Origin of the sequence: Mumia sp. zg.B53, assembly GCF_019550935.1 — a bacterium.
In the GTDB taxonomy this organism is placed as follows: domain Bacteria; phylum Actinomycetota; class Actinomycetes; order Propionibacteriales; family Nocardioidaceae; genus Mumia.
Window position 1 is genome coordinate 1 of sequence record NZ_JAHWCK010000003.1, and the last position, 84,343, is coordinate 84,343.

The window sequence follows — 84,343 nt, forward strand, 5'->3', positions numbered from 1 at the left end:
CCCGGGCCGGCGCGGCGGGTGGGGAGGGGGGGCCGGGCCGGGTGGGGCCGCGCCCCACGACTCTACAAGGGCGACCCCCGAACGCCCCTGCGAGGTGTGCTCGTTGCGCGACTCGTCATCGTCGGCGTACGGCGATGGACGACCCCCGTTGTGGCCGCTCTCGCGGCCGCCGCGCCATGCCCCGCTCCCTGGTCGCCGGGCCGGTCCGAGCCGCGTAGGTCGGATTCCCTGCGATGTCGGTCGCGAATGGCATTTCGCGAGCACGAGACCAAGACTGCCTGCCAGAAACTCTGACCACGAAGAAGACTCGACCCAAAATTGCGGGAGTCGGTTGTGGGGTTCCTACAACGACGGACGTGGTCGCGTCTCGTCGGGGACCGACAGCAGCCCGCCCAGCGTGAGACCGACCCGCAGCGTGTAGGCGCCGCGAGGGTTGAGCGGGTCGAGCCCGGTCGCGTCGCGGACCTTCCGGAGGCGGTAGCGGACGGTGTTGGGGTGGACGAACAAGCGGCGCGCGGCGGCCTCCACGGACGCTCCCTGCTCGAGGAACGTCGCCAACGTCCCGTGCAGCGTGGGATCGGTCCCGGACAGCCGCGTGTGGACCATGTCGACCAGCGCCCGCCGGGCATGGCCGTCGCCGGCCAGCGACCGCTCGACCAAGAGGTCGTCGGCGTGCACCGGCCGCGGCGCCCCCGCCCAGCCGCGAGCAGCACGGAGTCCAGCGAGCGCGGCCCTCGCCGAGCGGTGCGCGTGGACGATGTGGTCGACCACAGGGCCGACGACGAGGGCGCCGGGGCCGAACGCGTCGGCCACCGCCCCCGCTGCGTGCTCGAGATCAGCCACGTCGCCGAGGAGGACGACGAGCCGCTCGAGCTGCACGGAGGTCAACGTCGACATCCCCGCCACCCGAGCCCGACGGCGAACCTCCTCTTCGACGCCCTCGTCACCGGCACCTGCGGGGGGCGGTGCGGCACCGACGAGCACGGTCACGCCGCCCTCTGCCTCCCATCCCAGGGCCGCTGCTCGAGACCGGATGACCTCCTCGGGCTCGCCGCGGACCACGGCGTCGACGACCAGCGCCTCCATCCGCGCGTCCCACTGCCCGCGCGACTCCGCTGCGCGGGCATAGACGTCTGCGGTCGCGAACGCCACCTCCCGCGCGTAGGCCGAGACCTGCCGGCGCACCTCCTGGGCCTGGTCGGCCGAGAACAGGTCGTCGATGTGGCGCTCGATGACCTCGATCGTCGTCTTGACCATCGACACCGTCTGGTGGAGTGTGACGTGGCGCGTCAGCTCCCGCGGCGCTGCGCCGAACACCGAGCCCGTCACGTCGAGAGCCGACGTGCCGGTGCGCATCCACTCGGCGCACTGGGCGATCCCGGCGTGCGCGATCAGGGAGATCCACGACCGGTGCTCGGCGTCGAGCTCGTGGAACCACCGGAGCTCGCGCTCCATCGTCGCGATCGCGGCCGTCGTCAGATCGCCGGATGCCTTGTCCAGCACCTGCGCGTAGTCCTCGTGAGTCCCGGCGGTCACAGGGCCCAGACTAGGTGCAGGACGGCTCATCGGCCGGTATCGTGGCTCCACTTCCCCCGGCGCCGAGGAGCTGCCCGATGAATGGACTCAGCCCAGGTTCGCTGGAGACGCGGTTCGTCAGGCTGCACGGCTACCGCCGCGCGTACCGGATCACCGGTGAAGGGCCCGCGCTGCTGCTCCTGCACGGGTTGAGCTGCGACTCGACGACGTGGTTGCCGGTGGCCGAACGGTTGGCCGAACGCTTCACCGTGGTGATCCCCGACCTCCTGGGCCATGGCGAGTCCGACAAGCCACGGGCCGACTACTCGCTGGGCGGCTACGCCAACGGCATGCGCGACCTCCTGACCTATCTCGAGATCGATCGCGTCACGGTCGTCGGTCACAGCCTCGGCGGAGGTGTGGCCATGCAGTTCGCCTACCAGTATCCCGACCGGACCGAGCGGATCTGCCTCGTCGCCACGGGCGGGCTCGGCACCGAGGTGTCGCCGCTGATCAGGCTGATCACCGTCCCGGGAGCGGGCGTGGGTCTCGGGCTGGCCACGATCCCACCGCTGCGGGTGCCGGTCCGCGTCGCGCTCCGCACGCTCGCCCGGACGGGTCTTCCCTACACCCGGGACCTCGACGAGGCCGCCGACATCTACGAGTCGCTCAGCGACCCCGGTGCCCGCGCCGCCGTGCGCGCCGTCACGAGTCACGTCGTCGACTGGCGCGGTCAGCGCATCACCATGAAGGACCGCGCCTACCTCGCCGAGGTGATCCCGCTCTGCCTGGTGTGGGGTGCCGGTGACTCCGTCATCCCGTCCCGGCACGCGCTCGCCGCCCAGAGACGGTCGCCCCACACGATCGTGGAGCTGTTCCCCGACTCCGGACACTTCCCGCACAAGGATCAGCCGGAGCTGTTCGTCGACGTGCTCACGCGGTTCGTCGACGGAGCACCGCCCGCGAGGTTCCGCCCGCGGCGGTGGGGGGCCACGCTCAGGGACGGAGCGCAGACCGAGGGCCCGCAGGACTCTGTCGGGGCTGCGGCGAGCATCGTCGAGCTCACCACCGACGACCTCGGCGTCGCCGGCTGACACGCCGGCGCGCGCCGCCCCGCGCGTACGCCGTCAGACCGACGAGGAGTGGAGGGCGGCCTTCTGAGCTTTGCGCTCGCGACTGCGTGTCTTGCGGTAGCCCCAGTTGCCGGTAACCGCAGCGCCGATCGCGATCGACAGGACGGCGATGACGACGCCACCGATGTCGTCGGCGACGTAGTGCCAGCCGAAGTAGATCGTGGCCAGCACGGTGCCTGTGAAGTAGACCCACAGGCCGCGCATCAGCCACTTGTTGATCCCGATGATGGCGAAGAAGAGGCACGCGGTCAGGACGACGGAGACGTGGAGTGAGGCGAACCCGGCGATGCCGTGGATCTTCTCGGTCGCCCACGGGTCGCTCAGGACGTCGTAGCGTGCGTGCGCCAGCGATCGTTGCAGCGCCGCCACCCCGCTGTCGCCAGGCAGGTCGGCGAAGAGCGACTGGTTGGCGAAGACCGGTCCGAGCGTCGGCACGAGGTAGTAGCTGCCGACGCCGAGGATCCAGTTGAGGCTGAGCGCCGTCGCGTACCACGCGCCGAGCGAGAGGTCCTTGTTGAGGACGAGCACCGCCGCGAGCGACACCGGCGTCAGCATCAGGTAGGAGACGTAGATCGTCGACAGGATCAGCGCGATGAACCCCGTGCCGAGGACGTCGTGCAGGACAAGTGCCGGGTAGTGACCGAAGAAGAGCCAGTGGTCCATCTTCATCAGGTCGGCGTCGTGGAGCACCTCCTCGCGCACGATCGGCAGGAAGCTCTTGAGGTTGCGATAGCTGACGTAGGAGATGTAGAAGGCGATCAGGCCGAGCGCGGCATGGATGAGCCGGCTCCAGCTCCACTCCGTGCGGACGATCGTCGTGACGCGGGACCGCAGGCCCCGAAGACTCCTGGTCTGCAGGAACGCCTGAACGGCGAGGCCGCCGCCGATGAAGAGCAGCCCGAGCATCGGCAGCCGGACGTAGGCCGGCCCGAGGAAGCCCTCCGGGTCCCGCATCGGCAGGTCGAGGTAGTAGGACGCCCAGATGGTGAAACCGCCCACGGCGATCGAGAAGGCGACCAGGAAGGTGTAGGGCCAGCGCAGGATGCGAACCCACGTCGGGGTCCGTCGCAGCGCCGGCGGTGTCGCGGTCTCGACCATGACCCGACCACCCCTCGCTCTCGAGCTCGCGGACCCTGCCGTGGCGCTGTCCGGCGTCGAATCGTCACGGGGGGCCATGGGGACATCTTAGAGGACGGGGGGTTGACCCCCGGCAACCATTTGTGTGCCGGGGGTCAACCCCGCGTCCGTGCCGCCGCCCTCAGGCGTCGCTGCCCTCCTGGGGGACGTCGGCGACCGCGGTCGGATCATCGAGCCGGAACCGTGCGTACGCCTCTGCCGCCGTCTCGGCCTTGACCTCGCCGTTGGCAGCCAGGGCCTCGAGGACGCCGACCACGATCGACGCGGTGTCGATCTGGAAGAACCGCCGCGCGGCAGCCCGGGTGTCGGCGAAGCCGAACCCGTCCGCGCCGAGGGACGTCCACGGCTCGGGCACCCAGCGGGCGATCTGGTCGGGGACGGCACGCATGTAGTCGGTCACCGCCAACACCGGGCCGTGGGCATCGGCCAGCGCCCTGGTGACGTACGGCGTCGCAGGCTCGTCTCCGGGGGCGTTGAAGGTCGCCCGCTCTGCAGCGTCGGCGTCACGGGCGAGCTCGTTCCACGACGTCACCGACCAGACGTGGGCTCGGACGTCGTACTCCTCGGCGAGGATCCGCTGCGCCTCCAGCGCCCACGGCACGGCGACGCCGGAAGCGAGGATCTGCGCCTGCGGGGTCCCCTCGCCACGCTCGGGTGCCTCGCGGTAGCGGTACATCCCCTTCAGCAGCGCGTCCACATCGAGGCCCTCGGGCTCGGCGGGCTGGACGATGGGCTCGTTGTAGACGGTGAGGTAGTAGAAGATGTTCTCGCCGTGCGGGTGGTCCTCGGTGGAGCCGTACATCCGCTCCATGCCGTTCTGGACGATGCGGCTGATCTCGAACCCGAACGCCGGGTCGTAGTGCACAGCCGCGGGGTTGGTGCGGGCGAGCAGCGGCGAGTGGCCGTCGGCGTGCTGCAGGCCCTCGCCGGTCAGGGTGGTCCGACCGGCGGTCGCGCCGATCAGGAAGCCTTTCGAGAGCTGGTCGGCCATCGCCCACAGCGAGTCGCCGGTGCGCTGGAACCCGAACATCGAGTAGAAGATGTAGACCGGGATCATGGGCTCGCCGTGGGTCGAGTACGCCGATCCGGCGGCGGTCATCGAGGCGACGGCGCCGGCCTCGCTGATGCCCTCGTGAAGGAGCTGGCCGGACGTCGACTCCTTGTAGGCCAGCAGGATCCTGCGGTCGACCGACTCGTACGACTGCCCGTGCGGGTTGTAGACCTTGGCCGTCGGGAACATCGAGTCCATGCCGAACGTCCGGAACTCGTCCGGCGCGATCGGCACGACGCGCGAGCCCACACCCTTGTCGCGCATGAGGTTGCGCAGCAGGCGGACGAAGGCCATCGTCGTCGCGACCGGCTGGTTGCCGGACCCGCCCCGCAGCTCGGCGTACGTCGCGTCGCCGGGCAGCTCGAGCGGCTTGGCCCGGACGACGCGCTTGGGCAGCGACCCGCCGAGCTGACGGCGACGCTCACGCATGTACTGCATCTCGTCGGAGTCCTCGCCCGGGTGGTAGAACGGCGCGAGCTCGGACCCGTCGATCTCCTCGTCGCTGATCGGCAGGTAGAGCCGGTCGCGGAACTTCTTGAGGTCGGCCTTGGTGAGCTTCTTCATCTGGTGGGTCGCGTTGCGGCCCTCGAGCGCGTCGATGGTCCAGCCCTTGATGGTCTGCGCGAGGATGACCGTCGGCTGCCCGGTGTGGTTCATCGCCGCATCGAAGGCGGAGAAGACCTTGCGGTAGTCGTGACCACCGCGCGGCAGCTTGGAGATCTGGTCGTCGGTGAGGTGCTCCACCATCTTGAGCAGCCGCGGGTCGGCCCCGAAGAAGTGGTCGCGCGTGTAGGCGCCGTCCTCCATCGAGTAGGTCTGGAACTGCCCGTCGGGCGTACGGTTCATCTGGTTGACCAGGACGCCGTCGACGTCACGGGCGAGAAGGTCGTCCCACTCGCGACCCCAGATGACCTTGACGACGTTCCAGCCGGCGCCGCGGAAGGTCGACTCGAGCTCCTGGATGATCTTGCCGTTGCCTCGGACCGGCCCGTCGAGCTGCTGCAGGTTGCAGTTGATGACGAACGTGAGGTTGTCGAGCTCCTCCCGTGCGGCGAGTCCGATCGCGCCGAGCGACTCGGGCTCGCCCATCTCGCCGTCGCCGAGGAACGCCCACACGCGCTGCTCGCTGGTGTCCTTGATACCGCGGTTCTGGAGGTAGCGGTTGAACCGCGCCTGATAGATCGAGTTGAGCGCCGCCAACCCCATCGAGACGGTCGGGAACTCCCAGAAGTCGGGCATCAGCCGGGGGTGCGGGTAGGACGCGAGCCCCTTGCCCGGACCATGGCTGACCTCCTGGCGGAACTTGGCGAGCTGCTCGGCGGTCAGGCGACCCTCGAGGAACGCGCGGGCATAGATGCCGGGGGAGGCGTGGCCCTGGATGAAGACCTGGTCGCCGCCGCCCGGGTGGTCCTTGCCACGGAAGAAGTGGTTGAAGCCGACCTCGTACAGGCTGGCTGCGGACTGGTACGTCGCGATGTGTCCGCCGACGCCCAGGCCCTCTCGATTGGCCCGCGAGACCATGACGGCGGCATTCCACCGGATGTAGGCGCGGATGCGTCGCTCGACGTCCTCGTCTCCGGGGAACCAGGGCTCGCGCTCGGGCGGGATCGAGTTGATGTAGTCGGTGCTGGTGAGAGCGGGGACCCCGACCTGCTTCTCCCGGGCCCGCTCGAGCAGGCGCAGCATCATGTAGCGCGCGCGTCCGCGGCCCCGTCCCTCGACCATCTCGTCGAAGGACTCGAGCCACTCTGTGGTCTCGTCCGGGTCGATGTCGGGAAGCTGGGACGGGAGGCCCTCGTGGATGACGGGGGGCCGGTCGGATGACTGGGCCACTTCGAATCCTTTTCTCGCGAGATCGCGACTGCGCCGGATGTGGGCAGCAACGCTGTCGACGGCTCCAGGTGGGTCGCCTGCCGTCCGCCGTCCATCTTTCCACTGCGTTCCAGTACCCGCGAGTAGCCGCCCCTCCGGGCGGACCTAAGGGCTCTGCGGAGCGCTCCCTGCCCCACCTTCGCCGAGAGCCGCTAGTGTGTGGCGCCTAGGCAGGAAGAAGCCTTGGAAAACATCACTTGGGGAGGCATCGGTGAGCGCCACCGCGCAGGACGCGGACCGTCCGGGGCATGGGGACCGTCTGGGCTTCAAGCCCGACATGGTGGTCCAGGAGCTCGGTTGGGACGAGGACGTCGACGACGCGCTTCGGGAAGCGATCGAGAGTCGCATCGGCAGCGAGATGGTGGACGGCGACTACGGCGAGGTCGTGGACGGTGTCGTGCTCTGGTGGAGGGACGACGACGGCGACCTGGCCGACGCGTTGATGGACTCGCTCCAGGACCTTGCCGAGGGCGGGACCGTATGGCTCCTGACGCCCAAGGTCGGCCGACCCGGGTACGTCGACAACGGGGACATCGCCGAGGCAGCTCCGATCGCAGGGCTGTCGACCACGACGACCGCGTCGGCAGGCCCTGACTGGGCCGCGACGAAGCTGTCCACCCACAAGCGCTGACTCGTCGCGCCGGGTGGCGCGAAGCCGGGTGGCCGACGCCGGAGGAGCGCGGGTTCTCCTTGGTGTAACTCATGGTTACACTAAGGGCCACGTGCCCCCGACTTCCGAGGTACCACCATGACGAACCAGCTCCGCGGACCGGGCCAGCACCCCGCCGCTGCATCCGCGCTGACTCTCGCCTCCCTCGCCACGTGCGGCGTCGTCCGACCGTACGGTCCCCGTGCCCTCGTCGGCGTCGGGCGGGCCCTGGCCCGCTGGGGCACCGGTCTGGCCGGCGGCTACGCCTCGCTCGCCGCGCGGACTCCCAACGCCGTCGCCATCCACGACGATCTCGGGTCCATCACCTTCGCCGATCTCGGTGCCCAGGCCAATGCGTTCGCCCGTGCGCTGTCCGACCTGGGCGTCGGCGAGGGCGACGGCGTCGCGCTGATGGCTCGCAACCACCGTTGGTTCGTGATCACCGCCATCGCCGTCGCGCGGCTCGGCGCCGACGTCCTCTATCTCAACACCGCGTTCTCCGGCCCCCAGGTGCGCGAGCTGCTCGAGCGCGAGAAGCCGGCGGCGATCGTCCACGACGACGAGTTCTCCGACGTCGTGGCGTCGGCACCCTCGGACGCAGCCCGCGTCGTCGCCTGGGCCGACGTTCCTGGTCCGGGCACCGTCGGATCGCTTGTCAGCACCCGTCCCGGCACCGACCTGCCGGCCCCGCGGCGCGAGGGCCGCTCCGTGATCCTCACCTCGGGCACGACCGGAGCGCCGAAGGGCGCGGCCAGGGGGTCCGGCTCGCTCAGCGCCGGAGCCGCGCTGCTGTCCCGCATCCCGCTCCGCGCGCGGATGACCGTCCACGTGGCGGCCCCGCTGTTCCACACCTGGGGATGGGGCCACCTCAACCTCGCGATGCTCCTCGGGTCCACGCTCGTCCTGCGACGCCGCTTCACACCGCGTGACTTCCTCGACACCCTGGCCCGGACCCGGTCCGACGCGGCGGTGGTCATCCCGGTGATGCTGCAGCGCGCGCTCCAGCTGCCGAAGGAAGACCTCGACTCCTACGACCTGAGCGCACTCACGATCGTCGCGGCCAGCGGCTCGTCGCTTCCCGGCGACCTCGCGACCGCGTGGATGGACCAGTACGGCGACAACCTCTACAACACCTACGGCTCGACCGAGTGCGCGTGGGTGACGATCGCGCAACCCGCCGAGATGCGCGCGCACCCCGGCACGGCGGGTGCACCACCGATCGCGACGGTGATCGCCCTCTACGACACCGAGGGGCGTCCGGCGACCGGCTCGAGCGGACGCATCTTCGTCCGCAACGGCCTGCCGTTCGAGGGGTATACGCACGGCGGCGGCAAGGAGGTCGTCGACGGTCTGATGTCGACCGGCGACGTCGGCACCATCCGCGACGGTCTGCTCTTCGTCGAGGGCCGTGACGACGAGATGATCGTCTCCGGCGGGGAGAACGTCTATCCGCAAGAGGTCGAGAACTGTCTCGCGAGGCACCCGGCCGTCCTGGAGGTCGCCGTCGTCGGCGTGGAGGACGTCGACTTCGGGCACCGCCTGCTGGCCTGGGTCGCTCTGCGGCCGGGGCACGACGTGACCGAGGACGACCTCAAGCTCTACGTGCGCGAGCGCCTCGCTCGGTACAAGGTCCCGCGCGAAGTACGCTTCCTGCACGAGCTGCCGCGCAACGCGACGGGCAAGATCCTGAAGCGCCGGCTGACCCACACCGACGAGAGCGAGTGACTTCCCTCCATGACGATCGAGATCGGGACCACGGCCCCTGACTTCACCCTCAAGAACCAGCACGGCGAGGAGGTCTCCCTCTCGGCGCTCCGCGGCAAGAAGACGCTGCTCGTCTTCTATCCGTTCGCGTTCAGCGGGATCTGCTCCGGCGAGCTGTGCGAGCTGCGCGACAACCTCGCTGCGTTCAACGAGCTCGATGCCGACGTGCTGGCGATCTCGTGCGACCCGATGTTCGCTCTGCGGGCCTTCTCCGAGAAGGACGGGCTCACGTTCTCGCTGCTGAGCGACTTCTGGCCGCACGGTGCGGTCGCGACCTCGTACGGGGTCTTCGACGCCGACCGTGGGTGTGCGCTGCGAGGCAGCTTCCTGGTCGACGAGGAGGGTGTCGTGCGGTGGAAGATCGAGAACGGACTTCCCGACGCGCGCGACCTTGCCGGCTACCTCGGCGCACTGCAGGAAATCTCTGCATGATCCTGCCGCGCAGACCCGGATCTGTGCAAGACTGATGAGCGCGTGGCCGCTGGTGACCCGAGACGCCAGCGGCCACGCCTCTGTCTTCATCCAGGGCGCCATCCGATACTCTGGAGCGCCGCGCGGCGTCGGGCGCATAGCTCAGCGGTAGAGCACCTCGCTTACAACGAGGCGGTCGGGGGTTCGATCCCCTCTGCGCCCACCACGAATCCCACGAGAGCCCCGTTGCCTGTGTGCGCAGGGCTCTCGTCGTGCGCGCAGCCTGATGCCACGTATTAGCGGTCGTGTCGCGGGGTCGCGGCGGTTATGGTCGGAGACGCCGCACACTGTCACCAGGGGGAGACGTGCCCGACTTTATGCCTGCCGCGACCGTCACTGACGTCACGGCGCCGCTCGCGATCACGGAGTGGGACATCGGGGTGGTGATCGAGTACTGAGCGCGCAGACTCGCGGGGCGGACGCACCGGCGATGTGGTCGACGGTGCGTCGTGCTGTCCACCGGATCGAGAGGCGACGTGGCGCGGTCCTCGTCGCGGTGCTGGCGCTCACGACCGCGTTCCGCCTGCCGTACCTGTGGGCGCCGCTGTCCTCGGACGAGGGCGGGTTCCTTCTCGTCGCCCACCAGTGGGGGACGACGGACGGTTCGCTGTACGGCAACCAGTGGGTCGACCGTCCTCCCGGCCTGATCCTCCTCTTCGGCTTCGCCGATCTGCTCTCCGGCTCGCTCGGAGACCGGGTCGCACTCCGCCTGGTGGCGCTGGTGCTCGCCCTCGTCGCGGTCGCCGCCGCCTGGTACGCGGGACGAGCTGTCGGCGGCACGCGCGGCGCGCTGGCCGCCGCGCTGGTGATGTGCGCGGTGACCTCCACCCCGGCGTTCAGCGGGCCGCGCATGGCCACGGTGTTCCCGGCGGTCGTCTTCGCCGCGGTCACCGTCGCGCTCGCGCTCGCCGCGGCGTACGAGGTGACGTCTCCACGGGTGCGCGCGGCGCTCGCGGCCGGGGCGGGTGTCACCGGCGTGGTGGCCGTGCTGATGAAGCAGAACGTCGTCGACGGACTGGTCTTCGCCGCGGTGCTCTGGGCGTTGAGCGGTCGCCGTGGCTGGAAGCTGGCGGCGGCGGGCGCGGCCGGTGCCTCGCTGCCGCTCCTCGCCACGCTCGTCTGGGCGGTGACCGGACCCGGCCTCGGGGGGTTCTGGGAGGCGATGTACGGCTTCCGCGAGCAGGCGGCGGAGGTCATCATCAGCTCGAGCTCCGTCGCGCCCGAGCTGCGGATGCGCCTCTTCGTGCTCGCCCTCGTGGGAACGGGTGCGTTCCTCCTCGGTGTCCTGACCGTGTGGGGGGCGGTCCGCGAACGCCGCCGGCCGGTCGCGGTCGCCACCCTCGCGGTCCTGGCCTGCGCCGTTGTCGGGATCGTCGGCGGTGGGTCCTGGTGGCGCCACTACGCGCTCCAGCTCGCGCTCCCGCTGGCCCTCGGTGCGGCGCTCGCCGTGCGCAGCGGGCTCCTGCGCACCACGCGTGTGGCCGTCGCCCTGGCCCTCGTGGCCACGTTCGTGGCCGTGGCGTGGCGAACTCCCGCAGCGCTCGAGGGCCGGCCGACGAGCGGCACGGCCGTGGGGGAGTGGATCGGCGAGCGGACCGAGCCCGGCGACGCGGGCCTGGTCGCCTACGGCTCGCCGCAGGTCCTGCGGGTCGCAGGGCTGTTCGCGCCGTACCCCTACTCGTGGAGCCTGCCCGTCCGCGTCCTCGACCCCGATCTCGACGAGATGACGGCGCTGCTGGCCGGCCCCGAGGCGCCGGAGTGGCTGGTGGAGATGGGGTCTTTCACCTGGTGGGGGATCGACACCGACGCGTTCAACCGGGTGGTCGCGACGCGATACCGCGAGGTCGCCGACGTCTGCGGGCACCGCGTCTACCTGCGTTCCGACGTCGAGCGCGACGTCGGGTCGGGGACGTCGTGGTGTCCTGCGCTGTACGGACGGACCACGCCGTAGTCGTAGGCTGACGGGCGTGAGCGACCTGCGAGTCCACGACGTCATCGCCCTCCTCGACAGGTGGTACCCACCGGGCCACGCCGACTCCTGGGACGCGGTCGGCACGTCGGTCGGTGATCCCGACGCCCCGCTGCGTCGGATCCTGCTCGCGGTCGATCCCGTACGCGCGGTCGTCGACGAGGCGATCGCCTTCGAGGCCGACCTCGTCGTCACGCACCACCCGCTCCTGCTCAAGGGCGTGCACTCGGTCGCGGCCACGACCCCGAAGGGCCGGGTGGTCACCGACCTCGTACGCCACGGCATCACGCTGCACACCTGCCACACCAACGCCGACTCGCCGGCGCTCGGGGTCTCCGACTCGCTCGCCCGTGCACTCGGGCTCACCGACCTCAGGCCGCTGGACGCCGATCCGGTCGAACCGCTCGACGCGTGGGTGGTCTACGTTCCCCGCGAGGCCGCCGCTGCGGTCGCCTCCGCGATGCACGACGCGGGCGCGGGGTCGGTCGGCGACTACGACCGGTGCCAGTTCGTCAGCGACGGGACGGGGTCGTTCCGGCCTGGGGAGGGGGCGGCGCCGGCGATCGGGGAGGTCGGTGCGGTCGAGCACGTCGCGGAGACCCGCGTCGAGATGGTCGCTGCCCGACGGCTGCGCGAAGCCGTGCTGGCCGCTGCGCTCGCGGCCCACCCGTACGAGGAGGTCGCCTACACCGTCACCGAGATCGCCGAGGTCCCCGATCCCGACCGGGGCAGCGGACGCGTGGGAACCCTCGCGGACCCGGTGCCGTTGGGCAGGTTCGCGACGCAGGTCCTCGAAGCGCTGCCTGCCCACCACAGCGCCGTGAGGGTCGCGGGCGATCCCGACGCGCCGGTGCGCACGGTCGCCGTCTGCGGCGGGTCCGGTGACTTCCTCCTGGACCGCGCGCGCTCGCTCGGCGCGGACGCGTACGTCACGTCCGACCTCAGGCACCATCCCGTCTCGGAGCTGCGCGAGCACGCCGACGCCCCCGCGGTCCTCGACGTGCCGCACTGGGCGGCCGAGTGGACCTGGCTGCCCGTGCTGGCCGAGCGGCTGCGAGGCTGGCTCGACGAGCGAGGGAGTACGGTTCAGGTCCAGGTCTCGACCGCCGTGACCGACCCGTGGACGTCGCACCTCGGGTGGTCGGAGTAATACGGTGGAGCACCTGCCATGTCCAGCGGTACGCACTCACCGGTCCGTACCCGTCAGAGGAGCCCACGCTGAAGGCTGACCCGTTCGACCAGCTTGCCCTGCTCGACGTCCAGAGTCTGGACTCGCAGCTCGCACGGCTCGCCCACCGCCGCAAGACCCTGCCCCAGGTCGCGACGCTCGAGCAGCTGCGCCGGGAGCGCGAGACGGTCCACGCGCGCAGCGTCCAGGCGCAGACCAGGGTGTCGGACCTCACGGCCGACCAGGCCAAGGCCGACCGCGAGGTCGCCAACGTCCGGGCACGGCGCGACCGCGACCAGACCCGGCTCGACTCGGGTCAGGTCGGCAGCCCCAAGGACCTGCAGCGGCTCCAGGACGAGATCGTCGCGCTCGACCGGCGCATCGGCTCGCTCGAGGACGACGAGCTCGAGGTGATGGAGGAGCTCGAGGCGGCCCAGAACGAGCTGGCCGCGGCAACCGGAGAGCTGGCCTCGATCGAGGCACGGATCGCCGACGAGCTCGGTGCTCTCCAGGAGTCGACAGCCGACCTCGACGCGGCGGCGGAGGCGCTGCGTGCCGAGCGCGGCCAGACGGTCGGACGTGTCTCCGACCCGTTGCTCGCGCTCTACGACAAGATCCGCGACACCCACGGCGGCGTCGGAGCCGCGGCCCTGCGCCACAAGCGGTGCGAGGGCTGCCGGCTCGAGATCAACGGTGCCGACCTTCGCGAGATCGCCGCCACGCCGAGCGACGTCGTGCTGCGCTGCCCGGAGTGCAACCGGATCCTCGTCCGGACCGGCGAGTCCGGGCTGTGACGGCGCCGCGTCGCGTCGTCATCGAGGCCGACGGAGGCTCGCGCGGCAACCCTGGCCCCGCGGCGTACGGTGCGGTCCTCCGTGATGCCGACACCGGGGCGGTCATCGCCCAGCGGGCGGAGACGATCGGGATCGCGACCAACAACGTCGCCGAGTACAGCGGGCTCATCGCCGGCCTCGAGCTCCTCGCCGAGCACGCCCCGGAGGCCGAGGTCGAGGTCCGGATGGACTCCAAGCTCGTGATCGAGCAGATGGCGGGCCGGTGGCGGGTCAAGCATCCCGATATGAAGCCGCTCGCCCTGCGGGCCCAGCAGCTCGCCCCGTTCGGCGTCGAGTGGACGTGGGTGCCGCGCGAGCGCAACAAGGCTGCGGACGCGATCCTCAACGACGCGCTCGACGAGGCGGCCGGCAAGCCCAAACGGCGCCGAGCGGCAGACCCGGCCCCCCAGGCCCCCGGGACGACGGCGACCGCTGCCCCGGCCGGGTCACGCAACCCGATGGTCGGGTGGCGCGATCCGCTGGCCGACCCGCCGACCACGTTGACGCTGGTCCGCCACGGCGCCACCGACAGCACGCTCGCGAAGGTCTTCTCCGGGTCCGACGGCGCTGACCCCGGCCTGAACGACGTCGGCCGCGCCCAGGTCCACCGTGCGGCGGCGTACGTCTCCCGTGCCGACGCCGAGGCCGTCGACGTCGTCGTGAGCTCGCCGCTGCGTCGCTGCCGCGAGACCGCCGAGGTGCTGGCGAACGACCTCGGCGTCGAGGTCGTCGTGGAGCCTGGACTGGTCGAGGCGTCGTTCGGCGCGTGGGACGGCCTGACGTTCGCGCAGGTCCAGGAGCGCGACCCGGAGGCCCTCGACGCGTGGCTCGCCTCGACGGCCGTGGCGCCGCCGGGCGGTGAGTCGTACGACGACGTGTTCGCGCGCGTCCAGCGCTTGCAGCGTCGGCTCGTGGCGTCGTACGGCGGCAAGCACGTCGTGCTCGTGAGCCACGTGACGCCGATCAAGATGTTCGTGAGGCTGGCGCTCGACGCACCGATGCCGGTCATCCACCGGCTCGAGCTGCAGCCCGCGTCGGTGAGCACGGTGCGGGTCTGGCCGGACGGCATCTCGACCCTGCGCGCGTACGACGTCGTCCCCGTCTGACCGTCCCGCCCCCGGCTGGCCGTCCCTCGCCTCCCCCACAGGCCGTCCCCTCCGCGCTGTGTGCAGTACGTCAAGGAATTGCGTACCGGATTCCTTGACGTACTGCACACAGCGCGGACGGAGCGGGGGGTCAGACCTCGGTCACGACGACGTCCAGGCGGCCCGCGTGCTGCTCGACGGTCCAGCCGAGGTCGCGCAGGTCGGCGGCGAGCGCGGACACCGTCGCCGGTGACGCGCCCTCGCGCAGGAGCGCCCGGACGATCCTGCCCTTGGTGGCCTTGTTGAAGTGGCTGACGACGCTCCGACGACCGTTCGACTCGTGCAGGACACGGACGGTCGCGACCCGGTCCTTCGGTCCGTCGGGTCGCCAGAGCGCGGCGTACGTCGAGGACCGGAGGTCGATCAGCAGACCGGAGCCGAGCGTGTCCGCGACCACCGGGCCGAGCTCGTCGCGCCACTGGCTCGCGATGGTGCCCAGCCCGGGCAGCGTCACGTTGCCCGACAGCCGGTAGGCCGGGATGCGGTCCGTCGGACGGACGAGCCCGAAGAGGGCGCTGGCGAAGGCCAGGCTCCGGCTGGCCCGTCGTCGTGCGGCGGGGTCCAGCGTGCCGAGGTCGAGCGCGGCGTACAGCACGCCGTCGTAGACCGAGTCGGCCCGCGCGGTCGGCTCGGTCCAGAGGCTCGCGTCGCGGGCGAGCGCGTCGGCCTGGGTCGGGCCGAGCCCGAGGACCGCAGCCGCGCGGGCAGGGTCCCGGGTGCACAGGTCCACGAGCGTGTCCGCGATCCGGCGACGGGTCGGCGTCAGCGTCGGGAAGGACAGCGTGGAGAGATCGAGCGGGCGACCCCGCCGGGGGACGGACTTGCCTTCGGACGGCGGGAGGAGGACCAGCACCCACTGATCCTACGGAGAGGGCATCGGACCGATCGCGTCGGCCCGCGCGGGGATCGACCGCTCTCTAGGGTGGCGGCATGACCCGTGCGTACTACTCGGTAGACCCGTCCGCCGTGCCCGCCCTCGAGAGCCGCATCGACGCGGTCGCGCAGGAGCTGGGGATCGATGCGGCGTTCCCGCCCGCGGTCCTGGAGGAGGCAGCGACCTCGGCGGCCAGGGTCCAGCTCCCCGACCTCGACCGGACCGACCTGCCGCTCCTCACCATCGACCCACCCGGGGCCCGCGACCTCGACCAGGCGATGTTCATCGAGCGTCGCGGGGAGGGGTGGACCGTGCACTACGCGATCGCCGACGTCGCTTCGTACGTCGTCCCCGGCGGTGCGGTCGACGAGGAGGCGCACCGGCGCGGCCAGACGTTGTACGCCCCGACGCGACGGATCCCGCTCCACCCTGCGGTGCTGTCCGAGGATGCTGCGAGCCTGCTTCCCGACGTCGTGCGTCCCGCCGTGCTGTGGTCGATCGACCTCGACGCCGAAGGCCGTCAGGTCGGCGTCGAGGTGACGCGCGCGCGGGTCCGCAGCACGGCCCAGCTCGACTACGACGGCGTGCAGGCCCAGGTGGCGGCAGGGTCAGGTCCGGAGACGTTGACGTTGCTGCGCGAGGTGGGGGAGCGGCGACAGGCGCTGGAGGCCGAACGGGGCGGTGTGAGCCTCCCGTTGCCCTCGCAGGAGATCGACCGCGCGGAGGACGGCTCGTGGTCCTTGACGTTCCGCGAGCCGGTGCCGGCGGAGGGGTGGAACGAGCAGATCTCGCTTCTCACCGGGATGGCGGCGGCCGGTCTCATGCTGGAGGCGGGAGTCGGGCTGGTGCGCACGCTGCCGCCCGCGGACGAGCGAGCGGTCGGGCGGTTGAAGAGGGCTGCGCGTGGGCTCGAGGTCCCGTGGCCCGAGGCGATGTCGTACCCCGACTTCGTCCGGACCCTCGACCCGGCGGACCCCCGGCACGTCGCGATGCTCGAGGCGTGCACGGGCCTGCTGCGCGGGGCGGACTACGCCGCGTTCGACGGGGCGCCGCCGGACTACGCCGAGCACAGCGCGATCGCGGCGCCGTACGCCCACGCGACGGCGCCGCTGCGGCGGCTCGCGGACCGCTACGTGAGCGAGGTGTGCCTCGCGGTCAGTGCGGGCGTGGACGTGCCCGAGTGGGTACGGGCCGGGCTTCCGAGGCTGCCCGCGGTGATGGCGGGGACCGGCCGCGTCGCCTCGTCGTTCGACCGAGCGGTGCTCGACCTGGTGGAGGCCGTCGTGCTGGCCGACGCCGTCGGACGCACGTTCACCGGCACGGTGATCGACGCCGACGACAAGGATCCGACTCGCGGGACGGCCCTCCTCGACGACCCTGCGGTCGAGGCTCCGGTCGCGGCGGACGTGCCGCTGCCCCTGGGTGAGCCCGTACGGCTGACCTTGGAGCGGGCCGACGTCGACGCGCGCTCCGTACGCTTCCGGTGGGACGGGCCGTGACAGGAACCCGTGGGCTGCCTCAGAGCCAGCCGGCGCCTTCCGCGACGAGCCACAGCCCGAAGACCGCGAACAACGCCGACGCGCCGTAGCGGATGGCCTTCTCCGGCAGCTGCTTGCCGATCCAGGCGCCGAGCAGGATCGCGAGCGCGTCGGCGGCGACCATGCCCACCGTGCTGCCGACCCACGTGCCGAACCAGTCCTCCTGCGTGGCGAGCGTGATGGTCGCGAGCATCGTCTTGTCACCGAGCTCGGCGAGGAAGAACGCCCCGCCGACGGCCCACACCGCGGACCCGCTGCTGCGGGTGGCCTTCTCCCGCTCGTCGGCGCTGAGCTCGTCGCCGCGCAGGGTCCAGGCGGCGAAGAAGAGGAACGCCAGACCGGCGGCGAGGGTGATCCACTGCTGCGCATCCGCGAACGCCTCACCGACCCAGAACCCGATGCCCACAGAGAGGAGGTGGACGACCGCGGTGGCGACCGTGATGCCGATCAGCACGTCGCGGGGTCGGTAGCGGGTGGCGAACGTCATCGCCATCAGCTGGCTCTTGTCGCCGAGCTCGGCCACGAAGATGACCGCGGTGCTCAGCAAGAACGCGTACAGCATGAGAAGGGCTCCTCGGCACCTGGTCGAGGAGCCTCGGGGAGTCCCTTCGACCAGGCACGTCCATAGGGTCGTGTCGCTGGCCGAAAGTCTCGTCCGCGCCGCGCGAGGCGACGCCGTCCGTACCGGACCCGGAGGTCAGTGTGTCGACACGGATGTTGGGGACTACTCCCTTTCGCTCCACCCAGCGTACGGCGGGCGGGGGGATGCGGCCAGACCGGGGAGGGTGATGTCGGCTACTGTGGCTGCTGCGGATGAGTCGGCCGGGCGGCCGCGTCGTCGTCGGTCTCGCACCGAGGGCGCCGAGGAAGGTCCGGACTCCACAGAGCACGATGGTGGGTAACGCCCACCCACGGCGACGTGCGGGACAGTGCCACAGAGAGCAGACCGCCAGCGGCCTCACGCGACGCGTGAGGTGCGGGTAAGGGTGAAAGGGTGGGGTAAGAGCCCACCAGCGCCTCGGGTGACCGGGGCGGCTAGGTAAACCCCATCGGGAGCAAGACCAAGAAGGACCTTCGGGTCCGCGCAGGCGCTGACGCTGCTCGCCGAGCCTGCGGGTAGGTCGCTGGAGCGTCGTGGTGACGCGACGCCGAGAGAGATGGTCGCCGGGGCGGAGACGCCCTGACAGAATCCGGCCTACAGGCCGGCTCATCCGCCCTTAGCGACCGACGGCGCGGCCGAGGAGGCCGCGGCGATCCGCCCACCTCTCGAAGACCACGGTGAAGAACGGCGGTACGGCGGACGCCAGCGCGGCGATCGTCACCTTGAACGACCAGCCGAACGCGCGCCACGCGACGAGGCACATGAGGACGTACGCCACGAAGATGCCGCCGTGGATGGGACCGAAGATCTTGACGCCCAGCTCGGTGGTCTCGAGGACCCACTTGAAGAACATCCCGATCAGCAGGCCGGCCCACGACACCGCCTCGGCGAAGGCGACCACGCGGAAGGCGGTCCGGGTGCGGGCGTGGGTCTGCGGGGGTGTGGCGAGTGCGGTCACGGCACCGACCGTACCTGGTGGTGCGGCAGCATCCCACGGTCCCTACGACAGTGCGTCGTAGATCACTCTGACCCCGGTCACGGCAGCGTCAGGATCTCCGCGCCCGAGTCGGTCACCAGGAGCGTGTGCTCGAACTGCGCCGTGCGTGACCGGTCCTTGGTCGTCGCCGTCCAGCCGTCGTCCCACAGGTCCCAGTCGATGGTGCCGAGGGTGAGCATCGGCTCGATCGTGAAGGTCATCCCGGTCTTGATCACGGTGTCGTGTCCCGGGTCGTCGTAGTGCGGCACGATCAGTCCGTCGTGGAAGGCCGGACCGACGCCGTGCCCGGTGAAGTCGCGGACGACTCCGTAGCCGAAGCGCTTGGCGTAGGACTCGATGACACGGCCGACAACGTTGATGCGACGTCCGGGCTTCACCGCCCGGATGGCGCGCATGAGCGCCTCTTCCGTGCGTTCGACGAGGAGCCGCGACTCCTCGTCGACGTCGCCGACGAGGTAGGTCTTGTTGGTGTCGCCGTGCACCCCGCCGACGTAGGCGGTGATGTCGATGTTGACGATGTCGCCGTCCTCGAGCGGGCGGGCGTCGGGGATGCCGTGGCAGATCACCTCGTTGACGCTGGTGCACAGCGACTTGGGGTAGCCGCGGTAGCCGAGCGTCGAGGGGTACGCCCCGTGCTCGACGAGGAAGGCGTGGCCGACGGCGTCCAGCTCGTCGGTCGTGACACCTGGCGCGATCGCTGCCTCGACCGCGTCCAGGGCCTGGGCGGCGAGCCGGCCCGCGTAGCGCATCGCCCGGATCGTCTCGGCGCTGCGGATCTCAGGGCCCTCGTACGGCGCGGGCGCCTTGCGGCCGACGTACTCGGGCACCTCGATCGAGGCGGGGACGCTGCGACGGGGGGAGAGGGTGTGGGGGCTCAGCACGGTCACGCGTCGAGTGTAGGCGGGACCGCCGGGGCGTTCGGCGAGCCTCGTCCTGCTCGGGCAGGATGGGGGCAGGAGGTCAATGATGGCGGACGCGAAGTTCTACTACTGCATCAAGCACCACACGGTCGAGGGCGAGGAGGGCTGCAAGGCGATCGATCGCCTGGGCCCGTACTCCACCCGCGAGGAGGCCGAGCACGCGCTCGAGCTGGCGCAGGAGCGCAACGAGCGGTGGGACAACGATCCCGAGTGGAACGACGATGCTCCCGGTCCCGGGCGGTCCACCACCTGACCTCGTGACCGGGCTGCCGGTCGACGGGGTCATGATGGGATCCTGCCGACCCGAGGAGTCCCATGCCTGCGCTCCGGCCCTTCACCGACGTCAGCACCGTCCGCCCGACCGACGACGGCTTCGCGGCTGAGGTCGACCCCGAGTGGGCGGTCGCGGACAAGCCCAACGGCGGCTACCTGCTCGCGCTGCTCGGGCGAGCAGCGGTCGCGAGCGTCGGGCACGAGCACGTGATCACGTCGTCGGCACACTTCCTCCACTCGCCCGATGCCGGGCCGGTCGAGATCGAGACCGTGGTGCTGCGCAAGGGTCGCAGCGCCGACCACGTACGAGCGACGATGCGGCAGGACGGCCAGGCCTGCGTCGAGGCGGTGCTCATGGTCGGGCGACTCGCCGACGGCGCCCCTGCCCACTGGGACCGTGGTGCGCCACCCCGGCCGGCCGGCGACCGTGACGAGGGAGTGCGGGTGCCCGGCACCAGCCCGACCGGCGTACCGGTGCCGGTGATGGAGCAGGTCGACCTGCGCCTCGACCCCGCGACCCTGGGCTTCGCCGCCGGTCGTCCGAGCGGGTCGGGGGAGCTGCGCGGCTGGCTGTCGTTCCTCGACGACGCGCCGTTCGACCCGGTCTCGCTGCTCTACGCCGTCGATGCATTCCCTCCCGCGACGTTCGAGATCGAGCCGACGGGCTTGGTGCCCACGCTCGAGATGACCGTCTACGTGCGGGCGCTGCCCGCGCCGGGTCCGCTCACGATCCTGCACCGTGCCCAGACCGTCGCGGCCCAGCGGGTCGACGAGGCCACGTTCGTCTGGGACAGCACCGGACGGCTCGTCGCGCAGGCGACCCAGCTCGCGGGGATCCGACTGGGCTGACGGCCCCCCGCGCGCCGGGCGCGCCCGGCGACGGCCTCAGAAGGTGTGCTCGTCGGTGGGGAACGCCGCGCCCTCCACGTCGGAGACGTAGGCGCGCGCGGCGTCGAGCATCGTCGTCCGCAGGTCGGCGTAGGTCTTCACGAACCGTGGCAGCCTGCCAGTGCGCAGCCCCATCATGTCCTGCCAGACCAGGACCTGGGCGTCGGTGCCGACGCCGGCTCCGATCCCGATCGTCGGGATGGTCAGACGCTGGGTGATCTCGGTCGCGACGTCACCCGGCACCATCTCCATGACCACCGCGAACGCGCCTGCCTCCTGGACCGCGAGCGCGTCGTCGATCGTCTTCTTGGCCGCGTCACCGCGTCCTTGCACGCGGTAGCCGCCGAGCGAGTGCTCCGACTGCGGGGTGAAGCCGATGTGAGCCATCACGGGGATGCCACCTTGGGTGAGTCGCCGGATCTGCGGCGCCATCTCTGCCCCGCCCTCGAGCTTGACGCTGTGGGCACGGCCCTCCTTCATGAAGCGGACGGCGGTGTCGTACGCCTGCTCCGGCGACCCTTGATAACTGCCGAAGGGCAGGTCGGCGACGACGTGTGCGTACGTCACCGAACGCGTGACACCCCGCACGAGCGGGACCAGCTCGTCGACGGAGACGGGCAGCGAGGACTCGTACCCGTAGACGTTGTTGGCGGCCGAGTCGCCGACGAGCAGGACGAGCACGCCGGCCTCGTCGAAGATCTCCGCGGCGTACTGGTCGTAGGCGGTGAGCATCGCCCACTTCTCACCGCGCTCCTTCATCTGCTGGAGCGTGTGGGTGCGGACGCGTTTGCGTGCTGCCGGCGGCGGCGTGGACGCGGTGCCGTACGGCGCGGGTTCTTCAGCGGAGGGTGGCGTTCCTGTGGGTTCGGTCATCGTCGTTCCTTCGTTCTCGCAGCTCCCGGACGGAGTCCGCGGACGCCTTCAGCCTGCCACGGGGTCAGCGGCTCGTTGCACCCCCGGACGACGACCCTGATGTGTTTTGCGTAACACGCAATTAACCGTTTGCCGTGCGCGAGAAATGGAATGCCGCCAGATTGGGCCCACACGATTTCATCGAGCGAAGAGGTGGAGCGATGAGGGAACGTCAGAGGCCCGGCAGTCGACGGGGAGGGATGGTGGCGTCGCTCGCAGCGCTCGCCCTGACCGTGGGCGCGCTCGGGCAAGGGTCCGCGGTGGCCGACGAGCCGAGCGAGTACGAGCCCGGGAGAACGACGATCGTCGAGGTCGCGCTCGACGGGCGGGCCGACCACGAGCGGCTCACGGCGCTCGGACTGGACGAGGTCGGACACCACGGAGGCGCCGGACACCGCGGTGGTGACGTGGAGGTGATGCTGCACGGCGAGTCCGACGCACGCGCGTTGCGCAAGGCCGGCTTCGGCTGGGACGTGGTGGTCGAGGACGTCGACGCCGTCAACCGCAAGGCGCGTGCCGCCGAAGCACAGGCGGCGGCGGCAGCTGCCGCCGACCCGGCCGAGCGCTCGGACCTCCCGACCGGGCGGGTGTCCTACCGGACCTTGAAGGACGTCAACGCCGAGCTGAAGGAGCTGGCGAGGCGCTACCCCCGGACGGTCTCGCTGTTCCGGCTGCCACGCCCCTCGCTGCTCGGCACGCCCGTGTACGGCGTGGAGGTCACGCACGACGTGACTGCTGACAGCGGCAAGCCTGTGTTCCTCCTCACGGGTCTGACGCACTCGCGGGAGTGGCCCACGACCGAGCTGACGATGGAGTTCCTCTGGGACCTCGTCCAGAACGACGGCGACGACGCACGCATCACGTCCTTGCTCGAGCGAGGACGTCTCGTCGCCGTGCCCGTGGTCAACCCCGACGGGTACGAGATGTCGCGCGGGCTGGTCCACGAGCAGAAGCGAAAGAACTGTCGCGTACGCGACGGTGCCGTCCCGACACGGGCCGAGTGCGCGGCAGCCGGGGCGGCCAACCTGGGCGTCGACCTGAACCGCAACTACACGGCGTTCTGGGGCGGTCCGGGGTCCGGGGCACGCGCGACCGACAGCAACTACCGCGGTGCCGCACCGGGCTCCGAGCCGGAGATCGCCAACATGATCGACCTGGTGAACTCCCACCACGTCACGCTGGCGATCAGCAACCACACCCCCGACGAGCGGGTGCTGCGGGTACCGAGTGCACCGAACGAGCCGACTCCCGCCGAGGAGGCGGTCTACCAGAAGATCGCGGAGATCCTCGGTCAGATCATGGGGTGGCCCGCCGGCCCGTGGCCTGAGATCTACTACGACGCCAGCGGCACGGCCGAGCAGACGTCCTTCTACACCAGCGGCACGTTCGCGTTCACGTTCGAGAACACACCGGGTCACCGCGACAACGACCGCTTCCACCCGCCGTACCCGTCGGTCATCGACCAGTACCTGGGGACGGGGGAGTACGAGGGGTCGACCGCACGCGAGGCGTTCCTCACGGCGTTCGGGCAGGCGAGCGACCCTGCTTATCACGCGGTGGTCTCGGGGGCGGCCAAGCCGGGCACCGAGCTGGCGCTGCGGAAGGACGTGTCCCTGACGACGTCGCCCGTGACGCTGCCCGGTGAGACGGTTCCGCTGGTTCTCCCGGTCGACGACCGCGTCGAGACGACCATGACCGTGCCGAAGGGCGGCCGCTTCACGTGGCACGTCAATCCCTCGGACCGCCCGAGCCAGGCGTTCACGGCCAACGTGAGGGAGTCGTGGAGCCTGACCTGTCGCCGAGGCAACGGTGCCTGGAAGGACGCCGGGACGGTACGGGTGACGCGTGGCCAGGAGGTGACGCTCGACCGTACGGCGCTGCCACCGAGCTGCTGAGCGCGGAGTGCGTCGGTGCCCGGGGTGGAGAGCCCGGGCACCGGCGCACCGCCGTCAGCCCTCGGCGAGGTGCTCGCGCCAGCGGTGCGTGATCGGGACCCGACGGTCGCGGCCGAAGTTGCGACGGGTGACCTTCGGGCCCGGCGGGTACTGGCGGCGCTTGTACTCCGCGCGGTCGACCAGCGTGACGACCCGCTCGACCAGCTCCGGGTCGTAGCCCTCCGCGACGACGGCAGCCGCCGGCAGGTCGCGCTCGACGTAGGCGTCGAGGATCCCGTCGAGGACCTCGTACGGCGGCAGCGAGTCGGTGTCGAGCTGCCCGGGACGGAGCTCGGCCGAGGGCGGCTTGCTGATCGTGCTCTCGGGGATCGGCGGCTCCTCGCCGCGAGCCTCGGCGTGCGCGTTGCGCCACCGCGCGAGCTCCCACACGAGCGTCTTGCGCACGTCCTTGATCGGCGCGTAGCCGCCGACCGCGTCCCCGTAGATCGTCGAGTAGCCCGTGGCGACCTCTGACTTGTTGCCGCAGGCCAGCACGAGGTGGCCTTCCTGGTTGGAAAGACCCATCCACACCACCGCCCGCACCCGCGCCTGAAGGTTCTCCTCGGCGAGGCCGGTGAGTCCGAGGGCGTCCTGGAACGACGTCACCATCGGCGCGATGGGGACGGTGCGGAGGTTCAGGCCCGTCCTGCGTGCCAGCTCCGCGGCGTCGGAGCGCGAGTGCTCGGTCGAGTACTCGCTGGGGTTCGACACGCCGAACACGCGCTCGGGACCGAGCGCATCGACCGCGATGGCCCCGCACAGGGTCGAGTCGATCCCGCCCGACAGCCCGAGCAGCACCGAGCGGAAGCCGTTCTTGTCGACGTAGTCGCGCAGGCCCGTGACGAGCGCGCGGTAGATCTCCTCGAGGTTGCCCAGGCGGGGGAGGATCGGGGAGGTCACCGGCTCGTACGGCTCGACAGGGTCGGTGGAGATCACCGTGCGCTCGATGCGCAGGCCGGCGAAGCGGGTGTCCGCGGGCGGCATCAGGCGCCGTGCCGCCGGGAGGTCGAGGTCGACGACCAGAAGCTCCTCGACGAACTGCGCGGTCCTTCCGAGCAGTGCGCCGGCCGCGTCGACGACCAGCGAGTCGCCGTCGAAGACGAGCTCGTCCTGCCCGCCGACGAGGTTCACGTATGCCAGCGCCACGTCCCCCTCGACCGCACGACGGCGGCAGAGCTCGAGCCGGACGTCGTCCTTGTCGGCCTCGTACGGCGAGCCGTTCGGGACGACCAGCAGCCCGGCGCCCGCGGCGCGCACCGCCGAGGCGATGCCGTCGCGCCAGAGGTCCTCGCAGATCAGGGTGGCCACGTCGACCCCGCGCACCTCGACGACCTGCAGCCTGTCGCCGGGGACGAAGGTGCGGAGCTCGTCGCCGACGCCGTAGTTCCAGAGGTGGATCTTGGCCTGGCGGGCGACGATCCGGCCGCCGTGCATGACCGCGACGGTGTTCTGCGGCGCGTTCTTGGGGATGCCGAGGCCCTCGGGGGCGCCGTCGGCCTGATCGAGGAAGCCCACGAACGCGACGAGGTCGCCGAGACCCTCGTCGGCCAGACGGGCGGCGAGATCCTCGGCCGCCGCACGGGACGCCGCGACCACCGAAGCCCTCATCGCGAGGTCCTCGAGCGGGTAGCCGGTGAGCACCATCTCGGGGAGCACGACCACGTGCGCGCCGGCCTCGTGGGCGGCACGACACTGCTCGAGGACGAGGGCGGCGTTGAAGTCGAGGTCTCCCACCCGAGCGTTGACCTGGGCGAGAGCGACGCGGAGCTGAGGCACGGGTCGAGCCTAGCGGTGGCGGCCTCCCACCCCGGTTCACCCGTTCGTCATGAATCCCAGGCATGCTTACCCCATGGGTAAGCAGGAAGACTTCGTGCTGCGCGCGCTCGAGGAGCGCGACGTCCGCTTCGTACGGCTGTGGTTCACCGACGTCCTCGGACATCTCAAGTCGGTCGCGGTCGCGCCGGCGGAGCTCGAGGGCGCCTTCGACGAAGGCATCGGTTTCGACGGATCGGCCATCGAGGGCTTCGCGCGTGTCCACGAGGCCGACATGCTCGCCAAGCCCGACCCGTCGACCTTCCAGATCCTCCCGTGGCGAGGCGAGACCCCCGCCACCGCGCGCATGTTCTGCGACATCCAGCTGCCCGACGGGAGCCCTTCGTACGCCGACCCGCGGTTCGTCCTCAAGCGGACGCTCGCGAAGGCCGCCGAGATGGGGTTCACCTTCTACACCCACCCCGAGGTCGAGTTCTTCCTGTTCAAGGGCAAGCCCGAGCCCGGCGGCATCCCGACGCCCGTGGACGACTCCGGCTACTTCGACCACACCGCTCAGGGTGGCGGACAGGACTTCCGCCGCGAGGTCATCACGATGCTCGAGGCGATGGGCATCTCCGTCGAGTACAGCCACCACGAGGGTGGGCCGGGTCAGCAGGAGATCGACCTGCGCTACGCCGACGCGCTCACCACGGCCGACAACATCATGACCTTCCGCACGGTGGTCCGTGAGGTCGCGCTCTCGCAGGGCCTGTGGGCGAGCTTCATGCCCAAGCCGTTCACCGAGCACCCCGGGTCGGGCATGCACACCCACATGAGCCTGTTCGAGGGTGACGAGAACGCCTTCTACGAGGCCGGAGCCGAATACCAGCTGTCGCGCACCGGGCGGTCGTTCATCGCCGGCATCCTCCGGCACACCTCCGAGATCACCGCGGTGACCAACCAGTGGGTCAACTCCTACAAGCGGCTCATCTTCGGCGGCGAGGCGCCGTCGTACGTGTGCTGGGGTCACAACAACCGCTCGGCCCTCATCCGCGTGCCGATGTACAAGCCGCAGAAGGGGCAGTCGGCACGCATCGAGCACCGCGCGATCGACTCCGGCTGCAACCCCTACCTCGCGTTCGCGATGGTGCTCGCCGCTGGCCTCAAGGGCATCGAGGAGGACTACGAGCTGCCGCCGGAGGCCGAGGACGACGTCTGGGCGTTGACCGAGACCGAGCGACGTGCGCTCGGCATCGCGCCGCTGCCCCGCAACCTCGACGAGGCGATCCGCGAGGCCGAGAGCAGCGAGCTGGTCGCGGAGACGTTGGGCGAGCACGTCTACGACTTCTTCCTGCGCAACAAGCGTGCGGAGTGGCACGACTACCGCACGCAGGTCACGCAGTTCGAGCTCGACCGGCTGATCACCCGGGTCTGAGGTGGCCGACGACCAGAGGCCGCAGCGGCTGCGGACGACGTCGGGGTGGTTGGCTCGGCTCGGATTCGCTGACGCCGACGGCGCCTCCCGGCTGCTCCACCAGTGCGGGGTGGGCTCCGAAGCCGTCGTCGAGCGGGTCGCCCACGGGGCGGACCCCGATCTGGCGCTGCGCCACCTCTGCGAGGTCGCGGCGGCGTACCGCGAGCTGCCGGGGGTCGACGACCCCGACCTCGTGTCGCACCTCGAGGCCGACCCCGAGCTCCTGACCCGTCTGGTCGCCGTGCTCGGCGCGAGTCGCGCACTGGGGGAGTTCCTCGTCATCCATCCGGAGGCGGTCCTCGACCTGCGGGCGACCACGATGCCGCTCGCGCCCCGGGACCAGCACGCCTTCGAGCAGGTCCTCGCCGACGTCGACGACCCGGACGCGCTGCGGGTGGCGTACAAGCGCCAACTCCTCCAGATCGCCGCCCGTGACCTCACCCGACGCAGCCCGTACGAGACGACGTCGGCCGAGCTCGCCGATCTCGCCGGTGCGACGCTCTCGACGGCGCTCCGCCTCGCCCGGCGCGAGGTCGACGACTCCGACGCGGCGCGCCTGGCCGTCGTCGCGATGGGCAAGTGCGGTGGCCGGGAGCTCAACTACGTCAGCGACGTGGACGTCATCTTCGTCCACGCGCCGGCCGACGGCGCCGACGAGCAGAAGGCGACGAAGGTCGCGACGCGGCTCGCGGCGGCACTGATCCGGATCTGCGGCGAGCACACCCGCGAGGGGACGATCTGGGAGGTCGACGCCAACCTCCGTCCCGAGGGCAAGGACGGGCCGCTCGTCCGCACGCTGTCCAGCCACGTGGCCTACTACGAGCGCTGGGCGAGCACCTGGGAGTTCCAGGCGCTGCTCAAGGCGCGGCCGGTCGCGGGCGACGCCGAGCTGGGCCAGGACTACGTCGACGCGCTCGCCCCGATGGTGTGGCAGGCGGCGACCCGGCCCAACTTCATGGCCGACACCCGCAGCATGCGGCGCCGCGTGATCGACAACATCCCGGCGCCGCAGCTCGACCGCGAGCTCAAGCTCGGGCCGGGCGGCCTCCGCGACGTCGAGTTCGCGGTGCAGCTGCTCCAGCTCGTCCACGGTCGTACCGACGAGCGGCTGCGCGTCCGCTCCACGACCGACGCGCTGCGAGCGCTCGTCGACGGCGGGTACGTCGGCCGTACCGACGGCGCGGCGATGACGGAGGCCTACACGTTCCTGCGGATGTTCGAGCACCGCATCCAGCTCGATGGGCTGCGCCGTACGCACCTGGTCCCGACCGAGGACGACACGCTGCGGATGATCGGGCGCACGCTCGCGTTCCGCAGCGACCCCGCCAAGAACCTGGTGAAGGAGTGGCAGGCGCAGCGTCGCGAGGTCCTGCGGCTGCACCACAAGCTGTTCTACCGCCCGCTCCTCGACGCCGTCGCCTCCATGCCCTCCGATGCGCTGCGGCTCACGCCGGAGGCGGCGCAGGCACGGCTCGAGGCGCTGGGATACGCAGACCCGCGCGCGGCCCTCATCCACATCAAGGCACTCACGGCGGGTGTGCGCCGTTCGGCCGCCATCCAGCGGCACCTGATGCCGGCGATGCTCGCGTGGTTCGCCGACTCACCCAACCCCGACGGTGGCCTGCTCGCGTTCCGGAAGGTCTCGGAGAGCCTCGGCGCCACCCACTGGTATCTCCGCAAGCTGCGGGACGAGGGCGCCGGTGCGGAGCAGCTCGCCAAGATGCTCGCCGGCAGCGCCTACGTCACGGACCTCATCCAGCGCGCGCCGGAGGCCGTCGCGATGCTCGGCGACGACAGCCAGCTCGAGCCGCGCACGTACGACCGGATAGCGACCGAGACCCGCTCGGCGGTCCGGCGTCACGCGAGTGCGGACGAGGCGCTGCGCACCGTCCGCCGCGTACGCCGTCGTGAGCTGTCGCGCATCGCCATGTCGGACGTGCTCGGTCGGCTCGACATCGTCGAGGTCGGGCACGCGCTGAGCGATCTGACCGCAGCCACGCTCGACGCCGCCCTGCAGATCGCGACCCGCACGGTCGAGGAGCAGCGTGGAGCACCGGTGGGCACCCGCATCGCCGTCGTCCTCATGGGGCGCCTCGGCGGTCGCGAGTCGGCGTACGGCTCCGACGCCGACGTGATGTTCGTCCACGACCCGTTGCCGGACACGGACGAGTCGGCCGCCACGCAGGCGGCGAGCGCCGTCGCCACCGAGCTGCGCCGCATGGTCGGCACTGCAGGCCCCGATCCGGCGCTCGAGGTCGATGCCGACCTCCGTCCCGAGGGTCGGTCCGGTCCGCTGGTGCGCACGCTCGCGTCGTACCGCGCCTACTACGCTCGCTGGTCCATGGTCTGGGAGGCGCAGGCGCTGCTCCGCGCTGCGCCGGTCGTGGGCGATCCGGACCTCTGCGCGGCCTTCCGCGAGATGGTCGACCCGCTGCGCTGGCCGGAGGCAGGGGTCTCGGATGACGACGTCCGCGAGATTCGTCGGATCAAGGCGCGTGTCGACTCCGAGCGGCTGCCGCGCGGCGCCGACCCCGCCACGCACCTCAAGCTCGGCCGCGGAGGCATCGCCGACGTCGAGTGGACGGTCCAGCTCCTGCAGATGCAGCACGCCTCCACGGTCGAGGGCCTGCGGACGACCGAGACGCTGCCGGCGCTGCACGCGGCCGCCGAGGCCGGTCTGCTCGCGTCGGAGGAGGCAGCGGTGCTGGAGGAGGCGTGGCGGTTGGTGAGCCGCATCCGCAACGCCTACGTGCTGCTGCGCAACCGGCCCGTCGCATCGCTGCCCGAGAACGCCAACGACCGCGCCGGCGTGGCCTGGCTGCTCGGCTACGGCATCGACGGCGGCGAGCACATGGTCGACGACTACCTGCGCGCGACGCGACGGGCACGTCACGTCGTGGAGCACGTGTTCTGGGGCTGAGGAACGACCTCGGCTGAGACTTTGCGTATCGACATCCGGCCCGTCTCGCAGCGGTGATGTCGATGCGTAACGTCTCAGTACTCGTCGTGGGCAACCGGAGCGGGGGTCCGGCCAACCCATCGGTGCTGCTTCTTATCCAGCGGTCCTCTCTCCGGTGAGCAGCGCTGCTCGCTCACCAGTCGTCAGGCCACCCCAGACGCCGTACGGCTCCTTCACCTTCAACGCGTGCTGCAAACACTCACCGCGTACTGGGCAACGTGCACAGTAGGTCTTGGCGAGGTGCTCACGAGCGTGCCGACGTGGGCCGCGTTCGGACTCGGGAGAGAAGAACGTCTCAGGGTCAGCCTCTCGGCATGCCCCTTCGTACTGCCACTCGTAAGCCTCCATCAGAGGCATGGGTAGGCGGGCAATGCTTGCCATGTTGGTACCCCCTATGAATCAACGCGGCATGCAACCGATTCAGAACTTATCCAAATCTGATTCATCGCACAAGGTCCTGCCGGCCGCGGTTTTCTGCGGGTGACTCCCTCACGCGGGATACTCTGGGATCGGTATGAGTGCAGGGGGCGCCGGCCGGTTACGGAGAGAGTCCTCGAAGCACGACACCCGGTTCGACCGGGGGTGGAGACGCGCATGAGTGATGGTTCAGAGTTCCTGTGGGGCGTGGGAGCGGTCGCGGAGCACATCGGGATCGCGACCCCGACGCTGCGCACGTGGGAGCGCCGCTACGGGATCGGGCCCAGCCGCCGCACCGAGGGCGGGCACCGGCGATACAGCGAGATCGACATCCGCCGGGTCCAGCTGATGAACCGCATGGTCAGCAGCGGCGTCTCCGCGGAGTCGGCGGCCAAGGTTGCCCTGTCGCTCGACGCCGGCGGGCTGGCCGCCGCCCTCGCCTCGGACGACGTCCTCTCGACGTCACCCGACGACATGATCGCCACTCCCGTCGAGTCGGTCGAGCGGATCGTCGTCGCCGCTGCCGCGATGGACGTCGTCGGCGTCACCTCGGTGCTCGCCACCACGTTGCACGAGTGGGGCGCCCTCGGAGCGTGGACGAACGTGCTCTCTCCAGCACTCGACCACGTCACCGAGCGGGTCGAGAAGGGTGAGCTCGGCATCGAGGTCGCCTCCGTCCTCCGTGAGCGGGTCGAGGCGGAGCTCAGATCGGCCGCGCGTGCGTTCGCGCCGAGGTTCGTCGGAACCCACCCGGTGGTCCTCGCCGCACTCGACGGCCGAGCGGAATCGCTGGCCGTGCTCGCGCTCGAGGCGGCGCTGGCGGGCAAGGGGATCGCCGCCGTCTCGCTGGGATTCGGGGTGCCGTGCGAGGCCCTCGTCGGCCTGCTGCGCCAGATCACGCCCACCGCGGTCTATCTGTGGTCCACCTCGGAGGACGGGGCGCGTGACACCGTCCTCGCCGCCATGAAGGCGGGGACGCCCACGACGATCCTGCTCGGCGGCGGGGGTTGGAGCACCATCGCCGCCGACGTCGCCGAGATCGCGCGCGACGGTGTGGAGGTGGAGGTGGCGTCCGACCTTCCGGCCGCGGCCGATCTGCTCGTCGGACGGGTGCAGGCCGCGCCCACCACGCGCTGAGACGACACGATCAGACGTCGGTCAGGTCCGTCATCGGGTCGCCGAAGCGCTCGAGGCGCTCGGCCATCTCGGTGAAGAGCACCTGCCGCACCGCCGACGGGTCGTCGAGCTCGTCCCAGGTCCGTGGCGCTGCCACCCAGGGCCGCGACCTGCCGCGGAGCGAGTACGGCGTGATGGTGGTCTTCGCGCGGACGTTCTGGCTCCAGTCGAGGAAGACCTTGCCGTGGCGGTCCGCGCGCCTCATCACCGAGAGGACGCGATCCGGGTGCTCGCCCGACAGCTCGTCGGCGATGCCGCGGGCGTACTCGCGCAGGGCGTCAGGTGAGGAGTCGCGTCCGTGGGACGCGTACAGGTGCACGCCCTTGCTGCCGCTCGTGACGGGGACGGTGCGCCAGCCGTCGGCCTCGAGCCGCTCACGAACCAGGTGGCCGACCTCCACCGCCTCCGCCAGCCCGGCGGGCTCGCCGGGATCGAGGTCGATCACGAGCCTGTCGGCGTCACGGACCCCGCCCCGTGGACCGACCGTCCACTGCGGGGTGTGCAGCTCGAGCGCGGCGAGGTTCGCCAGCCACACGAGGTCGGAGGGATGCTCGACCACGGGGAAGATCAGCGAGTCGCGACCCCTCGAGCTCCCGGGTGTCGCGACCTCGACGGTGCGCACCCAGTCCGGGGTGCCTCGCGGGACGTTCTTCTCGAAAAACGGCTCCTTCGCCACGCCGTCGGGCCACCGTTTGCGCGTACAGGGGCGATCGGCGAGCTGGCCGAGGAGCGGGTCGGCGACCGACAGCACGTACTGGATCACGTCGAACTTCGTCGTCCCCTCCTCGGGATAGAGCACCTTGTCGAGGTTGCTGACCTTGAGGGTCCGACCGTCTACGTCCAGAGTGCTCGACGCCATGCCCCACTCTGGCACGCCGGGGTGCGGCAAGCACGGCACCAGAGGACCTCGCGAGGTCTACTGTCGAGCCGAGAAAGAGGTGGTTGCCATGTCCGACGAGTGGGTCGAGCTCCGCGTGCACGGGGTCAGCGGGACGCCCGCCGGTTCGATGCTGGACCGGCCGTACGTCCGTCAGGTCGGCGGCGACGACGAGTCCCGCTACTTCCGTTCGGTCGACGCCGCGGGCGGCGAGCTGCCGGGCACCGCCGGGCAGACGCTGGAGGCGTATCACTGGGGGCGACTCACCTCCGGGAGCAGGGTCAAGGCGCTGTGGCTCGTCCTGCTGCCGTTCGGCATGGTCAACGCGGCCCACTACATGCTTCCGCCGATCACCGGCGGTCGCCTCCCGCGAGCGCTCCATGCGGTGTGCGACGCCCTGCTCCGGCTGGTCGCCGTGCTCCTCACGTCGATGTTCGCCTTCGCCGCCGGTCTGGTGATCATCGACCTCATCGCCTGGCGCTGGGCCCCGAACGTGCGCTTCCTCCGGTCGCTCGACCCGAGCGTCGTCCTCGGGACCGCGGTCATCCTCACCGCACTCGTGGTCTTCGTGATCGCGTACCTCGGCAAGGGCTACCGCACGGGCCGTCCCCGCAGGCTCTGGGACCGCCTGGCGGCTCGGCGGACCGGCGCCGCGCCGCCGGAGATCGAGACGTTCGAGCCGCCGAAGGAGCGCTCGGTCACGCCGTTGGCCCAGGAGTCGTTCTACTCCGGCGACACCCGCACCCCCACGCTGCGAGACCTCCACCTCGCCGCCGCCCTGCTCGTCGTGGCGGCGATGGGGGTGTGGGCGGGGCACCCGTTCGCGTGGGAGCACGACATGGTCTCGATCCAGCTCGCACTGTGCGGCTGGATCGCCGTGGTCGCCGTGGTCACACTGCTGGGCGACCCGGAGAAGGGCACCCGTGACCACCTGCCGTCCGGACACACGACCTGGCGGCAGGTGTGGAAGCAGACGACCGCCGTGCTCGGTCTGCTCGCGCTCGCCGGCAGCGTCGCCCTGCTGGTCTCCGCCCTCGTCGGCCTGCGCGGTGTCAGCCGGACCGAGTGGACGATGGTCCGGGACCGTCCCGAGTCCTTCGACATCATCGCCAACTGGCTGCTCGTGATCGGTGTCGCAGCGCTGCTCGCGCTCTTCGTCGTCAACCTCGCGCTCGTCCTCGCCCAGCGTTCACAGCGGGCGGACGACGGCAGCCCGGCCCGCTACTTCACCCCGTACGCGTGGGGGATGGGCGCCGCGTTGTTCACCGCCGTCGGGACCTTCATCGGCGTCGGGTTCTCCGCTGCCGTCGCCACCGGGATCTCGTCCGTGCTCAATCTCTCGACCCCGGTCGAGGGGTCGTCCGACGCCGCCTCGGTGACGGTCGGCACGACGCCGATGCTCGACCGCGTCGCGTACGCGTGGGGGCTCAACGTGGTCATCCTCGTGATGATCGCGGTCGCCGTCGTGGTGTGGCGCATGCGTCGACGCCGGCGCACCGGAGAACGGGTCACGGCCATGTACACCGACGGCGGGTCGCTCCTGGTCCCTGCTCGCTGGGTCAGCCGCGTGCGCTTCGCGGTGCAGAAGGCGCGCGTCAAGAACGCGATCGGCGCGATCTGCCTCGCGTTCGCCGGCGCCGGCATGGTCCTCGCCGTGGTGCTCGCCGTCGAGCTCGTCCCTTGCATCAACTCACGTGACCCCAGCACGTGCGGCAACGCTCCGGGGTGGCTCGACGTCCTCAGCCAGCCGAAGTACGTCGTCGGCGCGGACGGGGTCGCCAAGTCGAACGTCGTCGCGCTGTTCGGGGCGTGGCTGCTCATCACAGCCGCCGGGTGGCTGCTGCTCCAGAGCCGCAAGGCCGTCGCTCAGGAAGGCAAGCGGCGCGGCCTCAACGTCGTCTGGGACGTGCTGGCCTTCTGGCCCCACGCTGTGCACCCCTTCTCTCCGCGTGCCTACTCCAAGCGGTGCGTCGAGGACCTGCGCGAGCGGATCCGGTGGCACCTCGCGCGGCTCCCTGACGACGGCACCCGACGCGTCGTGGTCTGCGGGCACAGCCAGGGCAGCCTCATCAGCTTCGCCACGATGATGCTGCTCGACGAGCACGAACGCGACCGCGTCGGCCTGGTCACCTTCGGCTCGCAGCTCCGGGTGATCTTCCCGAAGGCGTTCCCTGCCTACGTCAGCTTCGCCGCGATCAACCAGCTCTACCGCGAGCTCAACGGCGCGTGGGTCAACCTCTACCGGACCACCGACGAGCTGGCGGGACCGGTGCTCTCGTGGGGGCACCAGGTCGACACCGCCGACTCACGGGCACGGTCCCACCACTTCCCGGACGCGTTCGGCGGCGAGCAGGACGACGAGTACACCAGCCCGTACCGCACCCGTCGGTGCGGCGCGGACTGGCGGCTCGCCGACCCGATCGCGTACGACCAGCGCCTCCAGGACGGGCCGGTGGCCGAGATCTACGGACACTCCTGGTACGCGCGCAACCCCGACTGGGAGGAGAGCCTGACGACTGTCCGCGGCGTCCTGCCGCCGGACCGTGCCGCGATGGCCGCAGCGGCCGAGAGGCTCGCCCGCAGCGAGGGGACCGCACCGCACACGGACGCGGTCGCTCCCCCCGCTGTCCCTCCCGCCGGCGGGAAGGACGGAGAGGATCTGGTCGGCGTCGACGGCTAGATGCTCGACTGAGCGGGGCCGCCGTCACGCCCTCATGGTGTCCCCACCGGTGAGAGGGCGGCAGGAGCCAGGTCGCCGTCCCCATCGCCGGTCGACTCCGACCTGCTCTTTCGCTCGGGCCGATACTTCGGGCCCAACGGGGCGGGTGGCCGGACGTGCTTCCGGTTCAGCCACCGGTCGACGACGAGCACGTTGAGCAGCAGCCCGACCGCGCCCCAGATGCCCAGGACGAGCAGGTCGCGTCCGATCCCGGTCGCGTCGAGATAGGTCATCGACCGGACGACGTCGACCGCGGCCGGGAGCGGCAGGATCTCCGCGAGAGGCCGGAAGAGCTCAGGAACCATGTAGAGCGACAAGCCACCCCCCGAGGCGGGCACACCGGCGAGCATCACCACGATCATCACCGGGATCAGACCGAACAGACCGAGCGTCCGGGTGAGCACGGCGCTGGCCCACGCGACCGCGAACACGGTCAACGAGCCGTAGCCGATCATCTCGAAGGCGTGCCCGTCGACCGCGCCGATGAGCACGTCGAAGAGGAACCACAGCCAGACCGAGATGCCGACCGACCAGCCCGCGACGAGCGGGAGGAGCTGCCGGGTCCGGGTCAGGTCGGGCGCGCCTCCGCGCATGACGGCGAAGAAGAGGAAGCCAGCCATGATCCATGCCATGCCGGCGTACAGGCTGTTGCTGCCGTTGACGTCGTCGTCCGTGAGCGGTGCGGCGTCCTCGAGGGCGAGCTCGCTGCCGCTCGCCGCGGCGATCGGCGTGAACATCTGGGTGACGGCGGTCTGCTGGCTGGCGCCGGCGCCACCGGCGGTAACGAGCGTGGGGCTCGTGCCGGCTGCCTCGGGCAGCACGTACGCGGCCACGATCTCCTGGCTGCGGATGAGGTCGTCGGCCTCCTCCCGGGACTCGACGACGCTGAGGTCGAGGTACTCGCCGAGGTCAGGTTCGAGTGCGGCGACGAGCGGCTCGGCCTGGGCGGCCGGTGCCACCACCGCTACCGGCATGTCGCTCACGTCCGGCTCGTGCATCGAGAAGCTCATGAGCGTCACGACCGTCACGACGATCGTCAGGGGGAACATCATGGCTGCGACGAGCCGGGTTCGGTAGCGCGCAACGGGTCCGCCCGGCAGGGCCGGGAGCGGCGCGTCCGGGGCCGTGTAGAGCGGGCCGGCGATGATGAGATCACCGGACCGACGTTCCTTGAGCGCTGCGAGCACGAGCGCGACGACCAGCCACACGCCGAGGGTGGTGACGTGCTCGCCGACACCGTCGCCGTCGAAGTAGAGGACCGATCGCAGCGCCTCACCCGCGGCCGGTAGTGGCAGCACGCCGTGCAGCCACTGGAACATCCCTGGCATCGAGTGGACCGACATGGCGAGGTTGGACGCCGGGACACCGAAGACGACCCAGAGCAGCATGCCCAGCAGGACGGCGAACGGGCCCAGCACTTTGGTGAACAGCAGCTGCGTGATGCCGACGGCGGTGACCGCCAGCGTCCCGATCCCGAGGAACAGTGGGTAGTGGCCATCGAGGGCGCCGACGATCGGGCCGAGGATCAACCAGATCAGGGAGCTGGTGAACGCGCCCCAGCCGACCGCGAGGGGGAGGAACCGCCGCAGGCGCAGCAGGTTCGGCAGACCGGACAGGAGCGTGCTCAGCGGAACGTACCCCGCGAGCATCATGCCCATGGCGGCGAAGAGCACCAGCGTGCCGGACCCGTCGCCGTCGGTGAGTGGTTCGACGTCGACCGTGTCGACCTGCCAACCCGCGGCGGCAGCCGCGGGCGTCAGTGCCTTGTCGACGAGCGTCGCCTGTGACGCGCCAGCAGCCATCGCGCGATGGATCGACGCGCTCCCGCCGGCGGCGGGGATCTCGATCGCGCCGGCGATCTCCTGCTCGCGGAGGAGCTCGTTCGCCTCGGGCAGCGTGTCCACCGTGCGCACCTCGAGCGCGTCGCCGGAGCTCTCCTGCAGATCGTCGGCGAACTGCTGAGCGGTAGCGTCCGCGCCCACGACGGCGACCGGGAGGTCCCGGGCGTGCGGGCTGTGCATGGTGCCCATGTACGTCGCGTACATCATCGTGACGATCAGGAACGGCATCACGAAGAGGGCGACGAGGCGACCCTTGCGCTCGGCCGGCGTCTCCGGTGGCGGAGGGGGGTACTTCGTCGCCGGGTCGGTGGGAGCCGGCAGTGCTGGTTCGACGCTGGACGCCAAGGTCATCTCCTCGAGAGGCGGTCGGCACGGAGTGGGCCGCGCGCCCTACCCTAAGTCACGTGGCTTATTATCGTGAGGGCGATACGTGAGCCGCCCGTCACAGCGCCGAGCGAGAGAATGCGATGCCCCGTCCTGACGCCCGGCACCACCTGCTGGATGCAGCCGAACGCCTGTTCGCCGAGCAGGGCGTGCACACCGTCTCCGACCGGCAGGTCGCAGAAGCCGCGGGGAACAGCAACCACTCCGCCGTCCACTACTACTTCGGTGGCCGAACGGGGCTCCTGCAGACGTTGCTGGACCGGCACCGTGCCGCCGTCGAGCCGGCGCAGCAGCGCTTGTACGCACAGTCCGACTCGCTGCTCGGGGACATCCGCGCCCTCGTCATCCCTCTCGTCGACTCCCTCGCCGACCTCCCGACCCCGTCATGGCGAGCCCGTTTCCTGGATCAGGCCGTCCACGACCCCGAGATCAGAGCATTGGCGCGCGGCGGCGCCGGCATCTTCTCGAGCACCCCGCAGATCGTCGGTTCGGTCGCGGACCGGCTGGCGTACCTCGACCGCTCGATCGTCGAGGCGAGGGCCAGGTTGGTGGCCCACGCCGTCAGCACGGCCTGTGCGGAGATCGAGGAGCGCGCGGCGAGGTCGAGTGAGCCCGCGCGCTGGACGGAGGCGGGGACGTTCCTCTGTGACGCGATCGCCGGGATGCTCCAGGCGCCGATCACCGAGCCGTAGTCGTCGCGTCACGCCGCCGCGGCCTGACGCGAGACCTGCAGCAGGGCCGTTGCCAGCACCCCGCAAAGCGCAGCCGTCGGGGAGGCGTCACCGACGGAGTGGTCGGCGACCTCGAAGAGCCCCGCCGCGCAGCCGCGGCTGGATGGGTCGAGGGTTGCCGTCGATCCGGTGTCCAGAAGCTGGCGGAAGCGACGATCGCCGGTATCGAGCAGGACCGTGAGTTCGAGCGCCAGCCACGGGCCGGGTGGCTCGGGGTTCATGACGACCTGTGCGGCGAGCCGGTCGGTCACGGTGGCGACGCGGACGATCCCGCTGATGAGCTGCAGCTCGCGCGCGAGCTGAGGGGCGGGCACCCACGTCCGCTCTCGAAGCGTCTCCTCGGCCGCGCGGGCGAGGTCGTGCCGCGCCTGCGAACCGGCCAGGACCGCGCCTGCGTGCTCCCGGTCCCCGGTCAGCGCCGCACGCACCGCATCGTGGAAGGCGTGACTGCTGCTCCGCAGGAGAGCGTCGATGTCGGCGTATCTGTTCACCTTTGCACCGTGCCCGATCCGCAGGCCGAGGTCCTGCCTCCAGACGCCGTGTTGATGCGTCCTGAGGTGTTCTTGACGGGGCGGGTGGCGGAACGGTCGGCCGAGCAGGGGGCCTCATGGACACGGTCGGTTGTCTGGCCGGTGCTGATCAGCGTCCCGTGGCGACGTCAGTCCTGCTCGCAGCACGGAACGATGCTGCAGCAGACGGAGAGCGCAGACCAGTCACCTCGGCGCTGAGAGAAGCTCTCTACGGTCGTCGGGGAGCCGCCGCGTGAGGCGGGCCCTGTCGAGGTGGTCGAGCAGCGGCAGAACGACGCGCCTGCTCGTCCCCAGTCGCTGTCGCGCCTCGCTGGTGGTGAAGGGTTGGGGAAGGTCGGCGAGCTGCCGTGCCGCCAGCGTGTCCGCGCCCGGAAGGAGGACCACGCCGGGAGCAAGGCGCAGCAGCCGTCCCGCCTTGGCGGCGGCAGCCGTACGACGGTCGTCGAGACCGAGCTCGGCGAGGCGTCCGGCGGTGGGAGCAGCGAACGGGGCGTCGGCGAGGTCTGCCTCCAGCGCGCGGACCGAGCGCTCGACGTCTGGCGGCAACGTCGCGGCGGCGTCGCCGGGGACCACGCGACCGTCCTTGACGGCCAGGGGAGGGCGTACGACGGCGAGCACCAGCTCGGGGGCCGGAAGTCCGAGGCGGTCCGCGAGGGCACGTGGGGTCACGCCTGGATCGAGTGGCCGGGACGCGGCCTGCGTCGCGACGGCATCGGTGACGCGTACGGCCGCCTCCTCTGCCCGCGTCCGCGACATGAACCAGCCGGCGGCCTCGACCGTGCCCAGCGGCGGTGGGCTGGTGGGGACACCGATGCGATGCAGGAGATCGGCCTCGACGAGTCCACGCCGGTCGAGCTCGGCGGCCAGGTCGGGTGTCGCGGTGAGAGGAGCGAGCACCTTGGCTCGCGCCGCGGCGGCGCCCCGTCGTCGCAGAGGCGGCGGGACAGGGTCGAGGACGTCGACGCCCCAGATCCGCCGGCTCCCCGGGTCACGCAGCAGAGCGCGGTCACCCACCCGGAGCGGGAGCGGCGCGCGCAGGCTCAGCCGCACCAGGTCTCCGCCTTCGCCGGCCAGGGAACGGGTACGGGCGGTCACCGCGGTGGCGCCTACGTGGAGGAGAGGGAGGTCGGGGAGGCGGCCGGGCTCGCCCCGGACTCTGCAGTCGACGACCGTGGTGGGCCGCCAGGCGCCGGGGGTCACCAGTGCCGTTCCACGATCGATCGACCCCACTCCGTCGCCGGTCAGGTTGAGGGCCACCCTGGCCGTGCCCATCACCTGGTCGACGGAGCCACCGAGCGCCTGGAGGCCCCGCACCCTGACGGCTCCGACCCCGCTCGCTGCGTGCACCTCGAGCTCGTCACCCGGTGCGAGCCTGCCTTCCGGCAGTGTGCCGGTGACGACGGTGCCGGCGCCGCGCACGGTGAACCGGCGGTCGACCCACAGCCGCACGTCGGCACCTGGGTCGGGGGCGGGCACCGCCGCCAGCATGTCGCCCAGGGCAACGCGCAGCTCGGCGAGACCGTCGCCCGTCGGAGCACTCACCGCGAGCACGGGCGCTCCGCGCAGCGCCGTCCGGGCCACCTCCGCCGCAGCCCGCTCCATCATCGGACGGGGGTCGGCCAGGTCGGCCCGGGTCACCGCGACCACGCCATGACTGACCTGCAGGGCGTCGAGCGCCGCGAGGTGCTCGGCAGCCTGCGGCATCCACGGATCGTCGGCGGCGACGACCAGCATCGCGGCGGGAACTGGTCCGATCCCGGCGAGCATCGTGGTGACGAACCGTTCGTGGCCCGGCACATCGACGAACGCGACGTCACCCACCTGTGGCAGCGACGTCCAGACATATCCCAGCTCGATGGAGAGTCCGCGCTCGCGCTCCTCCCGGAGCCGGTCAGAACGCATGCCGGTGAGCGCGTCGACCAGCGTGGACTTCCCGTGGTCGACGTGGCCGGCTGTGGCGACGACGTGCACGCGACCACTCTGGCAGGAGTCGCCCGGCCCTGTCAGCGAGCGGCGCGTCGCACCGCGGCGAGCACGTCGGCCTCGTCACTCTCCTGGACCGCGATCAGGTCGAGGAGGAGGCGGCCGCGCTCGACCCGCCCGACCACCGGGACGCACGGGTCGTCACGCAGCGGACCAGCAAGCCGCGCGGGCAGCACGAGCGCGGCACTCGGCAGCTCGACACCCGGCGCACCACCGCCACCGACGGCGGCGACGGAGGGGACAGCCTCGGGCGGCGGGTCCAGGCCGAGGTCACCGAGCTGATCGGCCAGCTGCTGGGCCCGCAGGGCCAGTTGTGCGGGAGTCGCCTCGAGGGCGGCGACGACCGGTGGGAGGGGCCCGACGAGCGTGGCCTCGAGCGCCGCGAGCGTGAGCTTGTCGACACGCACGGCACGGGCGAACGGATGCCGGCGCAGGCTCTCGACGAGGTCGGTACGCCCGAGCATCAGGCCGCACTGAGGTCCGCCCAGGAGCTTGTCGCCCGAGGCGGTGACGAGGTCGGCTCCCGAGCGCAGCGCCGCCGCCGCGCTCGGCTCGTCGGGCAGCCGCGGGTGCGGGCGCAGCAGACCGGAGCCCGTGTCGACGACCACCGGAGGCCCGAGCGTCGCGAGCTCCTCGACGGGCACGGAGGAGGTGAACCCGGAGACGACGAAGTTGGACGGGTGGACCTTGAGGACGAAGGCCGTGCCGTCGGGGTCCTCAGCCACGGCCGCCTCGTAGTCGGCCAGCCGGACCCTGTTCGTGGTCCCGACCTCGCGCAGCACCGCGCCGACCGACTCGAGCAGCTCGGGGATGCGGAACCCGTCCCCGATCTCGACCAGCTCCCCGCGCGCGACCACGACCGTGCCTCCGCGTCCGGCGAGGGCGCAGGTGACGAGGGCCAGCGCTGCGGCACCGTTGTTGACGACGTGCACGCCGCCCGCCTCGGGCACCGCCGCGGCAAGCGCGCCGAGCGCGGAGCGGCCCCGCCGTCCGCGGCGACCCGTCGCCAGGTCGAGCTCGACATCGGTGGCGCCGGCAGCGACACCGAGGGCCTCGACCGCGGCATCGGAGAGCGGCGCACGGCCGAGGTTCGTGTGCACGACGATCCCCGTGGCGTTGACGACCCGACGCAGGCTGGTGGCCGCGGGCGGCAGGGCGTCGAACGCGGCCCCCACGACGTCCTCCGGTGCCAGCTCACCCGCGCGGCAGCGTTCGAGCGTCGCCCTGACCGTCTGCTTCACCACGTGCTCACCGAGCCGGTCCGCGGCCTTGCGGAGCCGCTCGTCGGACAGCACGGCGTCTGTGCGCGGGGTACGTCGCCGCGGGTCTGTCTCCACGTTGTCCTCCTCGACGCTCGTGCGGTCCACTGATCGGCATTGTGTCCCAAACGAGAGGGCGGTGGTCGACACAGCGGTGGTCGATACAGTGGTCGCGGTGCGTGGGGAGGCGTTCCTCGTCTGGTGACGGGCGCGGTCCTCAAAACCGTAGGGACCCAGTCGCTGGGTCCGGCGGGTTCGATTCCCGTCCGCCTCCGCCACCGCCCGCCCGCTAATTCAGCCGTTGGGGTCAGCCATTAGACGCTGGCGCCGCCTCGTCGTCGTGCGTGACATCAGTGGACCCGACCTGGTTGGCGTTTGCCGGTGTCGGCTCGACAGCCTCGGTGCCGTCCTGGGAGGAGTAATCAGTGGAACTGAGGCTCGGACGCTTCGTTGGCTCCTCGTTGGGCGGATGTGGACCGGTCTGACGCAGCTTCGGTGGGGTTGCCGCCCACGGCTTCAGGTACTGAAGGACGTCGGCGTAGAACGTATCGGAGGCCTTCAATACCGAGTCGATGAAGGATCCACGGCCACGGCCGCGCTTGGTGCCCATCGGCGAGATCAGGGCCAGACGGAACGACCGGATCTCTCTGGCCGGATCCACAACCAGAACCGTGGGGTCCGCCCGGACGACGCCGAGCAGCTCAGCAGCACTGGAGCCGCGAGCGTGGGCGGTGAAGGTTTCGACCCGCACGGAGTCCGGCGCGGCCTTCAGCTGCCGCACCAGCCATTTGACCCTGGTGCTGGGCCGTCCTTCTCGGGGCGCGTCAACGTTGACGTGGCAGGTGACCTTGGACGCGCGGAGGTCAGCAGTAACAACGAGTTGACCAACGGTGTCAGGTATACGAATTGCGCCGGACAGCTGCCCGCTCTGACACAGCATCGTGGTCAGCGCCTGGGCACGCAGGGCGGGATCAGCCTGCTCCTTGCGTGACAGCACCGGGACCACCTCGGTGCCGAGCTGGCGGCCCAGGCGGAGGCTGGCGAATCGCAGAAGAGCATCGAACCGTGCGATAACGTCGGGCAGTCCCTTGTCCGAGGCCCGCAGCGTGCCCGCGACAACGGCGTCGCGGACGGCGACCCATGTATCGCCCATGTCCTCGAACTCAAGAGCTCCCGACCGGCTGTGCTCGAGGTATCGGATCAGTTCTCCCAAGATCCAGGCTTGATCGGGGTCGGCGACACCGCGGAACTCCTTTTGCATCACCGCCTCGGCTAGTACCTGGGTCCATGACAGGTGATGGAGGGAAACTTTGCGCAGCTTCCGCTTGTCTACCTTGGTCGGGTGCTGCCCAGCCATGGCCGGGATCTCGTTGGAGATGGTGAGCACGGCGTCATAGCCCTGCTCCCTCGCGATATCGAGATAGCTCTCGAGCTGCTCTGCCTGAAGCGCGTTGGAGCCAGTCTTGACCTCGACCAGCGCGGTCCACGAGCGGGTGCCACGAGTGACGCGGATCAGTCCGTCGGGGTACAGCTTCTTCTCGCCCAGCAGGAACGGAACCTCGATGAAGGTCTCGATGGAGCCGGAGGGGGCGCCGAGTGGTTTCAGCAGTGCCCGTCCGAACTCCTTCACGGCCGAGACGACCGCGAGGAGCGCCGACGTGGCCCGGCGCTCCTGTTCGTCCGCCCCATTGATGCCGGACGTCGGAATCAAACGCGCCTCATGCCAGTTCTCCTCAGCCATACGTCCCCCCGGTGCGTAGGATTTCGCTGCGCCGTCGAGGCTACCGTTGGAGCGATCCGAATGACCGGTTTGTCTTCGCCTTAACGTGGAGAGTCGTCGTCACTCTCCAGCGCTTTCCAGAGCATTCCGAGATGTCGCACAGTCGCGTCCCGTTCCGCGCGAGCCACTCGGACGGTGTTCCCGTCCGCCTCCGCCACCGCCCGCTCGCCCGCTCGAGCGCCTAGGTTGGGACCATGACGACCGCAGCTGCAGATCTCCGGCTCACCCAGTACGCCGCCGGCGGCGGCTGCGCGTGCAAGGTTCCGCCCGGCGAGCTCGAACGCGTGCTCGGTGACCTGCGGCTCGGTGAGGAGTCGGGCGACCTGCTCGTGGGCCTCGACCACGGCGACGACGCCGCCGCCGTACGGATCGACGGCGAACGCGCCATCATCGCGACGACCGACTTCTTCACCCCGGTCGTCGACGATCCCTACGACTGGGGGAGGATCGCCGCGGCGAACGCCCTCTCGGACGTCTACGCGATGGGCGGCGAGCCAGTGGTTGCGCTCAACCTGCTGGCGTGGCCGCGCGACCGGATCCCGTTCGACCTGGCCCGCGAGGTGCTCCGTGGGGGCCGCGACGTCTGCCGCGAGGCGGACACCCACCTGGCCGGGGGCCACAGCATCGACGACCAGGAGCCGAAGTACGGCCTCGCGGTCACCGGTCTGGCTCACCCCGACCGCCTGCTGCGCAACGACGCCGCCATGCCGGGGACGCCTTTGACGCTCACCAAGCCGCTGGGGCTCGGGGTGCTCAACAACCGGCACAAGGCGACGGGCGAGCGGTTCGAGGAGGCCGTCGCCACGATGACGGGCCTCAACCGTGACGCCTCGCGTGCGGCCGTGGCCGGCGGGTGCACGGCAGCCACCGACGTGACCGGCTTCGGCCTCCTCGGTCACCTCTTCAAGATGGCCCGGGCCAGCGGGGTGAGCGCCGTGGTCGACGCGGCGGCCGTCCCGTACGTTGGTGGCGCTCGTGACGCGCTCCGCGACGGGTTCGTGCCCGGCGGGAGCCGTCGCAACCTCGACTGGGTCCGCCCGCACCTGCAGGCGAGCGTCGAGGAGGACGAGCTCCTGCTGCTCGCGGACGCGCAGACGTCGGGCGGTCTCCTCGTCGCCGGTGAGATTCCGGGCCATCCGGTGGTGGGCGAGGTCGTACCCCGCACCGACTTCGTCGTCGCGGTGCGCTGACACCGGTTGATTGACAGCGGCACGCGGTCGCCTCACCCACGTGTGAACGGGGGGCGTCGGGGGTAACGTGCCCTCAACGGAGGTGAGGCGGGTGGCGAGGACGTTCCTTTCGTGGCCTGTGCTGCGACAGCTGACCGGTGCGGACCGGCTGGGACGCGGCGCGGCCGTACGCTCCCGCAACACCGACGAGATCACCGCCCGCACCGAGACCGCCGACCGGGTCGCCAAGAGCGTCTGCCCGTACTGCGCGGTCGGGTGCGCCCAGAAGGTCTTCGTCAAGGACGAGAAGGTCATCCAGATCGAGGGTGACCCGGACAGCCCGGTGAACCGCGGTCGGCTGTGCCCGAAGGGCGCGGCGAGCAAGAACCTCGTCACCAGCCCGCTGCGGCAGACCACGATCAAGTACCGCGCGCCGTACGCGACCGAGTGGACCGACCTCGCGCTCGACACGGCGATGGAGATGATCGCCGACCGGGTCGTCAAGGCCCGCAACGACACGTGGCAGGACGTCGACGAGCGCGGACAGCGGGTCCGCCGCACGCTCGGCATCGCGAGCCTCGGAGGGGCGACCCTCGACAACGAGGAGAACTACCTCATCAAGAAGCTGTTCACCGCGATGGGCGCGATCCAGATCGAGAACCAGGCGCGCATTTGACACTCCGCCACCGTCCCCGGTCTGGGGACGTCGTTCGGGCGTGGAGGCGCCACCACCTTCCTCCAGGACCTCGCCAACGCTGACTGCATCATCATCCAGGGCTCCAACATGGCCGAAGCCCACCCGGTGGGCTTCCAGTGGGTGATGGAGGCGAAGGCGAGGGGTGCGAAGATCATCCACGTCGATCCGCGGTTCACGCGGACCAGCGCGCTGGCCGACACCTTCGTGCCGATCCGAGCGGGCTCCGACATCGCCTTCCTCGGCGGCATCGTCAACTACGTGCTCTCCAACGAGCTGGACTTCCGTGAGTACGTCGTGAACTACACCAACGCCGCGGCGATCGTCAGCGACGACTTCCAGGACACCGACGACCTCGACGGGCTGTTCTCCGGGTACGACCCCGAGACGCGGACGTACGACCCGACGTCCTGGCAGTACGCCGGCGACGAGCCCGCGGCCGACGACGAGCAGAACCCCGAGATGCAGCGAGAGACCGCCAGCGCGTTGCAGCACGAGTCCCACGGCAGCGGCGTGAAGGCCAATCCGCCGCGCGACGAGACGCTTCAGGACCCGAGGTGCGTCTACCAGGTCCTCAAGCGGCACTATGCCCGCTACACGCCGGAGATGGTGGCGCGGACGTGCGGTGTGAGCGAGGAGCAGTTCCGCGAGGTGTGCGAGGCGTGGACCGCGAACTCGAACCCGGACCGCACCACGGCGCTGGTCTACAGCGTCGGGTGGACCCAGCACAGCGTGGGCGTGCAATACATCCGGACCGGGGCCATCCTCCAGCTGCTGCTTGGCAACATGGGCCGGCCCGGCGGCGGTGTCATGGCGTTGCGCGGGCATGCGAGCATCCAGGGCTCGACCGACATCCCGACCCTGTTCAACCTCCTCCCCGGCTATCTGCCGATGCCTAACGCCGTGGAACACCAGAGCCTGGAGCAGTGGATCGAGGCCGTCAGCCAGCCGGACGCCAAGGGCTTCTGGGCCAACGCGTCGGCGTACGGGGTCAACCTGCTGAAGGCCTACTTCGGAGACGCGGCGACGCCGGAGAACGACTTCTGCTTCGACTACCTCCCGAAGATCACCGGCGACCACGGCACCTACAGCACCGTCATGGACATGATCGACGGCAAGGTGAAGGGCTACTTCCTGCTCGGCCAGAACCCGGCCGTGGGGTCGGCGCACGGGCGCGCCCAGCGCCTGGGCATGGCGAACCTGGACTGGGTGGTGGTCCGCGACCTCTTCGAGATCGAGAGCGCCACGTTCTGGAAGACGTCTCCGGAGGTCGCCACCGGCGAGATCGTGCCCGAGGAGTGCCGGACGGAGGTGTTCCTCATGCCGGCTGCGTCCCACGTCGAGAAGGAGGGCACCTTCACCCAGACCCAGAGGATGCTGCAGTGGCGTGAGAAGGCGGTCGAGCCGCCCGACGACTGCCGCTCGGAGCTGTGGTTCTTCTACCACCTCGGCCGGATGGTCCGGGAGCGCTACGCGGACTCGACCGAGGAGCGCGACCTGCCGATCCAGCAGCTCGCGTGGGACTACCCGACCCACGGTCCGCTGGTGGAGCCGAGCGCCGAGGCGGTGCTCATGGAGATCAACGGCTTCGAGGTGGAGTCCGGTCGGCCGCTGTCCAGCTTCATCGAGATGAAGGCCGACGGCTCGACGCTCGGCGGCTGCTGGATCTACACCGGCGTCTACAAGGACGGCGTCAACCAGGCCGCCCGCCGCAAGCCGGGGAGCGACCAGAGCTTCGTGGCACCCGAGTGGGGCTGGGCCTGGCCCGCGAACCGGCGGATGCTCTACAACCGGGCCTCGGCCGACCCGAGCGGCAAGCCGTGGAGCGAGCGCAAGGCCTACGTCTGGTGGGACGAGGATGCCGGGGAGTGGACCGGGCACGACGTGCCGGACTTCGAGAAGACCAAGCCGCCGTCGTACCGGCCGCCCGACGGCGCTGCCGGTGTCGAGGGACTCGCGGGCAACGATCCGTTCATCATGCAGGGCGACGGGAAGGGCGCACTCTACGTGCCGCAGGGTCTCATCGACGGTCCGATGCCGACCCACTACGAGCCGGTCGAGTCCCCGTTCCGCAACCCGTTCTACGCCCAGCAGGCCAACCCGACGAGCAAGGAGTACGTCCGGCCCGACAACCCCTCGAACCCGTCGCCGTCGCAGGGGCACAGCGAGGTCTACCCGTACGTGTTCACGACCAGCCGCCTCACCGAGCACCACACCGCCGGCGGGATGAGCCGCTTCGTCGCACGGTTGGCCGAGCTGCAGCCGGAGATGTTCATCGAGGTCTCGCCGGAGCTCGCCGGAGAGCGCGGGCTCGAACCCGGTGGCTGGGCGACGATCATCACCTCCCGCTCGGCGATCGAGGCGCGCGTGCTGGTCACCGATCGGCTCACGCCCCTCAAGGTCGAGGGCAGGACGGTGCACCAGGTGTGGCTCCCGTACCACTGGGGCGAGGGCGGTCTGGTGACGGGTGACTCGGCCAACGACCTGATCGGGATCTCGCTCGACCCCAACGTCCTCATCCAGGAGTCGAAGGTGGGTACCTGCGACGTACGCCCGGGTCGGCGGCCGACGGGACCGGCGTTGCGACGGCTGGTCATGGACTACCAGAACGATGCAGGTCTCACCACCGCCCACGCGGTCGAGGACACGAAGGAGAGTCAGTCATGACGAGCCTGTTCCGGGAGAACGACCTGTGGGGGCCGCTCGATCCCTCGGAGGAGGCGGGGTACGGCGAGGACCGCCCGAAGCGCAAGGGGTTCTTCACCGACACCAGCATCTGCATCGGCTGCAAGGCCTGCGAGGTGGCCTGCAAGGAGTGGAACGACGTCCCCGCCGACCACTTCGACATGCTCGGCTCGTCCTACGACAACAGCCACTCGCTCAACGCGAACCAGTGGCGGCACGTCGCGTTCATCGAGCAGCCCAAACGGCTCGGTGACCAGGAGAGCGGGCTCCGCCAGTCGGTCGACCTCGGCATGCCGGTGATGGCGCCGTCGAGCCCGCCCGAGGAACAGCCGCCGGACGGCGCCGAGAAGCCCGACTTCCGCTGGCTGATGTCGTCGGACGTGTGCAAGCACTGCACACACGCGGCCTGCCTGGACGTGTGTCCGACGGGGTCGCTCTTCCGCTCCGAGTTCGGCACGGTGGTGGTGCAGGACGACATCTGCAACGGGTGCGGCTACTGCGTCCCCGCCTGCCCGTACGGCGTCATCGAGCGCCGGAAGGGCCCCGACGGGGCCAAGAACGTGGGCATCGCGCAGAAGTGCACGCTCTGCTACGACCGGCTCGAGGCCGGCCAGACACCGGCGTGCGCCCAGGCGTGTCCGACGCAGTCCATCCAGTTCGGCGACGTGGAGGAGCTGCGCGAGCGCGCGAACACCCGGGTCGCCCAGCTGAACGACGCGGGCGTCATGGACGCGCGTCTGTACGGCAACGACCCCGACGACGGAGTCGGTGGCGCGGGTGCCTTCTTCCTCCTGCTCGACGAGCCCGAGGTCTACGGCTTCCCACCGGACCCGGTGGTGACGACCCGCGACCTGCCGCACATGTTCCGGCGGGCCTCGGCGGCGGCAGCCGTGATGCTCGCGGGCGCCGCGGTGTCGTTCCTGGGGAGGCGGCGATGAGCCAGGAGCAGACGAGGACAGGCGACGCCCCGGAGTACGCGGTCACGCGCGACGGCATGGTGGGCGTCGCCGCCGAGACGGACGCGGTCGTCGGATCGGCGGGCGGACGCCGCAAGAAGGGCCGTCGCCGCAAGGGTGCTGAGCAGAGCATGGTGCCCGAGGCCGACTTCACCTCCTACTACGGTCGGCCGATCGTCAAGCCGTCGCCGTGGGAGGCCGACATCCCGGCGTACCTCTTCACCGGCGGCCTCGCCGCCGGCTCCTCCTTGATCGCCGCGGGCGCCGACCTGACCGGCAGGCCGGCGCTGCGGCGTACGGGCCGGCTGGCCGCGGTCGGGGCGCTCGGCTTCTCGATGGCCGCGCTCGTGCACGACCTCGGCACGCCCTCACGGTTCGCGAACATGCTCCGGACCGCCAAGCTGACCTCGCCGATGTCGGTCGGGACCTGGATCCTGTCGATGTACGGGCCCTTCGCCGGCGCTGCCGCGGCCGCGGAGGTCGTCAGTCTGCTGCCGGGCCGCTACCGCAGCGCGGGGCCGCTCCCGCTGGCGTCCGCGCTCGGCCGGCCCGCGGGACTCATGGCGGCACTCTTTGCGCCGCCGGTCGCCGCGTACACCGCGGTCCTGCTCTCCGACACGGCGACACCGTCCTGGCACGGCGCCTACAAGGAGCTCCCGTTCGTCTTCGTCGGTTCCGCCAGCGCTGCGGCGGCCGGGCTGGGGATGATCGCCGCCCCCACCCACGAGACCGGTCCGGTCCGGCGGATGGCCGCTGCCGGCGCGCTGCTCGAGCTGGGGATGGAGCAGCGGATGGAGAAGTCGATGGGTGTGACCGCGGAGCCCCTGCACCACGGCAAGGCAGGACGCCTGATGCGGATGGCGAAGGCGCTGACGGCGGTTGGTGCTGCCGGGACGCTGCTGGCCGGTCGCAGCCGTGCCGTCGCGGCAGCATCGGGAGCGGCGCTGATGCTGGGGTCGGCCTGCACCCGGTTCGGGGTGTTCGAGGCAGGGCAGCAGTCCGCGAGAGACCCGAAGTACACCGTCGTCCCCCAGCGCGAGCGCCTCGAGCGACAGGGCCCCGTGCGCTACCACCAGTAAACGAGCCAGGAGGCCCAGATGACCGACTCCGTGAGCGACTCGACCGGCCGCCACGACACCGCTTCGCCGGGACGTCGTGACAGTGGCTCGGTGAACCGGTGGGTGCTGGTCGGCGGTGGCCTTCTGCTCCAGTTCTCCATCGGCGCCGTCTATGCCTGGTCGGTGTTCGCGAAGGCCTACCAGGACGCCGAGCCGTGGCAGCTGACGAAGGTCGAGGCATCGCTGCCGTTCACGGTGACGATCGCGATGATCTTCATCGGCAGCTACACGGGTGGTCGGGTGCAGGACAAGCGCGGCCCGCGCGTCGTCGCCCTGGCGGGCGGCGTCATCTACGCGCTCGGCATCGTGATCGCGTCGTTCACCCGGGGGTCCGAGGACCTGTGGCTGCTGATTCTCGGTTACGGCGTCATCAGCGGTTTCGGGCTCGGCGTCGCCTACATCGTCCCGATCGCGATGCTTCAGAAGTGGTTCCCCGACAAGAAGGGCCTCATCACCGGTCTGGCGGTCGGGGGCTTCGGCTTCGGGGCCGTCCTGACGTCCCCCGTCGCCCGGTGGCTCATCGGCCAGGACGAGAGCCAGCCGTCCAAGGCGTTCCTCTGGCTCGGTCTGGCCTACCTGGTGATGTCGCTCGCGGGCGCGTCGTTGTTCCGCAACCCGCCGCAGGGCTACTCGGTCCCCGGGTACGAGACGGCGACCGCAGGTGCGGCCGGTCCGACGGCCAAGGAGTACACCGAGAAGGAGGCGCTGCGGACGCCGCAGTGGTATCTGCTCACCGCCATCCTGACCCTCAACGTCACGGCGGGCATCGCACTGATCTCGCAGGCCGCGGGCAGCGCCGAGGGGATCGCCGGTTACAGCTCGGCGGGTGCGGCGACAGTCGTCGGTGTGCTGGCGATCTTCAACGGAGGTGGTCGCATCGTCTGGGCAGCCGCGTCGGACTACGTCGGACGGATGCCGGCGTTCGCCGCCATGCTCGCGCTCCAGGGCGTGTGCCTCATCGTCCTGCCGCACGCGAGCAACGCAGCCCTGTGGTTCGCCCTCGCCGCGGTCGTCTACCTCTGCTACGGCGGCGGGTTCGGCACCATGCCGGCCACGGCCGGTGACTACTTCGGGGTGAGGTACGCGGGGGCGATCTACGGCCTCATGCTCATCGGCTGGAGCCTGGGCGGCGTGATCGGTCCGATCGTCATCTCCGCCCTGCTCGGTGACACCGGCGAGCCCGACTACACGCTCGGCTACACGACGATCGGCATCATCGCGCTGGTCGCCGTGGCGCTCACTCTCATCACCCGCGTGCCGGGTGACCGGAAGACGGCCGTCGCGTCGGAGCGATGACCCGGACCGACGCCGAGGCCGTCGGCGCTCACGCCAGGGCGAGGAAGAGCTTCTCCATCTTCTTGACCTCGTCGTCGGCGAGGCCGTCACCGCCTTCGGTGAGGCACTGCTGGAGTCCGGTCGCGACGATGGCGTAGCCGGCACGCGAGAGCGCCTTGTTGACAGCCGCGAGCTGGGTGAGGACCGACTCGCAGTCCGAGCCCTCCTCCATCATCCGGATGACGCTTGCCAGGTGACCGTTGGCGCGCTTCATGCGCGTGATGACCGCCTTGATGTCGGTGGGGTCGAGATCCATGGTGGTTCTCCCGTGGCTCGGGGGCGCGGTCTCCTCAATCCTACAACCCCCTGGGGGGATGTGTTACCGTCCTCATCATAACCCCCCGGGGGGATGATGAGCGGGCGCCGGTCCGCGAGAGGAGAACGCCGCCGATGACCGATCTGACGGTTCGCACCCTGGAGACGCCGTCGCTGGGTGACCGCACCTATGTCGTGCACGACGGCGAGGTCGCCTTCGTGGTCGACCCCCAGCGAGACATCGACCGGGTGCTCGACGTGCTCGAGGCCGACGGAGTCCGGCTCACCCACGTCTTCGAGACGCACCTCCACAACGACTACGTCACCGGTGGACTGGCCTTGGCCCAGGCGACCGGCGCGGCGTACCTCGTCAACCGCGAGGACGACGTCTCCTTCGAGCGCACCCCGGTCGCGGCGGGGGAGACGGTGTCCATCGGCTCTCGGATGACGGTGCGCGCCATCGCTACCCCCGGCCACACCTTCACGCACCTCTCGTACGCCCTCTCGTCCGTCGGCGACCACGGTGAGCAGCCCTACGGCGTGTTCACCGGAGGCTCCCTGCTGTACGGCGCCACCGGCCGCCCCGACCTGCTGGGTGAGGCGCACACCGACACCCTGGTGCGCCACCAGCACGCGTCGGCCCGCAAGCTGGCCACCGAGCTCCCCGACGACGCCGAGGTCTTTCCCACCCACGGGTTCGGGTCGTTCTGCGCGGCGACCCAGTCCGACGCGACCACCTCGACGATCGGGCAGGAGCGCCGGTCCAACCCGGTGCTCAGCCAGGACGAGGAGACGTACGTCCGCGAGCTCCTGGACGGTCTCGGGGACTGGCCCGCGTACTACGTCCACATGGGCCCGGCCAACGCCGCGGGGCCTTCCGCGCCCGACCTCTCTCCGGTGCAGGAGGCCGATGCCACCGAGCTGCGGCGACGCATCGAGGCCGGCGAGTGGGTGATCGACCTGCGCAACCGCAAGGCCTTTGCGGCGGGGCACGCCCCCGGCACCCTCAACATCGGCCTGGACGGCGCCATCGCCACCTACGTCGGCTGGCTGATCGAGTGGGGGACACCGGTGACCTTGCTCGGGGAGACCGCCGACGACGTCGCGGAGGCGCAACGCGACCTCGTCCGCATCGGCATCGACCGCCCTGCCGCGCAGGCGACCGGCGGACCTCGGGACTGGACGACCGGCGAGCTGGGCCGCTTCCCCGTCGCGACGTTCGCCGACCTGGCACAGGTGCGCCACCACCGCGAGGTCGTCGTCCTTGACGTCCGTCGCGCCGAGGAGCATGCCGAGTCCGCGATCCAGGGCTCCGTGAACATCGCGATCCACGAGCTGCCACGCCGAGTCCAGGAGGTCCCGGCGGGCGAGGTGTGGGTGCACTGCGCCGGCGGCTACCGGGCGTCCGTCGCCGCCTCGTTCCTCGCCGCGGCCGGGAGAGACCTGGTCGCGATCGACGACGCGTTCGACCACGCCGAGCAGGCAGGTCTGCCGCTGGTCCGCACGGCGGACGAGACCGTCAGCACCCCGGCCTGAGATGTCGCTCGCCCTCGTCGCCGTCGCGGTCTGCGCCGGCACGGTGATCGGCCTGTCGCTCGGAGCGCTCGGTGGCGGTGGGTCGATCCTCGCCGTCCCGGTCCTCGTCTACCTGCTCGACCAGTCCACGACGCAGGCCATGACCGGATCGCTCGTCGTCGTGACCGTCACGTCGCTGATCGCGGCGGTCGCCGCTCACCGAGCAGGCAACGTGCTCCTCGGCCGCGGCATCGTCTTCGGAGCGGTCGGCACGGGCGGGGCCGCGGCCGGGGCGACGCTGTCGTCGTCCGTGTCGCAGGACGTGCTGCTGGCCGCGTTCGCGGCGCTTCTGCTCCTGGTCGGCGGCCTCATGGCGTGGCGGCTGGTGCGTTCGTGGCGCGGCCGTACGACCTCACCCCGGCATCGTTCCGGCCTGGGTATCGACGACCCGATCATCAGCACCAGTCCCACGTTCGTCTGCCGGTGTCCGCAGGCGCTCATGGTGCTGACCACCGCCACGCTCGTCGGGTTCGTGACCGGGCTCCTGGGCGTCGGCGGCGGGTTCCTCGTCGTGCCCGCCCTGGTGCTGGCCCTGGGCCTGCCCATCGACCTCGCTGCCGGCACCTCGCTGGTCGCGATCACCGTCACCAGCGTCGCGGCCCTGATGGTCCGCACCGGCAGCGGCAGCGCGCCCGACTGGGTGCCGGTGCTCCTGCTGACGGCGGTCTCCGTGATCGCCGCCGTGCTCGGCGTCCGACTGGCCGCGGTGGCCGGCACCGCGCGGTTGCAAGGAGCCTTCGCCGTGCTTGTGCTCGCCGTTGCGGCCTACACCGCCGCTCGAGCACTCCCCGCGCTGGTGTGAACCGGCACGCCAACCCTCATCCCGTTCCACCCCCCCTGTGCCCCGACGTTGAACCGAACAAAGGAGAACCACCATGTGTCGAAGCACCACCTGCCGTACCTGCGGCAAGACGACGTGGGCGGGCTGTGGTCAGCACGTCGCCCAGGTGAAGGCAGGCGTCCCTGCAGCCCAGTGGTGCTCGGGTCATCCCGCCGAGGAGCGCTCAGGCGGTTGGCTCAGCCGTCTCCGTCGTCGCTGAGGGGAGCGGTCGCCGGGCGTCGGTCGACGCCCGGCATGATCGGAGCATGAGGTTCACCGAGCACGAGCTGTCGGCAGCGGTCACGGGCGTCGCGAAGGCCGTGATGGCGTCGCAGGACAAGGACGTGCGCAAGGGCCGGCGCGACGTCGACGAGGCGTGGGAGGGTCTTTCTCGCTACGAGCGCTATCAGCTGATGAGCGGGATCGGTGACCAGCTCCTGCCGGTCCTCGTGAGCCTGCCCGACGTCGAGGTCGAGGTCGGCACACGGCCCTCGTTCACCGAGGAGCAGATCGCGGCTGCGGTCGAGGAGAGACTCGGTGACGTGCGTGGCATCCGTCGGAAGGCCCTCCTGAAGGCCCGCACCGCACTCGTCCAGACGGCGCTCTCCTTCATCCCTCCACGGTCGGACCCGGACGCGCTGACCGTTCCTGACCACCTGTAGGTCCGGGGTCGGCGTCGGACTCACGGCGGCGGCAGTCGGCGCAGAGCCCGGAGAGCACCAGCCGGTCCACGTGCGGGGCGAACCCGTGCTTGCGGACGAGGGTGGCGGCCAGCGGCGTGAAGTCGTCGGGGTCTGCGTCGATGACCTGACCGCAACCGGTGCAGGACAGGTGCACGTGCGACGGGACCGATGTGGAGTGGTACACCGGTGTGCGGTCGGTCAGGTAGACCTGGCGGATCAGGCCGAACTCGTCCAGCAGGGCGAGCGTCCGGTAGACCGTCGAGATGTTCACCGACGCGTGCTGGCGCACGACGTCCTGATGGACCTCCTCCACGGTCGCGTGCCCCAGGCGCTCGACGGCGCGGAGGACGAGCTCGCGCTGAGGGGTCAGCCGGTAGCCCTCTGCCCGCAGCACGGCCTGCCATCCGGTGCCCGGTCCCGACGTGTCCGCCATGAGCCCACCTCCCGCGGGTCAGTATTCCCTAGCCAGTAGTCCGCCCAGACTGCCTTGAGCAGGACTCATCGCTCCGGACTCGACGAGCCGGTCTTCAGCGCACAGAGCAGGCCTTCGGTCAGGTCGTGCCAGACCAGCTCGACCTCGGCGAAGCCGCCGTCGCGCAGCGCTCGGACGTGGAGCTCGAGGCTGGGCGCGTCCCCGCGCGTCGTGCCCTCGAACGTCGCGTCGTGGTCGGCCACCTCCTCGGCGAGCTCAGGCGTGGCGCGCACGGCCGACCACCAGGTCTCCCAGTCGTCGGCGCCGGCGCTGATCGCCGCGTCCTTGCGCGACTCGCCGATCTCCCGCACGACGGTCGTGATGGCGCCCCACGGTCGACCGGCGGGCAGGTAGTCGCCGTTGAGGAGCAGGCCGTCAGGGACGAGCAGCGCGTACAGCTGCCGGTAGAGGGTGGCCAGCTGCTCGTCGGTGAGCCAGTGCAGTGCGGTGGTGGAGACGATCGCGTCGTACGGCGCGACGGGCAGCAGACCGGTCCACCCGGGGTCGCGCAGGTCGGCGCGGACCCACGTCGGCTGCCGCTCGCGGTCGGCGTGGTCCAACCGCCCCAGGGTCAGCAGGAGGGGGTCGAGGTCGACAGCCACCACGTCGGCCTGAGGGAACCTGTCGAGGACGCGCGCCGACAGGGACCCCGGCCCACAGGCGAGGTCGAGGATCCGGGGTCGGTCCGGACCGGACGGCGACAGCCGCTCGACGAGGTCCAGCATCAGGTCGAAGCGGGTCTCCCGATGGGCGATGTAGGCCTCCTGCTGGCGTTCCCACGACGCCACCAGGCTCCGGGCCACCGCTCGCCGACCCTGGTCCGCTGCGGTCTCGGCACTCGTCTGTGTCGTCATCGCTGTCCTCTCATGGTGCTTTCTCGGGCGAATGTCGGTACGGCGTCCAGGAGGCGCCGGGTCTGTGGGTCACGGGGACGGGTGAGCACCTCGTGCGTCGGTCCGTCCTCGACGATCCGTCCCTCGTGCATGACGGCGATGCGGTCGGCGAGCTGTGCCAGCACCGACAGGTCGTGGGTGATGAACAGGCATGCCGTGCCGAGCGTGTCGCGAAGGTGCATGAACAGGTTGAGGATGCGGGCCTGGACCGACACGTCGAGGGCGGTGACCGGCTCGTCGCAGACCAGGAGCCGGGGCTCGACCGCCAGCGCGCGGGCGATGGCGACGCGCTGGCACTGGCCGCCGCTGAGCTCCCGCGGCCGACGGGTCGTGAGAGCGGGGTCGAGGCCGACCAGGTCGAGCAGGTCGGCGACGCGCGCTCGACGGGCCGCTCTCGGAACGGTGCCGCCGACGGCGAGGGCCTCGGTGATCGCTGCCCCGATCGTCCGATGGGGGTCGAGCGAGGTGAACGGGTTCTGGAACACCATCTGCGCCCGACGACGGTGCGAGCGCCGACGACACCGGCTCAGCGCGCGCGCGTCGACGCCGTCGAGCAGGACCGATCCGCGGTCGACCGGCTGGAGACCGACGACCGCGCGGGCGAGCGTCGACTTGCCGCACCCCGACTCACCGACCAGTCCGAGGATCTCCCCGGCTCCCACGCTCAGGCTCACCTCGTCGACCGCGACGAGCCGGCCACCGGGGCGGTCGCGGTCGGCATGGCTGACGGTGAGGCCCGTGACCTCCAGCATCGGCGTGCTCACCGCGCTGCCTCGGGCTCGTGCTGCCGATGGTGCGCACGGACGAGCGCGGGCGGGCAGGCCACCTGGTGCCCGCCAGTGAGGCCCTCGACCCCGTCCGGGTGTGCGGCGGCGGCAGGGGACAGGGGGATCGCCCCGGTGAGGCAGGCCTCCTCGCGGAGGACGCAGCGCCCTGCGAACGAACACCCCCCGTCGACCGGCTCTCGACCTGCGGAGACATGGTCGGACTCGGGCAGCGTGGCGAAGCGCGTCCCGGTGGGACGACCGACGACGGGGACGGCATCGATCAGGCCGCGGGTGTAGGGGTGCAGCGGGGAGGAGATCAGCGCGCCGGTCGGCGCCTCCTCCACCGCCCGGCCGGCGTACATCACGAGGACGCGGTCGGCGACGTCGGCGACGACCGCGAGGTCGTGGCTGATGAGGACCACGGCCATGTCCCGCCGTCGGCCGAGGTCGCGCAGGAGGTCGAGGATCTCGGACTGCACGGTGACGTCGAGGGAGGACGTGGGTTCGTCGGCGATCAGCACCGTCGGCTCACCGGCCAGCGCCGCAGCGATCAGAACCCGCTGCCGCATCCCCCCTGAGAGCTCGTGCGGGTACTGGTCGATCGTCACGTCCGGGCGCGGCAGGCCCACTGCCTCGAGGAGTTCCTTCACGCGTTCACGCGCCGCGTCACCCCGAGCGGGCGGTCGGAGCGCCTCGGCGACGACCGAGCCGACCGTACGGAGCGGGTTGAGGGCGGCGTACGGATCCTGGAAGACGACGGCCACGCCCGCTCCCCGTACCTGGCGCAACGTCTCCTCGGGGGCGCCGATCAGCTCCGTCCCCTGGTAGCTCGCGCGACCGGTGACGCGGGCGCTCGCGTCCAGCAGTCCGAGCGGACCCATGACCGAGACGGTCTTGCCTGAGCCGCTCTCTCCGACCAGGGCGAGCACCTCACCAGGCCGTACGGCGTAGTCCACCCCGTGAAGCGCGGTGACCGGACCGGCAGGGGTGTCGAGGTCGACCCGCAACCCGCTCACCCGCAGCAAGGGCTCGCGGCCGGCGGAAGGCACCGGCTGCTCCGAGTCCCGACCCACGCCGCGGGCGACGGTACGGCGGGACGCGTCCGGCATCCGGCGAAGCCGCCAGCGGCGAAGCTCCGGGGCGATACCGAGGTGCTCGCCGATCAGGTTGCTGGACAGGGCGACGGCGGTGACGGCGAGTCCGGGAGGGAGCCACAGCCACCAGGCGGAGCCGAGGTACGGCCGCGACTCGACCAGCATCTGCCCCCACTCGGGCGTGGGTGGAGAGATGCCGAGTCCGAGGAAGCTCAGTCCCGCGACGGTCAGCACGACGACGCCGACGTCGGTGCTGGCGAACACGGCCGCGGGGCGGGCTGCGGTCGGCACGACGTGGACGGCGACGATGCGGACCGGGTGGGCGCCCAGACCGACGAGGGCGTCGGCGGCCGGGGAGCCGCGGTAGCCGAACACCGCTCCGCGGGCGATGCGGGCGTAGGCGGCCCACCCGACCACCGAGAGCGCCAGGATCAGGTTCGGGGCGCTGTTGCCACGGATCCCCAGGACTGCCAGGGCGAGCAGCATCGAGGGAACGCTCAGGGCCAGCTCGACCACCCACGTCACGACGCGGTCCACGACGCCACCCAGGTAGGCGCCGAGGGCGCCGACGGTCACCCCCACGACGAACGAGACGACCATCACCGCAGCGGTCACGGTCATGGAGGTGCGCGCTGCCCAGATGATGCGGCTGAGCTGGTCGCGGCCCAGCTGGTCGGTGCCCAGCCAGTGGCCGCCGCTCGGTGGCAGCAGGCTCGCCGAGAGGTCGGTGCTGGTCGGTGACTGCGGGGCGGCCCAGGGAGCGAGCAGCCCCGCCAGCGAGATGGTGACCAGGGGGAGGGCCAGGACCACGAGCCGTACGTTGCCTCTCATCTCCGGGTCACCGGACTTCCGTGCGGCGCAGCCGCGGATCGGCGGCGGTCTGGACCACGTCGATGGTGCGGGTGAGGAGGATGAAGGCGACCGCGAACACCAGGACCCCGGCGAGGATGGCGCCGCTGTCGCGGAACGTCACCGAGTCCACGAACCAGGCGCCGATCCCGGGCCACCCGAACACCGTCTCGACGACCACGCTCCCGGTGAGCAGCGTCCCCAGCTGGAGGGCGGTGACGTTGAGCGTCGCGCCGACCGCGTTCGGCAGGGCGTCCCGCACGGTGGGCGACCAGGCGGCGACGCCGCGGGCGCGGGCGGCTGTGACGTACTGCTGTCGGAGCGCCTCGCTCAGCGAGACCGCGACCACCCGGCTGATCGTCCCGGCAGCGGGGATCGCGAGCACCAGCCACGGCATGATCCAGGACACCGGACCGGACTGGCCCGAGGTGGGCAGCAGGCCGAGGCGCTCGGAGAAGACCGCGATGAGCACGAAGCTCATCCAGAACGTCGGCACCGACACCCCCACGAGTGCCACCGCGCGCAGGACACCCGGCAGCGGCCCGCGTCGGACGACCGCAGCGACGATGCCGGCGCCGAAGCCCATGACCAGGGCGAGGAGGGCACTGCCAAGGCCGAGGAACACCGTACGGGGCAGCTTCTCGTCGATCTCGGCAGCGATCGGACGCCCCGACCGCTCGGAGCGGCCGAGGTCGCCGCGCAGGGCACGGGTGAGCCAGACGCCGTACTGCGCGACCACCGACTCGTCCAGCTTGAGCTCGTGACGGATCCGCTCGATCTGCTCCTGGCTCGCTCCGGGCCCCGCCTGCCGGACGGCGATCGACGTGGCCGTGCTGCCCGGCGTCACCCGGATCAGCGAGAACGCCCCGAACGTGAGCACCAGCAGTACGACGACAGCCGAGAGCACGTGACCCGTCAGTGCCCGCTGGCGTCGTCCGTCCACCACCTCGGTCCCCTCCCAACCCGTCCGTCGGCTGCCGGTCAGCCGAGGGTCACGTGGGTGAGGTCGAGGCGGTACTCGTGCGGCGGGACGCGGAACCCGTCGACCTCCGAACGCACGGCGTAGTAGCGAGGGGGATGGGTGATCGGGACGAACGCCACGTCCCGCTCCAGGAGGTCGTACACGGCCTGGTAGGAGGAGTCGCGCGTGGCCGGGTCACCCGCCGAGACCGACCGGTCGACCAGGGCGTCGAGCGCGGGGGAGCTCCAGGTAGGGGTGTCGGCCGTGCTGGACAGGAACGACAGCGCGCTGTTCGCCGGGTCGTACGGCGCTCCGTAGGTGGTGGAGAAGGCCAGGTCGAACCGACCCGCAGCCTGCTGGTCGAAGTACGTGGCGCCGTCGACCACGGTCAGCTCGACCTCGATGCCGATCGTGGCCAGCGCGTCCTGAAGGGCCTGCCCGGTCGTCCGCGAGTCGGTCATCCCGTGGACGGGGTCGGACACCAGCAGCAGCTCGAGCCGGAGCGGGCGACCGTCCTTGGCCCGGGTCGAGCCCTTCATCGTCCATCCCGCCCTGTCGAGCACCCGCTCCGCCTCGTGGGGGTCGTACCGTCGCGTCGTCGGGGTGCCACTGTGGGGCACGGAGGGCGGGAAGTAGCTGTGAGCGACGTACTCCTTCCCTCCGTAGAGCACGTCGTTGATCGCCTCCACGTCGGTGGCGAGGGACACCGCCTCACGGACGGCTCGCTCGCCGAGCGGGCCGCGACGGTTGAAGGTGAGCGACATCGTCGTGTCCGGGTCGCCGGTCACCAGATCGAGCGACGGGTCGTCGGCGATGCTGGCGGCCTCCACAGCGTTGATCGGGGACAGGTAGCCGCCGCCGATGAGGTCGACCTCGCCCGCACGCAGCGCCGAGAGTCGGGTCTGCGAGTCCGGGATGACCCTCATCTCGACCCGCTCGATCTCCGGCTCGGGTCCCCAGTAGTCGTCGTTGCGCACGAACGAGCCCGAGGTGTCGGTCGAGGAGACGACCTTCCACGGACCTGTCCCGACCGGCTCGCGGTACGAGCCGCCGGGAGCCGCGGCCGGACTCAGGAACCGCACCGGGCGGACGATCGTCAGCTCCTGGAGCAACGGGGGGTACGGCGCCGACAGCCGAAGGACCAGCGTGTGGGAGGCCGGTGTCTCGATCGAGGAGATCGCCCGGGAGCCGCCGAGGAAGGCGAACTTCTCCTTGCCGACCCACTGCTCGAGGTTGAACTTCGCCGCCGCGGCGTCGAAGTCGGTGCCGTCGTGGAACCGCACGCCCTCACGGAGCGCGAAGGTGACCGTCAACCCGTCGCCGGACACGTCCCAGGACTCCGCCAGCGCCGGCTCCAGCGCACCACCCTCGCCGTAGGCGATCAGCGGCTCGTACACCAGGTCCATCGCATGGAACTGGCCCACGAAGTCCCACGGGTCCAGGATCCCCACCGGCTCCATGGTCGCCACCCGGATCGTCGTCCTCGCGCCCGGCTCGGAGGATCCACCTCCGGCTCCGCACCCGGCCAGCGCGAGGGCCGCGGCCACGATCGCGACGAGGCCGCGGATCCCTCCCCGACGGAGTCGTCGGTCGCTCTGGAGCGCTCCGCGCATCGCGTTGCCACCGCCCTTTCAGGCCGCCACGGATCGCACAGTTGCGAGGCCGACGTTGTTGCGAATGACTTGCAGCAACCCTAGGTCACGCCGGTGCCTCCTGCCCGCGGTTTCGGGAAGGAGAGCTTCTCCTCGGCATCCACCACGCACGGGCACCCAGGAGACGCATCACCGCAGGGACGGCGAGGCACCTGATCACCAGGGCGTCCAAGAGCACGGCGACCGCCATGGCGAAGCCCATCTGCTGCAGCATCCGGTCGGGTGACAGGACGAACGACCCGAACACGACGACCATGATCGCGGCCGCCGCCGTGATGACGCCGCCGGTGTGGGCCAGCCCTTCGCGAACCGCCAGGCTCGCGTCCCCGGTCCGCAGCCATTCCTCCCGCATCCGGGAGAGCAGGAAGACCTCGTAGTCCATGGAGAGCCCGAACACGATCGCGAAGACGAAGACGGGCAGGAACGCCTCGATCGGACCGGCCTGCGCTCCGAGGTATCCCTCCTGGAAGACGAGCGTCATCGCGCCGAGCGCCGCGCCGATGGAGAGGACGTTGAGCAGCGCCGCCTTGACGGCGACGGCGACCGATCGGAAGACCCACATCAGGAGGAGGCTGGACAGCCCCACGACGCAGAGGACGAACACAGGGAACCGGTCGGCCATCGTGTCGGAGAAGTCGACGTACGCCGCGGTGGCGCCACCCACGAGATGCGGTTCGCCGAGATCGTCTCGGAGGGCGGTCACCAGGTCTGCGGTCGCCTCGTCCTGAGGGCCGGTCGTCGGCTCGGCCCGGATGAGGAACAGACCGTCGGCGACGGCGACCGGCGGTGACACCCGGTCTCCGACGATGCCGGGGTGCGAAGCCAGCTCGGCGTACGCCGACCGCGCCTGGTCCTCCGTGCCCTCGGTGACGACGACCAGCGGACCGTTGGCGCCAGGCCCGAACTTCTCGCTGACCAGGTCGTACGCCGCCCGCGCGGTCGTGCTCTCGTCGTCGGTGCCGGCGTCGCTGAAGCCGAGGTTCATGCTCCCCGCGGGGATCGCGAGCGCTCCGAGTGCGACGACGGAGACGACCAGGGCCGGCCAGGGCGCGCGTTGCACCCACCATGCCCAGCGGCGCCAGACCTGACCGGTGCCGCGGCCCCGCCTCGCGGCATGCCGGTGGACCCGCTTCTCGATCCGTCTACCGAAGAGGCTCAGCAGCGCGGGGAGGAGGGTGACGGAGGCGAGCATCGTCACGAGGACGGTGAGGGCGACCGCCGTGACGGCACCTTCGTACGCGTCGACGCCGAGGGTGAACAGGCCCCCAAGGGCGAGGATCACGCTGGCGCCGGCGAACAGCACCGATCGTCCGGCCGTGTCGAGCGCGACGCGGCTTGCCCGGTCCCTGCCGGCCCCGGCGAGCAGCTCGCTGCGGTACCGGCTGAAGATCAGCAGGGAGTAGTCGATGCCCACGCCCAGACCGACCAGCGCCAGCATGGCGGGGGTGTAGCTGGGGATGGTGAGCACGTGCGACAGCAGGACCGTCAACCCGAAGGTGGACCCCACCGCGAGCACGGCGGTGATGAGCGGCAGACTCGCCGCCAGGAACGACCCGAACATCAGCACCAGGATCACCACCGCCGCGAGCAGCCCGACCGCCTCGGCGGTCGACCCCCCACCGCCCTCGACCTGCCGTACGCCGGCACCGGAGAGCTCGACCTGCAGCGGGCCCGAGTCGTACGACCCGGCGACCTCGATGAGCTCCTCGTAGGTCGCGGGCGGCGCGTCGCCCGTCCTGCCCTCGAACGTGACCTCGACGAGACCCACCGTCCCGTCACTCGAGACGGTGCCTCGCTGCGCGTCCGGCGGCGTGACGGACTCGACCTGGTCCACGGCGGCGAGGTCACGGGTCAGGTCATCGAGGTCGACGTCGCTGGCCCAGCCGCCGTCGTCGTGCAGCACGACGACGACGGTGTCGCCCGAGCGGGTCGGGGCATGCGTCTCGAGCAGGTCGGCGACCTCTTGCGACTGCGTGTCGGGGAGGGAGAAGTCGTCGTCGTACGCATCGCCGACCGCCTGGCCGGCGAACGTCGCTGCGACGAGCAGGACCAGCCAGCAGGCGAGAGCGGTCCAGCGGTGGCGGCCGGCGAAGCCGGCCAACCGTTCCATGCGGGTACGGCGGTCTGGCACAGCCTCGGTCATGGGCTCGGTGTGAGTCGGAGGTGGCGTCATGACACCGATGGTCGCGAGCATCCACGCGGTCCCGCGTCCTCCGTCGGACGTCTCTCCCTCGTGCGTGGGACGTGCGCTCCGGGCTCGCACGTACGCCCGTCGACGTACGTGGTCGCGCTTCTCGACGGAGCCGCGACCCGGTCGCCGGACCGTAGGATCGGTTCATGCTCACGATCGAGCGTCTCGACCGCTACCGCCTGCCCGCACGGGCGCAGGACGCGGTGCTCGCGCTCGTGGTGGTGGTTCTCCAGGTCCAGGGCACGGTGAGCAAGGTCGAGGCCGAGCCGGCGACGGTCATCCGCCCGCTCGCGGACTTCGGAGGGCTCGGCCTCGTGCTGCTCGCGGCGAGCGCGGCCGCCCTGGTCGTACGCCGCCGGTGGCCGGTGGCGGTGTTCCTCGCGACCGCGCTCGCCAGCGTCACGTACTACTCCCTCGACTACCCCGACGGTCCGGGGTGGATCGCGCTCTTCGTGGCGACCTACACGCTCACCGCGCTCGGGGACGGCCACCGGTCCCTCGCTCTGGCGGCGTCCGTGATCATCGTGATGAGCGTCGTGTGGCTGGTGGCGGGGGCCGACGTCGAGCCGAGGGCCGCGGTCGGCTGGATCTTCTTCCGGATCGGCGCGACGGTGATGAGCGCGGCGCTCGGCGAGAGCGTCCGGTCGCGGCGGGTGATCGCGGCCGAGGCCCTCGAGCGGGCCGAGCTGGCCGAGCGGACGCGTGAGGAGGAGGCACGCAGGAGGGTCGATGAGGAGCGGCTGCGGATCGCCCGGGAGGTCCACGACACCGTGGCCCATGCCATCGCCGTGATCAACGTCCAGGCGGGCGTCACCGCGCACGTGCTCGATCGGCGACCCGATGAGGCGCGGGCGACCCTCGAGGCCATCGAGCGCACCAGCTCGCGGGCTCTCGACGAGATGCGCGCGATCCTCGGGGTCCTGCGCGACGACCGGGACGACCGCGCGCCACAGCCGGGCATGGCCGATCTCGACGAGCTCACCCACACCGCGCGCGAAGCCGGCCTCGACCTGACGTTCGAGCGCACCGGCGCCGACGTACCGGTGTCGAGCGCGGTCGGAGGGGCGGTCTACCGGATCTTGCAGGAGTCGGTCACGAACGTGATCCGGCACGCGGGGCCCACGAAGGTCACCGTCGCGCTGAGCTGCGACCACCGCACGGTCGAGCTCCGGGTCGCCGACGACGGCCGGAATGGCGGCATCAGGCCCGGGGCGTCGCCGGGAGAGCCGGGGAGGGGCCTCCGCGGGATGCGCGAGAGGTGTCAGCTCCTCGGCGGTGACCTCGACGCTCGCCCGACGCCCGCCGGCGGCTTCCAGGTGGTCGCGAGGCTGCCGCTGACGCCCGGGACGGTCGTCCCGTGAGCGGCGGTGACGGCGCGACCGACGGTCGACCGATCCGTGTGCTCCTGGTCGACGACGAGGGCCTCGTCCGCTCTGGGCTTCGGCTGCTTTTGGAGGTCGAGGACGATATCGCGGTGGTCGGTGAGGCGAGCGACGGAGCCGAGGCCGTACGCCTCGCGCTCGCCCACCGCCCGGACGTCGTCCTCATGGACATCCGGATGCCCCGGGTCGACGGGATCGAGGCCACGCGGGGGATCGCCGCGATCGAGGGTCTCCGCGACGTCCGCGTGCTCATCCTCACCACCTACGACACCGACGCATACGTCTTCGAGGGCCTGCAGGCCGGTGCCAGCGGGTTCCTTCTCAAGGACGCCGGTCCGGCCGAGCTGCTGCACGGCATCCGCGTCGTCGCCGCCGGTGAGGCGCTGCTCGCCCCGCGGATCACGCGACGGCTCATCGCCGAGCTCGCCGTACGCCGCCAGGCCGCCCAGGCCTCCGACGAGCGGCTCGCCGTCCTCACCGACCGTGAGCGCGAGGTCCTCGCGCTGGTCGGCAAGGGGATGAGCAACGGCGAGATCGGTGGCGAGCTCTTCCTCAGCCCTGCCACCGCTCGCACCCACGTCAGCCGTGCGATGACCAAGCTCGGAGCGCGGGACCGCGCGCAGCTGGTCGTCGTCGCCTACCAGACAGGGCTCGTCGGCACCGAGTGACCGTCGGAGTCACCCGTCGGAGTCACCCGCCGAGGACGGGCCGTCGGACATCTTGGCGAGCCGCGCGCGCAGGAGCGGCACGCGGTGCGCGTTCCCGTGCAGCGCGATGTACTGCTCGCCGTACTCCTGCAGGAGGGCGTCGTCGAGCCTGCGCACGGCGCCCGGTGGGTAGCGGTAGGCCATCCGCTCGGTGACGGCGGCGACGTCGACCGAGCGCAGGATCTCGCCCAGCTCGGTGAGCGAGGTGATCCCCAGCTCCAGCACCAGCCCGGCGATCCAGTCGTAGTGGTCGGGCCGTGACCAGCCCGCGTCGGGATAGCGGTCGGCCAGGAACGCGGCGAGGTCGCGAGGCGTGATGCGGGGGTCCTCCCCGCCCTCGTCGAGCCCGGGATCGGTCAGCGAGCCGCGGAGGCGCTCCCGGATCGTGGAGAACTCGCGGTCGGCCAGCTCCAGCAGGCCGGCCGCCAGGGTGAATCGGCGGTCGAGGTCGGGGACGTGCTCGTCGGGGACGGTGCCCTTGTAGCGGATGTCGTGCTCGAACTCCGCCCACGCGTGCTGCAGCACCGTCCTGACCTGCACCTGGGCACGGAGCCCGGCGAGGTCCGGGTGCTGGGCGTCACCGTCCGCCCCGAGGCTGATCAGCAGGTGTCGGCTCGCGTACCCGAACCGGCCCTCGCTCGCCGTCTCCCGCCCCATGTCGCGGTCGTCGTGGACGACGACCTGGTCGTCCAACAGGTCGACGACGGCCTGGACGTCGCTCTGCACGTAGGTGATGACCCGGATCCCGATCTGGTCGGTGATCTCGCGGAGCGGGTCGGTGAAGACGGGCTCCCCGTCGGCCGTACGCGTCGCCTTGTCGGCGAAGGAGGCAACTGACTTCGCACGCCCGGTCACCGTCAGGTAGTTGATACCGGCGTCGTCGAGGATCGAGGTCACCAGCCGCACGAACTCGGCAGCGGATGCCCGCAGCCGCGGTTGCCGCTCGGCGTACTCGCGCACGGCCGACCGGGGATCGCGGGTGGTGGGCGCGACGATCCGCTTCGCCCGTGGCGCGGGGCTCAACCCCTCGGGGAGGCTGGGGGTGACGATGTAGCCCGTCTCGAAGTCCCCGTACGTGGTGGTCTCGTCCGGGCGCCGGGTCGCGAAGAGACCGACGTACGCGCACAGCACCGCGTCGACCTGGTCCTCCACCACGCGGAGCGTGCTCTTGCGCTCGGCCGCCTCGCCGGCCTCGCGCAGGGCGCGCCACGTGTCCCCGGCCTCGGCCGTGTCCACGACCAGACGCGGGTCGGCGGCGCTGAGCCCTTCGATGAGGCCGAGCAGCACGATCAGCTCGGTACGGAGCTGCTCGAGGTCGCGGCCGGGCTTGTTCTTGTACTTCAGCGTCCGACCCAGTCGGAAGAGGGCGACCGTCGCCGGGTGCGGATAGACCTCGATGGCCCGGCGAGCACGCCCCGAGCGCGGGTTCATGTCCACCCCGAGTCGCGCCGCGAGTCGTGCACCGCGGGGCTTCTCGGAGAACTCGGGCTTGGCGGTGTTGGACGGGTGAGCGCCGGCGTCGAAGCGCGCGAAGTCCCGGTTGAGCGCGGCCTCGGCGGGCCGGTTGCCGGAGGCGTTGGTGACGATGAGAGGTGCGTCGATCGCCACGAGGCAGTCACCCGCGGTGTACGGCTCCAACGCCTCGGTGATCTCGTCGTCCGTCCGTGCCGCGGACACGTGCACCAGGTGCCCCGTCGCGTCGATGACCGCGAGGCCCGTCGGCTTGCGCTCACCCCACGCGAGGTCGACTCCGACGAAGTACATGAGGCACAGCCTGCCCCATCGCGCGCGTCGTGCCTCGGCCGGTCGCTCTCACGTCGGTGTGCCGAGCTCCGCGGTCCTTCGGGCGAGGTGGTCGCGTTCGGGCTGGTTGCGGGCGAGCGCGTGTGCCTCCTCGTACGACGTGCGAGCCTCGTCGGCGCGTCCGAGCCGGCGCAGCAGGTCGGCCTTGACGGCCGGCAGGAGGTGGTTGCCCTGCAGCGCGCCGCTCCCCTCCAGCTCAGCGACCAGCGTCAGTCCGGCCTCCGGCCCCTCGGCCATGCCGACCGCGACGGCGCGGTTGAGCGCGACGACGGGCGACCGCGTGAGCTCGGCAAGCTGCCCGTAGAGGCCGGCGATCCGTCTCCAGTCGGTGCTCGCGGCTGTCGGCGCGGCAGCGTGGCACGTCGCGATGCGGGCCTGGAGGACGTACGGGCCGGCGGCGCGCGTGCGCGCCAGGAGAGCACGGCCTTCCCCGATCGCTCGGGCGTCCCACCGGGACCGGTCCTGCTCCTCGAGGGTGACGATCCGCCCGTCGGCGTCGACCCGCGCGTCGCGACGGGAGTCCTGGAGCAGGAGGAGCGCCGCCAGTCCGAGCACCTCCGACTCGTCCGGCATGAGGGTGGCGAGCACTCGGCTGAGCCGGATCGCCTCCTCGCACAGACCTCGCCGTAGGAGGTCGTCACCCCGAGTCGCGGCATAGCCCTCGGTGAAGAGGAGGTAGACCACGGCGAGAACACCGCTGAGTCGTTCGGCCCGGAGGTGAGGGGGTGGGACCCGGAAGGGGATGCCGGCCGCGCGGATCTTGTGCTTGGCGCGGACGAGCCGCTTGGCCATCGTCGGCTCCGGGACGAGGAACATCCGCGCGATCTCGGCCGTGGTGAGGCCGGCGACGGTGCGCAGCGTGAGCGCGACGCGGCCTTCCATCGGGAGCGCCGGATGGCAGCACGTGAACATGAGCCGCAGCCGGTCGTCGGGCAGGTCGTCGTCGACGGCGACCTCCTCCACTGCCGGCGCGGCCGCGACCTCCTTCAGCTTCCTGGCCTCGGTCTTCGCCCGGCGGAGGCGGTCGAGCGCGCGGTTGCGTGCGACCGTGGTGAGCCAGGCGACGGGGGCGTCGGGGACCCCGTCGCGTGGCCACACCTCCGTCGCCCGCGCGAACGCGTCCTGCGTGCACTCCTCGGCCAGGTCCCAGTCGCCGGTGGTCCGGATGAGCGTCGCGACGATCCGCGCCCACCCCGAGCGGAACGCCTGCGTGAGGGCTGCGTCGACGGTCACGGGCCCCAGAACGGCCGAAGCTCGATCGTGCCGATCGTCGCGACCGGGTGCGAGGCGGCGACCTCGAGCGCCTCGTCGAGATCGGCGCACTCCAGCACGTCGTACCCGCCGACCTGCTCCCTCGTCTCGGCGAAGGGTCCGTCCGTCACGAGCAGCTCACCGTCACGGGAACGGACGCTGGTGGCCGTCTCCGTACGGGCCAGACGGTTGCCCTCGAGGCGTACGCCGCGCTCGGTCGCTTCTCGGACCCAGGCTTCGGTCGCGGTGTTGATCGCTGCGGTCTCCTCCGGCGAGAGGTCGAGGTTCTCGTCACCACAGATGAACATGAGGTACTTCATCGATCCTCCTGCGGCGGAGCGTAGTCCGCGCGCCGCCAGCTCCGCAACGACTTGAGTCGGCGCCGGCGGCGGGCGCGCCGCTCGGCACGCCGCGCCCGCTCACGCTCGAGGCGGGCGACACGGCGGTGTGCCTCGTCGAGAACCATCTCCGGGTAGGTCTCCGGCGTCGTCGGGATGTAGATGTACATGGTGGTCTCCTTGCTCGTCTTTGCCTCTTGACGAACAGGAGGTGCCGCCATGGACACCGCGGTGAGAATGGTCTGGTGAGCGACCTTCAGGTTTCTGCCGTCGATCGGCTGCTGACAGACTGCCGCCGACACATCGACCGGGTGCAGCCCGCGGATCTCGAGCGAGAGGCGGCCGCTGGCGCACTCGTCGTCGACATCCGGCCGAGCGAGCAGCGAAGCACCGACGGCCCGCTGCCGGGCGCTGTGGTGATCGACCGCAACGTCCTCGAGTGGCGGCTCGACCCGACCAGTCCGCACCGGCTGGTCGGCCACGACGATCCGGGTCGTCGCATCGTGCTGGTGTGCAACGAGGGGTATGGGTCGAGCCTGGCGGCGTACACGCTCACCCGGCTCGGGCTCCGCGACGTCGCCGACCTCGTCGGTGGCTTCGAGGCCTGGTCGGAGTCTCGCAACATCGTCACCCCATGACCGGTCGCTGCAGGATGCGTCGCGTGGCGGCACGCATCGAGCCCGTCGCGATGAGCGCCACGACGATGCTGACCGCCGGGATCAGCCACAGTGGGCCCTGCGGCCAGGGTCGGCCCACCACTCCCAGGGCGAGCACGGACATCGGGAGCACCGACAAGATCAGGCCCGCGGTGATCGCCAACGCCGAGATCAGCGCTGCCTCGCGGGTCACCATCGCCCTGATCTGCCGTGGTGTGGCGCCGACCATCCGGAGCAGGGCGAGCTCCTCACGTCGTCGTCCCGTGGCGGTGCGCAGGCTGTTGCCGACCGCGACCAGCACGTAGCCGAGCATCGGCACCAGGACGATCAGGCTGATCCAGCGGTCCACGTCCGACGCCCCGTTCAGGGACGACCCGGAGGCCACCGCGTGGGCGGGGTGGTCCTCGGCCCACGCGGTGACGGCAGCGCTGTCGCCGTCGACGAGCACGGTGTCGAGCGACCGTGCCAGGCCGTGGGACGTCAGCAGGTCGGTCGAGGCGATCACGCCGCCGAACCCGAAGCCTCGGCGATACGTGGCCACGACGAGGGGATTCACGGCCACGCCGTTGCCGAGGCGCAGCTCTGTCCGGTCGCCCACACCGACGCCCCATCGTCGTGCGGCGTTGACGTCCAGTGCGATGCTGTCGCCGCGCAGATCAGCCAGGTCACCGGCAGCGACGTCGAGGTCCAGCACGTGTGGTGCCTCGGGTCCGACGCCCAGCGCGGGGTATCGCTCTGCCGTCGCATCACCGAGCGTCCTGCTCGTACGCAGCACGGTGGTCGAGACGAGAGGCACCGCGGCGTCGACCCCGGGGGTCGCGGCGAGAGTGGTGACGTCGCCCGCCGTGAGCGGACCGCTGATCCGCATATCGGCGATCATGCCCGCCGACTGCTCGGCGCGGGTCACGTCCTCCAGGGTCGACTGGGCGTACACCTGCGTGAGCGTGAGGCCGATCGCGAGGGCCAGCACGCTCACCGACCCGGCGGTCCGCAGTGCATAGGCGTGGGTGTTGTTGAGCGCCAGCCAGCCGGTTGCGCTGGTTCGGCCGTCGCTGCGCCGCGCCAGCCGGCCGGTGATCGTGCGCGCGAGTGCCGGCCCGGCGACGGCGAGCCCCACGATGCCGAGCAGGGTCCCGCTGACCGCGGACAAGAAGGCCTCCTCCCCGGGTATCACCAGGGCGAGGAACGCCGGGGCAAGGGACGCGGCGATGAGCGTCAGTCCGGTCGCGGTCCGGATCCGCGACGGGCGGCGAGGCTCGACCTGGGCGTCTCCCATCGCCTCCGTGGCCGGGCGTCGCGACGCCCGCCAGACAGCGAGGCGGGCGGCGCACTGGACGACCAGCAGGGTCAGCGCGGCCACGGTGAGGCCGGCGATCGGCGTGTACGCGACCGGCAGCGCCGTGGAGACGACGCCGGCCCGGGCCAGCTCGTCGCAGAACCACCCGGCGAGGACGTAGCCGAGTGCCACACCGGGCGCCAGCCCGACCAGCGCTGCCAGGCTCGCCTGCCTGGCGACCAGACTCCTGATCTGGCGCGGGGTCGCTCCCACCGCACGCAGCAACGCGAGCTCGCGGCGTTGGTTGGCCACCGAGATCGCCAGGGCGCCCGCGGTGATGAAGCCGACCAGCAGCAGAAGGATCCCGGCCAGCGAGGCGGCCAGCTCCAGCAGCTCGCCCCGGGCGTTGCCGATCGCGAGCGACTCCACCGCGCCTCGGGCGTCGCCTGTCGTCACGGTGTAGTCACCGCCGACGGCGTCCTCGATGTCGGCGGCGACCTCGGCGGTGTCCGCGTCCTCGCTCAACCCGACCGCGATGAGGTCGCTGACACCGTCGGGCAGAGGAGCCAACGCCGCCGCCTCCACCGGCGCCAGGTGGACGGCTCCGGGGGAGTCGACGATGCCGGTGATTCGTACGCTCCGGTGCGCGTCGCCGACGGTCAGGTCGAGACGGTCACCGACGGCGAGCCCGGCCGACTCGGCGGCCTCTTCGTTGACCACGACGTCGCCGGTCGTGCGCGGAGCGGTCCCACGGAGTGCCGGATCGCCCAGGGCGGCAACCGCCCAGCTGTGGGCGTCGTCGGTCACGGTGCGGTCGCTGCCGGGAGCGGTGAGCGAGACCGGGAACGTCACGTCGGCGGCCGCGGCTGCTACCCCCGGGACGTCGGCGATCCGGCCGGCGAGGGCGGTGGGAACGGGGGCGCGTTCGGTCAGCCGTACGTCGAAGTCCTCGACGACCTCGACCTGCTGGGGGGCCGAGACCAGCACCGCGGCGCCGGCGAGGCGCTCAGGCGGTGCCTGCGCACTGAGGCTCGTCTCGGTGAGCACGGCGCCGGCCGAGATGAGCGCGGTTCCGCCGAAGATGGCGAACGCGACGGCGAGCAGGGCGCCGAGGTGCCCCCGTGCGAGCGCGCGGGCCGGGAGTCGGGTGGAGGCGGGCATCATCGGGCTCCGACCAGGGTTCCGGCGAGCATCTCCGGCGTGGGGTCCACCAGGTAGTCCTGGATGCGACCCTCGTCCATCACCACCGTGGCGTGGGCGCGGTGCGCGGCAAGGGGATCGTGGGTCACCATCACCACCGTCTGACCGACGTCGTCGACGAGGTCACGCAGCAGGCCGAGCACCTCGCTCGCCGTACGAGCGTCCAGGGCGCCGGTCGGCTCGTCGGCGAAGACCACCTCGGGGCGAGCCGCCAAGGAGCGCGCGATCGCGACGCGCTGCTGCTGCCCACCCGACAGCTCGGCGGGACGGCGTCGCAGGAACGGTCGCAGGCCGATGCGATCGATCACCTCGGCCAGCCATCCGTCGTCGCCGTCGGTTCCGGCGACTCGCAGCGGGAGGCGGATGTTCTCCTCCACACTCAAGGAGGGCAGCAGGTTGTACGACTGGAAGACGAACCCGACCGCCCCGCGGCGGAGGAGCGTGCGCTCGGTCTCGTTCAGCCCGGAGATCTCGCGACCGCCGATGACGACCTGGCCCGAGGTCGGCGTGTCCAGACCGGCTGCGCACTGCAGCAACGTCGACTTGCCGGAGCCGGACGGGCCCATCACGGCGAGGAAGCTGCCTCGCGGGACCTGCAGGCTGACCCGGTCGAGGGCGTGCACGGGGCCGTACGTCTTGGTGACGTCGCGCAGCTCCAGCGCGTGGATCGAGGGAGTGTGAAAGCTCATGTCTCGACGGTAGGAACGGCGGGCCGCCAGGCCCATCCAGCCACCTGGTCAACCGACGGTACAGCCCGCTGTACCGACCTCTGGTGCGCCGGAGGGTAGCGTGACGGCCGATGGACAGTGAACAGGCGACGGGCCCCGGGCGGAGCCTCCGCGGCCGGCTGCGCGATGCGGTGCACAGCACCGGCTATACCGCCTACGGCGCGGGCATCGGGCTCCTCGCTGCGGCCAGCCTGCCGTTCGGGATCGTGGTCGCCGTCCTGTGGTTCCTGCGCGTGGGTCGGCGCCTAGTCCTGCCCTCCCTCGCGTGGCTGCGCTGGTTGAGCGATCTCGAACGTGAGCGTCTGCGACGGCTGGGCTACGTCGTCGACGAGCCGCTCAGCCCGAGCGGGTCCCCCGAGGAGCAGGCCGCTGACCCGGCCACGAGACGGGAGCTCGGCTGGCTGGTGATCCACGGGACGTTCGGGGTCTTCCTTGGCGCGGTGGTCGTGCAGCTCTTGCTGATCACCGTGCACGACCTCGCGTACCCGCTGTGGTGGCAGTACGTGGGCGTGGGGGAGCAGGAGCTGCTGAACGGGCTGCTGCCGGCGAGCAGCGACAGCCGTGCGCTCCTCGGGCCCCTGATCGCGGTCATCGCCTTCGCGCTCTGGTTCGTCGGGGCGCCTCGTCTGCTCCGGTGGCAGGCGGAGCCCGGCCTGCGCCTGCTCGGTCCGCCGCCGGGCACCGATCTCTCGGCGCGGGTGGCCCAGCTGACCGCGACGCGGGCCGCGGCCCTCGACGCTCACACGGTTGAGCTGCGCCGCATCGAGCGCGCTCTGCACGACGGGGCGCAGAACCGGGTGGTCGGAGTGGCCGTGCTGATCGGCGCCGCGCGCCGCGAGGTGCCGCGCGATCCCGTCCGGGCCGAGGAGATCCTCGCGCGTGCTCAGGACACCACGGAGGACGCACTCGCCGAGCTGCGAGCCGTCGTCCGCTCGATCCTGCCGCCGGTGCTGGAGAACCGCGGCCTCGCGGGAGCCGTCAACGCGCTTGCCGCCGACTGTGCGGTGCCCTGCACGGTGACCATCGACGTCCCGGTGCGCTGCCCGGCCAGCGTCGAGGCGACCGCCTACTTCGTGGTCGCCGAGGCGTTGACCAACGTGTCCAAGCACAGCCGGGCAGATCGGGCCGAGGTCGAGGTGCGCCTCGACGCCGGCCGGCTGCACGTGCGGGTCAGCGATGACGGGCGCGGGAGCGCGGACCCGGCCGACGGTACGGGTCTGGCCGGCATCATCCGCCGGGTCGAGGCGCTCGACGGCCGAGCCTGGGTGACCAGTCCACCTGGGGGACCGACGGAGGTAGGGGTGGAGCTGCCGTGCGGATCGTGATCGCCGAGGACGACACCCTGCTGCGGGAAGGGCTGAGTCTGGTGCTGCGCGGGGAGGGTTTCGACGTCGTCGCCGCCACCGGTGACCCGGACTCCTTCCTGGCCGCGGTCGCCGACCATCGGCCCGACCTCGCGGTCGTCGACGTGCGGATGCCGCCGACCCACACCGACGAAGGGATCAAGGCCGCCGTCGCAGCACGGCGTGCCCATCCCGAGCTGGCGGTCCTGGTCCTCTCGGCGTACGTCGAGCAGAGCTTTGCCACCGACCTCCTGGCCGACGGCACGGAGCGGGTGGGCTACCTGCTCAAGGAGCGGGTGGGTCGGGTGGAGGCGTTCGTCGAGGCCCTGCAGCGGGTGGCCGACGGCGGTACGGCGATCGACCCGGAGGTGGTCGCCCAGCTGTTCGCCCAGAAGCGTTCCGGCGACCCGCTCGAGCGGCTGACAGCGCGTGAGCGTGAGGTGCTCTCGGTGATGGCCGAGGGACTGGGCAACGCGGCCATCAGCGAGCGCCTGCACATCACCGACAACGCGGTGCACAAGCACATCCGCAACATCTTCATGAAGCTGGACCTGGCTCCGGACGACCACACCGACCGGCGGGTGGCGGCCGTCCTGCGCTACCTCGACGGTTCCCCCGGGTCACCGAGCGCGTCCACCTAGACAGGCATCGCCGCGAAGGCCTCGACGCGTGTGACAGGGCAGGTATCCGCTTCCGGGGAGATAGTGGGCTAGAGACCGAGGTTTGTTGTGACGCTGGTGACGGCACCAGTGGACCCGGAACTCGCGGCCGCACCAGGCGACCGACACATCTCAGGGGGAGAAATGAAGGCACTGGTCTACCACGGCCCCGGCAGCAAGGCTTGGGAGGACGTTCCCGATCCGCGGATCCAGCAACCGACCGACGTCATCGTGCGGATCGATACGACCACGATCTGCGGCACGGACCTGCACATCCTCAAGGGCGACGTGCCGGCGGTCACGGAGGGCCGGATCCTCGGTCACGAGGGGATCGGCACCGTCACCGAGGTGGGCTCCGCGGTCTCCACGGTGGCCGTCGGCGACCGGGTGCTGCTCTCGTGCATCAGCGCCTGCGGCGCCTGCTCGTACTGTCACCAGGGCCTCTACGCGCACTGTCTGGCCGACGAGGGCGCCAGCGGCATCGGCTGGATCTTCGGTCACCTCATCGACGGCACCCAGGCGGAGCTGGTCCGTGTGCCGTTCGCGGACAACTCCGTCTACAAGCTGCCCGACGGCGTCAGCGACGAGGCCGCAGTCATGTTGTCCGACATCCTCCCGACCTCGTTCGAGATCGGCGTCAGGTACGGCAAGGTGAAGCCTGGCGACGTGGTCGCCGTGGTCGGCTCCGGGCCGATCGGCCTGGCCGCGATGATGACCGCCACCCTGTACGGCGCGGCCCGGATCATCGCGCTGGATCTCGACGCCAACCGGCTGCAGCAGGCGCTGAGCTTCGGGGCGACCGACGTCGTCAACAGCGGCGACCCCGACTGGCGAGAGCAGGTGCTCGCGATGACGGACGGGCTTGGCGTGGACGTGGCGATCGAGGCCGTGGGCATCCCGGCGACGTTCGACGCCTGCACCACGATCATCCGGCCCGGTGGAACCATCGCCAACGTGGGCGTGCACGGAGCGCCGGTGGAGCTGCAGCTGCAGGACCTGTGGATCATGGACATCGCGATCACGATGGGCCTGGTCAGCACCTCGACCACGCCGATGCTGCTGAAGCTGGTCGCCCAGCACAAGCTGGCGGCCGAGAAGTTCGCGACCCATCACTTCAAGCTCGACGAGATGATGGACGCCTACGACACCTTCGGCCGCGCCGCGGAGACCAAGGCGCTGAAGGTCGTGATCTCCCGCTGAGTCACGCGGGAGCTGCAGGCCCCGGCGTCCGGGGCTCACGGCAGGGCAGCAGATCCACGAAGAACGGCCCCTGACGCTGGAAGACGTGGGAGGGCGTCTTCACAGGTCAGGGGCCGTTTCAGGCACCTGTCAGGCGGCCGTCAGCCACGCGGATCAGATGTCGTAGTAGAGCTCGAACTCGTGCGGGTGCGGACGCTGCTGGATCGGCAGGATCTCGTTCTCGCGCTTGTACTCGATCCACGTCTCGATCAGGTCCGGCGTGAAGACGTCGCCCTGGGTGAGGAACTCGTGGTCGGCCTCGAGCGAGTCGAGCACGGCGTCGAGCGAGGTCGGCACCGACTCGATCTGGTTGTACTCGTCCGGCGGCAGCTCGTAGATGTTCTTGTCGATCGGCTCCGGCGGCTCGATCTTGTTCTTGATGCCGTCGATGCCGGCGAGCAGCAGGGCGGAGAACGCGAGGTACGGGTTCGCCGACGGGTCGGGGCAGCGGAACTCGATGCGCTTGGCCTTCGGGTTCGAGCCCGTGATCGGGATGCGCACGCACGCCGAGCGGTTGCGCGAGCTGTAGACGAGGGCGATCGGCGCCTCGAAGCCCGGCACCAGACGGTGGTACGAGTTCACCGTCGGGTTGGTGAACGCGAGCAGCGACGGCGCGTGCTTCAGGATGCCGCCGATGTAGTAACGCGCCATCTCCGAGAGGCCGCCGTAGCCCGCCTCGTCGTAGAAGAGCGGCTCGCCGTCCTTCCAGATCGACTGGTGGCAGTGCATGCCCGAGCCGTTGTCGCCGAAGATGGGCTTCGGCATGAAGGTCGCCGTCTTGCCGGCGGCCCAGGCGGTGTTGCGGATGATGTACTTGAACTTCATCACATCGTCGGCCGCCTTGAGCAGCGTGTCGAAGCGGTAGTTGATCTCCGCCTGACCGGCCGTGCCGACCTCGTGGTGCGCGCGCTCGACCTGCAGGCCGGCGTCCTCGAGGTGGAGGACCATGTCGTTGCGCAGGTCTGCGAAGTGGTCGGTGGGTGAGACGGGGAAGTAGCCGCCCTTGTAGCGCACCTTGTAGCCGCGAGCCTCCTCCTCGGCGCCGGTGTTCCAGGCGCCGGCGATGGAGTCGATCTCGTAGAAGCCACGGTTGGCCGACGTCTCGAAGCGCGCCTTGTCGAAGACGTAGAACTCGGCCTCGGGGGCGAAGAACGCCGTGTCGCCGATGCCGGTGCTCGCGAGGTAGGCCTCAGCCTTGCGGGCGATGTTGCGCGGGTCGCGCGAGTACGCCTCGCCGGTCAGCGGGTCGTGGACGAAGAACTCGAGCGCGAGGGTCTTCTCGGGGCGGAACGGGTCGATGTAGGCGGTCGCCGGGTCCGGGAAGAGCGCCATGTCGGACTCGTGGATCGCCTGGAAGCCGCGCACCGAGGAGCCGTCGAACATCAGCCCGTCCTCGAACACCGACTCGTCGAACGACGACACGGGCACCGTGAAGTGCTGCTGGATGCCGGGAAGGTCGGTGAAACGGACATCGACGAACTTGACGCCCTCGTCCCTGATGTAGGCCAAGAGCTCGTCGCGGTTTGAGAACATGAAGCCTCCTCGGCCGGGGCACGATCAGGCCGGCCGTCGTGTGCGGGGGGCGAACTGGGGCACGTCGCTGTGTTCCACGAACGTAAGCAGAGCCAGTTACCCATCCATGACCCGAATGTTTCCGCCATGTTACGAAGTGCGGATCACGGCCGCGAACGCGCCCCCAGACGTACGACGCGACGACCAGGTCGCTCGGGACCCCCACGTAGGGTTGTCGACGTGTCCACGAGCATCCCCACCCTGTCGGTGCCGGAGGTCGCCGGGTTCGGCCGCCGCGTCGTCGCCCTGCTGATCGACTGGTTCGTCGCCCTGTTCACGGCGGCGCTGGTGACCAGCTCACCGGCGTTCGGCGCCGGCTCCCTGAGCGGCTGGTGGACTCTGCTGGCGTTCTGGCTGCAGGTCTCGCTGCTCGATGCGACGCTCGGCTTCTCGATCGGCAAGCGGATCGTCGGCATCTGCGTCGTCGGGCCGGACGGACGTCCGATCGGTCTGCGGGCATTCGTCCGTACCGGCATGATCTGCCTGCTGGTGCCGCCGCTGCTCCAGAACAAGGAGGGCCGCGGCCTCCACGACGTGGTCGCCCGCTCCGTGATCACCTACATCCGGCCGCGGAGCACGCCGCCTGCCGGCTAGGTCAGCGGCCCTGCATCATCCGACGGGCGCCCTTGCCGCTGGTCGGGATCGGGCCGCGGGGAAGGGGCGCCTGCGGCCGCATCGCGTCGAGCGCCTTGAGCTTGTTGAGCACCGGGGTGATCTGGGCCGGCTTCAGGGCGCGCTTGGACTTGCGGATCGAGGTGACCAGCTTGGGGAGCGGAACCTCGCCCTTGTCGGTGTCGCGGCCGACGACGACCGTCGTCACCGGGACCTCCTCGCCGACGATGCGGACCGTCTTCTTGCGCTCGACGGCAAGCAGGTTGCGGACGCGGTTGGGGTTGCCCTCGCCGACGAGCACGATCCCCGGCGGACCGACGACGCGGTGCACGACGTCCTGGCTCTTGGTGAAGGCCACGGCCTGGTCGACCTTCCAGCCGCGCTTGAGCATCCCGAGCGCACCGGCGGCGGCGCCGACCTGGCCCTCCACCTGCGCGTAGGCCGCCTTCTCCGCGCGTCGCCCGAAGACGATGAGCGCGGCGAGCACACCGGTCAGCACCGAGAGCAGAGAGACCAGGATGATGCCGAGGAGGCTGCCCTTGCCACCGAGGAACCAGCCGAGCGCGAACACGGCACCACCGACGACCAGGAACCAGGCGAGGAGCCTGAGACCGATCGTCTTGTCGGAGCGCTTGGTGATCGTGTAGGCGGACCGGATCTGCGCGAGGCGACCCTGCGGCGGCGAGTCAGGTGTGGACATGCCTCCCAGGGTACGCGGTCGCCGACCGCCCTGGGGCCTCAGGCCGTCGCGGTCGTGCGCGCCTCGATCGCCTGCTTGTAGAGCCGTCCGGCGCGGTACGAGGAGCGGACCAGGGGACCGGACAGGACGCCCGCGAAACCGATCTCCTCGGCCTCGGAGCCGAGCTCCACGAACTCCTCCGGCTTGACCCACCGCTCCACCGGGTGGTGGCGGACCGAAGGACGGAGGTACTGCGTGATGGTGAGCAGCTCGCAGCCTGCGTCGTGCAGGTCGTGCATCGCCTGCGAGATCTCCTCGCGGGTCTCGCCCATCCCGAGGATCAGGTTGGACTTCGTGACCAGCCCGTACGCGCGGGCCTGCGTGATCACGTCCAGCGACCGCTCGTAGCGGAACGCCGGCCGGATGCGCTTGAAGATCCGCGGGACCGTCTCCACGTTGTGGGCGAGCACCTCCGGACGCGAGGAGAAGACCTCCTCGAGCAGATCCGGCTTGCCGTTGAAGTCCGGGATCAGGTTCTCGACGCCGGTGTCCGGGTTGAGCTCGTGGATCTTGCGGACGGTCTCGGCGTACAGCCAGGCGCCGCCGTCGGGCAGGTCGTCGCGGGCGACCCCTGTGATCGTGGCGTAACGGAGGCCCATTGTCCGGACGCTCTCGGCGACCCGGCGGGGCTCGTCACGGTCGAGAGCCTCGGGCTTGCCGGTGTCGATCTGGCAGAAGTCGCAGCGCCGGGTGCACTGCTCACCCCCGATGAGGAAGGTGGCCTCGCGGTCTTCCCAGCACTCGTAGATGTTGGGGCAGCCCGCCTCCTGGCAGACGGTGTGAAGGCCTTCGGACTTCACGAGCTTTTTGAGCTCGGTGTATTCCGGACCCGTCTTGGCCCGGGTCTTGATCCACTCGGGCTTCTTCTCGATCGGTGTCTCGGCGTTGCGGGCCTCGAGACGGAGCAGCTTGCGTCCTTCGGGTGCGATCGTCACGTCCTTCACCCTACGTGCCTGCGGGTGATCACACGGGGAGGGCCGTCACAGCTGCGGAGAGAGGCCGTACGAGACGGTGGCAGCCGGAGCCGCGTGCGCGAGATCAGGGCTGGCCGCGTACGGCTCCCAGGCGAGCAGATCACGCAGGTGGGGCTCGAGGGCGTCCGCGACCTCGATGGTGCTGACCGTACGGTCGAGCTCGAGGCTGAGCGAGGTGACGCCCGCGTCGGCGATGCCGCACGGGACGATCTTGGCGAACCAGTCCATGTCGACGCACGCGTTGAGAGCCAGACCGTGCATCGTGACGCCACCCGCGACGCGGATGCCGATCTGGCCGAGCTTGCGCTCGGGGCCGCGGTCGTCGGCCGCGACCCAGACGCCGGAGCGCCCCTCGACCCGTCCGCAGGTCACACCCAGATCGGCGACGGTCCGGATCATCGCCTCCTCGACCCGCCGGACGTAGTCGACGACGAGGACGTGCGGGGGGAGCTTGACGATCGGGTATCCGACCAGCTGCCCGGGGCCGTGGAAGGTGATGTTGCCGCCACGGTCGATGTCGACGACCTTGCTGCCGTCGCGAGGCCGCTCCCAGCCCTCGGTGCGCTTGCCGGCGGTGAAGACGGGGGAGTGCTCAAGGAACAGGACGACGTCACTGCGCCGGTCGGCGACGCGCGCTGCGTGCAGCTCACGCTGCAGCGCCCACATCTCCTCGTAGTCGGTCTCGTCGGACCCGAGCCCGATCCTGCGGACCTCCAGCGCGCTCACGACCTCACCCTAACGCGGGTCGTGCACTGCTTCGAGCGGTCACCGCACGCCCTGTGGACGAGCGCCGCGGGGACGGGGCCGAGTGCGGAATGCTGGCGCGATGGATCCGGTCAGCATGATGTGCGCGGCGATGGCGATCGCGGGGCCCGTCGCGCAGAGTGTCACGTGGATGGATCGCCTGGCGGTGCTCGACGACGGCCGGTCGGCCGCGTTCGTTCGCGCTGACCCGAGCCTGCTCGACGACGTGTACGCGCCCGGCAGCGCGCAGCGGGCCGACGACGAGCGTCTCGTACGGGACTACGCCGCGCGAGGGCTCGAGATCGACGACGTCCGGTTCGAGGTGCTGGGCTTCGGGGTGGAGAGCGCGACCGGGACGCGAGCCGTGCTCCGGGTGGTGGACCGGCTCGAGCCGGTCCGAGTGCGTCGCCCGGGCGGCTCCTGGCGTCCCTTGCCGAGGGACGGCGCGACCGACCGCCGCATCGTGCTCGTACGGACGTCGGTGGGCTGGCGCATCGCGACGGTCCACCGGCTGGCCGGCTGACGTCGGTGTCGTCCGTGTCGCGGAGTCCGGCGCTAGCCCTACGTCGAGCCGAGCGCCGTCGCGACGACCTCACCGATGTCGTGGTCGGCGAAGGCGTAGCCGTCCTCCTCGAGTCGGCGCGGGGCCGCGCGCAGCGAGCCGAGAGCGAGCGCCGACAGTCCGCCGAGCGCGACACGCATCGCCGGTGACGGCACGGGCAGCAACGACGGCCGGTGGAGCGCACCGGCGAGTGCCTTCGTGAACTCCGCGTTGGTCGACGGCTCGGGGGCGACGAGGTTGTAGGGCCCGGAGGCGTCCTCGTCCTCGGCGAGGAATGACACCGCGCCCACCCAGTCGCGCAGGCTGATCACCGGAAAGTACTGCTCGCCCGACCCCAGTCGGCCGCCCACGCCGAGGCGGAACGGCAGCGAGATGACCTTGAGCAACCCGCCGGACCCGTCGAGGACGGGCGCCGTACGAAGGAAGCACACCCGTGCGCCGGCATCGACCGCCGGAGCGGCTGCGGCCTCCCACGCCTCGACCACGTCGGCGAGGAAGCCCGGTCCTCGCGGCGTGCCCTCGACGAGGAGCGTGTCAGCACGGTCCTCCCCGTACGCGTTGATGCCGCTGCCGGAGAGCAGGACGGGAGGGCGAGGCGCTCGAGCGACCGCCGTGGCGATCGTGGTCGTCGTGCTCACTCGCGAGTCGACCAGCTCACGCCGGTACGAGGAGGTCCACGGCCAGTGCGCGATGGGAGCGCCGGAGAGGCTGACGACCACGTCGGCGCCATCGATCACAGACTGGTCGAGATCACCGGAGTCGGGGTCCCAGCTCGCCTCGAACGGGCCACGTGCCGGTCTCCGCACCAGCCGGACCACCTCGTGCCCCTCTTCGCGCAGGTGCGCGCCGAGCGCCGTACCGAGGAAGCCGGACGCGCCGGCAAGACAGAAGCGCATGCCCCCATCCTGTCCGGGGCACGCGCTTCTGTCCTGCTGTGTCGTCGCGCCGATGGTCAGCCGAGCTCGGCCTCGAAGGCGCCCTCCTCCAGGCGCTTCTTGACCGTGGTCAGGAAGCGTCCGGCGTCGGCACCGTCGACGAGACGGTGGTCGTACGTCATCGGCAGGTAGGCCATCGACCGGATCGCGATCGTGTCGTTGCCGTCGGCGTCGGCGACCACGACGGGGCGCTTCACCACGGCGCCGGTCGCCAGCATCGCCGCCTGAGGCTGAACCAGGATCGGCGTGTCGAACAGTCCGCCGAAGCTGCCGATGTTGGTGATCGTGAACGTCCCGCCGGAGAGCTCGTTCGGCTTGATGTCACCGCTGCGAGCGCGGGTGGCGAGGTCGTTGATCCGCTGGGCGAGGCCGGCGAGGCTCAGGTCGCCGGCGTCGTGGACGACGATCGAGAGCAGGCCACGCTCGGTGTCGACGGCGATGCCGAGGTTGATCGACGCGTGGTAGGTGATCTCCTTCGACTCCTCGTCGTACGACGCGTTGACGTTCGGGTGGGCCTTCAAGGCCTCGACCGTCGCCTTGGCGATGAACGGCAGGTAGGTCAGCTTGACGCCCTCGCGGTCGAGGAAGGCCGCCTTGTGCTTCGCGCGCAGGGCGGCGATGCGAGTGAGGTCGACCTCGTGGACCTGGGTCAGCTGGGCCGCGACCTGGAGCGATTCCTTGGTCTTGATGGCGGTCAGCTGACGGATCCGGTTGGCCTTCTTGACCGTGCCGGCCAGGCCCGACGTGTCGGGTCCGGTCGAGCCCGCGGCGGGAGCGGCAGGCGTCGCGGCGGCAGCCGCGGCCTGACGTGCCTTCTCGGCGGCGTCGAGGACGTCCTGCTTGCGGATACGGCCGCCGACGCCGGTGCCGGACACGTCGTCGAGAGAGACGCCCTCGCGCTCGGCCAGCTTGCGGACGATCGGCGTCACGTACTGGCGCCCGTCCGGCTTGACCGCGCTCGGTGCCGTCCCGGCCGTCTGCGTCTCGGGCGTCTGCGTCTCGGCAGAGGGCTCCTGGCTCCGTGCCGAGGACGGCTCGGAGGGCTGGTCCGACTCGGTCTGCGCCTTCGGAGCCTCGGTCGGCTCCTCCTGAGGCGTCTGCTCCGTCGCCGGCTGCTCGGTCTTCTGCTGCGGCTCCTCGGCAGGCTGCTCCTGCTGCGCAGGCTCCTCCTGCTGCGGCTCCGCGGGTGCGGCCGGCGCCTCGGCGGGCGCTGACGATCCACCGGCGTCACCGGACCCGATGAGGGCGAGCTGACCGCCGACCTCGACGGTCTCGTCCTCGCCGGCGGAGATCTCCAGGAGCGTCCCGGCGACGGGGGAGGGGATCTCGGTGTCGACCTTGTCGGTGGAGACCTCGAGGAGCGGCTCGTCGACGGCGACCTCGTCGCCGACCTGCTTCAGCCACCGGGTGACGGTGCCTTCGGTGACGCTCTCTCCGAGCTCCGGCAGGGTCACCGGCGTCGCGTCGCCCGAGCCGCCCGAGTCACCCGAGCCGCCGGAGTCACCGGACGAGGCAGCGGGCTCGGCCTGCGCCGGAGCCGAGTCGTCACCCTCCTCGGCGGCCGCGGCGGGTGTGGTGTCGTCGGCCGGTGGGGCACTCGCCTCGCCCGGATCCTCCTCGGGAGCCTCGTCATCGGCGGACTGGGTCTGGGCAGGCTGCTGCTCGTCTGCCTGCGACTCCTCGGCGGCCGGAGCGGCGTCGCCGGTGGACTCGCCGTTCTCACCGATGGTCGCGAGGACGGCGCCGACCTCGACGGTCTCGTCCTCGCCGGCGGAGATCTCCAGGAGCGTCCCGGCGACGGGGGAGGGGATCTCGGTGTCGACCTTGTCGGTGGAGACCTCGAGGAGCGGCTCGTCGACGGCGACCTCGTCGCCGACCTGCTTCAGCCACCGGGTGACGGTGCCTTCGGTGACGCTCTCTCCGAGCTC

69 protein-coding genes, 2 tRNA genes and 1 other RNA gene are annotated in these 84,343 nt (G+C 71.0%); 36 read left to right on the forward strand and 36 right to left on the reverse strand.

Annotated elements, in window-relative coordinates; translation table 11 throughout:
* Positions 1-342 precede the first annotated feature (342 nt).
* The gene (locus KV102_RS13775; RefSeq protein ID WP_308289400.1) at positions 343-1,536 is read right to left on the reverse strand and encodes a helix-turn-helix domain-containing protein; all 1,194 of its coding nucleotides are present in this window, start codon (positions 1,534-1,536) and stop codon (positions 343-345) included.
* A gap of 77 nt (positions 1,537-1,613) precedes the next feature.
* Here KV102_RS13775 and KV102_RS13780 point away from each other — a divergent pair, with 77 nt between their 5' ends.
* Complete coding sequence (locus KV102_RS13780; RefSeq protein ID WP_220346630.1) at positions 1,614-2,609, forward strand: alpha/beta fold hydrolase; 996 nt, start codon at positions 1,614-1,616, stop codon at positions 2,607-2,609.
* 33 nt (positions 2,610-2,642) lie between these two features.
* On the opposite strand, the gene KV102_RS13785 is transcribed toward KV102_RS13780, so the two are convergent.
* Together KV102_RS13785 and aceE are read right to left on the reverse strand one after the other, a co-directional pair.
* Positions 2,643-3,746: a phosphatase PAP2 family protein gene (locus KV102_RS13785; protein ID WP_220346631.1), complete on the reverse strand. Its 1,104-nt coding sequence runs from the start codon at positions 3,744-3,746 to the stop codon at positions 2,643-2,645.
* 160 nt (positions 3,747-3,906) lie between these two features.
* Entirely contained in the window at positions 3,907-6,669 is a 2,763-nt protein-coding gene (gene aceE / locus KV102_RS13790) for a pyruvate dehydrogenase (acetyl-transferring), homodimeric type (RefSeq protein ID WP_220346632.1), read from the reverse strand.
* Positions 6,670-6,919: 250 nt separating this feature from the next.
* On the opposite strand from aceE, the gene KV102_RS13795 reads away from it, so the two are divergent.
* From KV102_RS13795 to KV102_RS13830, 8 genes are all read left to right on the forward strand, one after another.
* Positions 6,920-7,339, forward strand: a complete 420-nt coding sequence (locus KV102_RS13795; protein WP_220344266.1) for a DUF3052 domain-containing protein — start codon at positions 6,920-6,922, stop codon at positions 7,337-7,339.
* 117 nt (positions 7,340-7,456) lie between these two features.
* Positions 7,457-9,082, forward strand: coding sequence for an AMP-binding protein (locus KV102_RS13800; RefSeq protein WP_220346633.1), 1,626 nt, complete (start codon positions 7,457-7,459; stop codon positions 9,080-9,082).
* 9 nt (positions 9,083-9,091) lie between these two features.
* Positions 9,092-9,553 (forward strand): peroxiredoxin, encoded by a 462-nt coding sequence (locus tag KV102_RS13805; protein ID WP_220344268.1) that lies wholly within the window; start codon positions 9,092-9,094, stop codon positions 9,551-9,553.
* 130 nt (positions 9,554-9,683) lie between these two features.
* Positions 9,684-9,758: transfer RNA gene (locus KV102_RS13810), tRNA-Val, on the forward strand.
* Between the two features lie 276 nt (positions 9,759-10,034).
* Entirely contained in the window at positions 10,035-11,543 is a 1,509-nt protein-coding gene (locus KV102_RS13815; RefSeq protein WP_220346634.1) for a hypothetical protein, read from the forward strand.
* A gap of 16 nt (positions 11,544-11,559) precedes the next feature.
* Positions 11,560-12,711: a Nif3-like dinuclear metal center hexameric protein gene (locus KV102_RS13820; RefSeq protein ID WP_220346635.1), complete on the forward strand. Its 1,152-nt coding sequence runs from the start codon at positions 11,560-11,562 to the stop codon at positions 12,709-12,711.
* Positions 12,681-13,523 (forward strand): zinc ribbon domain-containing protein, encoded by an 843-nt coding sequence (locus KV102_RS19620; protein ID WP_220344271.1) that lies wholly within the window; start codon positions 12,681-12,683, stop codon positions 13,521-13,523. The genes KV102_RS13820 and KV102_RS19620 overlap by 31 nt, the downstream gene beginning before the upstream one ends.
* Positions 13,520-14,668 carry a bifunctional RNase H/acid phosphatase gene (locus tag KV102_RS13830; protein WP_220346636.1) on the forward strand — a complete coding sequence of 383 codons (1,149 nt, stop codon included), beginning with the start codon at positions 13,520-13,522 and terminating at the stop codon, positions 14,666-14,668. The genes KV102_RS19620 and KV102_RS13830 overlap by 4 nt, the downstream gene beginning before the upstream one ends.
* Before the next feature lie 130 nt (positions 14,669-14,798).
* Here KV102_RS13830 and KV102_RS13835 read toward each other — a convergent pair whose 3' ends face one another.
* The gene (locus tag KV102_RS13835) at positions 14,799-15,560 is read right to left on the reverse strand and encodes a YaaA family protein (RefSeq protein WP_220346637.1); all 762 of its coding nucleotides are present in this window, start codon (positions 15,558-15,560) and stop codon (positions 14,799-14,801) included.
* Positions 15,561-15,637: 77 nt separating this feature from the next.
* Between KV102_RS13835 and KV102_RS13840 the strand changes: the two genes are divergently transcribed.
* Entirely contained in the window at positions 15,638-17,080 is a 1,443-nt protein-coding gene (locus KV102_RS13840; RefSeq protein ID WP_220346638.1) for an RNB domain-containing ribonuclease, read from the forward strand.
* A gap of 19 nt (positions 17,081-17,099) precedes the next feature.
* Here the strand turns inward: KV102_RS13840 and KV102_RS13845 are convergent, their stop codons facing one another.
* Positions 17,100-17,681 (reverse strand): TMEM165/GDT1 family protein, encoded by a 582-nt coding sequence (locus KV102_RS13845; protein WP_220346639.1) that lies wholly within the window; start codon positions 17,679-17,681, stop codon positions 17,100-17,102.
* Between the two features lie 252 nt (positions 17,682-17,933).
* On the opposite strand from KV102_RS13845, the gene rnpB reads away from it, so the two are divergent.
* Positions 17,934-18,333, forward strand: an RNA gene (gene rnpB, locus KV102_RS13850) — RNase P RNA component class A.
* Between the two features lie 3 nt (positions 18,334-18,336).
* Here rnpB and KV102_RS13855 read toward each other — a convergent pair.
* The gene (locus KV102_RS13855; protein WP_220344276.1) at positions 18,337-18,678 is read right to left on the reverse strand and encodes a DUF3817 domain-containing protein; all 342 of its coding nucleotides are present in this window, start codon (positions 18,676-18,678) and stop codon (positions 18,337-18,339) included.
* A 77-nt stretch (positions 18,679-18,755) separates the two neighbouring features.
* Positions 18,756-19,604: a type I methionyl aminopeptidase gene (gene map / locus KV102_RS13860; RefSeq protein WP_220344277.1), complete on the reverse strand. Its 849-nt coding sequence runs from the start codon at positions 19,602-19,604 to the stop codon at positions 18,756-18,758.
* Positions 19,605-19,683: 79 nt separating this feature from the next.
* Here map and KV102_RS13865 point away from each other — a divergent pair, with 79 nt between their 5' ends.
* Together KV102_RS13865 and KV102_RS13870 are read left to right on the forward strand one after the other, a co-directional pair.
* Positions 19,684-19,890: a hypothetical protein gene (locus KV102_RS13865; RefSeq protein ID WP_220344278.1), complete on the forward strand. Its 207-nt coding sequence runs from the start codon at positions 19,684-19,686 to the stop codon at positions 19,888-19,890.
* 62 nt (positions 19,891-19,952) lie between these two features.
* Positions 19,953-20,759 carry a thioesterase family protein gene (locus KV102_RS13870; RefSeq protein ID WP_220346640.1) on the forward strand — a complete coding sequence of 269 codons (807 nt, stop codon included), beginning with the start codon at positions 19,953-19,955 and terminating at the stop codon, positions 20,757-20,759.
* 36 nt (positions 20,760-20,795) lie between these two features.
* Here the strand turns inward: KV102_RS13870 and panB are convergent, their stop codons facing one another.
* Positions 20,796-21,671, reverse strand: coding sequence for a 3-methyl-2-oxobutanoate hydroxymethyltransferase (gene panB / locus KV102_RS13875; RefSeq protein ID WP_220346641.1), 876 nt, complete (start codon positions 21,669-21,671; stop codon positions 20,796-20,798).
* A 242-nt stretch (positions 21,672-21,913) separates the two neighbouring features.
* On the opposite strand from panB, the gene KV102_RS13880 reads away from it, so the two are divergent.
* A complete protein-coding gene (locus KV102_RS13880; protein ID WP_220346642.1) occupies positions 21,914-23,605 on the forward strand; it encodes a M14 family zinc carboxypeptidase in 1,692 nt (563 codons plus the stop codon).
* 54 nt (positions 23,606-23,659) lie between these two features.
* Here KV102_RS13880 and KV102_RS13885 read toward each other — a convergent pair whose 3' ends face one another.
* Positions 23,660-25,420 (reverse strand): NAD+ synthase, encoded by a 1,761-nt coding sequence (locus tag KV102_RS13885; protein WP_220346643.1) that lies wholly within the window; start codon positions 25,418-25,420, stop codon positions 23,660-23,662.
* Positions 25,421-25,493: 73 nt separating this feature from the next.
* Here KV102_RS13885 and KV102_RS13890 point away from each other — a divergent pair, with 73 nt between their 5' ends.
* On the forward strand, positions 25,494-26,831 hold the full coding sequence (locus KV102_RS13890; RefSeq protein WP_220344283.1) for a glutamine synthetase family protein: 1,338 nt from the start codon (positions 25,494-25,496) through the stop codon (positions 26,829-26,831).
* Between the two features lies 1 nt (position 26,832).
* The gene (locus KV102_RS13895) at positions 26,833-29,790 is read left to right on the forward strand and encodes a bifunctional [glutamine synthetase] adenylyltransferase/[glutamine synthetase]-adenylyl-L-tyrosine phosphorylase (protein WP_308290336.1); all 2,958 of its coding nucleotides are present in this window, start codon (positions 26,833-26,835) and stop codon (positions 29,788-29,790) included.
* Positions 29,791-29,922: 132 nt separating this feature from the next.
* Here the strand turns inward: KV102_RS13895 and KV102_RS13900 are convergent, their stop codons facing one another.
* On the reverse strand, positions 29,923-30,210 hold the full coding sequence (locus KV102_RS13900) for a WhiB family transcriptional regulator (protein ID WP_220344284.1): 288 nt from the start codon (positions 30,208-30,210) through the stop codon (positions 29,923-29,925).
* A 213-nt stretch (positions 30,211-30,423) separates the two neighbouring features.
* Between KV102_RS13900 and KV102_RS13905 the strand changes: the two genes are divergently transcribed.
* On the forward strand, positions 30,424-31,383 hold the full coding sequence (locus KV102_RS13905; protein ID WP_220346644.1) for a MerR family transcriptional regulator: 960 nt from the start codon (positions 30,424-30,426) through the stop codon (positions 31,381-31,383).
* A 10-nt stretch (positions 31,384-31,393) separates the two neighbouring features.
* On the opposite strand, the gene ligD is transcribed toward KV102_RS13905, so the two are convergent.
* Positions 31,394-32,281, reverse strand: coding sequence for a non-homologous end-joining DNA ligase (gene ligD / locus KV102_RS13910; RefSeq protein ID WP_220344286.1), 888 nt, complete (start codon positions 32,279-32,281; stop codon positions 31,394-31,396).
* Between the two features lie 88 nt (positions 32,282-32,369).
* On the opposite strand from ligD, the gene KV102_RS13915 reads away from it, so the two are divergent.
* The gene (locus KV102_RS13915) at positions 32,370-34,979 is read left to right on the forward strand and encodes a hypothetical protein (RefSeq protein WP_220346645.1); all 2,610 of its coding nucleotides are present in this window, start codon (positions 32,370-32,372) and stop codon (positions 34,977-34,979) included.
* A gap of 32 nt (positions 34,980-35,011) precedes the next feature.
* Here KV102_RS13915 and KV102_RS13920 read toward each other — a convergent pair whose 3' ends face one another.
* Positions 35,012-37,204, reverse strand: a complete 2,193-nt coding sequence (locus tag KV102_RS13920) for an ABC transporter permease (protein WP_220346646.1) — start codon at positions 37,202-37,204, stop codon at positions 35,012-35,014.
* 122 nt (positions 37,205-37,326) lie between these two features.
* Between KV102_RS13920 and KV102_RS13925 the strand changes: the two genes are divergently transcribed.
* Positions 37,327-37,935 carry a TetR/AcrR family transcriptional regulator gene (locus KV102_RS13925; RefSeq protein ID WP_220346647.1) on the forward strand — a complete coding sequence of 203 codons (609 nt, stop codon included), beginning with the start codon at positions 37,327-37,329 and terminating at the stop codon, positions 37,933-37,935.
* A gap of 8 nt (positions 37,936-37,943) precedes the next feature.
* On the opposite strand, the gene KV102_RS13930 is transcribed toward KV102_RS13925, so the two are convergent.
* The 3 genes from KV102_RS13930 to selA all read right to left on the reverse strand — a co-directional run bounded on the left by KV102_RS13930 (position 37,944) and on the right by selA (position 41,854).
* Entirely contained in the window at positions 37,944-38,465 is a 522-nt protein-coding gene (locus KV102_RS13930) for a hypothetical protein (RefSeq protein WP_220346648.1), read from the reverse strand.
* A 222-nt stretch (positions 38,466-38,687) separates the two neighbouring features.
* On the reverse strand, positions 38,688-40,475 hold the full coding sequence (locus tag KV102_RS13935) for a SelB C-terminal domain-containing protein (RefSeq protein WP_220346649.1): 1,788 nt from the start codon (positions 40,473-40,475) through the stop codon (positions 38,688-38,690).
* Between the two features lie 32 nt (positions 40,476-40,507).
* Entirely contained in the window at positions 40,508-41,854 is a 1,347-nt protein-coding gene (gene selA / locus KV102_RS13940; protein WP_308290337.1) for an L-seryl-tRNA(Sec) selenium transferase, read from the reverse strand.
* A 75-nt stretch (positions 41,855-41,929) separates the two neighbouring features.
* Between selA and KV102_RS13945 the strand changes: the two genes are divergently transcribed.
* Positions 41,930-42,024 (forward strand) — tRNA-Sec (locus KV102_RS13945).
* A 29-nt stretch (positions 42,025-42,053) separates the two neighbouring features.
* On the opposite strand, the gene KV102_RS13950 is transcribed toward KV102_RS13945, so the two are convergent.
* The gene (locus KV102_RS13950; RefSeq protein ID WP_220346650.1) at positions 42,054-43,487 is read right to left on the reverse strand and encodes a hypothetical protein; all 1,434 of its coding nucleotides are present in this window, start codon (positions 43,485-43,487) and stop codon (positions 42,054-42,056) included.
* A gap of 233 nt (positions 43,488-43,720) precedes the next feature.
* Between KV102_RS13950 and selD the strand changes: the two genes are divergently transcribed.
* From selD to KV102_RS13980, 5 genes are all read left to right on the forward strand, one after another.
* Positions 43,721-44,716, forward strand: coding sequence for a selenide, water dikinase SelD (selD, locus tag KV102_RS13955; RefSeq protein WP_220344289.1), 996 nt, complete (start codon positions 43,721-43,723; stop codon positions 44,714-44,716).
* Between the two features lie 91 nt (positions 44,717-44,807).
* Positions 44,808-48,056, forward strand: coding sequence for a formate dehydrogenase (gene fdh / locus KV102_RS13965; protein ID WP_308290338.1), 3,249 nt, complete (start codon positions 44,808-44,810; stop codon positions 48,054-48,056).
* On the forward strand, positions 48,053-49,012 hold the full coding sequence (locus KV102_RS13970) for a 4Fe-4S dicluster domain-containing protein (protein ID WP_220344291.1): 960 nt from the start codon (positions 48,053-48,055) through the stop codon (positions 49,010-49,012). Before fdh ends, KV102_RS13970 begins: the two co-directional genes overlap by 4 nt.
* Entirely contained in the window at positions 49,009-50,109 is a 1,101-nt protein-coding gene (gene nrfD / locus KV102_RS13975) for an NrfD/PsrC family molybdoenzyme membrane anchor subunit (RefSeq protein ID WP_220346651.1), read from the forward strand. The genes KV102_RS13970 and nrfD overlap by 4 nt, the downstream gene beginning before the upstream one ends.
* 18 nt (positions 50,110-50,127) lie before the next feature.
* Positions 50,128-51,444, forward strand: coding sequence for an OFA family MFS transporter (locus KV102_RS13980; RefSeq protein ID WP_220344293.1), 1,317 nt, complete (start codon positions 50,128-50,130; stop codon positions 51,442-51,444).
* 28 nt (positions 51,445-51,472) lie between these two features.
* On the opposite strand, the gene KV102_RS13985 is transcribed toward KV102_RS13980, so the two are convergent.
* The gene (locus KV102_RS13985) at positions 51,473-51,739 is read right to left on the reverse strand and encodes a metal-sensitive transcriptional regulator (protein ID WP_220344294.1); all 267 of its coding nucleotides are present in this window, start codon (positions 51,737-51,739) and stop codon (positions 51,473-51,475) included.
* Between the two features lie 134 nt (positions 51,740-51,873).
* Here KV102_RS13985 and KV102_RS13990 point away from each other — a divergent pair, with 134 nt between their 5' ends.
* From KV102_RS13990 to KV102_RS14000, 3 genes are all read left to right on the forward strand, one after another.
* Positions 51,874-53,274: a rhodanese-like domain-containing protein gene (locus KV102_RS13990; protein ID WP_220344295.1), complete on the forward strand. Its 1,401-nt coding sequence runs from the start codon at positions 51,874-51,876 to the stop codon at positions 53,272-53,274.
* Position 53,275: 1 nt separating this feature from the next.
* Entirely contained in the window at positions 53,276-54,115 is an 840-nt protein-coding gene (locus KV102_RS13995) for a sulfite exporter TauE/SafE family protein (protein ID WP_220346652.1), read from the forward strand.
* A 284-nt stretch (positions 54,116-54,399) separates the two neighbouring features.
* The gene (locus tag KV102_RS14000) at positions 54,400-54,795 is read left to right on the forward strand and encodes a hypothetical protein (RefSeq protein WP_220344297.1); all 396 of its coding nucleotides are present in this window, start codon (positions 54,400-54,402) and stop codon (positions 54,793-54,795) included.
* On the opposite strand, the gene KV102_RS14005 is transcribed toward KV102_RS14000, so the two are convergent.
* From KV102_RS14005 to KV102_RS14035, 7 genes are all read right to left on the reverse strand, one after another.
* On the reverse strand, positions 54,743-55,249 hold the full coding sequence (locus KV102_RS14005) for a Fur family transcriptional regulator (protein ID WP_220344298.1): 507 nt from the start codon (positions 55,247-55,249) through the stop codon (positions 54,743-54,745). The two genes, KV102_RS14000 and KV102_RS14005, sit on opposite strands and share 53 nt — an antisense overlap.
* A 65-nt stretch (positions 55,250-55,314) precedes the next feature.
* Positions 55,315-56,142, reverse strand: coding sequence for a trans-aconitate 2-methyltransferase (locus KV102_RS14010; protein ID WP_220346653.1), 828 nt, complete (start codon positions 56,140-56,142; stop codon positions 55,315-55,317).
* Positions 56,139-56,945: an ABC transporter ATP-binding protein gene (locus KV102_RS14015; RefSeq protein WP_220346654.1), complete on the reverse strand. Its 807-nt coding sequence runs from the start codon at positions 56,943-56,945 to the stop codon at positions 56,139-56,141. The genes KV102_RS14010 and KV102_RS14015 overlap by 4 nt, the downstream gene beginning before the upstream one ends.
* Positions 56,942-58,873: a dipeptide/oligopeptide/nickel ABC transporter permease/ATP-binding protein gene (locus tag KV102_RS14020; protein ID WP_220346655.1), complete on the reverse strand. Its 1,932-nt coding sequence runs from the start codon at positions 58,871-58,873 to the stop codon at positions 56,942-56,944. Before KV102_RS14020 ends, KV102_RS14015 begins: the two co-directional genes overlap by 4 nt.
* Before the next feature lie 7 nt (positions 58,874-58,880).
* A complete protein-coding gene (locus tag KV102_RS14025; protein ID WP_220346656.1) occupies positions 58,881-59,837 on the reverse strand; it encodes an ABC transporter permease in 957 nt (318 codons plus the stop codon).
* Positions 59,838-59,872: 35 nt separating this feature from the next.
* A complete protein-coding gene (locus KV102_RS14030; protein WP_220346657.1) occupies positions 59,873-61,465 on the reverse strand; it encodes an ABC transporter substrate-binding protein in 1,593 nt (530 codons plus the stop codon).
* 85 nt (positions 61,466-61,550) lie between these two features.
* Positions 61,551-63,647, reverse strand: a complete 2,097-nt coding sequence (locus KV102_RS14035) for an MMPL family transporter (protein WP_220346658.1) — start codon at positions 63,645-63,647, stop codon at positions 61,551-61,553.
* A 194-nt stretch (positions 63,648-63,841) separates the two neighbouring features.
* Between KV102_RS14035 and KV102_RS14040 the strand changes: the two genes are divergently transcribed.
* Together KV102_RS14040 and KV102_RS14045 are read left to right on the forward strand one after the other, a co-directional pair.
* The gene (locus KV102_RS14040; RefSeq protein WP_220344305.1) at positions 63,842-65,056 is read left to right on the forward strand and encodes a sensor histidine kinase; all 1,215 of its coding nucleotides are present in this window, start codon (positions 63,842-63,844) and stop codon (positions 65,054-65,056) included.
* Positions 65,053-65,745: a response regulator transcription factor gene (locus KV102_RS14045; protein WP_308290339.1), complete on the forward strand. Its 693-nt coding sequence runs from the start codon at positions 65,053-65,055 to the stop codon at positions 65,743-65,745. The genes KV102_RS14040 and KV102_RS14045 overlap by 4 nt, the downstream gene beginning before the upstream one ends.
* Positions 65,746-65,754: 9 nt before the next feature.
* Here the strand turns inward: KV102_RS14045 and KV102_RS14050 are convergent, their stop codons facing one another.
* From KV102_RS14050 to KV102_RS14065, 4 genes are read right to left on the reverse strand one after another with little or no spacing between them, the layout of a single operon-like run.
* Positions 65,755-67,548, reverse strand: coding sequence for a DUF429 domain-containing protein (locus KV102_RS14050; RefSeq protein ID WP_220346659.1), 1,794 nt, complete (start codon positions 67,546-67,548; stop codon positions 65,755-65,757).
* A 48-nt stretch (positions 67,549-67,596) separates the two neighbouring features.
* Entirely contained in the window at positions 67,597-68,820 is a 1,224-nt protein-coding gene (locus KV102_RS14055) for a sigma-70 family RNA polymerase sigma factor (RefSeq protein WP_308290340.1), read from the reverse strand.
* Positions 68,817-69,158, reverse strand: coding sequence for a YciI family protein (locus tag KV102_RS14060; protein ID WP_220344307.1), 342 nt, complete (start codon positions 69,156-69,158; stop codon positions 68,817-68,819). The genes KV102_RS14055 and KV102_RS14060 overlap by 4 nt, the downstream gene beginning before the upstream one ends.
* Positions 69,155-69,346, reverse strand: a complete 192-nt coding sequence (locus KV102_RS14065) for a hypothetical protein (RefSeq protein ID WP_220344308.1) — start codon at positions 69,344-69,346, stop codon at positions 69,155-69,157. The genes KV102_RS14060 and KV102_RS14065 overlap by 4 nt, the downstream gene beginning before the upstream one ends.
* 75 nt (positions 69,347-69,421) lie before the next feature.
* Here KV102_RS14065 and KV102_RS14070 point away from each other — a divergent pair, with 75 nt between their 5' ends.
* Complete coding sequence (locus KV102_RS14070) at positions 69,422-69,814, forward strand: rhodanese-like domain-containing protein (RefSeq protein WP_308290341.1); 393 nt, start codon at positions 69,422-69,424, stop codon at positions 69,812-69,814.
* Here the strand turns inward: KV102_RS14070 and KV102_RS14075 are convergent.
* Both KV102_RS14075 and KV102_RS14080 read right to left on the reverse strand, forming a co-directional pair.
* On the reverse strand, positions 69,804-72,269 hold the full coding sequence (locus tag KV102_RS14075; protein WP_220346660.1) for an ABC transporter permease: 2,466 nt from the start codon (positions 72,267-72,269) through the stop codon (positions 69,804-69,806). The genes KV102_RS14070 and KV102_RS14075 overlap by 11 nt on opposite strands.
* Positions 72,269-72,997, reverse strand: coding sequence for an ABC transporter ATP-binding protein (locus tag KV102_RS14080; protein ID WP_220346661.1), 729 nt, complete (start codon positions 72,995-72,997; stop codon positions 72,269-72,271). Before KV102_RS14080 ends, KV102_RS14075 begins: the two co-directional genes overlap by 1 nt.
* 110 nt (positions 72,998-73,107) lie before the next feature.
* Between KV102_RS14080 and KV102_RS14085 the strand changes: the two genes are divergently transcribed.
* The 3 genes from KV102_RS14085 to KV102_RS14095 all read left to right on the forward strand — a co-directional run bounded on the left by KV102_RS14085 (position 73,108) and on the right by KV102_RS14095 (position 76,238).
* The gene (locus tag KV102_RS14085) at positions 73,108-74,361 is read left to right on the forward strand and encodes a sensor histidine kinase (protein ID WP_220346662.1); all 1,254 of its coding nucleotides are present in this window, start codon (positions 73,108-73,110) and stop codon (positions 74,359-74,361) included.
* Positions 74,349-75,020 (forward strand): response regulator transcription factor, encoded by a 672-nt coding sequence (locus KV102_RS14090; protein WP_220344312.1) that lies wholly within the window; start codon positions 74,349-74,351, stop codon positions 75,018-75,020. Before KV102_RS14085 ends, KV102_RS14090 begins: the two co-directional genes overlap by 13 nt.
* A gap of 162 nt (positions 75,021-75,182) precedes the next feature.
* On the forward strand, positions 75,183-76,238 hold the full coding sequence (locus KV102_RS14095) for a zinc-dependent alcohol dehydrogenase family protein (protein ID WP_220346663.1): 1,056 nt from the start codon (positions 75,183-75,185) through the stop codon (positions 76,236-76,238).
* Positions 76,239-76,391: 153 nt separating this feature from the next.
* On the opposite strand, the gene glnA is transcribed toward KV102_RS14095, so the two are convergent.
* Positions 76,392-77,810 carry a type I glutamate--ammonia ligase gene (gene glnA, locus KV102_RS14100; protein WP_220344314.1) on the reverse strand — a complete coding sequence of 473 codons (1,419 nt, stop codon included), beginning with the start codon at positions 77,808-77,810 and terminating at the stop codon, positions 76,392-76,394.
* Between the two features lie 219 nt (positions 77,811-78,029).
* On the opposite strand from glnA, the gene KV102_RS14105 reads away from it, so the two are divergent.
* Complete coding sequence (locus tag KV102_RS14105; protein WP_220346664.1) at positions 78,030-78,443, forward strand: RDD family protein; 414 nt, start codon at positions 78,030-78,032, stop codon at positions 78,441-78,443.
* Position 78,444: 1 nt separating this feature from the next.
* Here KV102_RS14105 and KV102_RS14110 read toward each other — a convergent pair whose 3' ends face one another.
* The 3 genes from KV102_RS14110 to lipB are packed head-to-tail and all read right to left on the reverse strand — an operon-like array spanning position 78,445 to position 80,900.
* Positions 78,445-79,161, reverse strand: a complete 717-nt coding sequence (locus tag KV102_RS14110) for a DUF4191 domain-containing protein (protein ID WP_220344316.1) — start codon at positions 79,159-79,161, stop codon at positions 78,445-78,447.
* A 38-nt stretch (positions 79,162-79,199) separates the two neighbouring features.
* Positions 79,200-80,135 (reverse strand): lipoyl synthase, encoded by a 936-nt coding sequence (lipA, locus tag KV102_RS14115; protein ID WP_220346665.1) that lies wholly within the window; start codon positions 80,133-80,135, stop codon positions 79,200-79,202.
* 45 nt (positions 80,136-80,180) lie between these two features.
* Positions 80,181-80,900, reverse strand: a complete 720-nt coding sequence (gene lipB / locus KV102_RS14120) for a lipoyl(octanoyl) transferase LipB (RefSeq protein ID WP_220346666.1) — start codon at positions 80,898-80,900, stop codon at positions 80,181-80,183.
* 100 nt (positions 80,901-81,000) lie between these two features.
* On the opposite strand from lipB, the gene KV102_RS14125 reads away from it, so the two are divergent.
* Complete coding sequence (locus KV102_RS14125; protein ID WP_220346667.1) at positions 81,001-81,441, forward strand: hypothetical protein; 441 nt, start codon at positions 81,001-81,003, stop codon at positions 81,439-81,441.
* A gap of 38 nt (positions 81,442-81,479) precedes the next feature.
* Here KV102_RS14125 and KV102_RS14130 read toward each other — a convergent pair whose 3' ends face one another.
* On the reverse strand, positions 81,480-82,376 hold the full coding sequence (locus KV102_RS14130) for a TIGR01777 family oxidoreductase (protein WP_220346668.1): 897 nt from the start codon (positions 82,374-82,376) through the stop codon (positions 81,480-81,482).
* Positions 82,377-82,432: 56 nt separating this feature from the next.
* Positions 82,433-84,343, reverse strand: a 1,911-nt coding sequence (sucB, locus tag KV102_RS14135; protein ID WP_220346669.1) for a 2-oxoglutarate dehydrogenase, E2 component, dihydrolipoamide succinyltransferase, incomplete at its 5' end; no start/stop codon positions are given.

Excerpts from the sequence above, each read along its gene's own strand:
- KV102_RS13780 (WP_220346630.1), top strand. The coding sequence starts at position 1,614 with ATGAATGGACTCAGCCCAGGTTCGCTGGAGACGCGGTTCGTCAGGCTG.
- KV102_RS13785 (WP_220346631.1), bottom strand. The coding sequence starts at position 3,746 with ATGGTCGAGACCGCGACACCGCCGGCGCTGCGACGGACCCCGACGTGG.
- KV102_RS13800 (WP_220346633.1), top strand. The coding sequence starts at position 7,457 with ATGACGAACCAGCTCCGCGGACCGGGCCAGCACCCCGCCGCTGCATCC.
- KV102_RS13805 (WP_220344268.1), top strand. The coding sequence starts at position 9,092 with ATGACGATCGAGATCGGGACCACGGCCCCTGACTTCACCCTCAAGAAC.
- KV102_RS13840 (WP_220346638.1), top strand. The coding sequence starts at position 15,638 with ATGACCCGTGCGTACTACTCGGTAGACCCGTCCGCCGTGCCCGCCCTC.
- KV102_RS13845 (WP_220346639.1), bottom strand. The coding sequence starts at position 17,681 with ATGCTGTACGCGTTCTTGCTGAGCACCGCGGTCATCTTCGTGGCCGAG.
- KV102_RS13865 (WP_220344278.1), top strand. The coding sequence starts at position 19,684 with ATGGCGGACGCGAAGTTCTACTACTGCATCAAGCACCACACGGTCGAG.
- KV102_RS13870 (WP_220346640.1), top strand. The coding sequence starts at position 19,953 with ATGCCTGCGCTCCGGCCCTTCACCGACGTCAGCACCGTCCGCCCGACC.
- panB (WP_220346641.1), bottom strand. The coding sequence starts at position 21,671 with ATGACCGAACCCACAGGAACGCCACCCTCCGCTGAAGAACCCGCGCCG.
- KV102_RS13890 (WP_220344283.1), top strand. The coding sequence starts at position 25,494 with ATGGGTAAGCAGGAAGACTTCGTGCTGCGCGCGCTCGAGGAGCGCGAC.
- KV102_RS13900 (WP_220344284.1), bottom strand. The coding sequence starts at position 30,210 with ATGGCAAGCATTGCCCGCCTACCCATGCCTCTGATGGAGGCTTACGAG.
- KV102_RS13905 (WP_220346644.1), top strand. The coding sequence starts at position 30,424 with ATGAGTGATGGTTCAGAGTTCCTGTGGGGCGTGGGAGCGGTCGCGGAG.
- ligD (WP_220344286.1), bottom strand. The coding sequence starts at position 32,281 with ATGGCGTCGAGCACTCTGGACGTAGACGGTCGGACCCTCAAGGTCAGC.
- KV102_RS13915 (WP_220346645.1), top strand. The coding sequence starts at position 32,370 with ATGTCCGACGAGTGGGTCGAGCTCCGCGTGCACGGGGTCAGCGGGACG.
- KV102_RS13925 (WP_220346647.1), top strand. The coding sequence starts at position 37,327 with ATGCCCCGTCCTGACGCCCGGCACCACCTGCTGGATGCAGCCGAACGC.
- KV102_RS13950 (WP_220346650.1), bottom strand. The coding sequence starts at position 43,487 with ATGGCTGAGGAGAACTGGCATGAGGCGCGTTTGATTCCGACGTCCGGC.
- selD (WP_220344289.1), top strand. The coding sequence starts at position 43,721 with ATGACGACCGCAGCTGCAGATCTCCGGCTCACCCAGTACGCCGCCGGC.
- KV102_RS13970 (WP_220344291.1), top strand. The coding sequence starts at position 48,053 with ATGACGAGCCTGTTCCGGGAGAACGACCTGTGGGGGCCGCTCGATCCC.
- nrfD (WP_220346651.1), top strand. The coding sequence starts at position 49,009 with ATGAGCCAGGAGCAGACGAGGACAGGCGACGCCCCGGAGTACGCGGTC.
- KV102_RS13980 (WP_220344293.1), top strand. The coding sequence starts at position 50,128 with ATGACCGACTCCGTGAGCGACTCGACCGGCCGCCACGACACCGCTTCG.
- KV102_RS13985 (WP_220344294.1), bottom strand. The coding sequence starts at position 51,739 with ATGGATCTCGACCCCACCGACATCAAGGCGGTCATCACGCGCATGAAG.
- KV102_RS13990 (WP_220344295.1), top strand. The coding sequence starts at position 51,874 with ATGACCGATCTGACGGTTCGCACCCTGGAGACGCCGTCGCTGGGTGAC.
- KV102_RS13995 (WP_220346652.1), top strand. The coding sequence starts at position 53,276 with ATGTCGCTCGCCCTCGTCGCCGTCGCGGTCTGCGCCGGCACGGTGATC.
- KV102_RS14000 (WP_220344297.1), top strand. The coding sequence starts at position 54,400 with ATGAGGTTCACCGAGCACGAGCTGTCGGCAGCGGTCACGGGCGTCGCG.
- KV102_RS14005 (WP_220344298.1), bottom strand. The coding sequence starts at position 55,249 with ATGGCGGACACGTCGGGACCGGGCACCGGATGGCAGGCCGTGCTGCGG.
- KV102_RS14010 (WP_220346653.1), bottom strand. The coding sequence starts at position 56,142 with ATGACGACACAGACGAGTGCCGAGACCGCAGCGGACCAGGGTCGGCGA.
- KV102_RS14020 (WP_220346655.1), bottom strand. The coding sequence starts at position 58,873 with ATGAGAGGCAACGTACGGCTCGTGGTCCTGGCCCTCCCCCTGGTCACC.
- KV102_RS14030 (WP_220346657.1), bottom strand. The coding sequence starts at position 61,465 with ATGCGCGGAGCGCTCCAGAGCGACCGACGACTCCGTCGGGGAGGGATC.
- KV102_RS14035 (WP_220346658.1), bottom strand. The coding sequence starts at position 63,647 with ATGACCGAGGCTGTGCCAGACCGCCGTACCCGCATGGAACGGTTGGCC.
- KV102_RS14040 (WP_220344305.1), top strand. The coding sequence starts at position 63,842 with ATGCTCACGATCGAGCGTCTCGACCGCTACCGCCTGCCCGCACGGGCG.
- KV102_RS14050 (WP_220346659.1), bottom strand. The coding sequence starts at position 67,548 with ATGTACTTCGTCGGAGTCGACCTCGCGTGGGGTGAGCGCAAGCCGACG.
- KV102_RS14060 (WP_220344307.1), bottom strand. The coding sequence starts at position 69,158 with ATGAAGTACCTCATGTTCATCTGTGGTGACGAGAACCTCGACCTCTCG.
- KV102_RS14065 (WP_220344308.1), bottom strand. The coding sequence starts at position 69,346 with ATGTACATCTACATCCCGACGACGCCGGAGACCTACCCGGAGATGGTT.
- KV102_RS14075 (WP_220346660.1), bottom strand. The coding sequence starts at position 72,269 with ATGCCCGCCTCCACCCGACTCCCGGCCCGCGCGCTCGCACGGGGGCAC.
- KV102_RS14080 (WP_220346661.1), bottom strand. The coding sequence starts at position 72,997 with ATGAGCTTTCACACTCCCTCGATCCACGCGCTGGAGCTGCGCGACGTC.
- KV102_RS14085 (WP_220346662.1), top strand. The coding sequence starts at position 73,108 with ATGGACAGTGAACAGGCGACGGGCCCCGGGCGGAGCCTCCGCGGCCGG.
- KV102_RS14095 (WP_220346663.1), top strand. The coding sequence starts at position 75,183 with ATGAAGGCACTGGTCTACCACGGCCCCGGCAGCAAGGCTTGGGAGGAC.
- glnA (WP_220344314.1), bottom strand. The coding sequence starts at position 77,810 with ATGTTCTCAAACCGCGACGAGCTCTTGGCCTACATCAGGGACGAGGGC.
- KV102_RS14110 (WP_220344316.1), bottom strand. The coding sequence starts at position 79,161 with ATGTCCACACCTGACTCGCCGCCGCAGGGTCGCCTCGCGCAGATCCGG.
- KV102_RS14125 (WP_220346667.1), top strand. The coding sequence starts at position 81,001 with ATGGATCCGGTCAGCATGATGTGCGCGGCGATGGCGATCGCGGGGCCC.
- KV102_RS14130 (WP_220346668.1), bottom strand. The coding sequence starts at position 82,376 with ATGCGCTTCTGTCTTGCCGGCGCGTCCGGCTTCCTCGGTACGGCGCTC.